This window comes from Staphylococcus shinii, assembly GCF_017583065.1.
Lineage (GTDB): Bacteria > Bacillota > Bacilli > Staphylococcales > Staphylococcaceae > Staphylococcus > Staphylococcus shinii.
Genome location: NZ_JAGEVL010000007.1, coordinates 173,014 through 288,356 on the forward strand (window position 1 = coordinate 173,014; position 115,343 = coordinate 288,356).

Here is a 115,343-nt window from a genome sequence, read left to right on the forward strand (position 1 = left end):
CGTTATTATTTAGATTAAACCAAAGTTTAACATTTTGGAGTGCAGGTGGGGTGTCTGGTACAACTTGGAATCAATTAGTTTGGGCAGCACCATTTATCATCATTGCACTTGTTATCATCATTTCAATGAGTAAGCAATTAACAATTTTAAATTTAGGCGAAACATTAGCTAAAGGTTTAGGCCAAAATGTGGCTTTCACGCGAGCTATTTCACTGATATTATCTATGATTTTAGCTGGTATTGCAGTTGCAATGGTAGGTCAAATTGCTTTTGTCGGCCTAATGGTGCCCCATATAGTGAGATACTTAGTGGGGACGGATTATGCTAGAGTGATACCTTTGACTGCTGTAGTCGGTGGTTTGCTATTACTAGTAGCAGATACGATTGCACGTATGTTAGGAGAAGCCCCAGTGGGAGCTATCATTTCCTTTATTGGTGTACCTTACTTCTTGTATTTAGTTAAAAGAGGAGGTCGCTTCTCATGATAGATCCAAAGTTAAGATATAAACAGTGGCTTACGATGATTATACTCTCGATTCTAGTCTTACTAGCGTGTGCATGGAGTATTACTTCAGGAGAATATAAAATGTCTGTCGAGGCATTTTTCAAAACGTTGATTGGCCAGGGTGAATATACAGATACATTGATATTGATGGAATTTAGATTGCCGCGTATGATTATTACAATATTAGCTGGTGCTGCTTTAGCCATGAGTGGTGCAGTCATACAAAGTGTAACGAAAAACCCACTAGCAGAGCCTGGTATATTAGGTATTAATGCCGGAAGCGGATTTGTAATTGCTTTGTTTATAGTGGTAGGCCAGGTAGACGCAAGTAATTTTGTGTATGTTTTACCATTTATTAGTATGATAGGTGGCGTTTTAACAGCGCTTATTATTTTCTCGTTTAGTTATAATAAAGGAGAAGGTATTACTCCAGCGAGTATGGTACTTGTAGGTGTGGGGATGTCTACTGCACTTAGTGGTGGTTCATTAACACTAATGTCCACATTTGACGAAGACCAATCAGAATTCATAGCTTCTTGGCTTGCTGGCAATATCTGGGGTGATGAATGGGCGTTTGTAATCGCCTTTTTACCATGGATAATCGTATTAATACCATTCTTATTATTTAAAGCAAACGTCTTAAATTTATTAAATACACATCAGTATATTGCTCAAGGTGTTGGTGTCAAGATAGGCCGAGAACGTATCGTCTTATTATTAGTTGCAGTTGTGCTATCATCTGCGGCTGTTTCTGTAGCAGGGGCAATCGGATTTATTGGTTTGTTAGGACCACATATTGCTAAGTCGATTGTTGGTCCAAGGCATCAAATGTTCTTACCGATTTCAATATTGATAGGTGCTTTTTTGCTTGTGCTAGCAGATACTATTGGACAAGTGATACTACAACCATCAGGTGTTCCGGCAGGTATTGTAGTTGCTATAATAGGCGCGCCTTATTTCTTATACTTAATGTATAAAACGAAATCAGTATAATTTGTTTTAGTGCGAAAAGTATGTAAATTATAAAATTTCTACTTTACGTATTGTTTATAAAATAGAAAAAGCCAAAGATAAGAAGCATGAGATATATTTATATCTCGTGCTTTTTTTGCGATTACTCATCTTTGCTAACAGTGTATTGCTACTATAAATCGGTTTTAGAAAATGTGAATAATGTCTCAATTTCTCACGTACAAATAAAATTCGCATTCATATGTTAGCGTTTGCATTTGTGTGTGGGGTATACTATAACTGAATAGTTTAAATAGGAGGTCGTTATTATGAAAAAATTAATTAAACAAAAAACGAATTTTTTGAATGATATGTTGGACGGGCTTTCAAAAACAAATAAGCAAATAGAAATTATTTCAGACACAGTCGTAGTTAGAAAAAATAAAAAAGAACAAGGAGTTTCTTTGGTTTCTGGTGGCGGAAGTGGCCACGAACCAGCTCATGCGGGGTATGTTGCCAAAGGTATGTTAGACGCCGCAGTTTGTGGAGAAGTATTTACTTCACCGACGCCAGATAAGATTCTTAGTGCCATAAAAGCTGTTGATAATGGTGATGGTGTATTACTAATAGTAAAAAACTATGCTGGTGATGTTATGAACTTTGAGATGGCGCAAGAAATGGCAGAAATGGAAGACATTCAAGTAGCAACTGTCATCGTAAAAGATGATATTGCAGTGGAAGACGAAGCACAACGTCGAGGTGTAGCTGGCACAGTGATTGTTCATAAATATGCAGGATATTTGGCAGAAAAAGGGCTATCGCTAACAGAGATTAAAGATAAAGTAGAAGATTTATTACCTAAAATAAAAAGTATCGGTATGGCATTAACAGCACCTATGGTTCCAACTACTGGACAGTATGGATTTGATATTGAAGAAGATGAGATGGAAATCGGCGTGGGTATACATGGTGAAAAAGGATTGTCTAGAGAAAAGGTTGAACCTGTGAATCAAATTGTAGAGCGATTAATACAAGTTTTGCTAACAGAAGTTGAATCAGATGAGCTCATTGTAATGGTAAATGGCATGGGCGCAACACCTCTATCTGAACTTAATATTGCCGCAAAATATGTCGGTGAAAATTTAGAACAAAAGAGTAAATCGATTGCTCATTGGCTAGTTGGAGATTACATGACTGCTTTAGATATGCAAGGTTTATCATTAACATTTGTGCCCTCTTCAGAAGAATTGTTAGTAGCGTTAACTGATACAACAGAAAGTCCGTATTTTCATTAAAATAAAGTAATTATAAAAGGAGCGAAAATATATGAATGTCGCTGAACTAAAAGAAAGATTATTGAAATTAGTAGATGTGTTTGAAGAGAAAGAAGAATTACTAACAGAATTAGATAGAGCAATCGGTGATGGTGACCACGGAGTGAACATGGTTAGAGGTTTCAAAGCGTTACCAGATAATATTGACGATAGTTCTATGCAAAGTTTACTAAAGTCTACAGGTATGACACTTATGTCTAACATTGGTGGCGCTTCTGGTCCATTATATGGCTTTAGTTTTGTAAAAATGTCACAAGTAGTATCAGATGAAATAGATCGTTCGAATTTGCAAGCGCTTTTAAAAACTTTTTCAGAGGCAATTGCTCAAAGGGGTAAAGTAACGTTAAATGAAAAAACGATGTATGACGTAATTGAACGCGCAAACCAAGCTATACAAGAAGATGAATCGTTAACAAGAGAGACATTGCAATCCTACGCATATTTAACCAAAGATATCGAAGCGACTAAAGGTAGAGCTGCGTATTTCAAAAAAGATTCTTTAGGACATGTTGACCCTGGAGCTCAAAGTAGTGTTTATATCTTAAACGCGTTGATTGGAGATGATTCATAATGACAAATATAGTGATAATTAGCCATAGTAAAGAAATTGCAGAAGGTACACAAGCATTATTAAACCAAATGGCTGGTGATGTTAACGTAATTGTGCAAGGTGGCGTTGATGGTAAAATTGGTACATCGTATGATCATATTCAAGCATTAATAAACGAATTAACAGATGATGCATTATGTTTTTATGATATAGGTTCTGCTGAAATGAATTTAGATTTAGCGATTGAAATGTATGAAGGTGATCAACGCATTGAAAAAGTAGAAGCACCAATTGTTGAAGGTAGCTTTACTGCAGCTGTGAAATTATCTGTAGGAAGTTCCATAGAAGAAACTTTGGAAGAATTAAATAAAACGTTTGGTTAAATAGTGTTATTTGTTTTACTATGTTAAATATAATTTAAAATGAAGTTCTCAACTAATATAGCAAAAAATTTCTTTTTTATAGGAATATTTAAATGAATTGTGGTAAAATGAAAATTAATTGTAATAGAAATCTGGATATCTAGGAGGACATTGCCATGAAGGATTTAATATTAAAGCATGTCTTAAACGGCGAATTTGAGTCAGTCAAACGTTTAATGTCCCAAACAGATTTTATGGAATTTGAAGAAGTATACATTTCAAGCGCACATGAAGCAGAAAACATTATGTTTTATACATGTATTTTAGATATGATGAAAGTAGAAGAAACTGCAGAAATGCATGACTTAGCTTTTCTATTATTAGTCTATCCATTAAGTGATCTTCAGGGTGCTTTAGATTCTGCTTATTATCATGCTGAGTCATCCATAAAACTTACTGAGGGCAAAGAAGTAAAAAGTTTGTTACAAATGTTATTGTTACATGCAGTTCCTGAACCAGTCATTTCTGATAAAAAGGCATTTGAAATTTCACGCCAAATACTTAAATTGGACCCAACTAACAGTGTTGCACGTAATGTTCTAAAAGAAACAGCTAAACGTATGGATAACGTAGTTGTTGACTTTAACGAACTTAATCGTTTTAAAAATGCACACTAATAACAAAATCGTCATAGTTGAACAATCATAATTATTAGAACTTGACAAAATAATACATTAAAGTGATTTACTAAAGAATCGAAATATACATGTTAAAAGGTGTATCTATTTTGATTCTTTTTATTTTATTTTTTGGAATTTTACACACTATTAAAGCATACCTTTAGTAATGTATAAAATTGCAAAAATAAAATTAAGATAACTATAAATATGCAATAGCTATAATAAAATTCGTTATATTTAAAGAATATAATGAATGATTAAAAATAGCATTTAAATTATTGAGTATTATTGAGAGCAATCAAAAGTGTAAAATTTTATGTTGTGCAGTTGCAAAAAATAATCAGTAAGTTATAATAATGCAATGTGTTAACTATGAGGAGGTTAAAATAACATGGGGTTGAATAAAGAAGCTATAAAAATTGGTTTCGCTTATGTCGGTATCGTTGTAGGTGCTGGCTTTTCAACAGGACAGGAAGTTATGCAATTTTTCTCACCATATGGCCTATGGTCATATATTGGGGTTATACTTTCTGGTTTAATATTAGGCTTTATAGGTCGACAAGTTGCAAAAATCGGTACTGCGTTTGATGCGCAAAACCACGAATCAACTTTAGACTATTTGTTTGGTGATAAGTTCAGTAAACTTGTAGACTATTTGCTTATCTTTTTCTTATTTGGCATTTCAGTCACAATGATTGCTGGAGCAGGATCAACATTCCAAGAAAGCTTTAATGTGCCAACATGGTTAGGCGCATTGATTATGGTTATTGCAATTTATATTACATTATTGATGGATTTTAATAAAATTGTTAGAGCGTTAGGCATTGTTACACCCTTCTTAATTATTTTGGTTGTAATCATTGCTGCGTATTATCTTTTTAACGGAAGTATTTCGATAGGTAAAGTAAACGAAACTGTACCAGAAGCTAGCTTATGGTTAGGTATATTAAAAGGAATTAACTATGGCGGACTTGCATTCGCAGTAGGTTTTAGTACGATTGTAGCTATCGGCGGTGATGCTTCTAGACGTAGAGTGTCGGGGGCTGGGGCATTGTTTGGCGGTATTGTTTATACAATATTATTAGCGTTGATTAACTTTGCGCTACAGTCTGAATTCCCAAAAATTGAGAATGCTGATATTCCTATGCTGACATTAGCTAATGGAATAAATCCTTGGATTGCACTTGTATTATCAGTTATTATGTTAGCTGTTATGTATAATACAATTCTTGGCTTAATGTATTCATTTGCCGCTAGATTTACAGAACCATATAGTAAAAAATATCATATATTTATTGTAATTATAATGGTTGTAGGTTATGGTTTAAGTTTTGTAGGTTTCGCAGGTTTGATTAACTTCTTATATCCAATAATGGGTATTGTTGGACTTGTTGTTGTAATCGGTGTGTTAATCAAATACTATAGCAGAAAACGTCAAAATAAAAAGTTCATAGCATAAATTATTTGTTCTATTAAAATAAGAAATATAAACTCAGCTTGTACAATTTATGCAAGCTGAGTTTTTAATAATTTCGACAATTTATAAACACTACTGCGCACTAGTTAATTATGGTACAATGCATTTCGAAAGGGAAGGTAATGCATGAAGAAAAAACATAAATGGACAATAATTACTTTAAGTATTGTTATTGTAGTAGCAATCTTGACTGCGCTGTTATTAAAACAACAGTATGACCGCCAACATTCACAAGAAATTAAAGAGAAAGTACAAATTAACAATAAAAATGTAAATGCATTTACAAATATAACTTATGGTACTGGCACGCCTAATAGTAGGTTAGATATATTAACGCCTACGGAATTAGATTCAGATAATAAGTTGCCTGTAATTTTTTGGATGCATGGTGGAGGTTTTATCGCAGGTGATAAACAGTATAAAAACCCACTATTATCGAAAATTGCAGAGCAAGGCTATATTGTAGTAAATGTTAATTATGCGCTTGCACCAGATAATAAATACCCAACGCAGCTACATCAAATTGACCAAGCTGTAAAATTTATAAAGCGTAATAAGCATGAATTACCTATGGATTTTGATCAAGTTATTTTTGGAGGAGACTCTGCGGGGGCACAATTATCTAGTCAATACACAGCAATTCAAACAAATAAATCATTAAGAGAAGATATGTCATTTGAACAACAATTTGAGGCAGATCAATTGAAGGCAGCAATATTTTTCGGTGGCTTTTATGATATGAAAACAGTGAAAGCTACTGAATTTCCGAGAATACAACTTTTTATGGAAAGTTATACTGGAAAACGTGATTGGGAACAACAATTTAAATATATTAGTGAAATGTCTACGATAAATCAGGTTACTAAAGATTACCCACCAACGTTTTTATCTGTAGGTGACGCGGATCCGTTTTACAGCCAAAATATATCATTTTATAAAAAGTTGAAGTCTTTAGATGTTCCAGCGGATAAATTATTTTTTGATGGTTCTCATAATTTGAGACATCAATACCAATTTCATATGGATTTACCTGAATCACAACAAAATATAAAAGATGTCTTGAGATTTTTAAGTAGAAATACAAGTTCTTCAGGTGTTGAAACAAATGTTAGCGAAGAAACGGCGAATCCTAATGGTATTGAATTAAACCCTTATTAAAACATGAGGGGACATTAGGTTCTATTTGTAATTTTTGATAAGCACTTGTAATTTTAAATTACTAGGGTGTTAATATGAGAGTGAGTTAAACGTAGATAGTATAGTTATTAATTTAATTTCAAAAATTGAGTACATTCTAGCTGTAAAAAAGGAGTGGGATAGAAATCATATTTTTTAGTAATGATTTTATCATCCCACTCCTTTTAAATTTGAAGCTACAAGTTAAACGAGGTCAACTATTAATGCTTATAAAAGAGATTTGTATTTTGAATTTCAACATCCAAAAGATTATATGACAATATTGTTATTTGGGTCTTTGTTCATTTACAATGTAACTATAAGTATGACGCGTTTAAATATTATGCTTAGAGGTAGATTAAAGTAATAACTTGGCCATTACATATTTGTTGTAGTATCTACCATCGATGTATAGTTTATCACGAAGTTCACCTTCTGTTTGATAACCGGCAGTTTTAAATAATTCAACAGCTGTAGTATTTTCGGGTACAACTGTTGCTTCTATACGACGAATGTTATGGTTTAAGCACCATGCCTCTACAGAATTAATTAAAGATTGACCTAGTCCTTTTTCTCTGTAGTGTCTAATGACGCCCATTGAAAAATGAGCTTCATGACGTGTGCGTTCAAAATCTTCTGTCGTTACGATTGCAAAGCCGACGAGCTCGCCATTATTTTCAGCGATATAAATGGCATTGGAAGGCGATGTAATATAGTGTTCTAGGTTCGAAAGCGCATCGTTATTAGACGGCGCGTATTCTCCTGGATTGTATATTAAATAATCAGATTCATCATAAATTGTCGTTAATAATTTAACAAATGGATCTACATCATTGATACCGATTTCACGTATTTGATGAACCATGTGTGTCCACTCCTTATTTCTATTTTGCTAATGATTAGTTATAGTATAACTTAACATCATTAGCGTGATATTACTAGGACATATTTATGTTGAGCTAAACTAATGCAAAGGAAGTATAATTATGAAACCTAACATTTTATTGGCAGGTGTTACAGGATATATAGGTAAAAATTTAATTCAACATATAAAAAATGATGCTAATTTATATACATTATCAAAATATCCTAAAGAAGAAGATTTTAAAGCGGTGACATGGTTAAAAAAAGATATTTATAATTATTTAGATGTTGTATCAGCGATGAAAGATATGCATATAGCCATTTATTATTTAGATCCAACTAAACATTCAGCAAAATTAACACAGGCCACAGCAAGAGATTTGAATTTAATCGCTGCAGATAACTTTGGACGGGCAGCTGCTAAAAATGGCATAAGTAAAATTATTTATATTAGTGGAAGTAGATTTGATTATGAAACTGTACAACGTTTGTCGGCACATGGTGTCTTCGTTGAAAAAACAGCAACAACTGTATCACGTCCACATGTGTCAGTGGAACTTCAATCTTCTAAATACGATGACGTTCGTAGCGCTTTAAGCATGCAACTTCCTATGAATTGGACACTAGAACAAATGGTTGAGTACTATTTTAAATGGTTAAATGAAACTAAAGGAACCTTACTGCACACATACAAAGATGAAGGTAACTATGTAATATATATTAAAGATAAGGCTAAGCCTATTCTTATTTTTAATAAAATGCAAATAGAGGATGATATTATTTCATTATATTTGGTGGGTGGTACACTAGTAAAACCCAATTTATTGAAACAAGGTAAACTAGAATTTCGCAGACTCAAAGATACGCAAACTGTAGTGGTACATTTATATGATTATATACCTAAACTTGTTTGGCCGGTGTACTATTTGGTCCAGTCACCATTCCAAGGATTGATGATGAGAGGGTTTGAAATAGATTGTCGAATAAAGCACTTTAACGGGAGAATTCAGTCAGGCGAAGATATAAAATATACTAAATAAAGTGGTGATGACGTGGATATTTTGTTAGTAGAAGATGATATGACATTGTTTAAAGAATTAAGCGAAGAATTAGAACAATGGGATTTTAAAGTTTATGGTATTGATGACTTTAGTAATGTAATGGCTAAATTTGAAATGGTCGATCCTGCCATCATTATTATGGATGTGAAATTACCTAAATATGACGGTTTTTATTGGACTAGGAAAATTAGAGATATATCTAATACGCCAATTTTATTCCTGTCGTCGAGAGACAATCCAATGGATCATGTGATGAGTATGGAATTGGGCGCGGATGATTATGTTCAAAAACCATTTAATACGAGTATATTAATTGCCAAACTACAAGCGATTTATAGACGTGTATATCAATTTAGCTTAGAAGAAAAGCGTGTCCTTACTTGGCAAGATGCAACTTTAGATTTGTCTAAAGATAGTATTAGTAAAGATGAAGCGCAGATTTATTTATCCAAAACAGAAATGATTATTTTAGAAATGTTAGTTAAGAAGCAAAATCAAATTGTCACGAGAGACACATTGATAACTGCGTTATGGGATGACGAGGCGTTTGTTAGTGATAATACGTTAACGGTTAATGTGAACCGTTTAAGGAAAAAATTAGCTGACATTGATATGAATGATGCAATTGAGACGAAAATAGGTAAAGGGTATATGGCTCATGGATAACTTTAAGTGGATATATATTTTTTTAAGGTCACGTATATATTGGATTTTATGGTTTATCTTTTTAAACTTTATCACCTTGATTATTGCTTATTTAGATTATGATATTAGTGTAGGGAGTACATATTATATTATTATTTTGAATCTAGGTATTTCAATATTGTTTTTATCGTTCACATTTTTAAAGGAAATAAAATTTTTTAAACACTTAGATGAGAATATAGAACCTGAGGCGTTAAAGCATAAATCATTAGCAGATACGCCTTTACAGCAAGAAGTGGTTGATTATTTACACGACCAAATTATAGCTCAAAAATCATTAGTTACGCGTCAGCAAAAGCAGATTCAATCCACTGAAGCCTCATTAACAGATTTTGTACATGATATTAAAACGCCTGTAACAGCAATGAAGTTATTAATAGAAAAAGAACAAGATACTACTAGAAAAAATGCACTTTTATATGAATGGACACGAATAAATGACATGTTAGATAGACAGTTATTTTTAACGCGTTTAGAATCACAAAATAAAGACATGTATTTTGAACATGTGGCGCTGAAACGTCTTGTTATTGAAGAAATACAAATCACTCGATATATCAGCCAGTCTAAAGGCATTGATTATGATTTGGATTTTGAGGATGACTATAAAGTATACACAGATGCTAAATGGTGCCGAATGATGATTAGACAAATTTTATCAAATGCCGTTAAATATAGCGAAGAAAGTACAATTCATGTCCATGCTTATGTAGATCAAGGTCATACAGTTCTTGAAATTAGAGATGAAGGTAAAGGGATAAGTGCTAAAGATTTACCACGTATTTTTGAAAAAGGTTTTACTTCCACTACCGATCGTAATGAAACGTCAGCTTCTGGGCTTGGCTTGTACCTTGTCAATCATGTGAAAGAAAAGTTAGGTGTCCATGTATCTGTTTCTTCAGAATTGAATGTAGGGACAACTATGAAATTTATTTTCCCTAAGCAAAATGAATTGATATCAAGATTATCTGAAAATATATAAAATTAATGAGTGACTGCAAAAATATAATAATAAATGTATAGGCATTATGAATTGTGTTAGCTAATACGTATTTAGAACCTGGGAAGATTGTTTATTTCTTGGGTTCTTTTTGTTTTTAACATTATATGGTGGATAGATATGTATTTAAAATTATTTATAAAAATATTTGCAAATTAGTGAAAAAAGTTGTTGAATACAAATAATAAATATGCAATCATATTTAAGGTGAGTTTAATATGAAATAGTTATTAAAATTAATTCAATCTGATAGGTTACAATTCCTAAATATGCGACTATGATTAATAACAATAAAAGTAGTAAAATTTTGTTAATTTTACGAAAATGTAATATTAAGAATTTGTAAATGCAATTGTAGGATTGTAAATTTTATGCTATTTTCAAATAAGGATAAATCAACATTTATGAGATTTTTTAACCAATAGAAGCAAATACTCATTTACACAATTTTAACAATAACTATAACAATAAAAAATGATGAGTGAATTGTAAATCTTGTGAATCTTAATTTATCTTAATTATTGGTATTTAAATTTTTTAAATTTATTGAAGGTGGTTGGGGACAATCGCTGTAAATGGAGGATTTTTTGGATGTTTAACAAGAAAAAAGATAAGTTCATGGTGAAATTAGAAGAAATGGTGTTCAATTTAGACAGAGCAGCAATTGAATTTGGAAAAATGGATTTTAATACACACTTAGATTTAAAAGCATACTCTGATAATATTAAAACATATGAGTCACATGGTGATGAATTAATGCATCAAGTGATTTCAGACTTAAACCAAACTTTTATCACACCAATCGAACGTGAGGATATCCTCTCTTTATGTAACGCAATTGATGACGTATTAGACGCAATTGAAGAAACTTCAGGAATGTTTGAAATGTATTCTATTGAATATACTGATGAATACATGGCTGAGTTTGTAGATAATATTCAAAAAGCTATTGCAGAAATGAAATTAGCTGTTGGCTTATTAGTAGATAAAAAATTATCACACATGCGTATTCATTCTATTAATATTAAAGAGTTTGAAACAAATTGTGATGGTATTTTACGTCAATCAATTAAGCATATTTTTAATAGTGAAACAGACCCAATCACATTAATTAAAATAAAAGAAATATATGAAAGCTTAGAAGAAATTGCAGATAAGTGCCAAGCCGTAGCAAATAACTTTGAAACTATAATAATGAAAAATAGCTAAGGAGTCCTAACTTATGGAATATATTTTGATCATCACAGTAGCTATTGTTATTTTTTCACTCATATTTGACTTTATCAATGGTTTCCATGATACAGCCAATGCTGTTGCTACTGCTGTTTCAACGCGTGCCTTAACTCCTAGAACGGCTATACTTTTGGCATCTGTTATGAACTTTATCGGTGCTTTAACGTTTACTGGAGTTGCAGGGACAATAACTAAAGATATCGTAGACCCATTTAAATTAGAAAATGGTCTAGTTGTAGTGTTAGCAGCTATTATTGCTGCAATTTTCTGGAATTTACTAACTTGGTATTATGGTATACCGAGTTCATCTTCTCATGCATTGATAGGTTCTATCGCTGGTGCGGCAATTGCTTCACAAGGTTCATTTGCCGTATTACATTATCAAGGTTTTACAAAAATCATAATCGTGTTACTTTTATCACCAGTTATTGCATTCTGCGTAGGGTTTATTATGTACTCTATTGTAAAAGTAGTGTTTAAAAATGCGAACCTTACAAAAACTAACCGTAACTTTAGATTCTTCCAAATTTTTACAGCGTCTTTACAATCATTTTCACATGGTACGAATGATGCTCAAAAATCAATGGGGATTATTACATTAGCTTTAATTGTTGCGGGTATTCAAACGGGTTCTAGCGTAGAACCGCAATTATGGGTTAAAGTTTCTTGTGCTACTGCAATGGGATTAGGTACGGCTGTTGGTGGTTGGAAAATTATTAAAACAGTTGGTGGTAATATTATGAAAATAAGACCAGCTAATGGTGCTGCAGCAGATTTATCATCTGCGTTAACTATATTTGTGGCATCATCACTACATTTCCCACTATCTACAACACACGTAGTTTCTTCATCTATCTTAGGTGTGGGATCTTCTAACCGTATTAAAGGTGTTAAGTGGAATACAGCGCAACGTATGATTGTTACATGGGTTATTACATTACCAATTTCTGCAATAGTTGCAGCATTGATTTATTATATTATTAATTTTTTCTTATAATTTAAGATAAAGCAATCCAAAAGCGGCTGAGTCAAATTAATTGTCTCAGCCGTAATTATTTTATAGCAGTAGTTTTAAAGGCACTTTTCTTAATTTATTGAGTTAGTGGTTATTACACATGAGCTTTTACTCAGACGTTCTACTTATAAAAATTAGTATTACTTATGTAAGAGCTCCAGTTCTCTTTATAAGTACATCCAGTTAATGGAACTTAAACTTGAGTATTGGTTAAAACAAATCTATTAACCTTATCTAATAGCTTTCAGTCTCACGCTGTTTGATTCAAATATAGAGCGCTAGGAAATGATAAATGGTTAGAGTTCGTGAGCACAAAATAATAGCCTGAGACATTTATGTCTCAGGCTATTATTTGATTTATTTTACTACTGTCATCGTTTCATTCGCATAATAAGTTTATAATTAATGAATATAATTATAACTTGAAGCTTGTGATGCAGGGATTGTACGATAATCAACAGTACCTGGAGGCGTATTGTAATTCATTTCTGAAATTAAAATACTACCATCTGGATTTACTTGTTCTACGTAAGCAACGTGTCCAATAGGTCCTTCATAATTTTGCATGATTGAACCAGCTGTAGGTGAATTATTTACAGTATAACCATCTGCAGCAGCATTGTTTGCCCAATGATCTGCATTCCACCAGTAAGTGCTAATTGGTCGATCAGTTTCTGCTCTACGATTAAATACGTGCCAAGTACATTGTCCCCAATCGTATAAGTTAGCATCACTTGCTGATGATCCACCTGTGTTCGTGTTTGGTGTTTCTGTTGAGCTTCCGCCCGCACCACCAGTTCCTGTTGCGCCAGGGATTGTTAATGTTTGATTAGGGTAGATGATGTAACCATTTAAATTGTTGGCTGAAACAATTTCATCAACTGAAACGCCGTATTTATTTGCAATGATATTTAAAGACTCACCAGATTGTACAGTGTGACTTGATTCACCTGAAGCAGCGTTTGAAGATGATTCTTGTCCCTTAGAACCGCTTCCGCCAATTTCGATGACTTGTCCTGGGAATACAATGTTATTATTAATGTTATTATTTTGTTTAATTTCATCAATTGAAACACCGTATTGCTGTGAAATTGACCATAGTGACTCACCAGATTTTACTGTATGCTGTGTTGATGCATCAGCTTCATGATTTGCTATGAATGCTGCTGCACCTGAAGCAGCTGTTACTGCAAATGCTAACTTTTTCAAAAAAACTCCTCCTTCAATGCCTATGTCTAACAGTGATTATTGAAATAAATACATGTCGTTAGTTTTTTTAATCTCAATTCACGTTTCATACTAACAAAAATCATTTGCTTTGTGTACGTTGTTATAAAGTTGTAATATTATTAATATTTAGTGTTTCACTGAGGATTGTTCGATAAATGCCTTTGTACAGGAGTTTATAAGCATGTGTTACATTTCACTTGTAATTAACTTTATTTGAAATGTAACATTAACTATTAACAAAAATAGTGATTTTAACATTAAAATTGTTAGAAAATACATTCATCATGTTTGCTAATCAATGAAACAGTGAACATTAAAGTATTAATAAATGCAATCGTAGGACATTGTGAAAATTTACATGCTATACATATATCCCATAAATGTTATGATTAAACGCATATTATTTTTATAAATAGTTCTATAATGAGAAGGAGTGAGTAAATTGGCTGAATCAACACAACATGTTAATAAGCAACAAAAACAATCTAAATCACAGTCGCATGCTTATAGTAAAGTATGGCTATTCTTTATGTACTACTGGATTATTTTTGGTATTGGTTGCTATTTTGGACAATTCTTACCTATGGAATGGAGAAAACCACTTTCATTCGTACTTCTTGCCTTGGTACTGATTACGGTTATCTTTAATCGGGCACGTAAATACGGTTTAGTAATTTCCCATATTTACGCAATTGTTGTAGGTTTATTATCTTATGCAACGTTCACCGCATATTTACAAAATTTAGGACCAGAGGTATTTTTCAAAAATATCATTTTAGCAATTTCAGCGTTTATTGTTTTTGGTATTATCGGCTATTTCTTAATTGGTAATGCGGCTAGTATGGGAAAATATTTATTTGTTACTTTAGTTGCACTTATTATAGCAAGTTTAATCGGTATGTTTATACAAAATCCAATTTTCCATACGATTATAACTGTAGTAGGCTTGTTACTATTTCTACTCTATACACTGTACGATTTTAATCGTATGAAGCGTGGACAATTTTCTCCAAGGGAAATGGGCTTTAATTTATTTGTGAATCTGTTGCATATCATCAAGTATGTATTAAGACTTGCAACTAAGTTTAGAAAATAATAAAATTTTAACATTCAATTTGATGAAGACACCTTCAAAAATACCTTGTGAGATGAGAGGTTTTTTGAAGGTGATTTTTTTATCTGATGGGATTCTTTGATAAAACAACATTTTAAAATTTTAAAAAATACAATGCAACATTTTTAAAATTGAGTTTAATTAATGAAAAAAGTTGACAAAATTATTTGTTTTATACAAAATTATCTAAAGATAAAAAATACTTATTTAAATAATTAAGATATAAAGTGCCAACTTTAGCATTTATGATAGAGTGACATTTTAATGCATAGCGTATGACAATTATTTGAAAGAGGTTAAATTATGAAAGCGCAGTGCTTAAATATTATTTCTATGGATAATTATCCTACGAAACGTGTGGCGGATGGTTTACTACTAATACTTCCTTTAAAAGGAATCACAGAAATACAACATTTTATAACAGATATAAAAGTTGAAAATGACTTATTTATAATTAATAATTCTGAAATATTTACAATAAAAAGAAATGAAAAAGCGATTAAATTATATATTGCTAGTGATTGGTTTTATGATCGTGGCTATGATTTTTTTGCGTATCAATATACTTCAAATTTAATCCAATCTTCCAATGCGTTATTCCAATCTATACTCAGTTTAACGCAACGTCAGTTAAATCAAACGTTGACTAAAGTATTATTTGAGTCCTACATGAATAATATTGTCGATATTATTGCTTCTGAAGCAAAAGTCGATATAAAATATTTAAAACAACAAACAGACTACTCATTTTATGGTATTACTGGTGAAATGCTAGATTACGTTAATAACCATTTAGATAAAAAATTAACATTAAAAGAAATTGCTAATAAGCTTTTTATTTCTCAATCAAATATATCATCACAATTTTATAATACATTAGGTATGAGCTTTAAAACGTATATAGATACTTTAAAACTTTCAACATCGATATCCACTTTGTTAACGGGAAAATCTACGATTAGTGAAGTGTCTGATCAGTATGGTTTTAGTAGTTCTGCTAGCTATAGTAAAAAATTCAAACACTATTTTGGTCATTCGCCAAAGGATTATCGTATGCTTTCGAAATTAGATAAATCATTTCCTTTTACGACAGAAGATTACACTGCGAGTTCGATAGTTGAGATTCAGAATATAATAACGGAGCGACTTAACAAACTCAATGTTCAAAATAATTATATATGCATTGATTTACAGCATATTAATGAATCTACTAACGATACTATTGTAATCCAAATTCATAATATAAAAGAGTTTCATAACTTGTTTGCGAATAAAAGTATGAGCTATCTATTTGAAGGTACACAAAAGGTTGTTGTTTATTGCATGATAGATCCAAGAAAGTTACAAGAAACATTTATGGATGAAGCTTATGGCTTTATTAACTTCGTTTATCATGCAAATGTAAATTTAGCATTTCAAATCACAAATAGTGATGACGTGAATATTTATATCGATCAAATTTATAGTCAATATCAAACTTATTTACAAGCACACCCTGAATTATCAGAAAAACATATGCATTCAGTGAGCTATATCTTTAACGCTGAGACTATGCCTATCAAAGAAATTTATCGTAATATTATTAAAATTCAGCAGTACAGAGAACATGTGAAATTTGGTATTGATATTACACACTTATTCAATAACCCTGAATGTTTTAAATTGATGGAAAAACAGATGAAACGTATAGGTTTTGATTATTTCTTTGTTGATAATCATAAATTGGCATCGCCTTATTTGAGTGAAGATCATGAAGATTTGCTTACAAAACAAGTATTTAAATTCAGTAATATTAGAAAAATTATGAACGATATGGAATTAGAAGAAAGAGCGTACTTTCTTTTGAATGTGCATAATAATTACTTGTTGAATGACGATAATATGGAAATTATTGAAAGTCCACCATTGCTTATGGGTATGTTTAAACAGATGCGTGAACATTTTACTGGTGTAGGGATAGATTTATTCCAGCAACAAGGTGAGAAAAATGCATTGTATTTATATGATCAAAAAGGTTTCCGCTCCGTTCTTGGTAATATGTATGAAAGAATAATGGAGAAAATGAGATACGAAGTGAAAGATTTTGAATATTATACTATTGTGAACCAACCAGAGAAAATTTCGATTTTTGTAAATGATTGGCGCATAGGTGAGAGTGAAACTGCAGAATGTGAGCCACAAAATATTCAAATACATTTAAATTTTAAAGATAAGGCTATGAAACGTCCATATATTATTTTTTATGAAAAAATAAATAGCACATTTGGAAATATCAATGGTATTATTGCACCATCTTTAAGAATTGAACATACATGGTCAGATGAATTAATCAGTAAAATCGACGATTATAATAAACCGCATTTCAGTGTTATGCAGCATCATTTTGAAGAAGAGAATTTGATCATTGATTTAAATTATAATACGGTCCACATCATTGATATTTATAAAAATTAAAAAGACATGATATTATACCTTTTTAAATAATATGCGTAGCAAAATTCAATTTATCGTTATTCGTAATTTTGACAAATCAATAACTATAAATAATAAAGACATAGACGTGGAATTTGTGGATAATTGTATTGTATTGCTTACTAGCATTTGGAGGTGTAACAACAGTGAATAAAGACAAAAAGGAGCAATTTTTAAATATTTATAAAAAATATAAAAGCTTAATGCACTATATTGATTCAAACTATAAATTGACCATGAATGATGTGGCAGTTTTAGAATTGATAGAACAAAATTGTAGTGAAAATAATATGTTGATGCAGCCATTTTTAAAAATTGCAACTACTGAACTTGAATTAAGTAGAACTAAGGTGCTTGCATCGATTCGCAGATTGATTGATCAAGATAGAGTAAGCAAAATACGTTCAACTGAAGATGAGCGTAAAGTATACTTATTTATGGATAATGACAATGCACAAAACTATAAATCTTTATTAGATGATATTGAAGGGTATGTTAAGTAATTAATAGTAAACTATGACGCCTTTAATAATCGAAATAGAATATTAAAATAAAAACTACAGTTATTTACTTTATCATAGTAAGTATCTGTAGTTTTTTTACTTTGAAAAGGTTTTGGATTCAATCAATGTGCGTAAATCTATATTCTACAGTAAAAATATTGTATAATATATCATATTAATAGATGTAGTAATTGAGAAAGCGAGATGAAATCATGGGACGTAAGTGGAATAATATTAAAGAAAAAAAAGCCCAAAAAGATAAAAATACAAGTAAAATTTATGCGAAGTTTGGTAAAGAGATTTACGTAGCAGCTAAATCAGGTGAACCTGACCCACATGCCAACCAAACTTTACGTTTAACATTAGAGCGTGCCAAAACTTATTCAGTTCCGAATCACATTATTGAGAAAGCAATTGAAAAAGCTAAAGGATCTGGTGAAGAAAATTATGATGAATTAAGATATGAAGGCTTTGGACCAAATGGCTCAATGATTATCGTTGATGCTTTGACAGACAATGTAAATAGAACAGCTTCAGATGTACGTGCAGCTTTCGGTAAAAATGGAGGCAACATGGGCGTATCAGGATCAGTCGCTTATATGTTTGAATATACAGCTGTGTTTGGTTTTGAAGGCAAATCAGTAGACGATACATTAGAAGAATTAATGGAAAAAGATGTGGATGTCAGAGATGTGATTGATGAAAATGGATTAACTATTGTATATGCTGAGCCAGACCAATTTGCTCAAGTACAAGATGCATTAAGAGAAATAGGTGTTGATACATTTAAAGTTGCGGAATTTGAAATGTTGCCCCAATCTGATATTGAATTATCAGCAGAAGATCAGGAACAATTCGAAACACTTATTGAAGTATTAGAAGACTTAGATGATGTGCAAAATGTATTTCATAATGTGGATTTGAAATAATATGAATCAATACGTACAAGCTTGGATTTCACAATTACAACTGCAACCGCACCCAGAAGGTGGTTATTATAAAGAAGTAATTAAAGGTACTATAGTCGGCGCAAATCAAAGAGCGCAGTATTCTAGTATTTATTTCTTATTAACGCATGACAATATTTCACATTTTCATCGTATCGATGCAGATGAAATTTGGTATTACCACGATGGTGACTCACTTATGATTCATATGATTCACCCAGACGGTAGATATGAACAAGTATCCTTAGGAAAAAACATAGAAGCGGGGGACGTATTACAGTATGTAGTACCAAAAGGGATCATATTTGCATCATCAGTGGAAGGTCAAAATGCTTACGCGCTTGTTGGATGTATGTGTCAACCTGCATTTAAGTTTGAACATTTTGAATTATTGAGCCAAAGTTGGTTGAACGAACAGTACCCTAACTTAGAAGATATCAATATGCGTTATGCATTATCTGCTGAAGCTATTGAACAGAATGAATATTAAACTCTATAAAAAAATAGATTTGAGAGCCCGAGACATTACTTTGTGTCTCGGGCCCTCAAATCGTTAATACTGTTTCACTTTATGTTATTTTGCAGTGCCAAATACTTCTTTGGCAATTTCTACTATATAAGCAAGTTTTTGCCATTGTGCTTCTTCTGTAAGTTTATTACCTTCTTCAGTAGAAGCAAATCCACATTGTGGACTCAAACAAATTTGATCTAAATTTATATATTGTTGAGCTTCTTCAATGCGCTTAAGTATAGCATTTTTATCCTCAAGTTCTCCTGTTTTTGAAGTGAATAAGCCTAATACTGCTGCTGATTTATCATTTGGGAAATAACGTAATGGTTCAAAGTCTCCAGAGCGATCATCGTCATATTCTAAGAAAAAACCACCTAAATTTTCTTGGAATAAATAAGGTGCTACTGGTTCGTAACCGCCTGAAATTGCCCAAGTAGATTGGTAGTTACCCCGACAAACGTGAGTTGTGATTAGTAAATCTTCTGGTAATCCTTGTACTGCTTCATTGACAACACGGAATGCAAGTTGACGTGCAGTTTCTTTTTCTTCTTCGGTACGATCACGACCACGCGTTTTTTGAGTTCCTGATGTTAGGTTTGCCCAATAAACATCATCTAATTGAATATAACGTGCCCCTAGCTCATAGAATTTTAATAAGCTATCGTGATATGCTTTGGCAACATCGTGGGAATAACTTTCAATATCTGGGTATATTGTTTCGTTCAAAATATTTGGATGGAAAAGCTGGTTAGGGCTAGGGATAGAGACTTTTGATGTCCCTCGGCCATTTACTTTTTCATGTAAGAATTGGAAATGTTCAAAATGGGGGTGGTTTGGGTTAAATGCAACCTTATCTACAACCTTCACATTATAATTTCTAGTTTCCACACCTTCGAATTCTAAACCATGTTCGGATGTATAACCTTGAATGCCATCTAAATGTTCTAAAAAGTCGAAATGCCACCAACTTCTACGAAATTCACCGTCTGTGATACTATGTAATCCTACTTCTAATTGTTTTTCAATAATATGTTCAATTTCTTCATCTTCAATAGTTTTCAATGCATTTGCATCAATTTTATTGTTTTTGTAATCTTGTCGTGCTTCTTTTAAGCGATCTGGTCGTAATAAACTACCAACATGATCTGCTCTAAATGGTCTTTGAATAACTGTCATGGTTAGGCTCCTTTATTTATGGAATTTTCTGAAAAATATAGATAAAATTTATCAGACTTCAGAGAATTTGTCAATTTCGCTTTTACACTATGAAATATAGTACAATAATACTAATCAAATTTTAAAGTTAAAATTAAAAGACACCAATATAATTCATGAGATGACATGGGCGAAACAGTTTTATATAATAATGACAAGGAGTTGGTGACAGTGAAAGTAAAATATATCGATAAGCGTCACTGGCGTCGCATCATTGATAGAGAATACACAGAGGTCAAAGTGAACAATAATAAGTTTAAAGGTATTATTGGTTTAGTCACTATGAAAAAAGTTCGGGAGCCATTAGAGGTGTCAGTAGTTGGACAAAACATTATTGTTGCTGATGACAACTATCAGTGGTTACAAATCTTACCTGAGAAAAAGCGTTATAGTATTACAGTGATGTTAGATGACAAGGGCAACCCATTAGAATATTATTTTGATATTAATTTAAAAAATGTTACTCAGAAAGGAAATGCACGTACGATTGATTTGTGTTTAGACGTACTTGTATTACCAAATGGGACTTATGAACTTGTTGATGAAGACGACTTAAAACGTGCATTGGATACGGGACAAATTACTAAAAAACAATATCATGAAGCATATGTAATCGCGCATCAACTTATGATAAAAATTGATGCTGATTTCCCAACTATGCAAGATAAGATTATGTATTGCTATCATAAAATTAAACAAAAAGCTAAAGGTCAGAAATATAGTAAACATAAGTCGAAAGAACATAAACATCATATGCATAAATCCAAACACCACACACATGAAAAACATAAACAGCATAGACATACTTCTACGCATAAACAAGGACAACAAAAGACTTCACACCATGAAAAGAATTAATATATCATGACATACATTTGAAATAGTAGTAAATATAATGGAAACGGTACTAACTATTGAAAATTATGTGTTAAAAATGGCATATAAGTATATAAATAAACGTGTTATAGTGAATATTACATGTAAAATGAAAAGCTTAGAATTGCATGTAATCTACACAAATAAAAAAATAGAGTTATTCTACGATAATTAATAGGGTTTTATAAAAATAGGGGGATAATTATGAAGATTGACGATTATCGCTTGTTAACTACTTTGGATGAAACAAAAACACTGAGAAAAGCAGCTGAAATTCTCTATATTTCACAACCTGCAGTTACGCAAAGACTTAAAGCGATTGAAAATGCTTTTGGCGTCAATGTTTTTATCCGAACTAAAAAACAATTGATTACGACAACTGAAGGTACAATGATAATTGAACACGCTAGAGAAATGCTGAATAGAGAGCGCTTGTTTTTAGACAAAATGCAAGCGCATATTGGTGAAGTCAACGGGACAATATCTATTGGATGTTCGTCTTTAATTGGCCAAACTTTGTTACCTGAAGTATTGAATTTGTACACAAGACAATTTCCTAATGTAGAAATTCAAGTTCAAGTTGGTTCAAGCGAACAAATTAAAGCAAATCACAGAGATTATCATGTCATGATTATTCGTGGTAATAAGATTATGAATTTAAGTAATACACACCTTTTTAATGACGAGCATTACTTCATTTATCCTAAAAATAGGAACGATGAACTAGAAACAATGCCTTTTATTGAATTCCAAGCAGACCCAATTTACATTAACCAAATAAAAGAATGGTATGGAAGTCACGTTGGTCAAGATTATCATGCAATGATTACAGTAGACCAAGTTGCAACTTGTAAAGAAATGTTATTGAATGGCGTAGGTGTAACAATATTGCCGGAAATTATGATGAAACATTTAGATCGCGAGTTGTTCGAATTTAAACGTGTGGATATCGATAATAAATCGCTCATACGTTCTACGTTTTTAAGCTACGATTCAAGCATGAAGCAGTTGCCTCAGGTAGAGTCATTTATAAATCTAATGATGGAATATGTTGAGTAATAAAATAGATATGGATTTGATTTTGAGTTTCATTTTATAAAAGTAAAGTTATTGTACTGACGAAGATTTATATTATTAAGAGAATAGAGGTTGTCTACATGTTTAGTGCCTTATTACATATTAAAAACTACAAATTATTTGTAGTGAATATGATGCTATTAGGTATGGGGATAGCAATTACTGTACCTTATTTAGTGTTGTTTGCTACAAATGATTTAGGTATGACTTCCACGCAATATGGATTATTGTTAGCCTTAGCTGCAATTAGTCAATTTATAATGAATACGATAGTTGCGCGTTTCTCTGATACGCACAATATTAATAGAAAATTAATCATAATTACAGCCTTATTTATGGGGGCAGTCAGTTTTTCAATTTATTTCTATATCCATGAAATATGGATTTTTATAGCAATGTACGCTATTTTTCAAGGATGTTTTGCGCCAGCAATGCCTCAAATGTATGCATCAGCTCGTGAATCAATTAATGCTTCTGCTTCAAGAAACAAAGCTAAATTTGCTAATGCAGTTTTACGTTCTATGTTTTCATTTGGCTTTTTATTTGGTCCTTTAATCGGTGCTTTACTATTAAGTGCTAATGGATATTCAGGCTTGTTTGGTGGTACCATTACAATCATTATCTTCACCTTACTATTACAAGTATTTTTCTTTAAAGATATCAAGACAGAACACACTGTTTCTGATGTAAACCATGTTGAGACAACAGCTCCTAATATGTTAAGAGATAAGTCACTATTTGTTCCGTTTTTAGCGTTTATTTTACTGCATATAGGGCAATGGATGTATACATTGAATATGCCGCTATTTGTAACGAAATACCTTAATGAACCTGAAGGATTTGTTGGTGGATTAGCAAGTTTATGTGCCGGATTAGAAGTGCCTTTTATGGTTGTTTTAGGTATATTGTCAGCGAAAATGACTACGCGTATGTTACTTATGTTAGGTGGTCTCTTTGGAGGGTTATTTTACTTTAGTATCGGCGTGTTCGAAAGTTTAGCTATGATGTTTGTAGGACAAGTGTTTTTAGCGATATTTTTAGCAATACTACTTGGTTTAGGGATTAGTTACTTTCAGGATATATTGCCGGACTTTCCGGGTTATGCTTCAACATTATTTGCTAATGCAATGGTTATTGGCCAATTATGTGGTAACTTGTTAGGTGGTATAATGAGTCAATGGGTTGGTTTAGGAAATGTCTTCTATGTTTCTGCAGGATCTATATTTATAGGCATGATTCTCATTTTCTTTACTAAAGATCAAAAATTTACAGAAGAAAGTATGAGTAGTTAATAATGGCAATTATTTTATGGTTATGTATTATAGCGGCATTTGTCTTAGCATTTATAGGTTTAATTAAGCCGGTTATTCCATCTGTACTTGTCTTGTGGGTCGGTTTTCTAATTTATCAATTCGGTTTTCACAATGGTAATTTATCATGGGTGTTTTATGTATCTATGATTTTACTTACATTATTTATAATCGTTGCAGATTTTATAATGAATCAATATTTTGTTAATAAATTTGGTGGTTCAAAAGCAAGTGAATATGCAGCGCTTGGTGGCGTTATTGTGGGGTGCTTTGTCTTTCCTCCATTTGGAATTATTATTATTCCATTTGTTGCGGTATTAATTGTAGAAATGATTCAAGAACCAAACTTTACAAAAGCTTTAAAGGCAAGTTTTGGTTCGGTTGTAGCATTCTTAGCAAGCACAGTTGCACAAGCATTTATCATGGTTATTATGATAATATGGTTCTTTATAGACGCATTACTAATTAATTAAAATTATATTTTGAGCTAATAGTTTTATCTTTAGAATAAAGTGAGCAAGTCATTTAATTCTAAGTGGGGCTGTTAGCTCTTTTTTATGAAAAATTGTAACTCAAAAATTAAATTAGGACGATTAAATACACATATAATTTTAATGAAAGCGCATTAATATAATAATTTAATAAAAAATCAAGCAATTACCTTGTTTTCAGTAACTTTATTTTAGTATAATCACAAACATGTTTAAAAAACGGAATAGGAGGGAGAGTCAAAATGAAATATCCAATAGCTATATGGATGCTGGCTATCGGTGCATTTGCAATCGGTATGACAGAATTTGTAATTATGGGACTTTTACCAAATATTGCAAGGGACTTTGATGTAACTGTGAGTCAAGCAGGACAATTAATTACTGGTTATGCGTTAGGTGTTGCCATTGGTGGACCAATCATAGTCATGTTAACAATAAAATGGAATAGAAAGTACCTACTATTAGTGTTAATGGGCATCTTTATTTTAGGTAATTTTGCTGCATCATTTAGTCCGAGTTATGGATTTATGATGACAAGCCGTATTATTACATCATTAGCACATGGTTCATTCTTTGGTATAGGTTCTATATTAGCCGCAAATATGGTTAGGCCAGAAAAGAGAGCAAGTGCCATGGCTTTGATGTTTATGGGACTAAGTTTAAGTAACATCTTAGGTGTGCCATTTGGTACATTAGTTGGTCAAAATTTCGGTTGGCCAATGACATTTATTGTTATTTCTATTATTGGTGCGTTAGCTTTAATAGGAATCATTATTTTTGTACCAATGCAACGTGAAACGATTAAGTCTTCTGTATTAAATGAATTGAAAATTTTAAAAGAGAAGCGTTTATGGTTAACATTAGCCGTGACATTATTCGGATTTAGTAGTGTGTTTGCTTATTTCACATATATATCTACAGTTTTAACTGACGTATCTAATGTTCAAGAGCATCTTATTTCATATTTACTTATTATATTTGGTGTAGGTGTTACGTTAGGCAATGTCGTAGGTGGTAAACTTGCAGATTGGAATTTAAATAAAGCGTTACAAATGATATTTACAGTATTTATTTTATATTTCGTGCTGTTATACTTTATCCAAATGAACGGATTCTTAATGGTCGCAGGTATATTCTTCTTTGGTTTAATAGGATTTAGTATGAGTCCATCACTACAATTCAAGAGTACTTTAATTTCAAAAGATGCGCCAACACTTGCTAGTACATTAAACCAATCAGCGTTTAATCTAGGGAATGCCTTAGGTGCATTTATAGGTGGGTTAGTTGTTACTCATTTACCAGTAGCATCTCTAAGTCTTATCGCACCTATTTTAACAGCTATAGGTTTAATATTCTTATTTATCAGTGTTGCTGTTGAGAAAAAAGAAGGCATGACAACTTAAAGTAATGTTGTCATAATTAGTCGGTGTAGATTATATAGCGTTTTAAATTTCCCTATACGGACTTTATTATGTTTGATCAGAAAAATAATTAAAGTTTAGAGGTCATGAGTAGAAATATTTTATTCAATTTAGCTATAGATTAAGCAATATAAAATAAGAAAGATTGGGACATAAATCCCAGAAAAATAGCACTCAAATGATTTAATTCAAATCATTTGAGTGCTTCTATTTTATTCAATACTTCGTATTGTTGGCTTGTTCCTCAAGAGTCTCGCCAAAACACTTCGCATTTATATGTAATTTTACATTAAAATACTTTTAAAAAATAAGGCACTTACGTAGAATTTAATAAACACGACTAAACTAAATTAACGAGGTGCCTTATATATAAAGATTATAATATGACCCCACTTACACTATCAATGGAAACTTCAGTTCTTATCCCCACAAATGATATGTCACGACATGCTAATGAGATCGTTGAAACAATGCCTGAAAATGAATTGAATGCATTCAATTCATTCAAATATCATCGTAGCAGTACATCATATCATCTTGCTTTGCTTTTAATATTAAAAGCAAGTCATTACTAAATCATAGTGAAGTATTTGTGTCTTTATTAATATAGTGATGATCAATATACAATGAAACCGGAATAATTATAAAAGAAATAATAATAAATGTCCAATTGCTTATAAAAATATAAGGACCTACAGCAAGCGCTGCTTGAGGTACAAAAAATACATAAAATATCGCAAATAATAAAATTATAATACTTACGTATGTCATAATCCAAGTCCAATGCGATTTGGTAAAACATTGCATTTGCACAGTTTTAAAAACCATCCATATAAATATGAAAATAATGCTAATACCGACGAGTAACATTATGGGAAATGTATATATATATAGCCGTTTAGCACCGATAAAAAACCCAATAAACCCTTTTAGAAAACAAAAAATACCAAAGAAAAGTAAAATATGTTGGAAAATATATTTGAATATATTGGTGAGTGTCTCGTTCGGCAATTTTTTAATTTCTTGTTTTGCGTGTGATTTAGGATCATGATCAAAGAAATCCATAGCGAGCGTGCCTTCTTTTTCGGCTTGTAATAATTGAGTTAATATACGATTCAACATCTTTTCAGAGTCATGAGGATTCACACTCAAATCCGCGCGTACATAAGTCATATAGTTTTCGAATGTCTCTCTATCAGTATTGTTTAATCGTAGTGATTTTACATTATTTTCACGCATTAATCTTTCAGTAGATTTCATTTGAATTCCGCTACCTTTTTTATAGAATGTAAGAATAAGATATGGCTTATTATGACTAATATCACGACATAAATCAACTTTACTTTTTAAAAGGAGAAATTATGGAACAACTTTCATTATCACAAAATAAATTTATAGCAGAAGTTGCAAACATACATGAGGAACAACTTGAACAACAGTATTACGATTATCAAAAATCTAATTTGTCTGTCGCTTTGCGTATAGAAATGATTGAAAGAAGTTTGAAACTAGAAGCGGGGCACATTTTAATTGAAACACTTAATGATATTTTAGTAGGGTTTGTATGGGGACAATTTGAAGTAGTAGGATGTAAAGTTGTGATTGAAATGCTCTACGTCCATCCTGAATATCGAAATCAAGGTATAGGTGACAAATTGAAAACATCCATAGAATCGTGGGGAATTAATCAAGGTGCTCAAAAAATAGAAAGCACCGTTGCGTATAGCAACAAAGAAATGATAGAAATGAATTTAAAAAGAGATTATCAGGTGGAGAAGTTAATTATGTCTAAAAAACTGTCAGTAATTAATGAAGATAATAATAATTAATGATAAAATTAATATATTATAATGAAAAAGGAGTTCTTACATGAAAAAGTGTTTGGCACTCATATTAGCAGCAACAGTTACATTAACAGCTTGTGGTAAAGATGATGAAAAAGCATCATTGGAAAAAGATGTTGATAAATTAGAAAAACAACAGAAAGATTTGAAAAAACAAAAAGAAAAATTAGAAAAAGAGCATGATAAATTGAAAGATAAATCTGAAAGTCTAGAAAAAGATATAAATTCAGAAACGTAAATTACATAGGTAGAGTGGGGAGCCGAACGAAATATAGATAATAAAAAAGTATATCTGTATAATATATAGTAATTAGATTTAATTATATTTTGAAAATACGTTGTAATATTTCCTAGGAAATCATTGTAATATGGTTTTACTAATTGTTATAATGGGTATCATTAAACATAATGTGGATTAGTAAATACGTATAAAAATGCAAAAAAGTTGAAATACAAGGGGATTGTTGATTATTCATTCAGTCCTAAATTGATGGTTGGTTTGACTTACGTTACAGTTTGATAATTCCCTTACATAGAAAAGAGGTAATGAATATGCATGAACAAGATTTCAATTTATTAGAAGGCAGATCTATTACTTTACCAGAATTAGGTAGAGAAATAGAAAATATTACAGGTAGAGAAATAAAAGATTCGACAGGTGAAATTAAACGTGTAATTGCACACTTGCCAAACTTTGAATCTGATACAGATACTTTTGTAGCTACTTATAGACTAAATCATAAAAATGATTTCATCGATGCAACTTTCACTGCACCGAAAAGTGAACGTGGCCGTTTGAAAGAAGTTACAGTAAATGTAGAGTTAATTAGTTATATTTCAAGAGCTTAATTGATGATAAGCGACAATAATATGTAGGTAGCGCGATATGAACTGTTTCATAACGCGTTACTTTTATATAGAAATTTATTTTCCAGTTTAGAGGTGTAACATATGACAGTTTATATTGAAACTGAACGTTTAAGGTTACGTGACTGGCGAGAGGAAGATTTGCTACCATTTCAACAAATGAACGCAAATCAACAAGTTCGTAGATATTTTCCGAGTTTATTAAGTTATAGACGTTCAGAACACGATATGAATAAAATGGATGAAGTTATATCAAAATATAATATTGGTTTATTTGCAGTTGAATTGAAAGAGACAAATGGTTGGTTAGGTTTTATAGGATTGAATTATGTGCCTAAAGAAAGTAAATATACATTTGAAGAGTTGCCATTTTATGAAATAGGGTGGCGATTAATCCCAGAAGTGTGGGGAAACGGTTTTGCTACAGAAGGCGCGGAAGCTGTATTAAAATATGCCAAATCTCAAGGTTTAGAAGAAGTTTATGCCTTTACTTCAGAAAATAATGCTGCTTCTAGAAAAGTGATGGAAAAGATTGGCATGCAATTATACGATTATTTTGAGTATCCGAATCTTAGTAAATACCATCCACTTAAAAGGCATGTTAGATATTATAAAAATTTATCAAAAAACGTTTGAGAGTAGTTGTTTGGATAGCGTACATCGCAATTTCTACAAATGTATAATGATTGGGGGCTGGGGCAAATTTAATTGTCTCAGCCTCTATCATTATATAGGGTTATTTATGAGCTTCAGCTCAGTAAATTTTAATCTACATTAACTTTGCTAGGACGCGTAGAGGAAGTCTTGTTAAATAAATTAGATTTCTGTGCCATTCTCTTTTATGACGATTGGCTAAAATGTGTTTGGATAATTTTGCTTAAATGTTTTAAAGTTGAATCGATATCATCAGGTTCTATATAAGCATATGAGAAACGAATACAATGGCGTGCATGTTTATCATAAACTTCTCCAGGGTTAATAAGTATATTTTCTGCAACAGCTTCGTCGAAAAGTATTCTCATATCAATTGGCGTCTTAAATTGGAACCAAATATAAAATGAACCTTCTGGCGTTGACCAAGAACCGAAATTATTAAAATATTTCTCTAGGGACTCTAAAAATAAATTTCTTTTAATTAAACGTTTATCCTTTAGACTTTTGAGATGTTGCTCGTGATATTGTGGCTGTGTTAACCATTCTGACGCGATATATTGTGATATAGAACTTACGCCATAGTCATTTTGCATTTTTAAATCAGCTAAATGCGCTGCGACGGAAGGCTTGGCAATAATCCAACCGACACGCAAACCAGGACTTACAGTCTTAGATAAGCTATTCAAATATAAAATATTGTCATTTGTATCAAATGATTTTAAGGGTTTAGGACGTTCGTGTTTAAAATATAAGCCTCCATAAACGTCATCTTCTACAATAGGTATACCGCGTTGTGCACATTGCATGATGATTTTTTGTTTTTCTTCTATTGAATAACAATGTTGTGTAGGGTTGTGTAATGTCGGTATACAATAAAAAATGCTGTTTGTATATTGTGTTTGTGCTTTAAATATATTGTTAATGTTACTTTTAATATCAGAAATGCTTATTTGTTGTATATCGGCTCTAATGTTATGCCATGTACGGATTGAGTTTATATATGAAGGAGATTCAACAATAATCTTAGATTGTGGAATAAGTAAGCCATCTGCAATTAGTTTTAAACCTTGTAAGGCACCAGAAGTAATACAAATGTGGTCAACTGTACATGTAATGCCTAATTTTCCCATATATTTCACAATTGCTTCTCTAAGTTTGAGATTACCTTGGGGTTGCTCGTAATTAGTGTTTAACACACTAGCATTACACTTACTCAAAATTTCTTTAAACCGCTCATTAGGTATAAGATCGGGACCAAGTTCTCCAGTACCTAAACGCATCATGTTAGTATAGAATTCTAATTTATTAATTTGTTGAACAAAGTATTGGTTGTTTTTAGTTGTACTATTACTAATATAGTTTTGCCAATTAATATTGTTTCTAATATAACTATGCCATGTGTTTCCAGATACATATAAGCGTTGTTTTTCTCTACCTTCTATAATTCCCTGACTTTTAAGAATATCGAACGCTTGTATAACAGTAGAACGATTTACTTGGTACTGGGAGGCCGTATCTCTTTGAGAAGGTAATTGCATGCCTTGTTCTAATTCGCCAGTATCAATTTGTGCAATGATATCATCAATAATTTGTTTATACTTTGGTTTGAACATAAAATAACTCCTATATTATCTGGTTGGTATTCTAATTTAAATCTGGTTGGTCCAATTTCTGTGCATATAGTATAGCATAGTTAGTATAGACATAATAAATAAAGGAGAGTGGTTTTGCATGTTGCAACCAGTCGTTCATGGATTACTATTGGCATTAGGACTCATATTACCTTTAGGCGCTCAAAATGTATTTGTATTTAATCAAGGTGCTAATCATAAAAGTATTTATAAATCATTGCCCGTAATAATCACTGCTGGTTTCTGTGATACATTATTAATTTTGCTAGCTATATTAGGCATCTCGTTAATTTTGCTGTCCTTACCCATTTTGCAGATAACTATATATTGTATCGGCATTGTCTTTTTAGTTTATATGGCATGGTCGTTATGGACATCACACCAACATCAACTTCAAACTTATAAGCCTATGTCTGCTAAAAAGCAAATAGGTTTCGCATTATCAGTGTCATTGTTAAATCCACATGCAATTATGGATACAATAGGTGTAATAGGTACAAGTGCTGCTGTATATGAAGGGACGGAGAAAGTTGTGTTTGCTGTTGCGACAGTTTTGGTGTCATGGGTTTGGTTTTTCTTGTTAGCAATAGCAGGAAAATTTGTAGGACATGTTGATAAAACAGGAAAATATATTTTGAGTTTAAATAAATGTTCAGCAATTATTATCATTATCGTTGCATTGATGATACTAAAACAATTAGTAGAAATTATGTAAATTATAAACAAAGGGCAAGGGAACAAATTTAATAATAATTTGCTCCCTTGCCCTTAATAATTTAGTCGTAAGTTCTAACGCCTAAAGGTTTATAATGCTTGATAGTTTCAAAAAGTGCTTCAGTCGTATCACATAATGGTGCTAAAGTGTCGTATTTAGCATCGATGAATCCTTCTTCAATCATGTGAGATAATAGTGATTGTAGTGGGTCGAAGAAACCATTGATATTAAATACAGCGATTGGTTTTTGATGAATACCGATTTGTGACCAACTATACATTTCAAAGAATTCTTCTAAAGAGCCGGCGCCACCAGGGGCCATAACAAATGCATCTGCTAATTCGGCCATTTTGTTTTTTCTTTCGTGCATAGAGTCAACTAAAATAAGTTCTGTTAATTTTTCACTTGTTATTTCTTTTTCATTTAACATGTTAGGCATAACACCAATGGCACTACCACCATGGTCCAATACACCATCTTGGATTGCTCCCATGATACCTACTGAACCAGCTCCAAAAATTAATTCATAACCTTTTTCGGCCATAGTTTTACCTAGCTGATAAGCTTCCGACATATAGGAAGGGTCATTCCCTTTACTAGCGCCACAGTAAACAGCAATTCTTTTCATTTTTATTCCTCCTTGTTCAAGCATTGATCTTGTAATATAGATGAAAATGCAGATTCAAATTTAACTAAATCTTGTTCTGTGAATGCAGAAGGGCCTTTTGTACGACCACCACTTTTTCTAAATTGTGCACTCGTGTGTCTTTGCTCCAGTAAAGTGTCAATATTTTGGTGGTTATATACATAGCCTTTATGATGCATAACAATCTTTGTTTTATTAAGTAATAAACTTGCAAGACCATAATCTTGTGTGATTACTAAATCATCATTTCCTGCTAGTTTAACAATTCTATAATCAACAGCATCTGGTCCATCATCGACATAAATGGTTTTTACATGCTCTGGTTGTTCCACAGTGGAAAAATGGCTAAAACTACGAACGATTGTAACAAAAATGCCTGTCCCCTCAGTCAATTCAATAACTGAATTGATTACAGGACAAGCATCTCCATCTATAATGACTTTTGTCATCAGGGTTATTCGCCTTTATTATCGTTGTTTTGCTTTACAACACTTTTAGCAACGTAATCTTTATATTTTTTGAATTCAGATAAGCGCGCTTTTTTATCTTTTGCTCGTACTTTATCTTCTTCTTTATGGCGTTTGTCGATGTTTTTTTGTAGGATTTTATCCAGTTTTTGAATCTCTTTACGATTTTCTTTTTCTAATTTTTCGCCTTTTTTCTCAGTTTCTTCATCAAGTTTGCCGGGCGTTAATCCAACTTTTTCCATATGTTTGTTAGATTTTTTCATATCTTTAATACGTTGTTTTTCGTTATCTTGACGTGCTGTTGCTTCTTCTTTATGACGTTTGTCGATATTTTTTTGAAGAATTTTATTCATTTTTTGAGCTTCTTTACGGTTCTCTTTTTCTAACTTTTCGCCTTTTTTCTCAATGTATGCTGGATCATGTTCCTTAGCAATACGTTTAAGTTCACGTTTTTGATCCATGTCGTGTTTTTTATCCACTACATATTCTTTTGCATGAGATGATTTTTCAACGACAGTATCTTTAAATTGCACAGATTTATCTGCAACTGTTTTAGAAGCATTTACGGTTGCATCGCTTGCTTTTTTAACATCTGGGTGATCTTTAATACGTTTGCGTTCAACGATTAATGGTACTAAAAACACAGGAGCCACTGTGATTATTGTTTTGATTAATTGCTTTTTGTCCATATGCGTTGCCTCCATTTAATTTATACTATCTTCATATTACCCTATCATACATGAAAATAAACGGTAAATATAGCCTGATCATAGGATTATTAAAGAGAAATAGGCTAATGATTAAATAGTTTGGAATATAAGAATAAAAAGCTGATAAACATCTGAAAAATGGTAGATGTTTATCAGCTTTAATGTGCAAGCATTTAAGTTAAACTTAAAATTATTCTCCGGTGATACCTTGTCCGATACCAAAACCGAAGTATAGAATGGCAATGATAATAACCAATATAATTCTATAAATTGCAAATGGTATTAATTTAATTTTACTAATTAGGTATAAGAAAGTTTTGATTGCAATTAATCCGACGATAAACGCGGCGATAAAGCCAACGATATAGAAACCGATATGGTTTAATTGAATATACTCCAAATTTTTCACTAGTGATAAACCACTCGCTGCTAGCATGACAGGAACTGCCATGATAAATGTAAAGTCTGAAGCAGCCTTATGATTCATTTTCATCAATACACCAGTAGAGATTGTTGATCCAGATCTACTAAAACCTGGCCACATTGCTATGGCTTGAGATAGGCCGATAACAAATGCTTGGAAATAATTGATTTGATCTACATTTTGAGGATTAGTGACTTTTTTACTGTAGATGTCAGCAATAATCATATAAACCGCACCTACAAACAATCCAATCATTACTGTTGGTACACTGAATAGATATTTTTCGATAACATCATCAAATAGCAAACCTAAAACACCTGCAGGAATCATACCTACAATGATATGTAATAAGTTTAAACGTTTTGGCTTTTGACCAATACCATCAATAGGTTCTCCTCTATATTTACCTATATGTAACATTTCGAAATAACGCTCACGAAATACCCAAGCGCCTGCGAATACTGAACCTAGTTGGATGACAATTTTAAATGTAAACGCCGATTCAGATCCTAAAAATTCACTTGATTTCAACCACATATTATCGATGAGTATCATATGCCCTGTTGATGAAACAGGCGCGAATTCTGTTAAACCTTCAACGATACCTAGAATGATACCTTTAATCAATTCAAGTATTAACATAATTTACCTACTTTCATAGTACTTATAAAATTTTGTGTATTTTCATTTTTTAATGATAGCATAATAAAAATGTATTATGCCACTTAAAAATGTGATTTTGGACTAAAGATGTATATAATTAATAGATAATAATCATTTTAGAGGATTAGTGTAAAGTTATAGTAAAATTTCAATTAAAATAATAAAAATTAATTATGTCTAAAATATGAAAACATCATAAAAAGTATAGAAAATAATGAGCGAATTAATTTAATTTTTATATACGCAGTCTATAATGTGAGGTAGGTGATATTTGTGAAAAGATTAACAAGTTTAGCAATGCAATATAAAATATATCCTATTTTTATGTTTATGGTCAGTACATTTTTAGCTATTACAGTTGTAGTGCAAAATATTTCGATTGCAGAAATATTAAATGCAATGCTGTTAAGTGGTAATCATGATTTATTAAATTTATTAATTTTTACATTAATTATTTTAATAGCACGTGCTACGTTTAATACTATGAACCAAATGGTAGGAAATCAAATGGCAGCAAAAGTTAAGCGTGATTTAAGACAACGTCTTATTATTAAGCAATCTAAAGATTCAATTGGCGTACAGATGAACACTTTAACTGAAAGTGTTGATGGTATTGTTCCTTTTTTTAATAGTTATTTCCCGCAAGTATTTAAATCAACGATGGTCCCATTATTAATAATTATTGCAATGTGTTTTGTTCATTTAAACACGGCATTAATTATGATTGTTACAGCGCCTTTTATTCCCCTTTTTTATATCATTTTTGGCTTGAAAACTCGTGATGAATCTAAAGATAAAATGACTTATTTAAATCAATTTAGCCAACAATTTTTAAATAAAGTAAAAGGTCTGATAACGTTAAAACTCTTTAATAGAACTGAATATACAGAAAAAGAACTTTATGAAGAAAGTACTACATTTAGAGATTTAACTATGCGTATTTTAAAAAGTGCTTTTTTATCTGGCTTAATGCTTGAATTTATTAGTATGCTCGGTATTGGTTTAGTAGCATTAGAGGCTGGTTTAGGTTTAATTTTATTTCATAATATAGATTTCAAGACAGCGGCAATTGCGATAATATTGGCACCAGAATTTTACAATGCAATTAAAGATCTTGGACAATCTTTTCATACTGGTAAGCAAAGTGAAGGTTCAAGTGATGTATTGTTCGAAGTATTGGATAGGGAAGATAAAGAGCCAAAACCTCAAATACAAACTCGTTTGAGTCAGAGTTCTTTGATTCGCTTAGACCAAGTGAAGTTTAAATATAAAGATGCAGATGAGTATGCATTAAGAGATATTAATTTGAATATAAGAAGTGGTGAACATATTGCATTAATTGGTAAAAGCGGTGCAGGAAAATCTACATTGGCGCAACTAATTGCGCAAAATATAGAACCGCAAAGTGGTGCGATTACTTACCAACAGAATGATTTGAACATAGGTTTCCTTAGTCAGACACCATATATTTTCAACGCTTCTATACGAGATAATATAACGATGTTTCATCAAGTAGATGATGCTCAAATATTACAAGTTTTAGCTGATGTAGAATTAAAAGAAAAAGTATTATCGCTAAAATATGGTTTAGACACAAGAATAGGTGAAGGTGGAGAGATGCTTTCAGGAGGTCAAATGAGACGCATAGAGCTATCAAGAATATTATTGGAACATCCAGACCTATTAATCTTTGATGAGCCAGCAACAGGCTTAGACGTGAAAACTGAGAATGTAATACAAAATGTGATTGAGCAGCAGTTTTCTAATATCACAATGATTACTATTGCTCATAGAGCACATACAATTAAAAATGCAGACAGACGTATTTTGATTGAACAGGGAACTTTAAAGTTAGGCGACGCTCATAAATTAAACGACCCTGGACGAGGCGGTGATGAACATGAAACCACGGATTAAATTTCGCATAGATAAGGATTTAATATTATCCATTTTAGTTGGTATTGTCGGCAGTTTAGTTGCGTTAGGTATGTTCTTTTTAAGTGGTTATATGATTACGCAAAGTGCTTTAGGAGCACCGTTGTTTGCGCTGATGATATTGATTGTGTCAGTAAAAATGTTTGGATTTCTTAGAGCGGTAGCGAGATATATTGAAAGACTACTCTCTCATAGAACGACGTTTACTATGTTGCGCGATGTGAGGGTTCAATTCTTCAAAAAATTATTGCCAGTGGTACCTGACGTTTATCGTAAATTCAATTCTAGTGACTTGATTGCACGTATGATTGGTAGAGTAGAAGCTTTGCAAAATATTTATTTAAGGGTCTATTATCCACCTGTAGTTATCGGTTTAACTGCGATTATCACAATGATTACGATGTTTAATTTTTCATATATACACGCAGTAATTATTTGTGTAAGTATGATTGCTACGTTAATCGTTATCCCTTGGCTAAGTGCTAAAAGGGCACGTATATTAAAAAGACAAGTAAACGAAGTCCAAGGCAGATTTTTAAGTCGATTTTATGACTATAAAGAAGGTTACGATGAATTAGCACGGTTTAATCAAACAGAATATTATAAAAAGCAAGTTTTAGAACAGTTAGACGCGTATGAAAACATTCAAGCTAAAGAACAACGTTTCTTATCACTTTATGAATATAGCTTGAATATAGTAGCGATGATTTCATTGTTTTTCACTTTATATCTAGGTGTTATTCAAGTACAAAACCAACAGTTAGATGTTGTGTATTTGACGAGTATTGTATTAATGATGTTAACGTTATTTGAACAAGCGATACCGATGAGTAACGTGGCTTATTATAAAGCTGATACTGATGAAGCTTTAGCTGATATTAATGAGGTGATTGCACATCCAACGATACAAGGTCATGAATCAATGAAAATGTCAACTTCTAGTGAAAGACCTTTAATGCAATTACGTGATGTTGATTTCAAATATTGGAATCAATCAACCTACGTATTATCACAGATTCGGTTAGTCATAAATAAAGGTGAACATGTAGCGATAGTTGGGCCATCTGGCTCAGGTAAAAGCTCTTTATTACAACTTATGCTAGGTTTATACCAAAGTGATAAGGGTGAAGTACTATTAAATCAACAATATATTACTCAAATATTAAATGAAGATAAGTATAGTTATATTAATGCGCTCTTACAAACACAACAATTGTTTGACGGCACGGTAAGAGAAAATTTATTTTCAAAACAAGAAGATGATGTGCTTAGAGAAGTCCTAAACCAACTTGGATTAGCTCACATTGATTTAGATAGGGCGATAACGCTTTCTGGTCAAACATTATCAGGTGGAGAAATACAAAGGTTAGCCTTAGCAAGATTATTATTAAAACCTGCTGCATTTTGGCTACTTGATGAACCTACAACTGCTTTAGATATCCATCATACAAATATAGTTATGGATTTAGTTCATAAACATGCTGAAACGCTAGTTGTAGCTACACATGACTTAAGATTGTTACCAAATTTTGATAAAATTATCGTGATGCAAGAAGGTACTATATTAGAAGAGGGTAGTTATCAAGATTTAGCTACTAAAGAAAACGGTTATTTGCAACAAATGATTAAGATTAATGCTTCATAATTCTGTAGATAATTATAGATTCCGAAAATTATATTATTTAAGGGCTTCATAAAAACATAAAGAAATAAACTTTAATTTTCAATAGTAGGTATTAAATGGGATTTAGAGCTGATGATTATGTAAAGCTCCAATGTTTTCTTAAAATAGGTATTCTAAGCTTTACTGTTTATAGTATGAGATTTTATAATAGTTAAAAAGAGCTCAAACACAAAAGTGTTTGAGCTCTCTCTTTAAATCAAGTATATTTAAGGAATCAATTTGATATATCTTGACTTATACTATAGTTAGAAAAGCTTATTTTGCTTTTTCTTCTGTAAAGGCATCGATTACTTTAGCAAGTAATCTATTTAATTCTTTAGATTCATCTTCATCAAGAGAAGATGCAACTGCAACGTCTTGACATGCAGTATCTAATTCTGGACGAATTGCTTCGCTCTTATCAGTTAAGTGAATAAATACTTCGCGTTGATCTACTTCAGAACGTTCACGTTTGATTAAATCAACTTGTTCCATTCTTTTAAGTAATGGAGATACAGTACCAGTATCAAGCGCCAATTCCGTAACGACTTTTTTGACATTGACAGGTGATTCACCCCAAAGAATAGTAAGTACTAAAAATTGTGGGTATGTTAGTTTGTATTTCTTAAAGACATTATTAGAGTAGTAGCGATTTACTTGTCTTTGAGCATTATACAAACTGAAACAAAGTTGTTCCTTTAAATTAAGTGGTTCAGACATAAGTTCTCCTCCAGACATTCTATCCGTTTTCTTCACTTTGCATCGGACCTGAATCCGTCTAACGTTGTGTGTGACACTTCCTCAAAAACACTTTTGCACTGTGCCATGCTAAAATATAGCGTGTATAAAGTTTAGAAGATATCTAATATTTTATCAAGTGAAAGATTAATTATACGAAAAAATTATCTTTTACACAAACATTTAAATTTATGAAATGAGTGATATTTTTGAAAAATATTAAACAGCCTAAAATAGCTATTACCGTAGTAACAGGTTTTTTAGGTAGTGGGAAAACAACTTTTCTCAGTAATTATGTAAAATATTTACTAAATAAAAATGAAAACCCAAGTATCATCGTAAATGAATACGGCAATTTAGATGTAGATAGCAATGCATTAAGCGATGATGTAGAGGTTGCATCGATATTAAATGGTTGCATATGTTGTGATTTGCAACGGGATTTAATAAAACAATTAAAACATTTTATTAACAAAAGTGCAATGCGCCATATTATAATTGAAGCGACGGGTGTCGCACATCCAATTGAAATTATTGCGGCTTGCCAAGATCCCGAAATCGTCGAGCATCTTGCTCCACCAGTGGTTATAGGCTTAGTCGACGCGCCGAGATTTTTGACTAGAACCCAATATACTAATAGTACAATACAATTGATGGAAGAACAATTAAAAGTAAGTCATGTAATTGTGGTCAACAAAATGGATTTATTGAATAGAGTTGAGTACGATAAGATAAATGAAATTGAAAAAATTAATCCATTAGCGCAAAAATTTTATACATCATATGCCGATTTAGATATGAGTGACTTAATTTTAACTACATATCATAATAAAGAGCACTTGGGTGGACCAGCGCATCATCATGGTATTAAAAGTATACAGTACCAATTTACTGGGCCAATTGACCGTCAATTATTTTATCAGTTTATTTTACGACTACCAGATAATGTTCTAAGATTGAAGGGATACGTCAAGTTTCATGATATGCCAAATGATACATATGAATTTCAATATGCATTTGGTTTACCAGATTATCAAGTCATCGACACAACGATGCCATTAACAATTGTAATTATTGGTGAACAAATAGATGAAAACCGACTGCGTAATAAATTGGACATGCTACAGTTCACTTGATTATTGAATATAATAAAAAGGGTGTTGAAGATATATGGATAAAATGAAAATTAATCAATACGTTTCTTTTTCGAATATAATACAGGGATTTTGGAGAGCGAAAGACTGGCAATGGACACCGCAACAACTAAATAGATATTTAAACGAATTAGTTGAAAGAGGTATTACAACTATGGACCATGCTGATATTTATGGCTCGTATAGTTGTGAAGGTATCTTTGGTGAAGCACTAAAACTATCACCACAACTCCGCGATCAAATAGAAATTGTAACGAAGTGTGGGATTATATTGCCATCAAATCCATTTCATGAATCAAGTGGTCATCGCTATGATCATAGTAAAGAGCATATTATTCAATCTGTTGACCGTTCGCTACAAAATTTACAAGTTGAACAATTAGACTCGCTACTTATTCATAGACCATCACCTTTAATGGATCCTAACGAAGTGACTGAAGCAATAAAAGCATTAGTCAAACAAGGCAAAGTCAAGTCATTTGGCGTTTCAAACTTCAACAAATCTGAATATGATTTACTAAGCAAGTGTCTTGTTTGTGATAAATTGCATATCACTTTAAATCAATTAGAAGTATCACCTTATACTTTAGACGCTATTGAAAGTGGTACTATTAATCATATGTATAAGGATGATGTTAAAATTATGTCGTGGAGTCCTATGGCAGGTGGCAAGTTATTTAATTTAGAAGACGAAAAATCTGCAAGAATCATGGCAGTTCTTTCTCCATTAGCACAAAAATATAATGTAACATCGAATGGTATTATTATAGCATGGTTAAATAAACACCCTGCATCACTAATGCCTGTGTTAGGTACACACAAAATTGAACGTATTGATGAAGCGATTAATGGCTTGAAGGTGTCACTTACAGATCAAGAATGGTTTGATATTTATACGGCTTCTTTAGGTCACGATATTCCGTAGTTTAAATTTTGAAGGAGTAAAAATAATGAATACACAGAACGAACAGCATCAACTAAATCAATATAAATTTCAACGTAATTTTATTAATTTTCCGTTTTTAGGTTTTGCCTTAGTCATTGCAATATTAAATATTGTGTATCCTGATATTAATATAATGATGACACTTTTTGGCCTGTTTTTCTTTTATAACGGTGCTATTTTATTCATAGCATTTATTAAGCATTATAAACGTACTATTATTTTGGCATTAATATTAACAATTTTAAGTATGATTCTACTTGGTTTATCAATGTATTTATATGCGTTAACGAATAACCTATTTTAATGCTTTGTTTTCAAGACCTATAGGAGGAAATGAATGGAACAGTGGATAACGCATTTTATGGAGCAACACGGCTATTTAGGTATAGCATTATTAATCTTTTTGGAAAATATATTTCCTCCAATACCATCTGAAATTATTTTAACGTTTGGCGGTTTTATGACAACTAAGTCTGACCTTGGCTTTATTGGAGTGACAATTACCTCAACACTTGGTTCTGTTATTGGAGCTATTGTTCTATATGGTATTGGCGCTTGGATTGGTAAACAGAATTTATATCGCTTTATAAATCGTTATGGAAAGTTTTTACGTGTAAAAACTAAAGATATAGATAGAACGATTAATTGGTTTGAAAAGTATGGTTACTGGACAATTTTCTTTTGTCGTTTTGTACCACTGTTAAGAAGTTTAATCTCTATCCCAGCAGGCTTAACTCGAATGAATATACCTTTGTTTATTTTGTTTACTACGATTGGTACATTAATTTGGAATACGGTTTTGATTTATTTAGGTCAAGCCGTGGGTGGAAACTGGCATGCAATTGTTTATTACATGGATATTTATTCTAAAATAATTTATTTTGTATTAATTGTTTTAGCCATTTTGATAATTTGGAAATGGATTAAAAGACAAAAAACACATAAGTAAATTTGATAATTTAAATTAACGAAATGAAATCATTATCGTTGGTTAGAGATGATATAATTTATGTAACATAATCAAGAGATTGTATGAGGGAGTTGTTTTTATGACAAAACAAAAAGTTTCTATTATAGGTGGGGGCAATACGGGAGCGACATTAGCTTTTATCGTTGCGCAACAAGAGTTGGCTGATGTGGTTTTGATTGATCGTCCAACAAACGAAGGTCAAGTTAAAGGGAAGGCATTAGATATTTTAGAAAGTAGTCCAGTCTATGGTTTTGATGTAAATGTAAAAGGGTCCGTTGATTATACTGATACAAAAGATTCAGATGTTGTAGTAATTACAGCAGGTGTGCCACGTAAACCTGGCATGAGTCGTGATGATTTAGTACAAGTTAATGAGGCTGTTATGCATGATGTTACAAAAGAAATCGTGAAATATTCACCTGACTGTAAGATTATTGTACTTACCAACCCTGTAGATGCTATGACATATTCTGTATTAAAAGCTTCTGGATTTCCAAAAGAGCGTGTAATAGGGCAATCTGGTGTATTAGATACGTCAAGATATCTAACATTTATCGCAGAAGCCTTAAATGTATCTGTTAAAGATATCAAAGGTTTAGTACTAGGCGGTCATGGCGATACGATGGTCCCATTAGTAGATTCAACTAATGTGAACGGCGTACCACTTCATAAATTACTTGATGCACAACAAATTGAGGCAATTGTTGAACGTACACGTAAGGGGGGCGCAGAAATTGTAGAATTACTTGGAAATGGTTCAGCTTATTACGCCCCAGCTTCAGCTGTCTACAGTATGATTGAAGCGATATTAAAAGACCAACATAGATTGCTTCCTAGTATTGCTTTGTTAGAAGGAGAATACCAATTTACTGATATATGTTTAGGCGTTCCGACAATTTTAAGTTCAAATGGTATTGAACGCATTATAGACTTGAATTTATCTGATGACGAATATGCGCAATTAAAGGTTTCTGCCGAATCAGTTCAAGAAGTTAAACAAGCATTAAAGCTTTAAAATTTATGGTATGACGGATTCATTTTAAATAGGTGATTTATATATAACGCTTTTAGCTAAGAGGTGGGACATAATAACATGTTCCACCTCTTATTTTTTATCACGTTAGAGCAATAATAAAAATGGTTTAGTTAAAGTTTAGCTCAGTTAATAAAATTTTGAAATCTAATATAACGTGTTTAGTTTATTTAGGAAAATGAAGCGATTGGCGGTTATATTATTATTATGGCTGAAGCAATTTATAAATACGTAAAAAGCTGCCGACAAAATGTTCGAAGACTTGTCGACAGCTTAGTAATGAGTATGCAAATTTGTAAATTATTATATACACCCATAAGTAAGAGGTATGTCGTGACCAAAATATAATATATACTATATAAATTTATTAAAATCTAAAGACACAAATATATAAAGTTACATATTCAAAAAACGTCAGTATATACATGTATTTTAATCTTAATTTTATATTGATAGGGACATTCCAATTTGGAAAACGACGTTCATAATAAAATAGCTGGAGATAAAATAAACCAATACCTAATGGGAATAACATCAATATAATGCTGTGAAGATATGAAAAGCCTACATCATGTAATAAGTGTCCTATAATCAATTGACATAAAATTAAAACGATAATGAGAACTAAAATATTCCAAGTCATTTTACGCTACGCACTCCTTTCGCAAATAGGAATATGATCACTTGTAACGCAATAAGTAATAAAATAAAACGTAACGTATCAGCATTTAAACTCGAGGATACTTCATTAAAAATACGAAGCGGTTCATGAATAAGATAAACTGAATGTAGACGTAAGAAACGTCCGATAAATATACCGAGACCATTTAAGAACATCATAACTATAATAATTAATCTATTAAGCCAAAGATATTGGGTGAATTGTTCCATTTCTAAAAACATTAAGATTAATAGGTAAATAGCTAGTAATACACCAGATACAAGAAATGCAAAGTATGCCCATTCGCTAATTACTAAACCTTGATAAAAATTGAAATTAAACTGATTTAAATGTATTAAGTCAGTAATCATATACAAAGTATTTGGTACCATAAAGACAAAAATAAGTGTGAAAATAATGAATAATGGCCACTCATATTTGTATTTTGGTTTAAATAAATTTAACAGTAAGCATAGTTCAAACGGCACATACGCTAGAAATAGGTTAAGCGTCATAAATTGGAAATAATTATTAAAAAATATTGAAACTAATATCAATATAAGGAAAATGCTTCTAGCGATATAACGCGCTTGCATAAATACACCTACTTTCTTTTTAATTAAGCGCTAATATAATAGATTACTAATGAATTGTAATTTAATTGTACATAATTAAATGTAATCAAAAACACCTTTTGTGCTAATAGACAAAGACCAATATTAACTTATGTTTTTGAAATATGAGACTACATGATACATTTTTTAAATACAAATTTCAATTATTAACTTAAATTATACATGTTAAACAAGCAGATATAGCGCTTTAAAAGGGACATTTAAGCGTATAATCTATAGAAAGATAAATCCATGTATAAAAACAGAGATGCTTCTACGATATTGAAACATCCCTGCTTACTAAACGTTGTACATATTGAGTAACATTTAGTCTGAAGTTACTCTTTTACTTTAAATAACAAATTATAAATCTAACAAGTTTAACCCAATTGTTTCATTGTGTTTGCGATTTATATCTAAAGTTGTCATTGTAATTACAATTTCTGCTGTAGCAGAAACGACAGCTTTAGTTAAATGCCCACTCAGTGTTTCGTATTGGTTAGTTCCGAAAGTGGCATGCAAATGCGCAAAAGGCTTTTCGTCAATATGAGAAATATTACCCATTAAACTGATGAGCTCTAATGGTTCATCGATGGTTTTCTTTTCATAAGTTTTGGTGTCTAAATTATAGAAGTTAAGTTCCGCGCTAGAACATGCGCCAATGCCACTAACTGTACCGAATTGACCACCTTGTTCTGTTGCAATATCTGTTACCGCAGATACAATATCTTCACCTTGTTCTAATACTAAAACAATTGTCTTACCATCTACTTGATAAATCATATGAAACCCCCATTCTGAAAATTAGATACACCTTTATTATACAAGTTATAATTACGATATTATATGATAGTGATTAGAAAATGAATTTTTTATTGTCATTTCTCTTGAAACTGTTATAAAATGTTTTAATGTTAGGCTTGTTCTCGTGTATTAGAGAATTGAAAGCCACGTTAAACAATTTATAAAAAGAAAGGAGCGAGTAACGTGAAGAAGCAGTTTATTATTTTATATTTTAATATTTTTCTTGTCTTTTTAGGTATTGGTTTAGTTGTTCCTGTGCTCCCCGTTTATTTAAAAGATTTAGGTTTAAAAGGTAGCGATTTAGGCATACTTGTAGCTGTATTTGCTTTAGCTCAAATGATTATTTCACCATTTGGTGGTACACTCGCAGATAAATTAGGTAAAAAGTTAATCATCTGTATTGGCTTAGGCCTATTTGCGATTTCAGAATTCTTATTCGCTGCAAGTCATACGTTCTCACTTCTAATTATTTCTAGAGTACTTGGTGGCTTTAGTGCGGGTATGGTTATGCCAGGCGTTACAGGCATGATTGCAGATATTTCATCAGGTAGAGATAAAGCTAAAAACTTTGGATATATGTCAGCAATAATTAATTCGGGATTTATTTTAGGACCAGGACTTGGTGGGTTATTAGCAGAAGTATCACATAGATTACCTTTCTATGTTGCAGGCTTTAGTGGCTGTTTAGCCTTATTACTATCGATTATACTTATTAAAAATCCGAAACATGAAACACAAGATGGGTTTACCAAATATCAACCTGAGTTACTAGCGAAAATTGACTGGAAAGTCTTTCTTACGCCAATCATTTTAACACTAGTATTAGCTTTCGGGTTATCTTCATTTGAAACACTGTTTCCATTATATACTGCTGATAAAGCGCAATATTCTCCTATTGATATCTCATTTGCTATCACAGGCGGCGGTATTTTAGGTGCGGTATTCCAAGTTTTCTTTTTTGATAAGTTTATGAACTATTTTAAAGAACTAACATTTATTACTTATTCATTGTTATATTCAGCAATTATTCTATTGGCATTAACTTTTGTTCATGGTTATTGGTCAATCATGTTCATCAGCTTTATTGTTTTTATTGGTTTCGATATGATTCGCCCAGCTATTACAAATTATTTCTCGAATATAGCAGGAAATAGACAAGGTTTTGCAGGTGGGTTAAACTCTACGTTTACCAGTATGGGAAACTTTATTGGTCCATTAGTTGCAGGTACATTATATGATATTAATTTTGAGTTTCCATTATACATGTCAATATTCGTTATGGTTTTAGGTATGTTGGTCATCTTTATAGAGAGTCAATTGAGATCACGATTTAGAAGAACATAATTCATTGTAAGAAAGAGGTGGTTAGGATATATGACCATGGCGTGTCCTAATCTTAAATATGTTATAAATTTTAGCTAAGTGATTGTAAATAAATGTTGAGTTTGTGCGGCTTTTTTGTTTTGGTAAAAGTGGGGCAATGAAATCTGATTAAAAATAATTAGATTTCATTGCCCTGCTTTTTTTATTATATGGAATTTTAATTGCGTTAATGGCGATATCTATATTAGTCGTATTGAAGGAAGGGTGAATATGACACTTGTATTAAATAAAGTAGGTATTACGTAATAAACATGTAACAAAGGTTACGATTGTTTTAAATTGTGTTCTATATAAGTTTTTCGTCAATAATCTATGATAACATTATAGGAAATGTAATAACTGTAAGTAAGGGGATAAACTTGAAAAATTTAATTTTAACTATCTTGGCCTTCCTTCTCGCTTGCTGCTTAGCTTTTCTTCTTTTTATAGCTACGAACCAACAAGCTCTAGGCAAAGTGCATGAAACCATTTCTAGTTTTTCTGTTGTGGACGAAATTGCAGAAGCTAAAGATATAACTAAAGAAAAAAGTGAGAATCCAATAAATGCAGCAACGGAAAAAGAAACACATAAAGAGCCATATAATGCCAAAAACTATAAACCTATTGCCAAATTGACGACACATGATTTAAAAAATGACGAAATTGGAAAAGCAAATTTGCCTTCATTTTCCAACTCATTAAAAAAGGCACAAACATTAGTGAATAAAGATAATAATGCTTCAAATGCTTATAATGATTATGGTATTGATACGACGTGTCAAGGCGTACATTATTACATCTTCACATTTGAAAATAAAAGTAAACCAAATACGTATTATCGAGTTACTGTAGATGAATATAATAAAGCAAGCGTTTTTGACAAGTCTTATCAAATAAAACAGCAAAATGATAAACCTAATATTTCTCCTCAAGAATCTGAAGTTATAGCACAAAAATATGCTATTGATGAGCTAGGTGAAAACGCAGTGTTAAAAGATGTTAAAGAATCGAAAGATGGTATGTTTTATACATTCCATGAATATAAAACAGAAAGAGACTATAAAGTTGTTGTGAATAAAACAGGAGATGTTATTCGTCAACCAGCGCTTGATTAAGCATTAAAAATAGCCACACAAACGTTAATTTATGACGTTTATGTGGTTATTTTTTATAAATGAAAAAAGTATTAAGTGAAACGTTTCAATGTTATGATAATATTAACGGCTAAAAAGGATAATGAAGTGTAGATTATTTTCAATCAGTACGTAAAATTTGTTTAAGAAAGGGATGAGCGTTTTGAGAAAAATAAAGAAAGCAATCATACCAGCTGCTGGTTTGGGTACGAGGTTTTTGCCGGCTACAAAAGCTATGCCGAAAGAAATGTTGCCAATCTTAGATAAACCGACAATTCAATACATAGTTGAAGAAGCGGCTCGTGCAGGTATTGAAGATATCATTATTGTAACAGGTAAACATAAAAGAGCTATTGAAGATCATTTTGATAATCAAAAGGAATTAGAAATGATTTTAGAAGACAAGGATAAGCAAGAATTACTTGAAAAAGTGAAATACTCTACAGAGCTTGCGAATATATTCTATGTTAGACAAAAAGAGCAAAAAGGATTAGGTCATGCGATTTATTCTGCGCGTCAATTTATAGGCGATGAACCCTTTGCAGTATTATTAGGTGACGATATAGTTGAATCTGAAACGCCAGCGATTAAACAATTGATGAATGCTTATGAAGAAACTGGAAAATCAGTGATTGGTGTACAAGAAGTTAAAGAAAATTTAACGCATAGATATGGTATTATCGATCCTATGAAAAAGTTAGGTAGAAAATATGAAGTGGCTAAATTTGTTGAAAAACCAAAACAAGGCACGGCACCTTCTAACTTAGCTATCATGGGACGTTATGTATTGACTGCGGATATCTTTGATTATTTAGCGACACAAGGTAAAGGCGCAGGTGGCGAAATTCAACTTACAGATGCAATTGAACGTTTAAACACAAATGATCAAGTTTACGCTTATGACTTTGAAGGTGAACGGTATGATGTTGGTGAAAAATTAGGATTTGTGAAAACTACGATTGAATACGCTTTGAAAGATGAAACAATGCGAGATGAATTAACTGATTTTATTAAAAGTTTGAAATTAGATTAAAGTTTTGAATTAAAAATTATACAAGGATGATAAATAAAGTTAAAATCCTATCATTTGTGCTGTTATATGTATCAATCGGAGAGGTTGATATACTATGAGGTGATGAAATGAAACAAAAGAAAACAAACGCGATGCGAATATTAGACAGACAAGCTATAGCATATAGCGTGAATACATATGATATTAGTACACAACATATGGATGGAGAACATGTAGCCCAAAAAGTAGGCGTTGCTCCAGAACATGTATATAAAACGCTTGTGTTAGAGAATACAGCGCATGAACACTTCGTTTTTATTATACCAGTAAATAAAACATTAGATATGAAAGCAGCAGCCCAGTCAGTGGCAGAAAAAAAGTTGAATTTAATGCCGCTTGATCAATTGAAAAAGGTTACTGGTTATATTAGAGGTGGTTGTTCGCCAATAGGAATGAAGCGTCAGTTTCCAACAGTGATTGACCAACATGCTGTAGCATTAGATTCAATATACGTAAGTGGCGGAGACCGAGGGGTTCAAATTAATATAAAAGTAGAAGATTTAATCGCAGTAACACAAGCGCAAGTTGTACATGTCGTACAAGAGGTAATGTAGCACGGACATAGCATTATAACTGATTTAACTTAACATACATGTCAAATTGAACTATCTAGAAAGCGGCTTTTGCTACTAAGAAAGTATTAAGATTAAAGGTTTCCTTAATAATGTATGTTTAACCACTTTATAACTTTTATACATAAGGCCCTTTGTTAATTTAGTTCTGTTTATTAAATTTTATACAAATGTCTTTTTTTGTACTCAAGTAGAAACTTTGTAACGTGCTAATGCTAAGCTAAATATGTAAGCTTGTTATTATAAGGTTTTGCTATAAATAGCCATGAAGCAATCTATAACGATAGATTACTTTATGGCTATTTTTAGTATGTTTATTTTTGAGAAGAGAGATTTAAATCGAAGTTAACCTTTTATTAAATTTGATCTATACGAAAATAAAGCAGATAAGTGTATTAAGAACAAAATTTGACATAAACATGAATTTTCCCAACTAATAATTGACTGTTTTTGATTGTTTTTGACAAAAAATGATTGAAAAAAGAAAGCGGAAACATTATAATGGCAATGAGCTGAGGTGAAGGTATGATAACGGAAAAACGCCATGAGTTAATTTTGACTGAATTGTCAAAAAAAGATTTTTTAACGTTACAAGAATTAATCGATCGGACAGGTTGTAGTGCTTCGACAATTCGCCGTGATTTATCAAAGCTACAAAATTTTGGAAAATTAAAAAGATTACATGGAGGCGCAACACTCAATCAAACTTCAGTGTTAGAGCCCAATTTGGCAGATAAACGAGGTACCAATTTAAAAGAGAAGCAAGAAATTGGCAAAATTGCTGCGAGAGAAATAGAAGACTGCGATTGCGTATTTTTGGATGCAGGCTCTACTACACTCGAAATGATTCCGTTTATTAAAGCAAACGACATCATCGTAGTGACAAATGGTTTAACGCATGTTGAAGAACTCCTTAAATATGGAATTAGAACATTAATAATTGGTGGAGAAGTTAAATCTACTACATTTGCAACAGTGGGTGCGAGCGCCTTAGAAACGTTGAAGCGTTATCGTTTTGATAAGGTGTTTTTGGGAATGAATGGGATAGATTTAAAATATGGTTTAACAACCCCAGATGAACAAGAAGCCATTATTAAACACCATGCCATGGAATTAGGAACACAAGTTTATGTATTAATTGATCATGCTAAATACGAAAAAGTATATTTTGCTCATGTCCCCATAGAAGCTAATGTATCACTTATTACTTCTAAAAAGGCAATGACAAATAAATACTTTAGATTATTTGCTGAAAAATATAACTTTATTGGAGGAACACTATGATTTATACAGTTACATTTAATCCTTCTATTGACTACATTATGTTTGCAAATAACTTTGAACTTAATGGATTAAATCGTGCTACAGAAACATATAAATTTGCAGGTGGCAAAGGTATTAATGTTTCTAGAGTATTGAAGACACTAGGAGTACAATCTACAGCACTTGGTTTTGCAGGTGGGTTTCCAGGACAATTTATTACAGATACCTTAACTAAAGCAAATATTTGTACTGATTTTGTTCAAGTAGATGAGGATACTAGAATAAACGTTAAATTAAAAACAGGCGAAGAAACTGAAATTAATGCACCTGGTCCACAAATTTCGAGTACGCAGTTTGAAGCATTATTATCGCAAATTAGGGATACAACAGAAGAAGATACAGTGGTTGTTGCTGGTAGTATACCTAAGAGTGTGCCAAGTGATGCTTATGAACAAATTGCTAAGATTACAAAAGAAACAGGGGCACAACTAGTAGTTGATGCTGAAAAAGATTTAGTTGAATCTGTATTAAAATATAATCCATTATTTATTAAACCGAATAAAGATGAATTAGAAGTAATGTTTAATACTACAATTGATTCAGATCAAAAAGTGATTCAATTTGCACATGAAATTTTAGCAAAAGGTGCTAAATCTGTAATTATCTCATTGGGAGGAGAAGGAGCCGTATATGTAGATGAACAATACAGTTATAAAGCAAGTGTACCAAATGGTCATGTTGTAAATACTGTTGGCTCTGGAGATAGTACAGTAGCAGGCATGGTTGCAGGTTTAGAAGCAAGTCTGACGACTGAAGAAGCATTTAAACAAGCTGTGTCAGCAGGTACTGCTACAGCATTTAATGATGATTTAGCTACGAAAACTGCAATTGAAGACATTAAAACACAAGTTGTGATTACGACACTAGACGGGAGTGAATAATATGAGAATTACCGAATTATTAACAAAAGATACAATTGCAATGGATCTTTCTTCAACAGAAAAGAATGGTGTCATTGACGAACTAGTTAATCAATTAGATAAGGCTGGAAAACTAAATGATGTGACTTCTTTTAAAGAAGCAATCCATAATCGTGAATCTCAAAGTACAACAGGTATTGGTGAAGGTATAGCGATACCTCACGCTAAGGTTTCAGCAGTTACTACACCAGCAATTGCATTTGGGAAATCAAAAGCAGGTGTAGATTATCAAAGTTTAGATATGCAACCAGCACATTTATTCTTTATGATTGCTGCACCAGAAGGCGGAGCACAAACACACTTAGATGCATTAGCTAAATTGTCAGGTATTCTGATGGATGAAAAAGTTCGTGAATCATTACTTCATGCCAATTCGCCTGAAGAAGTATTACAAATTATAGATCAGGCTGATGATGAAGCAACTGAAGAAGAAGCATCTGAAGAGGCGGCTCAAGGTGTTGCCACAGATAATGAAAATTCAAATGAACCATACGTTTTAGCAGTAACAGCATGTCCAACAGGTATTGCTCATACTTACATGGCACGTGACGCTTTGAAAAAACAAGCTGAGAAAATGAATGTTAAGATTAAAGTTGAAACAAATGGCTCAGGCGGCATAAAAAATCATCTTACAGACGAAGATATTCAACGTGCTTCAGGTATTATTGTAGCCGCAGATGTACATGTTGAGACAGATCGTTTTGATGGTAAAAACGTCGTTGAAGTACCTGTTGCAGATGGTATAAAACGACCAGAAGAATTAATTAACTTAGCACAAGATACATCTCGCAAGCCATTTGTAGCACGCAGTGGCAATAAGGCAAGTAATCAATCAACAAGCAACGAAAAACAAGGCGTTGGTAAAACAATATACAAACATTTAATGAATGGTGTATCTAATATGTTACCACTTGTTATCGCTGGTGGTATTTTGATGGCAATTGCGTTCTTGTTTGGTGCTAACTCTTTTGATCCAAAAAGTTCAGAATATAATGCTTTTGCTGAACAATTATGGAATATAGGTAATAAGAGTGCCTTCATGCTAATTATTCCAATACTTGCTGGTTACATTGCACGTAGTATTGCAGATAAGCCAGGCTTTGCAGCAGGTCTTGTCGGTGGTGTTCTAGCTAGTACAGGTGATTCAGGATTTATTGGCGGTATTCTTGCAGGTTTCCTAGCAGGTTATTTAACATTAGGTATTAAGAAATTATGTTCAGGTATGCCTCAAGAGTTAGAAGGTTTAAAACCAACACTTATCTTCCCGGTGCTTTCAGTTACGATTACAGGATTACTAATGATTTATGTTATCAATCCACCAGCATCATGGTTGAATAATACGTTATTAAATGGATTGGAAAGTTTATCAGGTACGAACATAATGCTACTTGGTTTAGTTGTTGGTGCGATGATGGCTATTGATATGGGCGGTCCGTTTAATAAGGCGGCTTATGTATTCTCTGTAGCAGCGTTGACAAGTGGTAATGCTGCGCCAATTACTGCAGCAATGATTGGTGGTATGGTGCCTCCAATTGCGATTGCAACAGCAATGGTTCTATTCCGTAAGAAATTCACAAAAGAACAAAAAGGTTCTGTACTACCTAACTATATTATGGGCTTATCATTTATAACGGAAGGCGCTATTCCATTTGCAGCTGCTGACCCAATTCGAGTTATACCTTCAATGATGGTTGGATCTGGTGTGGCTGGTGCAATTGCGCTAGGACTTGGTTCAGCAATACAAGCGCCACATGGTGGTATTATTGTTATATTAGGAACAGACTTTGGTCACGTACTTCAATCATTAATTGCAATTATTATCGGTTCATTAGTTGCGGCAATTATTTATGGTTTATTAAAACCTAAGTTAACACAAGATGAAATTCATACTTCTGAAGCTATGAATGATTAAACTATAGATGCTTCATAACAATAAAGAAATAAAGGAAAGCCAGAAAAACTCATCTAATTGAGTTCATTTTCTGGCTTTTTTAATTATATAGTGAAAAGTAAAAAGCTTTGAATATAATTAAGTGATTGAATTTGGTAAAATATTAATAAAGTTGCAAAGAAATTAATGAGATTAAATTAGCGAAAAGAAGGTAGAAAAATGAGTAAATATGTTATTGCAAATGGTCGCATTTATACTGAAAATGAAACAATTGCACAAGGTTATATTATAATTGATAATGGTAAAATTGCACAAATTGGTACAGGTGAATATCAAGGAGAGTTAACAACTATAGATTTAAAAGGGCAACATGTGCTACCTGGTTTTATTGATATACATATGCATGGTGGCTATGGCGAAGATGCTATGGACGCTTCATTTGAAGGGTTAAAACATTTGTCAGAATCATTATTATCAGAAGGTACAACAAGCTTCTTGGCTACAACAATGACCCAGTCTGATGAAAATATTATCAAAGCATTAAAGAATATTGTGAACTATCAAGGACAACAAGATAACTTAAACGCAGCAAGTATCGTTGGGATACACTTAGAAGGGCCATTTATATCTGAACATAAGGTAGGCGCTCAAAACCCAGCGTATGTTCAACGACCTTCAGTTGCAAAGATACAACAATTTCAAGAAATTGCTAACGACCAAATTAAAGTAATGACTTTTGCACCAGAAGTAGAAGGCGCACGTGAAACTTTAGCAGCGTTACATAATCAAATTAATTTTTCTATTGGTCACACGGTAGCAACATTCGATGAAGTCAATGAAGCGGTGGCACATGGTGCGAAGCACGTGACCCACCTTTATAATGCTGGCACAGCGTTCGAACATAGAAATCCAGGATTATCTGGTGCTGCTTGGGTCAATGATAAACTTAGTACAGAATCTATCGTTGATGGTATTCATTCACATCCCGCGTCTATAAAGATTGCCTATAAACAAAAAGGAAATAAACGTTTTTTCTTGATTACCGATGCTATGAGAGCGAAAGGTATGCCAGATGGTGAATATGATTTAGGCGGTCAGAATGTAACGGTAAAAGGTTCCGAAGCGAGACTGGCCTCTGGTGCTCTTGCAGGTAGTATCTTGAAAATGAATGAAGGTTTAAAAAACTTAATTAAATTTACTGGAGCTTCTTTAGATGACTTATGGCGTGTTACAAGTTTAAACCAAGCAATTGCATTGAATATTGAAGATAATAAAGGGAGTATAGCTGTAGGAAAAGATGCTGACATTGTAGTCGTCGATGATGATATGCATGTTTTAACAACGATTAAATCAGGCGAAGTTCACAATTTCGGATCATAATTGCTTAGGCTTAAAAATACTGAAAAATTGACTTTAATACAAATTTAAGTTTCAATAATTAATTGGCTTAAAAAGCGATTGATTGCAAAAATTACAAGAAATGTTCATTTTGTGATATGATAAAAGAAATGCGTATTTTTAGGGAGGTGTCACAATGGGAAGGATGTAGTACGTCAAAAAGCAATCATTAACAATAAAAATACTTATGTTCGGTCACCTATTGTGACACGATATTTTGGAGGTGAATCCCTAGAAATAGGGAATTAATTGGAAACTGTGACCATAATGAATTTAGTAATATTTTTTCTTTTAATAGCATTAACAACGGTATTCGTAGGCTCGGAATTCGCTTTGGTGAAAGTCCGCAGTTCTAGGATTGATCAACTTGCGTCAGAAGGTAATGGTAGTGCACGTGTAGTTAAAAAAATGATTAAAAACCTAGATTATTATTTATCAGCGTGTCAGCTCGGTATCACTGTAACTTCTTTAGGTTTAGGTTGGTTAGGTGAACCGACTTTTAATAAACTATTACACCCACTATTCGAAGCGATTAGCTTGCCTGATCCGTTAACGACAACAATATCATTTATTGTTTCATTTATTATTGTGACTTATTTACACGTAGTACTTGGTGAATTAGCACCTAAAACGTTAGCAATACAGCATACTGAAAAATTAGCATTGTTCTATTCACGACCATTATTCTATTTTGGTGTTATTATGAAACCATTAATTTGGTTAATGAACGGTTCAGCGAGAATGATTATCCGTATGTTTGGCGTTGATCCTGATGCTAATAATGACGCAATGTCAGAAGAAGAAATAAAAATAATAATCAACAACAGTTATAATGGCGGTGAAATTAACCAGACCGAATTAGCTTACATGCAAAATATCTTTTCATTTGATGAAAGACAAGCTAAAGATATTATGGTGCCGCGTACGCAAATGATAACGATGAATGAACCATTTAACGTGGATGAATTGTTAGACACAATTAAAAAACACCAATTTACCCGTTATCCTATTACAGCTGATGGGGATAAAGACCATGTAAAAGGGTTTATTAATGTGAAAGAGTTTTTAACTGAATACGCTTCAGGAAAACAAATGAAAGTAAGTAATTATGTACATGACTTACCTATGATTTCAGAAACAACACGTATTAGTGATGCACTAGTTCGTATGCAAAGAGAACATGTCCATATTTCCCTTATTATAGACGAATACGGCGGTACAGCTGGCATCTTAACAATGGAAGATATCTTAGAAGAAATTGTTGGCGAAATTCGTGATGAATTTGATGATGATGAAGTTAACGATATTGTGAAAGTAACAGACAGTAGATATCAAATCAATGGTCGTGTATTATTAAACGACCTACAAGATCAACTAGATATCGAATTTGAAGATTCAGAGGACATTGATACCATTGGTGGTTGGTTACAAGCACACAATACGAATTTACAACAGAATGATTATGTTGATACTGAATATGATAGATGGGTTATTTCTGAAATTGATAACCACCAAATCATTACTGTTATTTTAGAGTTAGAATATCATAAAAATAGACCAACATTAGAAGAAGAAGCCGAGGAAGAAGAAAATAATTAAAAAGCGATGATTAATGTGAAAGTGTAACATTAATTAGGAAATAGGAGAGAAATCAATTTTTGATAAAATGATTTCTCTCCTGTTTTTTTATGACCTATATGACTAAAAAAGTGGATTCATTGAATTTACTATAGTTAATTTTGAAGTATGCATATCATTAGATTCTTTTTATTATCGGAACTATATTTATGGGTAAGCAATATAGTTATATAGATAACATACTGTGGTCTATTAAAGGAAAAAGTGTGAGATAGTATATTTTTATGTCTAAGCGTATTAAAATAAAGATATTACTTATACAAACAAAGTAATCAGAAAGGGGATTAATAATGATAGAAGATATATATTATTTAAATAATGGTTACCCAATGCCTAAAGTAGGATTAGGTGTATATAAAATCGCAGAAGAAGAGATGGAACAAGCAGTAACAGCAGCGTTAGATGCTGGATATCGTGCATTTGATACAGCTTATTTCTATAAAAATGAAATTGCATTAGGTAATGCATTGAAAAAATCAGACGTACCTAGAGAAGATCTATTTATTACATCTAAATTATGGAATGACTACCAAGGGTATAATCAAACGATTGAATTCTTTACCAAATCAATTGAAAACCTTGGTACTGATTACTTAGATCTATTCTTAATACATTGGCCATGTGAAGCAGATGGCTTATTTATCGAGAGTTATAAAGCTATGGAAAAGTTATACGAGGAAGGGCGAATCCGTGCCATTGGCGTATGTAACTTTAACCAACATCACTTAGAAAAGCTTATGGAAGCAACTGAAGTTGTACCTGCAGTGAATCAGATAGAAGTGCACCCTAATTTCAATCAACAAGCATTACAGGAATATTGTGATAGCCATGATATTGCAGTTACTGCTTGGATGCCGTTAATGAGAAATAGAGGATTGCTTGAATACGATGTCATTACAAAATTAGCTGAACGTTATAATAAAACACCAGCTCAAATTGTACTACGTTGGCATCTAGCACATAATAGACTAGTGATTCCAAAGTCTAAAACGCCTGAACGTATTAAAGAAAATTATGATATCTTTGATTTTAATTTAGAACTTACTGATATTGCTGAAATTGATAGCTTAAATAAAGATGAGCGACAAGGCAATGATCCTGATAAGGTTCGTATAGGGACATTAAAATAATTTTGAACGAGACTATGTATTTAATTGATTTCTGAATATATAGTCTTTTCTTTATTGTGTTGATAGTTTTCATTTTCAAATAATGGAAATAATTGATAGACTTAAAGTAACAATTTATAACTTTTATAAGTTTATATTTCGGTCAATATTAGCATTTTGATTAAAAATTCAATGGATGAATGATTTTTGATTTTTTTAAAATTATCTTGAAATTAATTCGTTTTTAAAAATCTTCGCTTAAAAGTTAAGTTTTAATATTTAGTATTAAGGCTATATAAAGATTATGTAAATCTAAATGATTTATATAGCATAATGATGGTGAGAATTGATAAAGTGAAAATTGAAGTAATTGAAATGAAGGTGTTTATATATGCAAATAAGAGTTATAGTACCTTGTTATAATGAAGGTGAAGTAATAGTAAAAACGTATGAACGATTGACTGAAATATTATCGAAAGATAGTCAGAATCATCATTATGACTATGATTTATTATTTGTAGATGACGGAAGTAAAGATAAGACCATTAATTATATTCAAGAGATGGCCACGAAAGACAATCATGTTAAATTTATATCCTTTAGCCGTAATTTTGGTAAAGAATCAGCAATGATTGCTGGTTATCAACATAGTGAAAATTGCGATGGCGTTATTATGATTGATGCAGACTTGCAACATCCCCCTGAATTAATACCTCAAATGATAGAAGGTTATATGGACGGTTATGATCAAGTGGTAGCCAAAAGAGATAGAACGGGTGAAAATCAGTCCAGGAAAATGATGACGAAAATTTATTATAAATTGATAAATCATTTTGTAGAAGATATTAAATTAGAAGATGGCGTTGGAGATTTTAGATTGTTAAGCCAACGTGCAGTACAATCTTTAACCCAATTAGATGAATATAATAGATTTTCTAAAGGCTTGTACGAATGGATAGGTTATAATACCAAAGTCTTTACCTATGAAAATGTTGAGCGTGAGGATGGAGAATCTAAATGGTCATTTAGTAAATTATTAAATTATGGTATTGATGGTTTGATTTCATTCAATAATAAACCTTTACGTGCAATGATCTATCTGGGGCTAATTGTATTCTTTATTAGTTTGCTATATATCGGTTATATTTCAGTAGGTATTATGATAAGAGGCGTTGAAACACCAGGCTATTTCTCTACAATTGCAGCTATATTACTCCTTGGTGGCATCCAACTCATTTCAATAGGAATTGTCGGCGAGTATATCGGTCGTATTTATTACGAAGTGAAGCAACGTCCTAAATATATTGTGCAGGCTTCTAATTTCAAATGTGCTTATGAAACAAATAACCACAATATTACTCAAGATATTAACGATGACGTTGGCAGTAATGAGCGTAGAAAGTATTCGGAAACACAAGATAAAAAGAAAAAAGAACTAATTAAAAATAGATAAATTTTAATTAGTCCTTGATTAAAATACTATGAATTTATAAAAGGCAAAAGCGTCCGAGACAATCGTTATGTCTCGGACGCTTTTGCCTTGGCAGTCACAAAATCTCGAGTAAATTTCTGTGATTCACCCCATATTAATTTTAGTAAATCATTACGTTTTATTATGGTTGATTATTTTTTACGTAATTTACCGAAAATGAATGAAACGACTGCAACTAAAATGATTGTACCGATTAATGCTGGGAAGATTGCGATGCCACCTAAGTGCCAACCCCAGTCACCAAAGATCCATGAACCTAATGCTGCACCTACGATACCAGCAATAATATTACCTATAATCCCACCTGGGATATCTTTACCAACGATGCCACCAGCTATCCAGCCGATTAAGCCACCGACAATTAACATAAGAATAAAGCCAAACATAATTTAACCTCCTTTAAGAAATCATTTAACTGTTTATTTATACCACAAAATATAATATGTTAATCATTTATGTGAAAAAAATATATTCTGCCATAATAAGAAAAATATAAATAGCAAATGAACTATAATAAAGGCATACCAGTAAGGTGTTAATAGCATCATTATCGTAAAAGCACCAATCATACATATTTGACCTATTAAAATTGGGTGCTTGATACGTTGTAATAGCTTAAGTTGCTCTTTTTCATTTGGCTGAAAAGTACTATAGAAAAGTAAGATTGCGCCAATTAGGAAAATAGCAGGGGCTAAGTATGGGATAGACATATAATACGAGTCATGGCTAGTGCTATATGTAAGGATTAATGATGTACTCATGATAATTGTTAAAATAACTGCAATGAATTTTTGATCTGTAATTTTAAAAGCAGTTATCTTACGATTTAAATAAAGTTGTAATAAAGTCCAAATAAATAATTGTGTAATTGTATAAAAGGCGATGTAATCATATTCACCGACTAAAAATAAATTAATAATACCGTTGAGTGTTATTGCAATCAGTATAGAGCTAAACTTTAGTTGTTTGAAATTCTGACGATATAAATCAATGCCGAGCACAATTAATACCGTAGCTATATTTATAATTATATTAATTAGCATGATGCTCTCCTAACCTAGATACTTCACTGCAACATTATATCAATTAAGTGAAAGTTATTCATTTAATTACATAATTTCTTCAAAGCATCATCATTCAAATGTGATTAAAAATGATGTTAAATGCATAATAAAAATAATTTTACAGTGATGACCAACTATATATTTTTGCATCACTAAAAAGCGATTCGTTATATAGACAAAGAGCATTATACAACGGATCGCATAGATTACACAATTTAAACACCTTTTTTGTTACTCCATAGCAACGTGTGTAATTGAGGTAGAACATATACATTGTTCATATCGCTACTGACCATTACGCGGTCTACTAGCGTTTCATATAACGTTAATAACTTTTTAGTGTGTGATTCTACGTATTCACCATCTAAATAAGGATTACCTACTTGTAAGTAAAAAGGAATAGTAGGGTATCTGTGATGAATCATTTTTGCAAATTCATAGTCTTCATCATCAAAAATAACAACTTTTAGATTTAGTGATTCTGGCACGCATTGCTCGATGACTTCATCTAATATAGGCAAATTTGGTTTCATTTTTGAACTTGGTGGTTTTGGACTGATTGTTAAATCGTCAATTTGAGTCATCCATGGTTGAAACTTACTTCCTTGTGTTTCTAAAGCACTTTGTATGTGTTTTTCATCAAATAAATCAACTAATTGTTGAATTCCTTTAATTAGGGCAGGATTACCACCAGAAATTGTCACGTGATTAAAAGAGTCGCCAGCAATTTCGTATAAAGCCTCATAAATTTCTTCAGCAGTCATCATACGAATATCTTCTTTAGCGCTACCGTCCCAAGTAAAGCTTGAATCGCACCAACTACAACGGTAATCACAGCCGGCAGTTCGTACAAACATGGTCTTGCGGCCTATGACACGACCTTCACCTTGAATGGTTGGACCGAAAATTTCTAGTACAGGTATTTTACTCATGATTACGTTGCTCCTTTGGTCTATATACGACATAGCTTGTCGGCGTTTCTCTTACGTAGACTTGTACACATTTAGGTTGATTACTGCGTTGATCTAAAGATGTTTGAACCATTTCATATATAGTTTGAGCAACAATTTCAGTAGATGGACTTTTTCCTTCAAATTGTGGTAAATCATTGAGTAAGTAGTGATCAAATTGTCCGTGGACTAATTGTTTTAGTTCACTAAAATTCACTAAAAAACCATTATGGTCTAGTTTATCGCCGACAATCGTTAGATTTACAAAATAAGTGTGGCCATGTGTGCGCATGCATTTGCCTGCGTCTTCATTTGGTATATAATGCGCTGCAGAAAAATTAAAGTCTTTATTTAGTTCAAAAGTATAGGGATGTTGCACGCTAGGATAATTTTGTTGGAACATAATTAATTCACTCCTTTTTCAGCTAAATACGTATTTAAACCATTTGCTCTCAATTCGCAAGCAGGACATTCTCCACAGCCTTCACCAACAATGCCGTTATAACAAGTGAGCGTGTTGTAGCGAATATAATCTAGCGCTCCAAGTTCGTCACTTAAAGCCCATGTTGCTTTTTTATCTAACCACATTAAAGGTGTATGAATTACAAAATCTTTATCCATTGATAGTGATAACGTTACATTCATTGATTTGATAAAACTATCTCTACAATCTGGATACCCAGAAAAATCCGTTTCACATACACCGGTAATGATATTTTTAGTATTAGTCTGATATGCTAAGGCACCAGCAAAAGATAAGAAAAGTAAATTTCTTGCAGGAACAAACGTATTAGGAATGCCATCATCTCCTACTTCGATATCCATATCATGTTGTGTTAGGGCGTTAGGTGTTAGTTGTGAAAGTAAAGACATGTCTAAGATATGGTGTTTTACATGTTGTTCTTGCGCTATGCGTTTTGCTACTTCAATTTCTGTATCATGTCTTTGGCCGTATGCGAATGTAACTAGTTCTACATTTTCAAAATGTTTTTTAGCCCAAAATAGACAAGTCGTACTATCTTGACCGCCACTAAATACTACGATGGCCTTATTATTGTCTAAAGATTGTTGCGTCATATTGCTTGCACTCCTTCATATTGTCAAACTAGCTGTTTTAACTCATGCTATGACGGCATAAAAAAACGTCCATCTCTATAAAAAAGACAGACGAAATTCATGTGTCTAGTTTTTTATAGAGGGTATCAGCTAGGAACCTCTTTGTATTCATTTATAACGTGATTTAGAATAATATATTTAAACTGTAAAATCAAGTTAATATTTGTGATAATAAGTATAACAGAATAATGAAGATATTTAAAAAGAGGCGACAAAATGATACTGATTATAGATAATAAAGATTCGTTCACTTATAACATTGTAGATTATATTAAGCAAAGTTATAGAGGACAAGTTGAGGTAGTTGATGTAGAAATGATGACAAATGAACGTATTCATTCACTTCAGCCACATGCAATTGTAATTTCACCAGGGCCAGGTTCTCCTGAAGACTATCCGATATTAAATCAAGTAATTCAAACATTTTCAACAAAAGGACCTATATTAGGCGTTTGTTTAGGGTTTCAACAAATTGTGACTTATTTTGGTGGAAATATAGTAAAAAGTGATAAACCTATTCATGGTCATACAACACGCATAAAACATAATGGCATAGGTATCTTTGATGGTTTACCAGAATCATTCGATGTGATGCGTTATCACTCTTTAAAAGCGGATCAATCATCCTTTCCCACAACGTTAACTGTGACAGCGACCAACCATGAAGGTATTATAATGGCTTTGGAACATAAAGTATTACCTATTTATGGAGTGCAATATCACCCAGAATCCATATTAAGTGAATATGGTCTTAAACAGATTCAAATATTTATAGATATAGTGGAGGCATATTATGCAAATACACTTTAATTATCGTTACATAACTGATGAAAAAACACATGAGACATATCGTTATTTATTTACAGAATGTATTGCTAAGAAAATTGCATACACTATAGAAGAAGTTGGTGAAGTCGTGTGCTTTGCAGAGAAGTACCAAAACGATGGCTATTGTGCAGCCTTGTACTTACCTTATGAAGCGGCAACGTACTTTAATAAAGAGATGGCAACAGTGTCTACTGAAGAAGGCTATGTATACGCGGCAGCATACATTTTTGAAAATATATCAGAAGCGAAGACGAACATTGATGACACGATATATCAACAACAATGTAGCTTCCAATTCCAATTAAATAGAGCCGAACTTATCAAACATATTCGGACGATACAATCAGCTATTGTAGAGGGAAATACATATCAAGTAAATTATACAACAAGATTAGTAGATTCAATTCATCATTCTATAGCGACATTATACTATCATCTATTAAATGATAATCATGGCTTTTATTCAGCGCTTATTGAAACAGATGAGTTACAGGTTGCTTCATTATCACCAGAATTATTCTTCCAACGAGGGCCATTTAAAGCAGATGAAGATATATTGTTAAGTAAACCCATGAAAGGTACGATGCCAAGAGGTAGTGATGAAACAGAAGATAGGAACAATCTAAACACGTTAAGTCACTCAAGCAAAGATAGAGCAGAAAATGTGATGATTGTAGATTTACTACGTAATGACATGAGTCGTATTGCAGAAACTGGCACGGTTAACGTTTATAAACCGTTTCATATTGAACCATATCAAACAGTATTTCAAATGACTTCAATGATCACTGCCAAGTTACATAAAAACACAAACTTAAATCAAATACTAAGTGCATTGTTTCCTTGTGGTTCGATTACAGGCGCCCCAAAACTTAATACGATGAACTATATAAAAGCACTAGAACAAACGCCGCGAAATATTTATTGTGGTGCAATTGGCTTATTGCTTCCAAATGGCAAATCAATCTTTAATGTGCCGATTCGAACAATACAATACTTAAATAATCAAGCGATTTATGGTGTCGGTGCAGGTATTACGATTGATTCTATACCTGAGCAGGAAGTTCAAGAATTTATAGACAAGACAAAGATATTGGAGAGGTTATAATGCAACTTTTTGAAACAATGAGGTTAGAATCAGGCTTGTTTCCTAGGCTTTCTTATCATAAAAATAGAATGAAAAACGCTTCAGAAAAATTAGGGTTTTTGTTTGATGAGTCGGCTTGGTCAGAGCTTATAGACTCAATTAGTGAGCAATATGCAACGGGTATTTATCGACTGAAAATTTTATTGAATAAAGATGGCACAATGGAATACGTTGCAGCGTCTTTACCAGAAAAGTCAACATTTACAGCAAAACTGTTACCTTTAACGTCTGATGTGAATAAACAAGTCGTAATTCACAAGACGACACAAAGAGCACATTTAGAACATAATCATCAAACAGATATCGTTCTATTATACAATGAAAAAGGTAAAGTATTAGAATTTGATATAGGTAATGTAATGATAAAAGAAAATGGCCATTACTATACACCCCTTTATAATGAAGACTTTTTGCGTGGTTGTATGCGTCAAGAACTATTAGATAAAGGTGAGTTGCTGGAAAAAGATTTTGAGGTACATGAATTAAAAGATAAAATTAGTAATAATAAAGTACAGATTTTTCTAATAAATAGCTTACGAGAGGTTGCCGAGGTAGAAATTTATCTATAGAATATAGAAAGTATAAACATGGGTTATTGATAGCATATACATGATTTAAGATACCCAAATTTTATGAACAGAATAGTAATCTAAAACTTATAAACAGTGAGTGAGGCAAAATGATGATATTGGTTTGGACATTAACAATTATTATAATTTCTGTGCTTACCAAATGGGGCGTAAATCAATTGTTGAAAAGGCAAAGTGTTTATTTAACACGCTTTGTCATTACAATATCTTGCGTATTTCAATTTATATTTGTCTATTTCCTAGTAAAAGAACTCGTACATTATTTGATACAAGCATTTGATGTATTTTATCGTTAGTAACAATTTATGAGGTGAAACTATGAAGATATATAGTCAAGGAGACCAAGCAATAGTGGTTTCTATAGAAAAAGAAGTCTCTAAAGATTTGACTGAAGATCTGTTAGCTTTAAAAAAATATTTAGCAGACAAACAATATCCTTTTATAACAGAAATTGTACCTACAGAATCAGACATGATGATTTGTTATGATGCAAGGGACATGATTAAGCATCATCATATTCAATCACCATTTTTATATATGAAAGCATTAATGCAAACTGTACAAATGGAAATTAAGCATGAGGAAGAAACGGTTGAACCTGTTGAAATTCCAGTGATTTATGGTGGGGAATATGGCCCTGATTTAGCTTCTTTACTAACTTATTACAAAATGAACTTTGAAAAATTTGTGAAATTACATACAGCACAAACCTATTTTGTGTCAATGATGGGCTATACGCCGGGATTCCCTTATTTAACGGGCATGGATAAGCGTTTGTTTGTAAATCATACGGGTGGAAAAAAGACCTTTATTCCTGCTGGCTCTGTAATTATTGAAGGTAAAAAGACAGGTATCACTACAACAGATACATATGGTGATTGGCTTGTTATAGGGTATACACCGGTGCGATTATTTAATCCAGAATTAGAAGATTTCACAAAATTAAAACTAGGAGATAATGTTAAATTTTGTGCGATTCAAGAGGAAGCACTGGATTTAGGAGGATTTCAACCATGTCAATCATAATAGAAGGCGAAGGGTTATTTTCAAGTTTTCAAGACTTTGGTCGTAAAGGGTATGAACATGATGGTGTTATACCTGGTGGTGCCTTAGACCCTTTATCGCATGAAATTGCAAACAGACTTGTAGCTAATGATAAGCATGAAGCTACTTTAGAAATGACTAACAGAATGGCGAGTTTTCGTTTTACTGAACCGACTCTTATTGCTTTGAGTGGTGGAAATTTCAAAGCTAAAACTGAACATATGAAAGTCTTACCCAACAAATTGTATTTAATGGAAAAAGGTGATGTGCTCGTTTTTACAGAAACAAATCGTACATCTAGAGTTTACTTGGCAGTAGGTGGAGGATTCGAGTTAGATGAATGGTTAGGATCAACTTCAACGGATTTCAAGTCGAAAATAGGTGGTTTCCATGGCCGCAAAATACAAAAAGGTGACGAAGTTAACATGAAACGAGACTACACTGAACGTCACCATAAATTATTTGAAAATCTAAAAGAAACACATCAAACAGATTGGGGAATTGATGGTTACGCCCTATCTTTCAATTATATGTCTGATGTTTTTCATGTAATAAAAAATAAAGGTACAGAAGATTTTAAATCAAAAGTATTAACTCATTTTACTTCTGGAGAATATAAAGTGACAAGTAGAGCGAATAGAGTTGGTATGTATTTAGAAGGAGAACCTGTAAAAGCATTTTATGAAGACATGCCGGAACATCAATCGGTACAAATTGGTACGATACAAGTTAAACGAGATGGCACACCAATTATTTTATTAAATGATCATTATACTTTAGGAAGTTACCCACAAATTGGTACGATTGCAAGTTACCATTTAACAAAATTAGGACAAAAGCATCAAGGGACTAAATTGAAATTTCAATTTATAGATGTGGAAAGTGCCGAGAAGAATTTAATCAAATATACAAATTGGTTGAATCAATTATTTCACGGCATTGAGTATAGAATGCAATTAGAGATGTTAAAATAAGCTGCGAATATTAATTGTTGTAATAAATATTTAAAAGCAGTAACGCCAAAGTTAAGCCTAGATTTTGGGTTACTGCTTTTTTCTATCTTTATTTCCTCAAATCATTTAGTTGGCTATAAATAGGTACAAACATGTGAAAGTTAGAGATTATATTAGTTGAATTGCTAATACGACCATAGTCCGATTAATATGCTATTCAATAAAGGTATAATTAAAAAGCATATAAATACTTAATAGTCAGTTAACAACTGTTTAATAAGGCGTTAATAAAGCTTTTGTTGGATGCCAAATTACATAAAAAAGTGTCTTTTTACTTGATATTTAACTACGATTGCTTTATATTTATTAATTGAACTATGTGCGTTTTATTACGAACATATTACAAAATGATAAAAATTGTAAAGATAATTTGGACTTATGAATATTATTAATATGGATTGGCATGACAATAGTCAAATATCAATAATTCATAATATAGATATCAATTAAAAACTTAAAAAATGAAACATATGAATGCTTGTAACAGTGTACTTTAAGTTAATGATTAAAGATGACACTAAAGCATGATTCTAAAACAATTACCCAAGCCAATAACGACTTTCGTTTATTAGAGATACTAACATCGCTAATAAATGTTTAAGATAGTAATTTTGCCACTTTTTATAAGGTTAGGTAAGCGTTCTAGCCTATAATAATTTATATCGGGGGATAAGAACATGAGTATACACAAAAAGAAATTAACTCTTTTTGGGTTTTTTATTTTAACGGTGCTAACAGTCACCTTAAAAACATATTTTTCATATTATGTTGATTTTTCTTTAGGTGTTAAAGGATTAGTTCAAAACTTAATCTTATTAATGAATCCATACAGTTTAATTGCATTAGTATTGAGTATTTTCTTGTTTTTCAAGGGTAAGAAAGCCTTCTGGTTCATCTTTATTGGTGGCTTTTTATTAACTTTCTTATTATATGCAAACGTTGTATACTTTAGATTCTTTTCTGACTTTTTAACATTCAGTACATTAAATCAAGTTGGAAATGTTGAATCAATGGGTGGTGCTGTAACAGCTTCATTCAAATGGTATGACTTTGTTTACTTCATCGATACTATTGTGTACCTGTTTGTTTTAATATTTAAACAAAAATGGTTTGATAAACGTGTATTCAGTAAAAAGTTTGTACCAGTAGTAATGGCTGCATCAGTCGCACTATTCTTTTTAAACTTGGCATTTGCTGAGTCAGATCGTCCAGAATTACTAACACGTACATTTGACCATAAATATTTAGTTAAATATTTAGGACCGTATAACTTCACTGTATATGACGGTGTTAAAACAGTTCAAAACAATCAACAAAAAGCATTGGCTAATGAAGACGATTTAACTAAGGTATTAAATTATACGAAACAAAAACGAACTGAACCGAACAAAGAATATTTCGGCGCAGCTAAAAAGAAAAATGTTATTAAAATTCATTTGGAAAGTTTCCAAACTTTCTTGATAAATAAAAAAGTAAATGGTGAAGAAGTTACACCATTCTTAAATAAACTCTCCTCTGGTAATGAAGGATACAGATATTATCCAAACTTCTATCACCAGACTGGACAAGGTAAAACATCAGATTCAGAGTTTACTATGGATAACAGTTTGTTTGGTCTACCACAAGGGTCAGCTTATTCATTGAAAGGTGATAATACTTACCAATCATTACCTGCAATACTAGATCAACAGCAAGGTTATACATCTAATGTTATGCATGGTGACTACAAAACATTCTGGAACCGTGACCAAGTGTACAAGCATTTTGGTGTAGATAAATTTTACGATGCAACATATTTCGATATGTCTGAAGAAAATCTTGAAAACTTAGGTCTTAAAGATAAAGAATTCTTTAAAGAGTCAGCAGATTATTTAGCAAAAGAAAAAGAACCATTTTATAGTCACTTAATTACATTAACTAACCATTATCCATTTACTGTGAAACCAGAAGATGCATCAATAGACAAACCAAACACAGGGGATTCAACCGTGGATGGTTATGTACAAACTGCAAGATATCTTGATGAATCATTAGAAGAGTTTATAAATGAACTGAAGAAAAAAGGGATATATGATGATTCAGTAATAATGATGTACGGTGACCATTATGGTATTTCTGAAAACCATAATAAAGCAATGGAAAAATTATTAGGTGAAGAAATTACACCAGCTAAATTCAACGACTTAAACCGTACTGGTTTCTGGTTGAAGATTCCTGGTAAAGAAGGTACAGTAGATAAAACTTATGCAGGACAAGCCGATGTAATGCCAACATTATTACATTTAATGGGTATTGATACGAAGAACTACTTAATGATGGGTACAGATTTATTATCGAAAGATCACGATGATACAGTGCCATTTAGAAATGGTGACTTCGTAACGAAAGATTATAAATATGTTAATGGTAGAATTTATGATAATAAGAATAATGAACCAATAACAGAAAAACCTAAAGACTTTGATAAGCGTAAACAACAATCTGAGAAAGATTTACAAATGAGTGACGATGTCCTCAACGGTGATCTTTTAAGATTCTACGATAATCCTGATTTCGAAAAAGTTAATCCTTCAGATTATGAGTATAAACCAGGTCCAAAAGGACAAGAGAAAAAATAAATAAAAGTACCGACGATTCTAATATAGAGTCGTCGGTCTTTTTTAATTTATAGAGATTTAGTGGTACGACTTGTTTTAATGTAATTATAAAGTAAGTGAAACTAATTATGGAGCGTATGTTGCTTATTATGACTGTATGATAAATGTCATTAAAAAAACAGCCTAAGACAGTATTGCTTGTCTTTGACTGTTAAAATCGTGTAACTTTTTTTAATGTCTAATTTTAAAATATAACAACATCAATCATTTGGTTTGCCCTTATCCAAGCGCAACATCTAAAATCATCATAATAGTGAAACCTAACATGAGACTCATTGTTGCAAGGTCAGTATTATTACTAGCTTGTGAATCAGGAATCAGTTCTTCAACCACTACAAATATCATTGCTCCTGCAGCAAATGCTAAGGCATAAGGTAACATAGGGGTAACAATCAATACAGCAGCTGCACCAATTGTTGCAAATATAGGTTCGACAATAGCGGACGCTTGCCCATAGTTAAATGCTTTCCATCTAGAAGCACCAGCCGCTCTTATTGGCATGGATAAAGCTGCGCCTTCAGGAATATTTTGAATACCAATTCCTATAGCTAAGCCAAGAGCCCCTAAAAATGTAGCTTGCCCATTGCCAGCCACAATGCCGCCAAATGCGACACCTATAGATAAACCTTCTGGGATATTGTGTAGTGTAATAGCTAAAACGAGTAACGTATTCTTATTGAGTTTTTTTGTACCTACACCTTCTTGGTATTGGTTTGTATCTTGGGTGTTTGGGTGTATGTGAGGAATAACTAAATCTAGTGCACGAATAAATACTCCGCCCAATAGAAAACCGATAGCAGCTGGCAACCATGGTAATGATGTACCTTCACCATAATTAATAGCTGGTTGTAAGAGTGACCAAAAGCTAGCTGCAATCATTATACCGGCAGCGAAACCTTGCATTGAATTTAAAATCTTATCGTTGACTCTCTTGAAAATAAAAACAGCTGCAGCTCCTAATGCAGTAAGTAGCCATGTAATAATACCAGCTATTAGTGCTTGGATATAAGGAGGCAAGTTTTGGAAAAATTCCGACATAAGCATTGCTCCTTTGTATCATTTGAGTTCAAAAAGGTGTATAATATGTAGAACTGAAATTAAGTTTAACAGAAATAATTATAATTTTCGATATTAAAAAGGATGTTGGGCAATGGAAGCGTATAAAATTGAACATTTACATAAATCATATGCCGATAAAACCATTTTTGATAATTTGCAGTTGTCAATTTCTGAAGGTGAAAAAATAGGACTTGTAGGTATAAATGGTACGGGCAAAAGTACTTTATTGAAAGTGATTGCAGGATTGGATGAAGACTTTGAAGCAGAAGTATCACATCCAAATGCTTATCGTATCCGATATTCATCTCAAAAACATGATTTTGATCAAAATATGTCGGTGTTTGAAGCGGTATTAACTTCAGAAACTGAAACGATTAAGGTTATTAGAACGTATGAAAATGCTTTGGCTCGATATACAATGACCCAAAGCGATGAAGATTTTCAAAAAATGATGCAAGCTCAAGAAGCTATGGATAATTACCAAGCATGGGACTATAGTGCTGAAATTAAAACAATTCTTTCTAAATTAGGTATTTATGATATAAACAAAGAAGTAAGTGAACTTTCAGGAGGCCAACAGAAACGTGTTGGTTTAGCTAAAACACTTATTGAACAACCTGATTTATTACTATTAGACGAGCCAACCAACCATTTAGATTTTGAATCAATTAATTGGCTGATTAACTATGTGAAACAATATCCACATACAGTATTATTTATTACTCATGATCGTTATTTCCTAAACGAAGTATCTTCTCGCATTATTGAATTAGATAGAGGTAAATTGACTACCTATGTAGGAAATTACGAAGATTATATAGCACAACGCGCAGAAAATGAAATTATAGAACAAAAACAACAAGCGAAACAGCAATCCTTATATAAGAAGGAACTTGAGTGGATGCGTGCTGGAGTTAAAGCACGTACGACTAAACAACAAGCCCGTAAAAATAGATTTAATGAACTAGAACAAGATGTAAAAAATCAACATCAACAAGAGAAAGCGTCTTTAAATCTTGCGTATTCAAGATTAGGAAAACAAGTATTCGAATTAGACGGCTTAACGAAACGTATTAACCAAAAAACTTTATTTGAAGATATAACTCAAATTATCCAAAGTGGGCAACAAATTGGTATTGTTGGACCTAATGGCGCAGGTAAAACAACGTTACTTAATATCCTAAATGGCGAAGATAAAGATTTTGAAGGTGAACTTAAAATTGGGCAAACAGTAAAAGTCGCTTACTTTAAACAGACTGAAGAACGTCTGAATCGTGATATAAGAATGATAGATTACTTGAGAGAAGAAAGTGAAGTTGCTAAAGAAAAAGATGGTACATCGGTGTCTATCACGCAATTACTCGAAAGGTTTTTATTCCCAAGCGCAACACATGGTAAAAAGATTTATAAATTATCTGGTGGAGAGCAAAAAAGATTATATCTTTTAAGGTTATTGGTACACCAACCGAATGTACTTCTTCTAGATGAGCCAACAAATGATTTAGATACAGAAACACTTACAATTCTTGAAGATTATATTGAAACATTCGGTGGCGCTGTTATCACAGTTAGTCATGATAGATACTTTTTAAATAAAGTAGCACAAGAGTATTGGTATATTCATGATGGTCAAATGGAACGTATCATAGGTACATTTGAAGACTATGAAGCTTATAAAAAGGAACAGAATCAGTTAAAAGAGCAAAATAGTCAGCAGCCTAAAGTTAAACAACAACCGGAAAAGAAAAAAAGAAAAGGTTTATCTTTTAAAGAAAAACAAGAGTATGAAATGATTATCGAACGTATTGATACAACTGAAGAAAGATTAGAAGCTATAGAAAAGGAAATGATTGAGGCAACTTCTGATTATGCCAAGATTAAAGAACTAAGCGAAGAACAACGAAGATTAAATGAGTTGTATGAAGAAGATATTGCAAGATGGAGCGAGCTTGAAGAACAAAAAGAACAATGAGGGATTTTATAACATGGAGTCAACTTTATCGCATTATTTTGGCTATGACACATACCGTCCTGGTCAAAAAGAAATCATATCAAGAGTATTAGATCATAAAAATGTGCTCGGCGTTTTACCTACCGGTGGGGGAAAATCAATTTGTTATCAAGTACCAGGATTAATGTTGGGTGGCACAACAATTGTGATCAGCCCGTTAATTTCATTGATGAAAGATCAAGTTGATCAATTAAAAGCGATGGGTATTCGTGCGGCATATTTAAATAGCAGTTTAACGCAAAAACAACAAAAAGAAATTGAAACACAACTAAGAAATGGTGAAATTCAATTCTTATATGTTGCGCCAGAACGTTTTGATAATGCTTATTTTATTAGCTTATTACAGCAACTATCAATACATTTAGTTGCTTTTGATGAGGCTCACTGTATTTCTAAATGGGGCCATGATTTTAGACCAAGTTATCAAGATGTAATCCATAAAGTATTTGCATTACCTCAAGACTTTACGATTGTTGCACTAACTGCAACTGCGACAATTGAAGTACAAAAAGATATAATGGAACGTTTGAATATAGGGAAAAACGACGAGGTAAAAACGAGTACAAAAAGGCGTAATCTCGTTTTTCAAGTTAATCCTACGTATCAACGCCAAAAATTTGTTATGGAATATGTAAAAGAACATAAAAATGCAGCAGGCATTATCTACTGTTCTACACGTAAACAAGTTGAAGAATTGCATGAAGCTTTACAGAGTAATGATATTAACAGCACGATTTATCATGCTGGACTGACAAATAAAGAGCGTGAAGCAGCGCAAAATGATTTTGTGTATGATCGTGTACGCGTTGTTGTTGCAACTAACGCTTTTGGTATGGGTATAGATAAATCTAATGTGAGATTCGTTATACATTATAATATGCCTGGCGATTTAGAATCATATTATCAAGAAGCAGGACGTGCAGGTCGTGATGGCTTAAACAGTGATTGTATCTTATTATTTAGTGAACGAGATATTGGATTACATCAATATTTTATTTCATCGTCAAAAGCAGATGACGACTATAAAGATAAGATGGGAGAAAAATTAACTAAAATGATTCTCTATACTAAAACAAAGAAATGTTTAGAGGCTACTTTAGTTCATTATTTTGAACCGAATGAAAAACTTGAAGAATGTGAACAATGTAGTAATTGTGTCATCGAAAATAAAACATATAATATGACAGATGAAGCGAAGATGATTGTAAGTTGTATTGCACGTATGAAACAAAAAGAGAGCTATAGTGTTATTATACAGGTGTTAAGAGGCGAAGACTCTGATTATATTCGATATTGTGATTATAACGAATTATCAACACATGGAATTATGAAAAATTACACAACTTCAGAACTTAGTCATCTAATAGATGAATTAAGGTTTAAAGGATTTTTAAACGAACATGATGAAATTTTAACGTGTGATCAATCTGTTAAGGATTTGCTCGGAGGCCAAGTTGAAATATTTACAACGCCATTCAAACGTAAAACAAGAGAAAAAGTAAATATCAATACGGTAGAAGGTGTGGATCGCGCATTATTCGATGAATTAATCGGAGTTCGAAAACAATTAAGTGAAAGCTTGAGTATTCCACCAGTTAGTATTTTCTCAGATTTTACTCTAGAAGAATTTGCTAAAAGAAAACCGGAAACAAAACAAGAAATGATTTTAATTGAAGGTGTAGGTAGTTATAAATTAAAACATTATTGTCCGATGTTTTTGGAGAAAATTCAATCATATAAATCTAAAATTTAACAGAATAAAATAGCTAATCTGTACAAAAGATTGTAACAAAATAAGTCACTTTTATGTTGTTAAGATGAGCACGCGAGCGCTTAAACTAAAAATGTGATTTGCAAATCTATTTTTTTAAATGAGCTTTCTTGAAAAGTTAAAGGTGACGACATCTTATAATAGAAAATAGGTATTGTCCCTTTACTCACTAGCATAAGTAAATAACTTATAAACTAAAGCGATTGAGCGAAGTTAATTTGACAATAATTAATATACTATGTAAATTCATGAGCCATAGATATAATTTTATTTCGAATTAACTTCGCTATTTTTTTAATGATTAGAACGGTGACTTGCAAATTAAATACTATGAATAAATTAATTGAATTATACATAAAACCAATACAAATAGGGAATATGTCATTTGATTGAAAAATTATTTTTTGTTAAATGAATATATGATAATGAAGGTGACAAAGTGATAGAATTTAAAAATGTAGTTAAACGCTATGGTGATAAAATAGCTGTTGATGATATTAGTTTTAATATTGGTGAAGGGGAGTTTTTTGTTTTAATCGGTCCGTCAGGGTGTGGCAAGACGACTACGTTAAAAATGATAAATCGATTGATTTCTCTTTCAGAAGGTTATATTTATTTTAAAGATAAACCAATAAGTGATTACCAAATATATGAAATGCGTTGGGACATTGGGTATGTCTTACAACAAATCGCGTTATTCCCACATATGACTATTAAAGAGAATATCGCACAAGTACCGCAAATGAAAAAATGGCAAGACGGGGACATAGATCAACGTATTGATGAATTAATGGATATGGTAGGACTAGAACCTGAAATATATAAAGATCGTAAACCAGATGAACTTTCTGGTGGGCAACAACAACGTGTAGGTGTTATTCGTGCATTGGCAGCTGATCCGCCAGTTATTTTAATGGATGAACCATATAGCGCTTTGGATCCTATTAGTCGTGAAAAATTACAAGATGATTTAATTGAGCTACAACAAAAAATCAAAAAAACGATTATATTTGTAACTCATGATATTCAAGAAGCTATGAAGATGGGCGACCGTATATGTTTGTTAAATGAGGGTAGGATAGAACAAATAGATACACCAGAGGGTTTCGTTACAAATCCTAAAAACGATTTTGTTAAACAATTTATGGGTGATAAATTGAAACGTTCAATTAATGAGTTAAAACTTTCCGAATTAATAGATCAATTGCCTATTCAAGAAGGAGAAATGAAAGAAGATTACCCAATTGTTGATAGTAATTTATATGTTAAAGACGTGTATACAGCTTTGATTGACAGTGAGGCCGTTATTATTAATAATCCAGCTACTTCAACACAGCACGTATTGAAAAGACAAGATATTTTTCAAATTTTGTCAGAGCATAAAGGAGGTCACGATGAATGAATACCTTCATTAATACACTTGTAGAGCGTAGAGGACAATTAATAACAACGATATTTGAACACATACAATTATCTTTTATAGCATTATTGATTGCAGCACTAATTGGTGTGCCTTTGGGTATATTTTTAACAAAAACGCGTAAACTTTCGGAAATTGTTATGAATATCGCGGCGATACTTCAAACAATCCCTTCACTAGCATTATTAGGATTAATGATACCGTTGTTTGGTATAGGTAAAGTTCCAGCCGTTATAGCATTAGTCGTATACGCGCTGTTACCAATATTAAGAAATACATATACTGGTATTAATGAAGTAGATACATCATTAGTTGAAGCGGCTAAAGGTATCGGTATGAAGCCAGGTAGAAGATTGACTAAAGTAGAATTGCCCATTGCTATGCCAGTCATTATGGCAGGCATTCGTACGGCAATGGTATTGATTATTGGTACGGCAACGTTAGCTGCACTCATTGGTGCTGGTGGCTTAGGTGATTTAATCTTATTAGGTATTGATAGAAATGATTCATCTCTTATTTTAATAGGTGCCATTCCAGCAGCGTTATTAGCTATTTTATTTGATTTAGTGTTACGTTTTATGCAAAAGCTTTCTTATAAAAAACTTTTGGTGTCACTCGGTGCGATTGTCATTGTTTTATTATTAGTAATTATTGCACCGTTACTAGCCCAAAAAGGTGACAAGGTTGTCTTAGCTGGAAAATTAGGCTCAGAGCCATCTGTGATTACTAATATGTATAAAATATTAATTGAAGAAGACACGGATAATACGGTAGAAGTTAAAGATGGTATGGGCAAAACTTCGTTTCTTTTTAATGCGCTAAAATCTGATGACATTGATGGTTATTTAGAATTCACTGGCACTGTATTAGGCGAATTAACTAAAGAAGATTTAAAATCTAAGCAAGAAGCAAAAGTATATGACCAAGCGAAAGCTAGTTTAGAAGATAAATACGATATGACTATGCTGAAACCTATGGAATACAATAATACTTATGCCTTAGCAGTTAAAAAGGATTTTGCTGAAAAACATAATATCAAAACAATTGGTGATTTGAATAAGGTGAGTGATGAGATTAAACCAGGCTTTACATTGGAATTCAATGATCGTGGAGATGGATATCCAGCTGTTAAAAAAGCCTACGATCTAGATGTAGGTGATGTAAAAACGATGGAACCTAAATTACGTTATCAAGCAATTGAAAGTGGAGATATTAACCTGATTGATGCTTATTCAACGGATGCTGAATTAAAACAATATGATATGGTTGTTTTAGAAGATGATAAGCATGTGTTCCCACCTTATCAAGGCGCTCCTATGTTTAAAACATCTTATCTGAAAGAACATCCTGAAATTAAAAAACCACTAAACCGTTTATCAGGTAAAATTTCGGACGAAGATATGCAAGCTATGAATTATGATGTAACAGTTAAAAAGAAAGACCCCTATAATGTAGCAAAAAATTATTTAGAGGAACATAATTTAATCGATAAATAAATATTAATAAGATAATATGAGGCTGATATCTTAGTATGAAATATAATACTAAAGTTATCTAGTCTCATATTTTTTATCATTTTAAATAATGGTGTCTGTAATGACACATTGATTTTAGTCTGTTATAAGGTTTATAATAGTTACTAAGTTTTGAAATTTCTGTAAATTCAAGGAGGACCGAAGCAACTATGAAGAAACAAATTGAACAATTATCAGCTTACGAACCAGGACTATCACCTCGAGCATTAAAAGAACAATATGGAATTGAAGGTGAGTTATATAAATTAGCTTCTAATGAGAATTTATATGGTCCAACACCAAAAGTTAATGAGACAATTAAAGCACATTTAGATGAGCTACAATTTTACCCTGAGACGGGTTCTCCATTATTAAAAGAAGCAATAAGCAAATACTTAAACGTAGACGCATCACGTATATTATTCGGTGCTGGTTTAGATGAAGTTATCTTAATGATTTCACGTGCAGTACTGACAGCTGGAGATAAGATTGTGACAAGTGAAATGACATTTGGTCAATATTATCATAATGCAATTGTAGAATCTGCAAAGGTGACTCAAGTACCACTCCAAGAAGGCTATTTTGATTTAGAAGGTATTTTATCGGAAATTGATGAAGATACTAAGTTAGTTTGGTTATGTAATCCAAACAATCCTACAGGAACTTATTTTTCACATGATGAATTACAACGCTTTTTAGAACGTGTACCGAGTGATATTCCGGTTATTATTGATGAAGCATACGTTGAATTTGTAACTGCTGATGATTTCCCAGATACATTAGCATTACAAAAACAATTTGCAAATGCCTTTTTATTACGTACATTTTCAAAAGCATATGGCTTAGCGGGTATGCGTATTGGATATGTTGTAGCCGCTAAAGAAGCTATTGAAAAGTACAACATTATACGTCCACCATTTAATGTTGGCCGTCTATCAGAATACGCTGCCTTAGCTGCATTAGAGGATCAAGCATATTTAACTTCTATACGTGATCGCAACGCTCAAGAGAGAGCGAAATTCTTTGGATTATCTCAAAGTGATGCGTTTTACCCTAGCCAAACGAATTTTATTTACGTGAAAACAAATAAACCACATGATTTGTATGAAGCTTTGTTAAGTGTAGGATGTATTACGAGAGAGTTTCCTAAAGGCGTGCGCATTACAATTGGCTTTCCAGAGCAAAATGAAAAAATGATAGAAGTACTTAAAGACTTTAACTTCTAAAAATAATTCTTAACGAACGTTCAACGATACAAAAATTGGCATTTGATTAATATAAGTAGGCTGTTTATTATATGGCTATCCTATGGGCCTAGTAAATTACTTGAAAGAGGTACTATTAATGTTATGTTCAATTTTGGTTTAGTTGAACGTATTTTGCTATAATTGGATTGATAGTGGGATAGATTTGTACATGTATATTGCATGTTATAAATTAAAGCATATTAAGAAGAAAAAGGGAGTAGAGTAGTACAATGACTAGAAAATCAATAGCGATTGATATGGATGAAGTACTTGCTGACACAGTAGGTGCATTAATTGAAGATGTAAATAAGCGCACAGACTTAGGTATTTCTATAGATATGTTAGATGGTATTAAATTAAGACATGCGATGCCTGAGCATGATGGTTTACTGACTGAAATCTTACGTGAGCCTGGATTTTTTAAAAAATTAGCAGTAATGGCGGATGCACAAGATGTTGTGAAGAAGCTAACTGAATATTATGATGTATTTATCGCGACTGCTGCAATGGATGTACCGACGTCGTTTCATGATAAATATAATTGGTTGAGAGAATATTTCCCATTTTTAGATCCTCAACATTTTGTTTTTTGTGGTCGAAAAGATATTGTTAATGCAGATTATTTAATCGATGACAATCCGCGACAGTTAAGTATCTTCACTGGAACGCCAATTATATATACTGCAACACATAATATCAATGATGATAGATTTGCACGTGTTAATAATTGGAAAGATGTAGAGCAATACTTTTTAGGAGATAGTGAATACAAAATTTAAACGTTTTTAAAGCAGTGAAGCGGACGATTCTTATTGTTTTCTTTGCTGCTTTTATTTATGACTTTTGTTTGAGTTTATTGTGTGCGGTATAAGCATTAAAAAATAAGATTTTATTACTGGCATAAGAGCCAATGATAAAATCTTATTTTTATATATAAATATGTTTTTAGAAGGTAAATTAGTGCTTGGACTAATCATCGTCTGACTGTTGTGTATCTATATCTGATTCTTGCGACGTTAGTATATCAATTGCACTAGGTACGATTTCAATGTTGAGTGGTGTGTTTAAGGCAATTTCACCATCTATATCTACTTTCATTTGTGGGTCAGTTTCAATAGTTATTTCTTTAGCTAAGATGTGTTTAATACCATCTGTCATATTATTCCAATTCATACTGTCACGTTGTTTAAATATATCATTTATTACACTTGAGCTGTGCTCTTCAAAAATAAATATATTTAAATAACCGTCACTAGGTGAGAGGTCCGTTAATGGAATACGGCTTCCTCCTATAAATGGGCCATTTGCTACCACAATCATTGCGGTATTGCCATTAATCTCTTTACCGTCTACGGTTATTTTATAATCAAAGTGTTCTGGATTGAGTAATGTCTTAACGGTAGAACCGACATAGCTCAGTTTCCCAAAAATGTCTTTATTTCCATTTTGAACATTTTCTGCATTTTGTACTATAAGACCTAATCCTGCGAAGTTAAGTGCGTATCGATCATTTATCTTCATTACATCATAAGATTGCAATTCTGAATTGATTAATTGCTGGCTTGCCGCTTTATGGCGTGGATTAAGATTTAATGTTTTTACGAAATCATTAAACGTACCGCCAGGAATAATACCAATAGGGATGTCTAATTCGCTTTGCATTAGTCCATTAATAAGTTCATTTACTGTACCATCTCCACCAAGAATGAAAATAATATCAACATCATCACTATAGCTTTGGTCTTTTATTTTTTTGCAGAAAGTGATGATATCACCTTCATTTTCACTTAGTTGGATAGATAATTGTTTACAAAATGTTGTTAAAGAAGAGGCCACATCCCCTAAACCTCTGTAAATATCTTTTATACCTGAGTGTTCATGATAAAATAACACACCGTGTTTATATTTTGTTTTAGTCAATCTATTCACCATATTTCTTCTGATTTTACGTTCTATTTTATTATGTACCCGATTCTCTTATAAAATAAATACATAACACTTAGGGACTAAATTATAGACCTTAATCATCTAGTAAGCAAATAGCAAGTCATATTCGTAAATATGAGCTAATAGTAAGATGACGTAATGTGTGCCTTTTATGTACATATAATAAGATATTCTAAAGTTAGTGCGTAAATTTGATATTGGTTGATATTAAAAAATGAGAGTTAGTCTGTATTTTATGCCTATAGAGTAGTAAAAAATAAACCAAACGCGTGTTTAAGCGTTTGATTTATTTTAGACTGTCGACAAAGTCTTCGACTTTGTTGGCAGCTTTTTTGTGCACGCTTTCCGCAGACACTGCCTTAGCCCGTAGTCTTCAGCTAGTGATTTTCCCGCAGGAGTCGGCCCAAATTACTGCTAATATTATACGAAAAAGATTATAATATATAAATTAAACAGTGGTGGCGTTTATTATGTTGAATATATCAATTGATAAAAGAAGCAACTTTTGGTCTGAAAGATCATAGCTATTTTGAAAAATAACTATACGAACGTAAATAAACCTTAGGACTGTCACCTAAGGTTTGTTTATGTTCGTATTGAAATTATTTAATGCCTCTCATGCCTCTAACAATTTTTGGTACAAAAGCAAGGACAATAAGACTTACTACAATTGCAATAACACCTAAAAATAAGAAATAGTTTTTATAGCCTAGTGGTTCGATTAAATGAACAAGTGTACCATTAATCGCTTGTGCACATGCATTTGTTAATAACCATAAACTCATCATTTGTGTGTTAAACGCTTTTGGTGCTAATTTAACAGCGGCACTATTACCAGTTGGAGATAAACATAATTCGCCGATTACACAGATGATATAAGAAAGGATAACCCAGTTAACACTTAACATTGAACCACCCGATGAATGTCCAATTAAGCCTATCATGATGTATGAAGCACCAGCTAAAGACGCACCTAAGACAAATTTTGTCGCTATGCTTGGTTGGCGTCGAGCCATTTTTGCCCATATGATTGACACAACTGGAGCTAATAATACGATAAATAATGGATTAATGGATTGGAAAAGTGTTGGCCCAAAGTCCGTCTTCCATCCAAAAATATTTAATTTCATATCACTACTTTCAAAAGCGAATAAGTTAAGTACATTTGCTCCTTGTTCTTGAATAGACCAGAATAAAACACCTAAAACAAACAACGGTATAAAAGCAATAACACGAGAACGTTCATCGTCTGTTACTTCTTTGCTGCGTATCATAATTGTAAAGTAAATGATAGGTAATGCTATACCGAGTACTAATACAGTTGTACTTACGATATTAAATGAAAGTGTACCTGTTAAACCAGTAATAATTAACACAGCGGCAATAATTAGCGCTACAACCGCAAATATTAAACCATATTTTTTCTTCTCTTGTTGGTTTAATGGATTAGTAGGTTTTGTACCAACATCACCAATGTTTTTCTTGTTGAAAAGCATGTACCAAATCAAACCAAGCGCCATACCAATGGCTGCAATTAAGAAACCGCCATGGAAATTCCCACTATCTACAAATTGATTTAAAATTAGTGGTGAAAGTAATCCACCCAAGTTTACTGACATATAGAAAATAACAAAACCTGCGTCTATACGCGTGTCATTTTCTGGATATAGTCTACCGACAATATTTGAAATACTTGGTTTCATTAAACCAGAACCAATTATAATGAAAAACATTGAGATAAATAGGCCGATGATATCTAATGGTAAACTTAAGAAAATGTGACCAATAATAATTAATACACCACCATAAAATGTGGCTTTACGTGTACCGGTAATTCTATCTGAAATCCAACCTCCAAGTACTGAGGTCATATAAATTAATGCACCATACACAGCCATTACTGATTGTGCAGTGCTTTTATCCATACCAAGGCCACCGTCTTTGATAGCGAAATACATATAGAAGATTAATAATGCACGCATACCATAGTAGCTAAATCTTTCCCAAAATTCTACGAAAAATAAAACACCGAGTCCTTTAGGATGACCAAAAAAACCTTTTTGAGGAATTGATTCGACTGTTGGATCTTGTGATGTATACTTATCTTGCATAAAACATTCCCGTCCTTCCTTGCTCCCAATAAAAATGTATAAAAAAGATTTTACGCTTAATTAAATTTAATTGCAATAATATTCTCAAAATAGCAATATTCTGAATGTTCTGATAAATTATAATTAATATACAACTATATTTATATTCCAGTAAATATAAATAATAGTGTTCACGGAATGGATAAAATGGGTAATGATTGTGTTGGATTTTTAATTAAGAATGGTATGCTCAAGCAGAAAGAGGTTAGAGATGCGGTTAGGAGTAATCTGGCTACAGAGCACATGTGTAAGGATCACCAATGTATTAGTGGAATAAAGATATAAGATAGGAATATTTTAGATCAAGTGTTTTTGAAGATAGTCAGAATTAAACGTAAGACAAAACAGCCCAAAACAATATTGTCTTGGGCTGTTAATCAAGTTAAGGATAGATGACAGGAGCATAGCTACACCGTATATAAAATTATTTCTCCTAGCCATTTGTTCAATTAATTTGGTTAATAAACGCCTTTCATTGCGCGTATTACTTTTGGTGAAATAAGTAATAATAATACACCGATAACTACTGCAACAAGACCTGAATACATAAAGTAATCACTTTGATCCATCTTAGTATAGATAACAACGAGTTGTGCGTTAAGTCCTTGTGCAGTTGCGTTACTAAGCATCCATAAGCTCATCATACGTGCTGTGAATGCAATAGGTGCTAATTTTGTAGTTGTTGATAAACCGACAGGTGAGATACAAAGTTCACCGATTGTTATTAATAAGAAACTCAGTACAAGCCATAATGGGTTAATTAACTCGTTGCCTGTAGCTAATGGAATAATCATTACTAAATATGATAGCCCAGCAATAATTGCTCCAAATGCAAATTTATATACAGTAGGTGGGTTGCGTTTGCCTAACTTCATCCATAACGTTGCAAATACTGGTGCTAATACAACTATAAATATTGGATTTAATGATTGTGCCCAAGCTGCTGGAATTGTAAAGTCAAATAATCCATTGGTAAGGACTGACATTTCTAATTGTGTTTTTTTATCTGCAAACGTTGCTAAAATTGTTGAGCCTTGTTCTTGAATCATCCAAAAAGCTACGGATGTTATGTACAGTGGTACGTAACTATATACACGTGAACGCTCATCTTTAGTTACATCTTTACTTACAATCATGTTAATAAAGATGTAAATAGGTAATACGATACCTAAAATAGTAATTAAGAAACTGAAGTTTTCAAGCGTCAGTGCATTGAATAAATGTAAAACTAATAAATAAACTAAGAATAATAAGATGACAACACCAGATATATAACCGAATTTCTTAAGCTCTGGTCTTGTTAATGGATTTGGGACGTTACGTCCAGCAAAACCTAAGTTTTTCTTACGTTTAATCGCATAGACAACTAAACCACAGAACATACCGATTGCAGCAGCTAAGAAACCAGCGTGGAAACTAATTCTAGTTTGTAAGAAACCAGTTAATAACGGCGCAAGTAAGCTACCTAAGTTGATTCCCATATAGAATAATGTGAATGCAGAGTCTCGGCGTACATCATTACGATCATATAATTCACCAACTGTAGTTGAGATATTTGGTTTTAACAAACCCGTACCTGCAATGATGACAGCTAATGCAATCATAACTAATGTTAAATTATTTGGTAATGATAGTAATAAATGACCAAGCATGATGAGGATACCACCATAGAAGACAGCATTTTGAGTGCCAGTAATCCTATCGGCAATCCAACCACCAATCACACCTGACATGTAGATTAAGGTACCGTATATTGCAACGATTTGCATCGCAACGGCTTGGCTTAATCCGAAACCACCTTCAGCTACGCTATAGTATAGGTAAAAAATCAAAATAGCTTTCATACCATAGTAACTGAATCTCTCCCAAAATTCAGTGAAGAAAAGTGTACTTAGTCCTTTTGGATGTCCGAAGAAACCTTTGTTTGGAATACTTTTCATTATTTCTTCGTGTGTGTAATCAATCTTTTTCATAAATTCCCTCCCCCTAAACGGTTGGATTTATTCTATACCGTTTTTCTAAAAATAACAAGCGTATATATGAAAAGTACAAAATTTAATGAATAATCAGTTAATTAACGATAAAAAATTATAAAAAAATAAACTACCAAAGATGTAATGTACTCAAGTTTCTTTGATAGTTTATGGAAATAGGATTCTAACGGTTATCTATTTTTTCGGGATATATATCGTGATTCATTAAACGATGTTCTGCCATTTTTTCATATTTAGAATCTGGACGACCATAGTTTGTATAAGGGTCGATTGAAATACCGCCCCGAGGTGTGAATTTGCCCCATACTTCAATATAATGAGGATCCATCAATTGAATTAAATCATTCATAATAATGTTCATACAATCTTCATGGAAATCACCATGATTTCTAAAACTAAATAAATATAGTTTTAATGATTTAGATTCAACCATTTTTATATTTGGTATATAAGAAATATAGATTGTTGCAAAATCAGGTTGCCCCGTAATTGGACAAAGTGATGTAAATTCTGGGCAATTAAATTTTACAAAATAGTCGCGTCCTGGGTGTTTATTATCAAATGATTCTAAGACTGATGGGTCATAATCAAATTCATATTTATTGTTTTGATTGCCAAGTAAAGTTATATCTTGTAAATTTTCTTTGTTACGTCCTTCGCTCATAATTGAAATCTCCTTTATATTTATGGTTTTTCTTCTGCTTTTTGAATTGTAGTAGGTTGCCTTCTTGCTTTTTCAAACATATAGTAACTAGATCCAATGATAATCATATAGCCTAGTACTGCATAAAAGTCTGGCGATTCACCAAATAAGATAAAGCCAAATAAAGCGGTAAAGATAATAGATGCGTACGTAAAGATGGAAATATCTTTAGCAGGCGCGTAGCTATAAGCGAGCGTAATACCGATTTGTCCAGCGGCAGCTGATAGACCGGCACCGATTAAATACCATACTTGAGTCATTGTCATTGGCTCAAATGTAAATATAGTAAATGGTATTAGTACTATAATTGAAAAGAATGAAAAGTAGAACACAATTGTATAGGGTGCTTCGCGCGTACTAAGAGCTCTGACACAAGTGTATGCGCTTGCTGCAAATATACCAGATAATAAGCCGGCTATAGCTGGTATCATAGATGAAGAAAATTCTGGTTTTATTACAAATAACATACCTGCTATGGCTACAATCATAGCTATAAATTGATAATTACGAACTTTTTCATTCAAAAATATTAAACTAAGTAGAATAGTCCAAAACGGGTTTAACTTCATTAAAGTATCAGCATCACTTAGAATCATATGATCTATCGCATAAATATTTAACAAAACACCAATTAATCCCAAAGTTGAACGTGAAATCAACAAGGGCTGACTACTGAGTTTACCGAATAGGGGTTGCTTATATTTAAAAATAAAATACATTGGTATAAACATTGCTACTAAATTTCGAGCAAGTGACTTTTGGTATACTGGTAAGTCACCAGCTAATCTGAAGAAAACAGACATAAAGCTAAAACCAACTGCTGAAATAAGTATGGCAATGATACCCTTAACTTTAGGATTCACATGTATCGCCTCAATTGTTAGTTTTTAACGTATATATATTAGCATATATTCCTAGAACCTGTATATATCCTTGAAAGTCTAATGAAAGTATATTATGATTACATGAACGAACAAGTGTTCTTGTTTTAGCATTAGAATTTACAACTTATTTAAATGTAATTTATGGCTTGAGTAATTTAGGTTGTAGACAACTTGAGGGGTGTTATCGTGTAAACCACGGTAAATCAAGCGTTACAAGCTTTTCGAAAAAAGCAAATGAAAAAACCTTAAATTCAGTAAAAAAATTTTTTGCACTCAAAAACGTCAGTTTAATGTTGAATTGGTGCCATTTATCTCTGTTCTTCAAGAATTTGTCAAAAACAAAGGTCTTTAAATAAGGTTCTGAATTATGTATAATGAAACACATAATATAGTATTGATGATCGGGACGAAACACAATATATTGTGTTTTATATACGTGGTCACTTTATTTATAATAAACCAAATTTTAAGTAAAATAACACTAGTGAGAGCGTTTAATAATGACAAATCAAGCATAAATACTTAATTAATGAGTTTTTACATACCAATATATAGATGACGTATTTTCTATATATAGTGGTTAACTCCAAAGGTTAATACTAATTATTATTTCTTAAGTATAAATTATAATAGTTTAATTTTATAGTTGCGATTTTTCATTAATAAAATATTAGTTAAATAAAGAAAGAAGGTGGTCCAATGAAGGTTGTCTATTTTTCATTTTCCGGTAATGTGCGCAGATTCATCAAAAAAACCGAGCTTACAAACGTAATGGAAATTACACAAAGTAATTGTTCTGAGAAAATTGAAGAACCATTCATATTGGTCACTGGAACGATAGGATTTGGCGAAGTACCACAACCAGTTCAGTCATTTTTAGATGTAAATAATAATTTATTAAAAGGCGTTGCAGCTAGCGGAAACCGCAATTGGGGTCAAAACTTTGCGAAAGCTGGACGGTCTATCTCAGAAAAATATCAAGTTCCTTTATTAATGAAATTTGAAGTACAAGGAACGCAAAATGATATTAGCGAATTTAAAGATAAGGTGGGGCATTTCAATGAAGATTATGGACGAGAAGAAATACAATCATATTGAGTTAAATAACGAGGTTACTAAACGTAAAGATAATGGCTTTTTCAATTTAGAAAAGGATCAAGAAGCATTAGAAGTATATTTAGAAGAAATAGAAGATAAAACAATATATTTTGATACTGAAATCGAACGCCTTCACTATCTCGTTGATAATGATTTCTATTTTGACTTATTTGCAAAATATTCAGAAGCAGATTTGATAGAAATAACAGATTATGCTAAGAATATTCCGTTTAAATTTGCGAGTTACATGTCTGCAAGTAAGTTTTTCAAAGATTATGCTTTGAAAACAAACGATAAAAGTCAATATTTAGAAGATTATAAGCAACACGTAGCAATCGTTGCATTATATCTAGCAAATGGACACAAAGCCACAGCTAAACAATTCATTTCAGCAATGGTTGAACAACGTTACCAACCGGCAACGCCTACATTCTTAAATGCTGGTCGTGCTCGTCGTGGTGAACTTGTATCTTGTTTCTTGCTTGAAACAGATGATAGTTTAAATTCAATTAATTTTATTGATTCAACGGCAAAACAATTAAGTAAAATTGGCGGCGGTGTTGCTATTAATTTATCTAAATTGCGCGCACGTGGTGAAGCGATTAAAGGCATCAAAGGTGTTGCTAAGGGTGTACTTCCAGTTGCGAAATCACTTGAAGGCGGTTTTAGTTATGCAGACCAACTTGGACAACGTCCTGGGGCAGGTGCGGTTTATTTAAATATCTTCCACTACGATGTTGAAGAGTTTTTAGATACTAAAAAAGTAAATGCTGACGAAGATTTACGTTTGTCTACGATTTCAACAGGATTAATCGTACCGTCTAAGTTTTTTGATCTTGCAAAAGAAGGCAAAGATTTCCATATGTTTGCGCCGCATACAATTTATAAAGAATACGGTGTCACTTTAGATGATATTAATTTAGATGAATATTATGATGAGCTAGTTGCAAACCCAAATGTTGATAAAAAGAAAAAAGATGCACGTGAAATGTTAAATACGATTGCACAAACACAATTACAATCAGGTTATCCATATTTAATGTTTAAAGATAATGCAAATAAAGTGCATGCTAACTCTGATATTGGACAAATTAAAATGAGTAATTTATGTACTGAAATTTTCCAATTACAAGAGACTTCTATTATCAATGATTATGGTACAGAAGATGAAATTAAACGTGACATCTCATGTAACTTAGGCTCATTGAATATCGTAAACGTGATGGAATCTGGTAAATTTAAAGACTCAGTGCATACTGGCATGGATGCGTTAACGGTTGTTAGTGATGAAGCAGATATTCAAAATGCACCTGGCGTTAGAAAAGCTAACAGAGAATTACATTCAGTAGGATTAGGCGTAATGAATTTACATGGCTACTTAGCTAAAAATAAAATTGGTTATGAATCTGAAGAGGCGAAAGATTTCGCTAACATCTTCTTTATGATGATGAACTATTATTCTATTGAACGTTCAATGGAAATTGCTAAAGAAAGACAAGAAGTATATAAAGACTTCGAGAAATCTGATTACGCAAACGGTAAGTATTTTGAGTTCTATACAACTCAAACTTTTGAAGCAAAATATGAAAAAGTTCGTAAATTGTTTGAAGGTTTTGATGTTCCGACAGCTGAAGATTGGAAAGTGTTACAAAAAGAAGTTGAAACACACGGTTTATTCCATGCATACCGTTTAGCGATTGCACCTACGCAAAGTATCTCTTATGTACAAAATGCAACTAGTTCAGTTATGCCAATCGTTGACCAAATTGAACGTCGTACTTATGGTAACGCAGAAACATTTTATCCAATGCCATTCTTATCACCAGAGACAATGTGGTACTATAAATCTGCCTTTAATACAGACCAAATGAAATTAATAGATTTAATCTCAACTATTCAAACTCACGTGGATCAAGGTATTTCTACAATTTTATATGTGAATTCTGAAATTTCTACACGTGAACTATCTAGACTTTATGTGTATGCACATCACAAAGGATTAAAATCTTTATATTACACTAGAAATAAATTATTAAGCGTTGAAGAGTGTACAAGTTGTTCAATATAAAATAGCAATAAGAGTCAAGTTAAGTGATTATATAAACCAGTCTAGTCTAGGAGTTAGATTAGGCTGTAAATCACTGCTTTAATTAAATATTTACTAGATAGGGGACATTATCTAAATGAAAGCAGTCAATTGGAATACACAAGAAGACATGACTAACATGTTTTGGCGACAAAATATTTCGCAAATGTGGGTAGAAACAGAATTTAAAGTATCTAAAGATATTGCAAGTTGGAAAACGTTATCTGAACCTGAAAAAGAAGCATTTAAAAAAGCTTTAGCAGGATTAACTGGTTTAGATACCCATCAAGCAGACGATGGTATGCCGCTTATTATGTTACATACGACAGATTTACGTAAAAAAGCTGTATATTCATTTATGGCGATGATGGAGCAAATTCACGCTAAAAGTTATTCGCATATCTTCACTACATTACTACCTTCTAGTGAAACAAACTATTTATTAGATAAATGGGTCATTGAAGAACCACATTTAAAATATAAATCTGATAAAATTATTAATAATTATCATAAATTATGGGGTAAAGAAGCTTCAATTTATGATCAATATATGGCACGCGTATCAAGCGTATTCTTAGAAACGTTTTTATTCTATTCTGGTTTCTATTACCCATTATATCTTGCGGGACAAGGTAAAATGACTACATCTGGAGAAATCATCCGTAAAATATTATTGGACGAATCTATTCATGGTGTATTTACAGGTATGGATGCACAAAGTTTACGTAACGAACTTTCTGAAAGTGAAAAGCAACAAGCAGATCAAGAAATGTATAAATTATTAGAAGATTTATACAGAAATGAAGTTGCTTATACGCATTCACTTTATGACGATATTGGTTTAACTGAAGATGTACTTAACTATGTTAGATATAATGGAAATAAAGCATTGTCTAACTTAGGATTCGATCCATATTTCGAAGAACGTGAGTTTAATCCAATCATTGAAAATGCTTTAGACACTACTACTAAAAACCATGACTTCTTCTCTGTAAAAGGTGATGGCTACACATTAGCTTTAAACGTTGAAGCGTTAAAAGATGAAGACTTTGTTTTCGAAGACTAAAATAAATTATGAATATAAGACTGGCCTAGAGTGCTAATGTCAATTATATAACCAATAAGCCTTCTAAAAGTTAAACTTTTAGAAGGCTTATTTTATATGGAATTAGTAGTTAGATTGGTATAGTCCATTAAATATTTCAGTAAGAAATCAATGAAAAAGCTATTCAAATAAATAGTTAAACAAGTAAAGCATAAAAATTCAACTAACTCATCAACAGTAAATTAAATATTTTTTGTATATAGTTTACAATTAAATACTTTTATTTAAATCACTGATTGCTATTGAATTTACGTTTAAAAATGGTAGAATTTTATTATAACCACTGATAATGATTATCATAACCATTGGTTAACATCATGAATAATTCAGAATTATGAAAGGATTAGAGGTACATCATTATGAAATTCTTTTTAAATGGTATAGTTTTAGCTATCATTTTATCATTACTTACTATCCTTTCTCTTTTTATAGGTGTGAGTAAGGTTTCTATTACTGACATTTTCACACTTTCCAAAGAGCAAATAAACATTATTGTCTCAAGTAGAATTCCAAGAACTGTCAGTATATTAATATCAGGTAGTACACTAGCGCTTGCTGGGTTGATTATGCAACAAATGATGCAAAATAAATTTGTGAGTCCAACTACAGCAGGAACTATGGAATGGGCGAAACTAGGTATCTTAATATCTATGATATTTTTCCCTCAAGAAAATATCATGATTAAATTAGTTTTTGCAGTAGTCTTGAGCATTGCGGGCACTTTTTTATTTGTAAAATTAGTTCAATATATTCGCTTTACCGATGTTATTTTTATTCCACTCTTAGGAATCATGCTCGGTGGTATTGTTTCGAGTTTTGCAACTTTTATAGCGCTTAGGACGAATACAGTTCAAAGTATCGGTAACTGGTTAAATGGTAATTTTGCCATTATTACGAGTGGTAGATATGAAATTTTATACTTAAGCATTCCGTTACTAATATTTACATATATTTTTGCGAATCATTTTACAATCGCAGGGATGGGGAAAGACTTCAGTAATAATTTAGGTGTCAACTATGAAAGAATTATTAACATTGGATTATTTATCACAGCTACGATTACAGCGCTAGTTGTTGTGACTGTTGGAACATTACCTTTCTTAGGGCTCATTGTTCCAAATATTGTTTCAATTTTTAGAGGAGATCATTTGAAAAATGCTTTGCCACATACTGCGATGTTAGGTGCTATATTTGTTATGTTTTCAGACATTGTCGGCAGACTGATTGTTTACCCGTATGAGATTAATATAGGTTTAACAATTGGTGTCTTTGGCACTATTATTTTCTTAATTTTGCTAATGAAAGGAAGACATAACTATGCAAATTAGCGCTAAAACAAAAATGTACGTCTTAATTGCATGTACAGTCATAGTAGCAGCCATTTACCTTGTAATAGGTATTGATTTTGAAATATTTCAATATCAATTTACTAGTCGTTTGAGAAAGCTCATACTTATGGTCTTGGTGGGCGGTGCGATAGCGGCCTCTGTAGTTATTTTCCAAGCAATTACGACCAATAGATTATTAACGCCTTCTATTATGGGATTAGATTCAATTTATATGTTTGTAAAAGTTCTTATTGTATTTGTATTCGGTGTACAATCAGCCTTTGTTACAAATTTATATTTAAGTTTTTTAATTTCTTTAATAGTTATGATTGGTTTTTCTTTATTATTATTCCAAGGTATTTTTAGAATTGGCGATGTATCAGTATATTTCATTTTACTAGTTGGTATTATCTTAGGAACTTTCTTTAGAAGTATTACAGGATTTTTAGAACTAATTATAAATCCAGAAGATTTCTTAGCTGTTCAAAGTGCGATGTTTGCAAATTTTGACGCTTCTAACAGTAAGCTCGTAACGCTATGTGGTATTATACTTGTCATTCTTATTCTAATTACGGTTTATGCAATCCCGTATTTAGATGTACTGTTATTAGGTCGAGACCAAGCAATCAACTTGGGTATACCATATAAAACTTTAACGCGCTTATTATTAATTTTAGTATCAGTGTTGGTATCTATTTCAACGGCTTTAGTTGGTCCTATTACATTCCTAGGATTACTAACAGTCAATTTAGCACATGAACTAATGAAAACATATAAACATAAGTATATTTTGCCAGCAACGATTTGTATTAGTTGGTTAAGTTTAATCATCGCACAAGGAGTAGTAGAAAATTTCTTTGAAGCAACTACACAAGTCAGCATCATTATTGATTTAGTTGGAGGAAGTTACTTCATTTATCTATTAATTAAAAGGAGACATGCGCATTGATCAAAGTTCAAGGTCTTAATAAGACGATACAAGACAAAGCGATTTTGCAAAATATAAATGTTGAAATCAACAAAGGGAAATTGACGACGATGATAGGCCCAAATGGTGCAGGGAAGAGTACACTCCTTTCAGCTATAACAAGATTGATTGATTTTGAAGAAGGTACGATTGAAATAGAAGGAAAATTAATTACTGATTATAAAAGTAATGATTTAGCAAAAAAATTAGCAATTTTAAAACAATCTAATCACACAGAATTAAATATTACTGTTGAAGAACTAGTGCAATTTGGACGCTTTCCACATTCGAAAGGCCGATTGAAAAGAGAAGATAGAGATCAAGTTGAATATGCATTAGATTTATTACATTTAAATGAAATTAGAGACCGTTATTTAAAAACACTCTCTGGTGGACAGCGTCAACGAGCTTATGTAGCTATGACTATAGCTCAAGATACAGAATACATATTATTGGATGAGCCATTGAATAATCTTGATATGAAGCATTCGGTTCAAATTATGCAAACATTACGTAGGCTCGCAAAAGATTTGAACAAAACGATAGTTGTGGTGATTCACGATATTAACTTTGCTTCTTGTTATTCTGATGACATCATCGCTTTAAAAGATGGCCAACTTGTAAAAGCAAGTACGAAAAATGACGTTATACAAACAAATGTACTAAAAACATTATATGACATGGATGTCAGAATTGAAGAAATTCGCGGTCAACGCATATGTGTTTATTACGATGAGTTAACAGCTCATGAAGATTTAGTATTGGCACATTCCATGTAATAAATTAATGATAACTTTGAGGGGAGTGATGCAACTGTAACGTTGTTAACTTTTAGGGACATAAAAAGGAATACATCATTTAGAAATCCAGGAGGAGTTAAGCACATGAAAAAATTAGGATTATTATTAGTAGTAGGGTTAATGTTTTTATTAGTAGCATGTAGTAATGGTGGATCAGACGATAAAAAAAATTCAGAAGCTGATTCAAAAGGCGAAAGTTCAGATAAAACTGTAAAAATTGAAAATAACTATCAAGCAAGTGGAGAGAAACGTGATGGCAGTGATGCTAAAGCAGTCAAGGAAACTGTAGAAGTTCCTAAAAATCCAAAAAATGCAGTTGTTTTTGATTATGGTACATTAGATACAATGAAAGAATTAGGACTTGAAGATAAAGTAAAAGCACTTCCTAAAGGTGAAGGTAATAAATCATTACCAGATTTCTTAAGTGATTTCAAAGATGAAAAATATTTAAATACTGGAAGTCTAAAAGAAGTTAATTTCGATAAAGTTGCTGAAGCTAAACCAGAAGTTATTTATATTTCAGGACGTACAGCGAATCAAAAAAATCTAGATGAATTCAAAAAAGCTGCGCCAGATGCAAAAGTAGTTTACGTTGGCGTTGATGATAAAGATGAAGTGAATTCATTGAAAAAGAACACTGAAAATTTAGGTAAAATTTATGATAAAGAAGACAAAGCAAAATCACTAACTAAAAAATTAGATGATAAAATTGCAGGCATCAAAGATAAAACAAAAGATTTAAAAGATAAAAAAGCGTTATTCTTATTAGTAAATGAAGGTGAATTATCAACATTTGGAGCAGGTGAACGTTTCGGTTCGATGATATTTGATACAATGGGCTTCACACCAGCTGATGAAAATATTAAAAATAGTAAACACGGTCAAAATGTAACAAATGAATATGTAGCAGAGAAAAACCCAAGTATTATCTTTGCAATGGACCGTGGACAAGCAATTAGTGGTAAATCAACAGCTAAAAACGCATTAGGTAACGATGTAATCAAAGATGTAGATGCAATTAAAGATGACAAAGTATATGAGCTTGATCCTAAACTTTGGTACTTTGCAAGTGGATCAACAACAACAGCAATTAAACAAATTGAAGAAGTTGAGAAAGCTTTAGAAAAATAAGTTTAAATGACGTTATCTGTGGGGGAACGTCTGAATTGAGAGTCTGGCTTATACCAGGCTCTCTTTTTAATGCTCCAAGTTAAGTTAATGAATTATTAAAAAATAGTAGAATCGTTGAGTTAAATCGCATTTATAATATATTAAAATGATAATTGAAGCCGTGTTATATCTTGGTTTTAAATAAATCAAGATATTATTAAACTTTAAGGTAGTAATGTTATAATAATGGAATGAATACAAGATGATTTTTAGAAAATAAGCCTCTAACATCAACTTGTAAAAATCAAAACAACGAATGTAGGAGGATTGAAATACATGATACTAGATAATATTAATCCAAATGATTTGTATCCAACTGAGAAAAAGGGACCTAGTGTCTTGGGAACTATAGAATATTCTGTACAAGGTTCTTCGGAATTTGAAGGAGCTTTTATAGCCACGAGTGAAAGAATTATCTTGAATGTGGATATGAACGGTGAATTTTATTATAGAAGCATAGCATATAATGAAATAGAATCGATTAACTACGATGGTGAAAAAATCAATTTTAAATTTAATATTGGACCAATGCCTATGAAGGATATTCAAAAAGGTGACGTAGAGACTTTCATTCAATTTGTTAGTGATAAAATAGATCATTAATTGACTAACTGAAAAATTGACAATCAATCGAAGTGTGAAATTGTGAATTTAATAATTGAAGTTACAACAAATGAAATAGTTTGGTACATAAATACTAATACTTAAAATAAACAAAACCTTCAATTTTTGTGGGGGTGTTGTTTATTTTATCCAAAATCACAGGAAAGTATTATAAGCAAAGTGTAATTATCAAAATTTTGAAATCAAAGAAACTGTAAAAAAATACGTGTTACATCTTATTTATTAAACAGAAGATGTAACACGTATTTTTTAAAATGGCTAATTAAACTGAAAAATATAAATGATAGTGATATTTACAACGATTGTTGAAATGCGCATCACACTCGGGACAAGCTTCAATCATCATATAGTCATTGATAGTCATTTCATGATGGCAAACGCCACATAAAATTGCTTTTTCATTAAATTCGTCTGAATTCCATCGCTGTATGCTATGGTTTTCATGTTCATTATGACATTTATAGCAAGGATAATATTTATCACAACATTTAAATTTAATTGCAATAATGTCTAATGGTGTTTGATAGTGTATACACCGAGACTCATTATCTACTGTAGAACCGTATACATTAATCATAGTCTTTGCTCCTATTAATCAACAGGATGGTCTCCAATGATTCTTACTTCGGGATGGAGATCAACGTCAAATTTTTCTTTTACGACTTCTTGAACGTAGTGAATTAAATCTTCATAGTCAGTGGCTGTACCTTTATCAACATTCACCATAAAGCCAGCATGCTTTTTAGACACTTCAACGCCACCAATACGGTGACCTTGTAATTCAGAATCTTGAATTAATTTACCTGCAAAGTGGCCTGGAGGACGCTGGAAAACACTGCCACATGATGGATATTCTAGTGGTTGTTTGGTTTCTCGTCTTTCAGTTAAGTCATCCATAGTCGCTTGTATCTCGTCTAGGTTGCCAGGCGCAAGTGTAAATGCTGCTTCTAAAACCACTAAGTGTTTTTGTTGTACAATACTATTACGATAATCTAATTCTAATTCTTTATTCGTTAATGTAATTAACTCGCCTTTTTCATTTACACAGAGTGCATAATCAATACAATCTTTTACTTCTCCACCATAAGCACCTGCATTCATAAATACAGCACCACCAATAGATCCAGGTATACCACATGCAAATTCAAGACCTGTTAAAGCATGGTCTCTTGCAGTACGTGAAACATCTATGATTGCTGCACCACTACCAGAAATAATTGCGTCATCTGATACATCGATATAATCAAGTGAAAGCAAGCTGATAACAATACCGCGAATACCACCTTCGCGAATAATAATATTAGATCCATTTCCTAAATAGGTAACGGGAATATCTTTAGTATAAGCATAGTGAACAATAGCTTGAACATGTTCATTTTTGGTAGGGGAAAGGTAATAATCAGCCTTACCACCAGTCTGCGTGTATGTATACTTTTTTAAGGGTTCATCAATTTTAATAATTTCTGATGGTACAATCGCTTTTAATTCCTTTAAGATGTTATCTTTATGCAACTATAGAACATCCTTTCTTGTTGAATTCATTTATTTATTATACCAATGATTCGTGTGCTTGGCTAAAATCTTAGGATATTATTTATGATTTTTTTGAATTTTAATTGGTTCATTAATAGGTTAGTCTCAAAAATGGGAATTTAGTGAAAATGCCTTGAATTAAAAGTGTACATTATAAATATTTATTCCATTCATTTCCATATTATGTCATTTCATTTTTAACACTTTTAATTATATATCAGTATTTTTCGCACCGTCACTTAAACGTTTTATGAGTTCGCAAAACAGCTGATGCTTTTGGTTTTCGTAGTCACGAATATTTGATGCAGTAATTGCTACAGATTGTTTTGATTTACCAAATGTTGAGGATAATATACGATTTTCACTAAGTAAAAGGTTTGTTTGCAAATAATCATTATACAGTTTTGAGTCTTTTTGAATAATATGTAAACGAGTAATTTGTTTTAATTCTATTAAGTTACTAAATTGCGCCATAACTACTTTTTTCTTGTATGGGTGGTGTAAGCGATAGAATCCTTTATAATTTAAACGTTTTTCATCTAAGGATGTAATATCGTGTAAATTATTTACGCCTACTAATATATCTAAAATAGGCTCTGTAGGATAATTAAAGTGCGAAGTCCCACCGATATGATGTGTTGATTTAACAGGTGTATCAAGTAAGTTGAAAAGCGTATCGCTTAGGTCTTGGTATCGTTGTTGATAAATGTTGTTAGAATCTTTTGTTATTAATGGTTGAATATGAGAATACATGTAGGTTGTCCACGCCTTTCAATGTTATGATAGAACTGTTAAACTATAAATTCTGAAACAATATATCATATATCATTTTCAAGTTAAATAAGTTTCTGTATAATACTGAATGATAAGGAGTGCAGAAATGAAAAAAATAATTTGCATTGTTTTATTGTTTTGCTTCTCAATTACACTAAGCGCATGTGGCAATGAAGGATCGACCGAATTTAAAGATTTTGATAGCACGCTTAATGATGTGAAATCCAAAGAAACAGAACTGAAAAAGGTCATAGATGATATTCATTTAAAGCGTTTAGATGATTTGAGCAAGACAGATATGACAGACAATAACAAAAAAGAATTTAACGAATTACAAAATAAAGTGAATAGTAAATTGATTCCTAAGCTTGATAATTATGAAACGGCTGCGAAAAAATTACCTGCTGATTCTGAAGAAACAAAAAAATTAAAATCAACATATTTGAAATCGGTGAAAGAGAAAAAAGCTGCTATTAATAATTTAAAAAACTTCACAGATTTATGCAATCAGGCAGTTAAGGCAAATGAGGATATTTTAGATTATACTAAGTTATTTGAAAAAAATAGATCTCAAGTTGAAGCACATATTCAAAAAGCAAGTGACGCAGGTTCGACAACTGACGTAAATAACTTTAAGCGTAAATTAGAACAAAATAATAAAGAGTTGAGAAACACAGCCGAAAAAGAAGCGGATTCAACAGATTCTACAAAAGTGAGGCAGTCTATAGAAACACAAATTATGCCTTTGATTGATAAGCAAATTAAAGATTTGAATAAAACAGCAATTACAAACAATTATGTCAACGATGCACGTAAAAATGCCATAGAAATGTATTACAGCTTACAAAATTATTATGAAACTCGTAAAGAAACTATAGATATTAGCGAACAATTAGAAAAAATCAACGCTAAAGATTTACCGAAGAAAGGTGAAGATTTAGAGAAGTTTGACGCTGATTTTAACAAAGAATATAATAATGTAAAAGAAGGCTTTAATTAAAAAGGTTTTTTAGCAAAGTTATAAAATTTTAAATAAACAGTTAACAATAAAAAGAGAGTTGTGTATAATTGGAAACAATGATATGAGTATATCGTGTAAATTTCACACTTTTTGAAACATCATCGTGTGTTAAATATTTTTAGAGGTGAATAGAATGGCTATAAAGCTGAGTTCGATTGACCAGTTTGAGCAAATTATTAATGAAAATAAATATGTATTTGTACTGAAACATAGTGAAACATGCCCGATTTCAGCAAATGCAATTGACCAATTCAACAAATTTTTATATGAAAGAGATATGGATGGTTTTTATTTAATTGTACAACAAGAACGCGAATTATCTGATTATATAGAAGAAAAAACAAATGTGAAACATGAATCACCACAAGCTTTTTATTTTGTTAAGGGACAAGCAATTTGGAATGCGAGTCACGAAGACATTAATGTTTCAACATTAGCTAGCGCTGAAGAATAAACTACAATAAAATAAAGTTTTAAACGCTTGTTAAGCGCTTATCAATGAGGTAGGTGTTTAACAAGCGTTTCTTATAATGTGAAAATTTTTCTTCTGGCATGTATAATAAATAATTGAATAAGAAATGTAGACTACTATTTTATCATTTATACATATATGACTGAATGATGTGGTATTCATATATGTTCATATGTATATAAAATTGGAAAGTAATCGTGTTTCTAATTTTTATTTTTATCAATCAAATATCATTTTAATAAAAATACTAGAGGTGACAAAATGAAAGTTTTAGTTGCGATGGATGAATTTAATGGGATTATTTCTAGCTATCAAGCGAATCGTTATGTTGAAGAAGCAGTTGCTAGCCAAATTGAAAAAGCAGACATAGTACAAGTACCTTTATTTAACGGTCGTCATGAACTAATGGATTCTGTTTTTCTTTGGCAGTCTGGTACAAAATACAGAATGACAACACATGATGCTGATATGCAGGAAGTAGAAGCGGTGTATGGTATCACAGATAGTGGTATGACTGTGATTGAAGGTAATCTATTTTTAAAAGGTCAAAAGCCAATCAACGAACGTACAAGCTATGGTTTAGGAGAAGTTATAGCAGATGCTCTAGAGAATGATGCGACTCATATTGTTATTTCACTAGGTGGCATGGGTAGTTTTGATGGTGGCGCGGGTATGTTACAAGCACTTGGTGCTAAGTTTTATGATGACGAAGCACAAGAAATTGATTTACGACAAGGTAGTTATAAATTGAAATATATTCGCAAAATTGATATTTCTGGGCTGGAGCCAAAATTAAACAACGTACGTTTTCAATTAATGTCAGATTTTGATAGTAAAATTTACGGAAAAAATAGTGAAATTATGCAAACATACGAAACTTATGGCATAACACGTGAAAACGCTGCCGAAATTGATAATTTGATTTGGTATTTAAGTGAAATGTTCAAAAGTGAACTAAAACTTGTGTTGGGTCCAGTGCAAAGAGGGGGAGCAGGCGGTGGCATCGCTGCAGTATTAAATGCACTCTATAATGCAGAAATCATGACTAGTCATGAACTCGTAGATCAAATTACACACTTAGACGCCCTAATAGCGCAAGCAGATTTGATCATTTTTGGTGAAGGTATAAATGAAGCTGACCAAATACTTGAAACGACAACGGTCCGCCTAGCAGAATTAGCTACAAAATATAATAAACCATCAATAGCAATTTGTGCCACTGATGATAAGTTTGATTTATTTGAATCTATAGGTGTTACAGCAATGTTTAATACCTTTATTGAAATGCCAGAGAGTTTTACTGATTTTAAAATGGGAATTCAAATCAGACATTATACAGTTCAAGCGATTAAACTATTGAAAACGCAATTTGATGAAAACAAATAAATTAAGTTGTTAAAATGCATTTAAATTTATCTTTTTGGAATGTAGCTCAAGTTACTAATATGATAAATAGTTTTTAATAGCCTTATTCGTAATATCTGTATTATTTTAGTAAAATAGCATCATAAAAATTAAGGTTCCGGGACATCTGTATATGTCTCGGAACCTAATTTTATATAAATACAATTATTTTTGATATGTTTGTACGACTTCTTCGGTGATACCCACAATGACTTCAATAGCTTTTTCCATCACATCAATAGATGCGTATTCGAAAGGACCGTGAAAATTATCACAACCAGTAAAGATATTTGGTGTAGGTAGTCCCATATAAGAAAGCTGCGAACCGTCCGTGCCTCCACGGATTGGTGCAGTGTTGGCTGGAATATCTAATTTGGCAAAAACACGTTTTGGTATATCAATAACGTGTGGATTAGCGGAGATTTTTTCGCCCATATTATAATATTGATCATTGATTTCGATTTCAATAGGATTGTCTTCGAAATGCGTGTTGATATCATTTTTTATTTCAATTAAACGTTTCTTACGTAGGTCAAATTGATGACTGTCGTGATCACGAATAATATAATGAAGTGTTGTTTTTTCAACATCGCCGTTTATTTTCATCAAATGATAAAAACCTTCATAACCTTCAGTTCTTTCAGGAACTTCGTTTGGTGGAAGTAATGAATTAAATTGTTGGCCTAATAATACAGCATTAATCATCGCATCTTTTGCTGAGCCTGGATGCACGTTGACACCATGACAAGTTACGATTGCTTCAGCAGCATTAAAACTTTCATATTGCAATTCTCCATATTCACTACCATCCATCGTATACGCAAAATCAGAATTAAAGCGTTCAACATCAAATTCATGAGGACCTCTGCCAATTTCTTCATCTGGTGTAAATGCAACGCGAATACGGCCATGTTTGATTTCAGGATGTGAAGTTAAGTATTTTAAAGCTTCCATAATTTCAACGACGCCCGCTTTATCATCAGCACCTAATAATGACGTTCCATCTGTAACCATAAGTGTATGACCTTCAACATTTTTCATATTTGGAAAAACATCTTGGCTTAAAACACGGCTTGTATCTCCAAGTTGAATTGGTTTGCCATCATAAGCTTCAATGATTTGTGGATTGACATTCGTAGCATTAAAGTCTGGTGAAGTATCGACGTGAGCCAAAAATCCAACAGTTGGTAAATCAGCATCTATATTGCTTTCTAATGTTGCAAATAAGTACCCTTTTTCATCGATATCGGTTTCTAATCCAAAGTCAGTCAATTCATCGTTTAATAAATTTAATAAATTCCACTGTTTCTCTGTAGATGGCGTTGTATTAGATTCTGGATCAGATTGCGTGTCGATAGTTACGTATCTTGTTAGTCTTTCAATTATGTCTTGTTTCATAAAAACACCCCTTTAAGCTCTATTGTTCATGTTGTAAGATTTTTTATAAGTTTTACCATTCATTTTACCATAATGTTGTTTTATGCGTGTATAGATGTAATAAATAATCTCCGCACATAAAATACCAAAAGCAATCGCTCCAGAAATTAGAGTCACTTCTAAAAATGTATTAACGGCATGGGTGTATTCATTACTTACTAAAAAACGTGTCGCTTCATATGCTAAACCACCTGGTACAAGTGGAATAATGCCAGGGACAATAAAAATAATTACAGGTCGTTTGTAACGTCTACTCATCACGTGGCTCATTATAGCTAGGATAAAACTACCTAAAAAAGAGGCTAGAACTTTACCTAAATCAGCGTCAAACGTTAACTTATAGATAATCCATCCCATTGCGCCTACAAAACCACATGCTAAAAGGAGGCGTCTTGGTGCATTGAACAGAATTGAAAATAGCATTGTTGCAAGAAAGCTAATTATAAATTGTGAAAAATAATATACAATGGCCATATAAGCACTCCTTTTTTAAAATATTAGTAATACAATGGCAACACCAGCGCCAATCGCAAATGAAGTTAACGCCGCTTCAACACCGCGTGACATACCTGCAAGTAATTCGCCAGCCATCAAGTCACGTATAGCGTTAGTAATCAAAATACCAGGTACAAGTGGCATAACGCCGGCAATGGTTATAATATCTTGGTTATGTGACCAACCCATTTTTGTGAAAGTAGAGGCTATCATAATAACGACTGCTGCACTAATAAACTCAGAAAAGAATTTTATTTGTATATAACGTTGCACATAATTGAACGTTAAAAAAGCGCCAGCGCCAGCGATAATAGCGAAAATAAAGTCTTGGATGATACCACCAAACATGAATAGGAAAAAACCACATGCAATAGGAGCTGCCAAGAAATTTGTTATGGATGAATATTGTAAAGAAGCATGGTGCAAATGTACCAGTTCAGATTTTGCTTGATCTATATTAAGTTCATTATTAGAAATTTTTCGTGAGAGACTGTTAGTCAAAGCAATTTTTTCTAAGTCTGTTGTACGTTCACGGATTCTGATAAGTCGTGTATTAGTACGATTATTTAATGAAAAAATGATTGCAGTAGATGTCACAAAGCTATATGTATCATCTAAACCAAAACTTGCAGCTATACGCGTCATTGTGTCTTCAACGCGGTAAGTTTCAGCGCCGCTTTCAAGTAAAATTCTTCCTGCAATAAGAACGACATCAATAACCTTATCTTCATCAATGATTGTAATTGAATCTGACATAGCTTTGCACCTCCTGAAAAGTTTTTAGAACAATTGAAAGTTTACAGTGTACAATTGAAACTTTCAATAGTAATTCATACACCGTCAACATTTTTTAATGTACCCCTATATATTGTAACAAATTTAATTGTATAACTATAACAGTTTATAGAAAATGAAAGCTTTAGCTAAAGATAATAAAATTAATAACTATCGCGTTAAATTAACATTATTTGTCATAATAGTTTGATGAATTTTAAATATAAAAAAACTTAAAGTTTGTAGTAGGAGAAGTAAGCGACCAATGAATTCGTAATGATTGTTCGTATTTAAAATTGATTTTGTTTGATGAGTAATGAGATTTGATAGGAGGTTCGATATATCAAAAAAAGACAAACACCTTATGTTGAGTGTTTGTCTTTATATCGATATAAATCAAATTGTGATGCGACAAGAAAGTAGTTTAAGGCAAAACATCTCACAAGTTTTGTTTAGCAATGGTTAAATAAATAGCGCTTATATAGTCATAATAAAAATGAGAATAGTTAAAAAGACTATTAAAGTTTAACGATAGGATTAAACATTACTTGATTACGTCCTTCATTTTTAGCCATATGCAACATATCATCTGCTATTTTAAATACTTTACGTTGTGACTTATAATCATCGGCAGTTAAATAACCAACACCTATTGAAACAGATAATTTAATAACCTCTTTATTAGGTAAATGGAAAGTTGACTGTTCTACGCCACCACGTATACTCTCACTCAATTTAACACATTGATCTAAAGTATAATCGTATAAAACGATAGAGAATTCTTCGCCACCGTTACGGTAAATACTAAATTCTTGTGGAACATAGTTTTTAAGAAGTTGTGCAACTTGCCTTAATACTGCGTCACCAGACTGATGTGAAAATTTATCATTTACATCTTTAAAGCCGTCAATATCAATGAGCAACAACCCAATACTTTGGTTGTTTTTTTCAGCGATGCTCGTCGTTTCATTTAGGTGTCTGTCGAATTCTTTAACGTTACCTAAACCTGTTAAATAGTCAAATTTATCTTCATTTTCGTAACGATTTACTAAAGAGAAAAAATACCAAATATCGACAAATGTGATTGATGAAGTAATCATTAATATAAATGATATAGGTATTAAGAATAATACTTCTGTAATTTCGTAATATGGACTTATGAGTGATAAAATAAGGAAAATAACAAGTGTAATCACATTAAGAATTTGTAGTGAAATAATATCGTTTTGTTTTAAAAATGGCCCAACAGCCCCAACAATTATAGCAATAACAATGAGTATCATAGCAGCAATGATAGTATAATCACCAATTAGAACGTTTACTAAACCTACGATTAACGCCGAAAGCACAGTATAAAACATATTCGTATATCTACCTAAGAATAGTATAGGTATGAAGGTTAAGTAAAGTGTGTATTGATTAAATAATGGTACAGGGTAAGCGGATAGTAAAAGTGCTACTATAGTCATTAAAACAGTAACATATTCTTTAGAAAACACCATATTTTTATTCTCTGAATACTGTAAGCGGTGAAATAAATAGATACCTGCTACTGTAACAGAAATATTGTAGATGATAGCTTCAAACATTTAACTTTACACTCCTCTTTAATAAACATTTAGTTATTGTAAGTGAAAACTTACAATTTGTCATCTTTATGAAAATAGAAATTTATAACATTCACTTAATATTCGTGTTAAAATTATTTTTTGAGTGAATATACAATGATTCACTCTTGAAATTTAAATACTTAAGAAATAATCCTGCGACTTATCAATTATCGCATTTCAAGTTGTATAAGTAAAAGTGTATAGGGTATTATAGAATTATGTAATATATCATACTATATAACGACTGTAATTAAATTTTTAAATTTAAATTTGCATGAGTCGATAAAATAGATAATGATTAGCTTACAATTAATTTGAATAATTATTTTCAACTTAGGATTTTGAAATAAAAAATAAAACAGAATTATATTAATGAAGGTGAACTGATGTACACATTATTATTAATCATTTTTTCAATGATTGTCAGTTTGATACTTACACCAATAGTTATAAAGGTTTCACATAAATTAGGGATTGTAGATCAACCGAATTTTAGAAAGGTACATACTAAACCTATATCCGTACTTGGTGGAACTGTAATACTCATATCATTCTTGGTAGGGATATGGCTTGGACATCCTATAGAAACGGAAGTTAAACCTCTGGTTATTGGGTCAGTGTTAATCTACTTGGTTGGACTCATAGATGATATTTATGATTTGAAGCCGATAATTAAATTATTAGGTCAGGTAATTGCAGCACTTGTTGTTGTTTATTATGGTGTGACTATTGATTTTATTTCTTTACCTATTGGACCTACGATTCATTTTGGTATTCTTGGGATACCGATTACAGTTGTTTGGATTGTAGCAATTACTAATGCAATTAATTTAATCGATGGACTAGATGGCTTAGCATCTGGTGTCTCAATGATTGCATTAATGACAATAGGTTTTATAGCTATCTTACAAGCAAATATATTTATTATGATGATTTGTAGTGTTTTAATTGGAGCGCTTCTAGGATTCTTATTCTTTAATTTCCATCCAGCAAAAATCTTTTTAGGCGATAGTGGTGCTTTGCTTGTTGGTTTTATTGTAGGTTTCTTATCACTGCTTGGGTTTAAAAATATTACCTTTGTATCATTATTCTTCCCGATTGTTATTTTAGCTGTACCATTTATTGATACGCTCTTTGCTATGATTCGTCGTGTGAAGAAAGGTCAGCATATTATGCAAGCTGATAAATCGCATCTCCATCATAAATTTTTAGAACTCGGTTATTCACATCGTCAAACTGTACTATTGATATATTCTATAGCAATCTTATTTAGTCTTGCTAGTATTATATTATACCTATCTCAACCGTGGGGCGTACTCATGATGTTTATTTTGATTTTAATCACGATTGAACTTATCGTTGAATTTACAGGACTCATTGATGACGAGTATCGACCATTATTAAAATTAATTGAAAATAAAGAACAGCATGATGATTATCACAAATAACATATAAAATATTGCTCATAGCAATAGAAATGCACCTCCTGATTATAGGAGGTGTATTTTTTGTTTAAAATGTGTTGTGTATTTATATTAATTGGATGTTAATTTAGCATCACAAAAAATTAATTTGTAGGAATATCGAAAGGGAGACGAACTGTTTCACCTTCAATTAAAGTATAATTACCTGAGGTAGTGCGATTTAAAAATTCTAGAAAGGTATCATAATCGGAATTAACAACATCAATTTGGTAACTTACTTTATCCGTGTAGTTTTGGTCTCGCAATAAGAAAGGTGTACTTTCTAATTCATATTCAAATTTACCAGTTAAATCATAACCTATAGTTACAGTGGTAGGTATAGCAGAACGTAAAGCAACACGTCCTATATCAAATATAACGTCTCTCACAGCACCACTATAGGCGCGTATTAAACCGCCACCGCCTAATTTAATACCTCCGAAATAACGTGTAACTACCACGCATGCATTATGGATCTCAAGCTTTTTAAGAATATCTAACATCGGCACGCCGGCTGTACCACTTGGTTCACCGTCATCATTTGCTTTTTGAATATTCATTTGGTCACCAATTGTATATGCTGAACAGTTATGATTAGCTTCTTTATGTTCTGCTTTGACAGCTGCTATAAACGCTTTTGCTTCTTCTTCTGATTCAACAGGTTTAATATGCGCTATAAAACGCGACTTACTGATTATATTTTCAATCTTATGTTCTTGTTTGATTGTTTTGATTATGTCATCCATTTATAGTCACCTCAATTATGTATTATACGTTTAGTTACTTTCAGTGAATCAGTTATTAACTAATATTATACACTGTATTGAATTATAGATTAAATGTTAAAATGAATTTTCTTTTAAGCAAAAGTAAGGTATTATAGTTGTGAGTATAATTGAGGAGGATTATGATGAAAATCGCTGTCTTGACAGATTCAACGAGTTATCTATCTCAAACGTTAATTGACAAATATAATATAAAAGTGGCTCCATTGAGTGTCACTTTTGATTCTGGTGAAAATTTTGTTGAGAATGCAACAATATCTACAGATGAATTTTATAAACGCATGAAGACCTCGAATACAATTCCAACAACTAGCCAACCTGCGATCGGTGATTTTTTGGATAAGTTCGAACAACTAAGTGAAGAAGGTTATACAGATGTCATCTGTGTGTTTTTATCTGGAGGCATTAGTGGTTGTTATCAAACAGCTACTCAAGCTGGAGAAATGGTTGAAGACATTAATGTCCATACGTTTGATTCAAAATTAGCGGCAATGGTTGAAGGCGCATATGTACTCAAAGCGATTGAAATGATTGAACAAAACTTTGAGCCGCAAGCAATCATTGAAGAGCTATATGCCATGCGTGAAGATACTGGCGCAGTCTTAATGGTAGATGACTTAAAAAATCTACAAAAAAGCGGTAGAATAACTGGTGCACAAGCATGGATTGGTACAATGTTAAAAATGAAACCAGTATTAAAATTTGATGATGGTAAAATAGTACCTGATGAGAAAGTGAGAACAAAAAAACGTGCTTTGCGTAAAATGATTGATAAAGTCATTGCAGAAGTAAAAGAGTTTGAAGAAGTCACACTATTTGTTATTGAAGGTGATATTGCGGAAGACTCAGATTGGATTCAAAACGAGTTAGAAGAAAATTATGCGCAATACCCAGTTTATCGTTCAAGTTTTGGACCTGTAATCGCAGCGCATTTAGGCTCTGGGGGAATTGGGTTAGGTTATGTTGGGCGCACCATCCGTACAAAATAATATTTTTACAATAAAGACATGTCAGGTTTCGTTGCCACATGTCTTTATTTGGAGGTAAAGGACGATAAAATATTATGGGAGATTAATTATAGATAAATCACTTTTAACCAATGAAAAGATCAGCCGTGTATCAAAAGGTGTAATTATAAAAAATAACAAATGGCATTGTATACAGTGTCACACTAACCAACCAAGCCATTACTATAAATACTTTTCAGCAGTTTTGAATAAATACATTGTTTATTGTCGAAATTGTATTAATTTAGGAAGAATGGATAATGTACATTCAGTTTTTATTACCGCATCGCAAAGCCACGTTTCGCAAGGCGCATTTCAATTACCATTTGACCTTTCGGAACAACAAAGTTATGCATCCAATAAAATTTTAGCGGCTATAAAAGCGTTTCAGTCAAAGATATTATATGCCGTTACAGGTGCAGGAAAAACAGAAATGATATTTGAAGCTATCCAATATGCGCGTAGTAAAGGGTATAATATTGCCATTGTTTCTCCTAGAGTGGATGTTGTAATTGAGGTGAGCATGAGAATTGCAGATAGCTTTCAGCAAGAAGATATTGATGTTTTATACCAAGGGCAAACCCAAAAATATAACGGTCATTTCGTCATAGCAACTGTACATCAGTTGTATCGTTTTAAAAGACATTTTAATTTAATTATTGTTGATGAAGTAGATGCTTTCCCCTTAGACATAGATCCTTCTTTATTTGAAGCAGTTAAACACGCGTCAAAAAAACAGTGTTCCCACGTTTATATGACTGCTACACCGCCGAAAAAACTACTCCAACAAATGAAATGTACAGATATGATTATCTTACCAGCACGTTTTCATAGACATTCACTCCCGATACCTCAATTTAAAAACTTCAACTTAAAACCACACAAAATTCAAATAAAACTATTAAATATTTTAAGAAAGCAGATTGCTAATCAACGCTATACTCTTGTATTTTTTAATAATATTCAACTAATGAAAGAAACATATAAGCAATACAAAAACAAATTCACGTCAATAACTTATATTCATAGTGATGATGTATACCGTTTTGAAAAAGTAAAGGACTTACGAGCTGGAAAGTATCGAATTGTTTTTACAACAACAATCTTAGAACGTGGTTTTACGATGGCTAACTTGGACGTCATAGTCTGCAATAGTCATCACTTTTCAACCAATGCATTAATTCAAATTGCAGGAAGGGTTGGACGCAAGCGAGAAGATCCAAGTGGACTTGTTTTATTTCTACATGAAGGCGTCACATTTAAAATGATAAAAGCACGTAAAAACATTAGGCGTATGAATCAAATAGCTCGTAAAAAGGGGTGGATAGATGACTAAATGCATACAGTGCCAGGCAACATATATTGAAGACTTTAATGCTAAGACTTTTTATAGAAAAGCAACAAAATTTTGTGAAAGATGCTTAGAACAGTGGCAAAATGTTAAACTTTTACCAGAAAATCGGTGCTCACGATGTTTGAAACAATTAGCTGTAAACGAAAGAGATTGTTTAGACTGTAAATTTTTGATTACACAATTCAAACTAATGCATCAACTTTATTGTGACTATCAATACGAAGGAATTGTAAAGCAGTTAATACACCAATATAAATTTATGAAAGATGTGGCGCTTAGCGAAGTGTTAGCTGCCCAAATGCGGCTGCCTAAAGTGCGTTACGATTATATTGTACCTATACCTTCGTCGATAGAAAAAGATCAAACACGTACATTTAACCCTGTGACGTGTGTATTAGATCAAATGAATGTACCATACGAATCTTTATTAATTGCAAAAGTAAGGCCGAAACAATCATCATTAGGAAAATTGCATCGTGCCGAGCTAATTAACCCGTTTGAAGTTGCGCAAAATATAGATTTGGAAAATAAGAATATATTACTTGTAGATGATATATATACTACAGGGTTAACGGTTCACAAGGCGTTAGCGACCCTACTTATTAGAAAAATCAGAAAATTCGATGTGTTTACGTTTGCACGATAACATAAAAGTGGTATTATAAGAGTAAGCAATATTACCAATATAGAGGTTTTAAAGGAGTCGATTATTATGATCAGATTTGAAATTCACGGGGAGAACCTCACTATTACTGATGCGATTCGCAACTATATTGAGGAGAAAATTGGTAAACTTGAACGTTATTTTAATGATGTGCCAAATGCCACTGCACATGTTAAAGTAAAAACGTATCATAACTCAGCTACTAAAATAGAAGTAACTATTCCATTGAAAAATGTTACATTACGAGCTGAAGAACGTAACGATGATTTGTATGCGGGCGTTGACCTAATTAATAACAAACTTGAAAGACAAGTTAGAAAATACAAAACACGTGTAAATCGTAGAAATAGAAATCGTGGTGAGCAAGAAGCGTTTGCCTCACTACCAGAAGAAAATGAAGTAGTAGAAACTCAAAATGATGATTCTGAAAACGAAATCGAAATCATTCGTGCTAAAAATTTCAGTTTGAAACCAATGGATTCAGAAGAAGCGGTATTGCAAATGGATTTATTAGGGCATGATTTCTTTATTTTTACAGATCGAGAAACAGATGGAACAAGCATTGTATACAAGAGAAAAGATGGTAAATATGGGCTAATTGAAACAACTGAATAACATTTTAATTTAGTTTCATATTAAATAATAGTAGCGTTCATGATTAAGTTAAATCGTGGACGCTCATTTTTTGCTATGTTACTATGAAATAATTTGAAAGTTATACATGTATTTGTGTATATTTTTAGTGAGTAAAGTTTCAAAGACGAATTAAAAATAACCAAAGTTTATGTTTGATGTCAGAATTAATAAATATATTGAAGTCAATAAGTGTAAATTTAAGCTTATTAATGATAATATAAGTTGTTGTAAGCTAAGAGTTATTAAGCTAAAGGAGCGAACAAAATGGGTTTTTTATCAAAAATTGCAGATGGCAATAAAAAAGAAATAAAACGCCTTGGTAAATTAGCCGACAAAGTCCTTGCATTAGAAGAGGATATGTCGATATTAACTGATGAAGAGATTAAAGGAAAAACAAAAGCATTTCAAGAACAATTACAAGCTGAAGAAGATATAAAAAAACAAAATAAAATACTAGAAGATATTCTACCAGAAGCTTTTGCAATCGTAAGAGAAGGTGCAAAGCGTGTATTCAATATGAGTCCATATAAAGTTCAAGTTATGGGCGGTATCGCAATTCATGGTGGCGATATTTCTGAGATGAGAACTGGTGAAGGTAAAACATTAACAGCAACGATGCCAGTATATCTAAATGCTTTAACAGGGCGTGGCGTCCACGTTATTACAGTCAATGAATACTTATCTAGTGTTCAAAGTCAAGAAATGGCTGAATTATATGAGTTTCTTGGATTATCTGTTGGGTTAAATTTAAATAGTAAGACAACAAATGAAAAGAGAGAAGCCTACGCATGTGACATTACGTATAGTACAAACAATGAGCTAGGTTTTGACTACTTACGTGATAATATGGTGAATTATGCAGAAGAGCGAGTTATGAGACCATTAAACTTTGCTATTATTGATGAAGTTGATTCTATTTTAATCGATGAAGCACGTACACCATTAATAATTTCGGGTGAAGCAGAGAAATCTACTTCTCTGTATACTCAAGCAAATGTGTTCGCAAAAATGCTAAAAAGTGAAGATGACTATAATTTCGATGAGAAAACAAAAGCAGTTCAATTAACAGAACAAGGTATCGACAAAGCTGAACGTATGTTTAAAATCGATAACCTATATGATGTGAAAAATGTTGATATTATTAGTCATATTAATACTGCCCTACGCGCACACGTAACATTACAACGAGATGTAGATTACATGGTCAATGGTGGTGAGGTACTTATTGTCGATCAATTTACAGGTCGTACAATGCCAGGCCGTCGTTTCTCTGAAGGGTTACACCAAGCTATTGAAGCCAAAGAAGGCGTGAAAATTCAAAATGAATCTAAGACAATGGCATCTATTACATTCCAAAACTATTTCAGAATGTACAATAAATTATCAGGTATGACGGGTACTGCAAAAACGGAAGAAGAAGAGTTTAGAAATATTTATAACATGACTGTAACTCAAATTCCAACGAATAAACCGGTACAACGTATAGACAAACCAGATTTGATATACATCAGTCAAAAAGGTAAGTTTGATGCAGTAGTCGCAGATGTAATTGAAAAACATAAACAAGGACAACCTGTACTTTTAGGTACTGTCGCTGTTGAAACCAGTGAGTACATCTCTAACTTATTGAAGAAAAACGGCGTACGTCACGACGTATTAAATGCTAAAAATCATGAACGTGAAGCAGATATTGTTGCCAACGCTGGACAACGTGGTGCTGTTACAATTGCTACAAATATGGCAGGCCGTGGTACGGATATTAAACTAGGTGAAGGCGTTGAAGAAATTGGCGGACTTGCAGTTATTGGTACGGAAAGACATGAATCTCGTCGTATCGATGACCAATTACGTGGCCGTTCTGGTCGTCAAGGTGACAAAGGTGATAGCCGTTTCTATTTATCACTTCAAGATGAATTGATGGTCCGTTTCGGTTCAGAGCGTTTACAAAATATGATGAACCGCTTAGGCATGGATGACTCTACACCCATCGAATCTAAAATGGTTTCACGTGCAGTGGAATCTGCACAGAAACGTGTTGAGGGTAATAACTTCGATGCGCGTAAACGCGTGCTTGAATATGATGATGTATTACGTAAGCAACGTGAAATTATTTATAACGAACGTAATAATATTATTGATAGTGATACAAGTGGTGATTTAGTAGATCAAATGCTATATTCAACATTAGAAAGAGGCGTTCACTACCATGTGAATGAAGAAGTAGATGAACCAGATTATGAACCATTCATTAATTATATCGATGATGTATTTTTAAATGAAGGCGACTTAAAAGTTGAAGACATTAAAGGTAAAGATAAAGAGGATATCATTGAAATCGTTTGGAATAAAGTTGAGGTAGCATTAAAAGATCAAAAAGAAAAGATTGGTACACAATTTGACGAATTTGAACGTATGATTTTACTACGTTCTATTGATACACATTGGACTGATCATATTGATACAATGGATCAACTTAGACAAGGTATACATTTACGTTCTTATGGTCAACAAAATCCGTTGCGTGATTATCAAAATGAAGGCCATCAATTGTTTGATACAATGATGCAAAATATTGAAGAAGATGTAAGTAAATATATTCTTAAATCAGTCGTTTCAGTTGAAGATGATGTGGAAAGAGATAAAGCTACAGACTTTGGTAAAGCTGAGCATGTTTCTGCAGAAGATGGTAAAGAAAAAGTTAAATCATCTCCATATGTTAAAGACGAACATATTGGTAGAAATGACCCTTGTCCTTGTGGTAGCGGTAAGAAATATAAAAACTGTCACGGTGCGTAACACATGTGATTATAAATTAAACCGGGAGCATTGATAGTCATATCATTAACTTCCGGTTTAATTTTTTGTCTTAAAACAATATGCTGAATATAGAGAAGATTCAATGTAAAGTTGAAATGTTAAGTCGAAGTTCTGTAGAATAGTGACGTTGGATAAAATAAATGAGATTAATAAGTAAGTGTAAGTATTTCATTTAAATGATAATAGGAGAGATGCAAAATGGAATTATCAGAAATTAAGCGTAATATTGATGCTTATAGAGAAAGATTAGAACAACTTAGGGGGTCTCTTTGACTTAGAGGAAAAAGAGACGAATATTAAAGAATTTGAAGAGATGATGACAGATCCTACATTTTGGGATGACCAAGATAAAGCACAAAAGGTGATTGATAAGAATAATGCTTTAAAATCAATTGTTAATGCTTATAGGTCTCTCGAATCAACTCTGGAAGATATGGACACTACAAGAGCATTGTTATTAGAAGAAAATGATGACACATTGAAGCAAGAATTAGAACAAGAAGTCTATTCATTTGAAAATGAGTTAGACAACTTTGAATTACAATTGTTGCTAGATGGCCCTTATGATACAAACGACGCTATTATGGAGTTACATCCTGGTGCAGGTGGTACTGAGTCGCAAGATTGGACTAACATGCTCTTGAGAATGTATCAACGTTACTGTGAGCAAAAAGGCTTTAAAGTAGAAATTGCTGACTACTTACCTGGTGACGAAGCTGGAGTTAAAAGCGTGACTATAATTGTAAAAGGTCATAATGCTTATGGTTATTTGAAAGCTGAAAAGGGTGTGCATCGTCTTGTTCGAATTTCTCCATTTGATTCTTCAGGACGTAGACACACATCATTTGCATCATGTGACGTAATCCCACAATTTAATAATACTGAGATAGAAATTGAAGTTAATCAAGATGACATTACAATTGATACTTTTAGAGCATCAGGTGCAGGCGGGCAGCACATTAATAAAACTGAATCAGCCATCCGAATTACACACCATCCAACTGGTATCGTTGTAAATAACCAAAATGAACGTTCTCAAATTAAAAACAGAGAAGCGGCTATGAAGACTTTGAAATCTAAGTTATATCAATTGAAAATTGAAGAACAAGAACAAGAAATGGCAGAAATTCGAGGAGAACAAAAAGACATAGGCTGGGGTAGTCAAATCAGATCTTATGTATTCCATCCATATGCTATGGTTAAAGACCATCGTACTAATGCAGAAACTGGGAAAGTTGATGCGGTAATGGATGGAGATATTAATTCATTTATAGAAGCATATTTACGTAGCCAGATGGATCATAGTGAAAAATAATCACAAATGAAACTAAATTACACGAAATAAAATAGCAATCTGAAATTTGGTAGTATATAAGGGATGAGGTAGTAATCAATTGTAAAATATTGATTGATATCTCGTTCCTTTATTTTTTGGAATTTTATAGCAGATAGCAAATGAATGACATGTGAACTAAACATAAAGAGAGAGGTAGTTATACATTTAAAAAGAGGATAAATATATAATTGCATATTTTTTATGATTTTAAAATATAAATTATTGGATGCAAAATACATTTTTAAATATTACATAGTCTAGTAGTGGTGAAATGATATTGTTTCTTTAAATACAGTGATGTCAAGGTGCTGAGCTATTTTTCAATGAAATAAATTTACTCATTTA

The 115,343-nt window shown here is 32.2% G+C and carries 108 protein-coding genes and 1 pseudogene (1 of these 109 running past the window's edge); 77 read left to right on the plus strand and 32 right to left on the minus strand.

All coding sequences use genetic code 11. The features are described from left to right. The 8 genes from J5E45_RS10485 to J5E45_RS10520 form a co-directional block, all read left to right on the plus strand. Positions 1-485 carry the 3' end of a FecCD family ABC transporter permease gene (locus J5E45_RS10485; protein WP_039069335.1) on the plus strand. The gene continues 517 nt to the left of window position 1, outside the view, so 485 of the gene's 1,002 nt are visible here — the last part of the coding sequence; its start codon lies off the left edge, out of view; it ends in the stop codon at positions 483-485. Then, on the plus strand, positions 482-1,498 hold the full coding sequence (locus tag J5E45_RS10490) for a FecCD family ABC transporter permease (protein ID WP_039069334.1): 1,017 nt from the start codon (positions 482-484) through the stop codon (positions 1,496-1,498). The genes J5E45_RS10485 and J5E45_RS10490 overlap by 4 nt, the downstream gene beginning before the upstream one ends. Positions 1,499-1,785: 287 nt before the next feature. Then, the gene (gene dhaK, locus J5E45_RS10495; RefSeq protein WP_039069333.1) at positions 1,786-2,751 is read left to right on the plus strand and encodes a dihydroxyacetone kinase subunit DhaK; all 966 of its coding nucleotides are present in this window, start codon (positions 1,786-1,788) and stop codon (positions 2,749-2,751) included. A gap of 31 nt (positions 2,752-2,782) precedes the next feature. After that, complete coding sequence (gene dhaL, locus J5E45_RS10500) at positions 2,783-3,361, plus strand: dihydroxyacetone kinase subunit DhaL (protein ID WP_208182170.1); 579 nt, start codon at positions 2,783-2,785, stop codon at positions 3,359-3,361. Continuing rightward, the gene (gene dhaM / locus J5E45_RS10505; protein WP_069792745.1) at positions 3,361-3,723 is read left to right on the plus strand and encodes a dihydroxyacetone kinase phosphoryl donor subunit DhaM; all 363 of its coding nucleotides are present in this window, start codon (positions 3,361-3,363) and stop codon (positions 3,721-3,723) included. The genes dhaL and dhaM overlap by 1 nt, the downstream gene beginning before the upstream one ends. A gap of 155 nt (positions 3,724-3,878) precedes the next feature. Beyond that, on the plus strand, positions 3,879-4,379 hold the full coding sequence (locus tag J5E45_RS10510) for a hypothetical protein (RefSeq protein ID WP_039069330.1): 501 nt from the start codon (positions 3,879-3,881) through the stop codon (positions 4,377-4,379). A 394-nt stretch (positions 4,380-4,773) separates the two neighbouring features. Then, entirely contained in the window at positions 4,774-5,841 is a 1,068-nt protein-coding gene (locus tag J5E45_RS10515; protein ID WP_039069329.1) for a YkvI family membrane protein, read from the plus strand. Positions 5,842-5,985: 144 nt separating this feature from the next. Continuing rightward, complete coding sequence (locus tag J5E45_RS10520) at positions 5,986-7,017, plus strand: alpha/beta hydrolase (protein ID WP_039069327.1); 1,032 nt, start codon at positions 5,986-5,988, stop codon at positions 7,015-7,017. 376 nt (positions 7,018-7,393) lie between these two features. Here the strand turns inward: J5E45_RS10520 and J5E45_RS10525 are convergent, their stop codons facing one another. Continuing rightward, entirely contained in the window at positions 7,394-7,900 is a 507-nt protein-coding gene (locus J5E45_RS10525; RefSeq protein ID WP_039069326.1) for a GNAT family N-acetyltransferase, read from the minus strand. A 121-nt stretch (positions 7,901-8,021) separates the two neighbouring features. Between J5E45_RS10525 and J5E45_RS10530 the strand changes: the two genes are divergently transcribed. The 5 genes from J5E45_RS10530 to J5E45_RS10550 all read left to right on the plus strand — a co-directional run bounded on the left by J5E45_RS10530 (position 8,022) and on the right by J5E45_RS10550 (position 12,895). Continuing rightward, positions 8,022-8,939 (plus strand): NAD-dependent epimerase/dehydratase family protein, encoded by a 918-nt coding sequence (locus tag J5E45_RS10530; RefSeq protein WP_069792744.1) that lies wholly within the window; start codon positions 8,022-8,024, stop codon positions 8,937-8,939. A gap of 12 nt (positions 8,940-8,951) precedes the next feature. Then, on the plus strand, positions 8,952-9,626 hold the full coding sequence (locus J5E45_RS10535; protein WP_069792743.1) for a response regulator transcription factor: 675 nt from the start codon (positions 8,952-8,954) through the stop codon (positions 9,624-9,626). Beyond that, positions 9,619-10,647, plus strand: a complete 1,029-nt coding sequence (locus tag J5E45_RS10540) for a sensor histidine kinase (RefSeq protein ID WP_039069321.1) — start codon at positions 9,619-9,621, stop codon at positions 10,645-10,647. The genes J5E45_RS10535 and J5E45_RS10540 overlap by 8 nt, the downstream gene beginning before the upstream one ends. Before the next feature lie 609 nt (positions 10,648-11,256). Then, positions 11,257-11,874, plus strand: coding sequence for a DUF47 domain-containing protein (locus J5E45_RS10545; RefSeq protein WP_017722596.1), 618 nt, complete (start codon positions 11,257-11,259; stop codon positions 11,872-11,874). A gap of 13 nt (positions 11,875-11,887) precedes the next feature. Next, positions 11,888-12,895 (plus strand): inorganic phosphate transporter, encoded by a 1,008-nt coding sequence (locus tag J5E45_RS10550; protein WP_039069320.1) that lies wholly within the window; start codon positions 11,888-11,890, stop codon positions 12,893-12,895. 420 nt (positions 12,896-13,315) lie between these two features. Here the strand turns inward: J5E45_RS10550 and J5E45_RS10555 are convergent, their stop codons facing one another. After that, positions 13,316-14,122, minus strand: a complete 807-nt coding sequence (locus J5E45_RS10555) for a LysM peptidoglycan-binding domain-containing protein (protein ID WP_208182172.1) — start codon at positions 14,120-14,122, stop codon at positions 13,316-13,318. A 463-nt stretch (positions 14,123-14,585) separates the two neighbouring features. Between J5E45_RS10555 and J5E45_RS10560 the strand changes: the two genes are divergently transcribed. The 5 genes from J5E45_RS10560 to J5E45_RS10580 all read left to right on the plus strand — a co-directional run bounded on the left by J5E45_RS10560 (position 14,586) and on the right by J5E45_RS10580 (position 19,669). Beyond that, on the plus strand, positions 14,586-15,239 hold the full coding sequence (locus J5E45_RS10560; RefSeq protein ID WP_069792741.1) for a Bax inhibitor-1/YccA family protein: 654 nt from the start codon (positions 14,586-14,588) through the stop codon (positions 15,237-15,239). Positions 15,240-15,560: 321 nt separating this feature from the next. After that, positions 15,561-17,711 (plus strand): helix-turn-helix domain-containing protein, encoded by a 2,151-nt coding sequence (locus J5E45_RS10565; protein WP_069792740.1) that lies wholly within the window; start codon positions 15,561-15,563, stop codon positions 17,709-17,711. A 164-nt stretch (positions 17,712-17,875) separates the two neighbouring features. Further along, positions 17,876-18,232: a transcriptional regulator, SarA/Rot family gene (locus tag J5E45_RS10570; protein ID WP_039068841.1), complete on the plus strand. Its 357-nt coding sequence runs from the start codon at positions 17,876-17,878 to the stop codon at positions 18,230-18,232. 212 nt (positions 18,233-18,444) lie between these two features. After that, on the plus strand, positions 18,445-19,161 hold the full coding sequence (locus J5E45_RS10575; protein WP_069792739.1) for a YebC/PmpR family DNA-binding transcriptional regulator: 717 nt from the start codon (positions 18,445-18,447) through the stop codon (positions 19,159-19,161). Between the two features lies 1 nt (position 19,162). Beyond that, positions 19,163-19,669 (plus strand): cupin domain-containing protein, encoded by a 507-nt coding sequence (locus J5E45_RS10580; protein WP_208182174.1) that lies wholly within the window; start codon positions 19,163-19,165, stop codon positions 19,667-19,669. 84 nt (positions 19,670-19,753) lie between these two features. Here the strand turns inward: J5E45_RS10580 and J5E45_RS10585 are convergent, their stop codons facing one another. After that, on the minus strand, positions 19,754-20,866 hold the full coding sequence (locus J5E45_RS10585) for a 5-methyltetrahydropteroyltriglutamate--homocysteine S-methyltransferase (protein WP_069792737.1): 1,113 nt from the start codon (positions 20,864-20,866) through the stop codon (positions 19,754-19,756). Positions 20,867-21,076: 210 nt separating this feature from the next. On the opposite strand from J5E45_RS10585, the gene J5E45_RS10590 reads away from it, so the two are divergent. The 6 genes and pseudogenes from J5E45_RS10590 to J5E45_RS14495 form a co-directional block, all read left to right on the plus strand. Beyond that, a complete protein-coding gene (locus J5E45_RS10590; RefSeq protein WP_069792736.1) occupies positions 21,077-21,763 on the plus strand; it encodes a ribonuclease FAU-1 family protein in 687 nt (228 codons plus the stop codon). 222 nt (positions 21,764-21,985) lie between these two features. Beyond that, the gene (locus J5E45_RS10595; RefSeq protein WP_039068837.1) at positions 21,986-22,840 is read left to right on the plus strand and encodes a LysR family transcriptional regulator; all 855 of its coding nucleotides are present in this window, start codon (positions 21,986-21,988) and stop codon (positions 22,838-22,840) included. Between the two features lie 98 nt (positions 22,841-22,938). Next, complete coding sequence (locus J5E45_RS10600) at positions 22,939-24,150, plus strand: sugar efflux transporter (protein ID WP_069792735.1); 1,212 nt, start codon at positions 22,939-22,941, stop codon at positions 24,148-24,150. Between the two features lie 2 nt (positions 24,151-24,152). Beyond that, a complete protein-coding gene (locus J5E45_RS10605; RefSeq protein ID WP_039068835.1) occupies positions 24,153-24,641 on the plus strand; it encodes a DUF456 domain-containing protein in 489 nt (162 codons plus the stop codon). A gap of 260 nt (positions 24,642-24,901) precedes the next feature. After that, positions 24,902-26,062: an MFS transporter gene (locus J5E45_RS10610; protein WP_039068834.1), complete on the plus strand. Its 1,161-nt coding sequence runs from the start codon at positions 24,902-24,904 to the stop codon at positions 26,060-26,062. Positions 26,063-26,445: 383 nt separating this feature from the next. Then, positions 26,446-26,631, plus strand: a pseudogene (locus J5E45_RS14495) (IS5/IS1182 family transposase); the annotation flags it as partial. A 25-nt stretch (positions 26,632-26,656) separates the two neighbouring features. Here J5E45_RS14495 and J5E45_RS10620 read toward each other — a convergent pair. Continuing rightward, entirely contained in the window at positions 26,657-27,340 is a 684-nt protein-coding gene (locus J5E45_RS10620; protein WP_039068832.1) for a DUF1129 family protein, read from the minus strand. A 101-nt stretch (positions 27,341-27,441) separates the two neighbouring features. On the opposite strand from J5E45_RS10620, the gene J5E45_RS10625 reads away from it, so the two are divergent. The 4 genes from J5E45_RS10625 to J5E45_RS10640 all read left to right on the plus strand — a co-directional run bounded on the left by J5E45_RS10625 (position 27,442) and on the right by J5E45_RS10640 (position 29,427). Next, the gene (locus J5E45_RS10625) at positions 27,442-27,909 is read left to right on the plus strand and encodes a GNAT family N-acetyltransferase (RefSeq protein ID WP_069792734.1); all 468 of its coding nucleotides are present in this window, start codon (positions 27,442-27,444) and stop codon (positions 27,907-27,909) included. Positions 27,910-27,949: 40 nt separating this feature from the next. Next, positions 27,950-28,162, plus strand: a complete 213-nt coding sequence (locus J5E45_RS10630) for an SA0632 family lipoprotein (protein WP_052253452.1) — start codon at positions 27,950-27,952, stop codon at positions 28,160-28,162. A 314-nt stretch (positions 28,163-28,476) separates the two neighbouring features. Then, positions 28,477-28,773 (plus strand): hypothetical protein, encoded by a 297-nt coding sequence (locus J5E45_RS10635; protein ID WP_039068830.1) that lies wholly within the window; start codon positions 28,477-28,479, stop codon positions 28,771-28,773. A gap of 102 nt (positions 28,774-28,875) precedes the next feature. Further along, positions 28,876-29,427, plus strand: coding sequence for a GNAT family N-acetyltransferase (locus tag J5E45_RS10640; protein ID WP_039068829.1), 552 nt, complete (start codon positions 28,876-28,878; stop codon positions 29,425-29,427). Positions 29,428-29,630: 203 nt separating this feature from the next. Here J5E45_RS10640 and J5E45_RS10645 read toward each other — a convergent pair whose 3' ends face one another. Beyond that, a complete protein-coding gene (locus J5E45_RS10645) occupies positions 29,631-31,058 on the minus strand; it encodes an aminotransferase-like domain-containing protein (protein ID WP_208182175.1) in 1,428 nt (475 codons plus the stop codon). Positions 31,059-31,176: 118 nt separating this feature from the next. Between J5E45_RS10645 and J5E45_RS10650 the strand changes: the two genes are divergently transcribed. After that, positions 31,177-31,791: a LysE/ArgO family amino acid transporter gene (locus J5E45_RS10650; RefSeq protein ID WP_039068827.1), complete on the plus strand. Its 615-nt coding sequence runs from the start codon at positions 31,177-31,179 to the stop codon at positions 31,789-31,791. Positions 31,792-31,852: 61 nt separating this feature from the next. Here J5E45_RS10650 and J5E45_RS10655 read toward each other — a convergent pair whose 3' ends face one another. The 4 genes from J5E45_RS10655 to J5E45_RS10670 all read right to left on the minus strand — a co-directional run bounded on the left by J5E45_RS10655 (position 31,853) and on the right by J5E45_RS10670 (position 34,680). Continuing rightward, the gene (locus J5E45_RS10655) at positions 31,853-32,419 is read right to left on the minus strand and encodes an LOG family protein (protein WP_039068826.1); all 567 of its coding nucleotides are present in this window, start codon (positions 32,417-32,419) and stop codon (positions 31,853-31,855) included. Between the two features lie 2 nt (positions 32,420-32,421). After that, positions 32,422-32,886, minus strand: coding sequence for a YaiI/YqxD family protein (locus J5E45_RS10660; protein WP_069792732.1), 465 nt, complete (start codon positions 32,884-32,886; stop codon positions 32,422-32,424). A gap of 5 nt (positions 32,887-32,891) precedes the next feature. Then, complete coding sequence (locus tag J5E45_RS10665; RefSeq protein ID WP_039068823.1) at positions 32,892-33,593, minus strand: hypothetical protein; 702 nt, start codon at positions 33,591-33,593, stop codon at positions 32,892-32,894. Between the two features lie 211 nt (positions 33,594-33,804). Continuing rightward, positions 33,805-34,680: an undecaprenyl-diphosphate phosphatase gene (locus J5E45_RS10670; protein WP_039068821.1), complete on the minus strand. Its 876-nt coding sequence runs from the start codon at positions 34,678-34,680 to the stop codon at positions 33,805-33,807. 294 nt (positions 34,681-34,974) lie between these two features. Between J5E45_RS10670 and J5E45_RS10675 the strand changes: the two genes are divergently transcribed. Beyond that, positions 34,975-36,618 (plus strand): ATP-binding cassette domain-containing protein, encoded by a 1,644-nt coding sequence (locus tag J5E45_RS10675; protein ID WP_208182177.1) that lies wholly within the window; start codon positions 34,975-34,977, stop codon positions 36,616-36,618. Further along, on the plus strand, positions 36,602-38,281 hold the full coding sequence (gene cydC, locus J5E45_RS10680; RefSeq protein WP_208182179.1) for a thiol reductant ABC exporter subunit CydC: 1,680 nt from the start codon (positions 36,602-36,604) through the stop codon (positions 38,279-38,281). The genes J5E45_RS10675 and cydC overlap by 17 nt, the downstream gene beginning before the upstream one ends. A gap of 294 nt (positions 38,282-38,575) precedes the next feature. Here cydC and mgrA read toward each other — a convergent pair whose 3' ends face one another. After that, positions 38,576-39,019, minus strand: coding sequence for a global transcriptional regulator MgrA (gene mgrA, locus J5E45_RS10685; RefSeq protein WP_017722569.1), 444 nt, complete (start codon positions 39,017-39,019; stop codon positions 38,576-38,578). Positions 39,020-39,246: 227 nt separating this feature from the next. On the opposite strand from mgrA, the gene J5E45_RS10690 reads away from it, so the two are divergent. The 5 genes from J5E45_RS10690 to mdh all read left to right on the plus strand — a co-directional run bounded on the left by J5E45_RS10690 (position 39,247) and on the right by mdh (position 43,122). Continuing rightward, positions 39,247-40,173, plus strand: coding sequence for a CobW family GTP-binding protein (locus tag J5E45_RS10690; RefSeq protein WP_039068815.1), 927 nt, complete (start codon positions 39,247-39,249; stop codon positions 40,171-40,173). A 34-nt stretch (positions 40,174-40,207) separates the two neighbouring features. Further along, positions 40,208-41,116, plus strand: a complete 909-nt coding sequence (locus J5E45_RS10695) for an aldo/keto reductase (protein WP_069792727.1) — start codon at positions 40,208-40,210, stop codon at positions 41,114-41,116. Between the two features lie 25 nt (positions 41,117-41,141). Beyond that, positions 41,142-41,441, plus strand: coding sequence for a hypothetical protein (locus J5E45_RS10700; protein WP_039068813.1), 300 nt, complete (start codon positions 41,142-41,144; stop codon positions 41,439-41,441). 33 nt (positions 41,442-41,474) lie between these two features. Further along, positions 41,475-42,086 carry a DedA family protein gene (locus tag J5E45_RS10705; protein ID WP_069792726.1) on the plus strand — a complete coding sequence of 204 codons (612 nt, stop codon included), beginning with the start codon at positions 41,475-41,477 and terminating at the stop codon, positions 42,084-42,086. Between the two features lie 100 nt (positions 42,087-42,186). After that, positions 42,187-43,122 carry a malate dehydrogenase gene (gene mdh, locus J5E45_RS10710; protein WP_069792725.1) on the plus strand — a complete coding sequence of 312 codons (936 nt, stop codon included), beginning with the start codon at positions 42,187-42,189 and terminating at the stop codon, positions 43,120-43,122. Between the two features lie 385 nt (positions 43,123-43,507). On the opposite strand, the gene J5E45_RS14395 is transcribed toward mdh, so the two are convergent. The 3 genes from J5E45_RS14395 to J5E45_RS10720 all read right to left on the minus strand — a co-directional run bounded on the left by J5E45_RS14395 (position 43,508) and on the right by J5E45_RS10720 (position 45,198). After that, positions 43,508-43,783 (minus strand): hypothetical protein, encoded by a 276-nt coding sequence (locus J5E45_RS14395; RefSeq protein ID WP_069792724.1) that lies wholly within the window; start codon positions 43,781-43,783, stop codon positions 43,508-43,510. Further along, on the minus strand, positions 43,780-44,397 hold the full coding sequence (locus J5E45_RS10715; RefSeq protein ID WP_039068809.1) for a DUF1361 domain-containing protein: 618 nt from the start codon (positions 44,395-44,397) through the stop codon (positions 43,780-43,782). Before J5E45_RS10715 ends, J5E45_RS14395 begins: the two co-directional genes overlap by 4 nt. A gap of 381 nt (positions 44,398-44,778) precedes the next feature. Then, positions 44,779-45,198, minus strand: coding sequence for a PPC domain-containing DNA-binding protein (locus J5E45_RS10720; RefSeq protein WP_039068807.1), 420 nt, complete (start codon positions 45,196-45,198; stop codon positions 44,779-44,781). 204 nt (positions 45,199-45,402) lie between these two features. Between J5E45_RS10720 and norA the strand changes: the two genes are divergently transcribed. The 11 genes from norA (at position 45,403) to J5E45_RS10775 (ending at position 59,090) form a co-directional block, all read left to right on the plus strand. Further along, on the plus strand, positions 45,403-46,563 hold the full coding sequence (norA, locus tag J5E45_RS10725) for a multidrug efflux MFS transporter NorA (protein ID WP_039068806.1): 1,161 nt from the start codon (positions 45,403-45,405) through the stop codon (positions 46,561-46,563). Between the two features lie 398 nt (positions 46,564-46,961). Beyond that, positions 46,962-47,696: a hypothetical protein gene (locus J5E45_RS10730; RefSeq protein ID WP_069792723.1), complete on the plus strand. Its 735-nt coding sequence runs from the start codon at positions 46,962-46,964 to the stop codon at positions 47,694-47,696. A gap of 181 nt (positions 47,697-47,877) precedes the next feature. Further along, positions 47,878-48,747 (plus strand): UTP--glucose-1-phosphate uridylyltransferase GalU, encoded by an 870-nt coding sequence (gene galU, locus J5E45_RS10735; protein WP_039068804.1) that lies wholly within the window; start codon positions 47,878-47,880, stop codon positions 48,745-48,747. Between the two features lie 107 nt (positions 48,748-48,854). Then, positions 48,855-49,340, plus strand: a complete 486-nt coding sequence (gene ybaK / locus J5E45_RS10740) for a Cys-tRNA(Pro) deacylase (protein WP_039068802.1) — start codon at positions 48,855-48,857, stop codon at positions 49,338-49,340. Positions 49,341-49,883: 543 nt separating this feature from the next. Further along, positions 49,884-50,642, plus strand: a complete 759-nt coding sequence (locus J5E45_RS10745; protein WP_069792722.1) for a DeoR/GlpR family DNA-binding transcription regulator — start codon at positions 49,884-49,886, stop codon at positions 50,640-50,642. Beyond that, entirely contained in the window at positions 50,639-51,562 is a 924-nt protein-coding gene (gene pfkB / locus J5E45_RS10750) for a 1-phosphofructokinase (protein ID WP_039068800.1), read from the plus strand. The genes J5E45_RS10745 and pfkB overlap by 4 nt, the downstream gene beginning before the upstream one ends. Position 51,563: 1 nt before the next feature. Beyond that, the gene (locus tag J5E45_RS10755; protein ID WP_208182181.1) at positions 51,564-53,513 is read left to right on the plus strand and encodes a PTS fructose transporter subunit IIABC; all 1,950 of its coding nucleotides are present in this window, start codon (positions 51,564-51,566) and stop codon (positions 53,511-53,513) included. A gap of 198 nt (positions 53,514-53,711) precedes the next feature. Continuing rightward, positions 53,712-54,872 carry an N-acetylglucosamine-6-phosphate deacetylase gene (gene nagA / locus J5E45_RS10760; protein ID WP_101093959.1) on the plus strand — a complete coding sequence of 387 codons (1,161 nt, stop codon included), beginning with the start codon at positions 53,712-53,714 and terminating at the stop codon, positions 54,870-54,872. Positions 54,873-55,139: 267 nt separating this feature from the next. Further along, positions 55,140-56,489, plus strand: a complete 1,350-nt coding sequence (locus tag J5E45_RS10765; protein ID WP_069792720.1) for a hemolysin family protein — start codon at positions 55,140-55,142, stop codon at positions 56,487-56,489. 329 nt (positions 56,490-56,818) lie between these two features. Further along, a complete protein-coding gene (locus J5E45_RS10770; RefSeq protein ID WP_101050399.1) occupies positions 56,819-57,658 on the plus strand; it encodes an aldo/keto reductase in 840 nt (279 codons plus the stop codon). Between the two features lie 370 nt (positions 57,659-58,028). Beyond that, positions 58,029-59,090, plus strand: coding sequence for a glycosyltransferase family 2 protein (locus tag J5E45_RS10775; protein WP_039068794.1), 1,062 nt, complete (start codon positions 58,029-58,031; stop codon positions 59,088-59,090). A 170-nt stretch (positions 59,091-59,260) separates the two neighbouring features. Here the strand turns inward: J5E45_RS10775 and J5E45_RS10780 are convergent, their stop codons facing one another. The 5 genes from J5E45_RS10780 to queC form a co-directional block, all read right to left on the minus strand. Continuing rightward, complete coding sequence (locus tag J5E45_RS10780; protein WP_039068793.1) at positions 59,261-59,515, minus strand: GlsB/YeaQ/YmgE family stress response membrane protein; 255 nt, start codon at positions 59,513-59,515, stop codon at positions 59,261-59,263. A gap of 63 nt (positions 59,516-59,578) precedes the next feature. Then, entirely contained in the window at positions 59,579-60,172 is a 594-nt protein-coding gene (locus tag J5E45_RS10785; RefSeq protein WP_039068792.1) for a hypothetical protein, read from the minus strand. 236 nt (positions 60,173-60,408) lie between these two features. Next, positions 60,409-61,125: a 7-carboxy-7-deazaguanine synthase QueE gene (queE, locus tag J5E45_RS10790; protein ID WP_069792717.1), complete on the minus strand. Its 717-nt coding sequence runs from the start codon at positions 61,123-61,125 to the stop codon at positions 60,409-60,411. Next, positions 61,118-61,546: a 6-carboxytetrahydropterin synthase QueD gene (queD, locus tag J5E45_RS10795; protein WP_039068790.1), complete on the minus strand. Its 429-nt coding sequence runs from the start codon at positions 61,544-61,546 to the stop codon at positions 61,118-61,120. Before queD ends, queE begins: the two co-directional genes overlap by 8 nt. Positions 61,547-61,548: 2 nt before the next feature. Continuing rightward, positions 61,549-62,220, minus strand: a complete 672-nt coding sequence (gene queC, locus J5E45_RS10800; protein ID WP_039068789.1) for a 7-cyano-7-deazaguanine synthase QueC — start codon at positions 62,218-62,220, stop codon at positions 61,549-61,551. 255 nt (positions 62,221-62,475) lie between these two features. Here queC and J5E45_RS10805 point away from each other — a divergent pair, with 255 nt between their 5' ends. The 6 genes from J5E45_RS10805 (at position 62,476) to ltaS (ending at position 69,499) form a co-directional block, all read left to right on the plus strand. Further along, the gene (locus J5E45_RS10805) at positions 62,476-63,069 is read left to right on the plus strand and encodes an anthranilate synthase component II (protein ID WP_208182183.1); all 594 of its coding nucleotides are present in this window, start codon (positions 62,476-62,478) and stop codon (positions 63,067-63,069) included. Continuing rightward, the gene (gene pabB / locus J5E45_RS10810) at positions 63,053-64,195 is read left to right on the plus strand and encodes an aminodeoxychorismate synthase component I (protein WP_069792715.1); all 1,143 of its coding nucleotides are present in this window, start codon (positions 63,053-63,055) and stop codon (positions 64,193-64,195) included. The genes J5E45_RS10805 and pabB overlap by 17 nt, the downstream gene beginning before the upstream one ends. Continuing rightward, entirely contained in the window at positions 64,195-64,803 is a 609-nt protein-coding gene (locus J5E45_RS10815) for an aminotransferase class IV (RefSeq protein ID WP_208182184.1), read from the plus strand. Before pabB ends, J5E45_RS10815 begins: the two co-directional genes overlap by 1 nt. A 339-nt stretch (positions 64,804-65,142) precedes the next feature. Then, complete coding sequence (locus J5E45_RS10820) at positions 65,143-65,850, plus strand: 5-oxoprolinase subunit B family protein (protein WP_039068783.1); 708 nt, start codon at positions 65,143-65,145, stop codon at positions 65,848-65,850. After that, positions 65,838-66,842 (plus strand): 5-oxoprolinase subunit C family protein, encoded by a 1,005-nt coding sequence (locus tag J5E45_RS10825; protein ID WP_039068781.1) that lies wholly within the window; start codon positions 65,838-65,840, stop codon positions 66,840-66,842. The genes J5E45_RS10820 and J5E45_RS10825 overlap by 13 nt, the downstream gene beginning before the upstream one ends. 716 nt (positions 66,843-67,558) lie before the next feature. Further along, positions 67,559-69,499 (plus strand): polyglycerol-phosphate lipoteichoic acid synthase LtaS, encoded by a 1,941-nt coding sequence (gene ltaS / locus J5E45_RS10830; protein ID WP_208182190.1) that lies wholly within the window; start codon positions 67,559-67,561, stop codon positions 69,497-69,499. Between the two features lie 258 nt (positions 69,500-69,757). Here the strand turns inward: ltaS and J5E45_RS10835 are convergent, their stop codons facing one another. Next, on the minus strand, positions 69,758-70,576 hold the full coding sequence (locus tag J5E45_RS10835) for a ZIP family metal transporter (protein WP_039068777.1): 819 nt from the start codon (positions 70,574-70,576) through the stop codon (positions 69,758-69,760). A 112-nt stretch (positions 70,577-70,688) separates the two neighbouring features. Here J5E45_RS10835 and J5E45_RS10840 point away from each other — a divergent pair, with 112 nt between their 5' ends. From J5E45_RS10840 to J5E45_RS10865, 6 genes are all read left to right on the plus strand, one after another. Beyond that, complete coding sequence (locus J5E45_RS10840) at positions 70,689-72,569, plus strand: ABC-F family ATP-binding cassette domain-containing protein (protein ID WP_039068775.1); 1,881 nt, start codon at positions 70,689-70,691, stop codon at positions 72,567-72,569. 13 nt (positions 72,570-72,582) lie between these two features. Beyond that, positions 72,583-74,361: a DNA helicase RecQ gene (gene recQ, locus J5E45_RS10845; RefSeq protein ID WP_039068774.1), complete on the plus strand. Its 1,779-nt coding sequence runs from the start codon at positions 72,583-72,585 to the stop codon at positions 74,359-74,361. 457 nt (positions 74,362-74,818) lie between these two features. Next, the gene (locus J5E45_RS10850) at positions 74,819-75,781 is read left to right on the plus strand and encodes an ABC transporter ATP-binding protein (RefSeq protein ID WP_039068772.1); all 963 of its coding nucleotides are present in this window, start codon (positions 74,819-74,821) and stop codon (positions 75,779-75,781) included. After that, positions 75,778-77,295, plus strand: a complete 1,518-nt coding sequence (locus J5E45_RS10855) for an ABC transporter permease/substrate-binding protein (protein ID WP_208182191.1) — start codon at positions 75,778-75,780, stop codon at positions 77,293-77,295. Before J5E45_RS10850 ends, J5E45_RS10855 begins: the two co-directional genes overlap by 4 nt. 188 nt (positions 77,296-77,483) lie before the next feature. After that, positions 77,484-78,539: a histidinol-phosphate transaminase gene (gene hisC, locus J5E45_RS10860; protein WP_208182192.1), complete on the plus strand. Its 1,056-nt coding sequence runs from the start codon at positions 77,484-77,486 to the stop codon at positions 78,537-78,539. A 251-nt stretch (positions 78,540-78,790) separates the two neighbouring features. Continuing rightward, a complete protein-coding gene (locus J5E45_RS10865; RefSeq protein WP_039068769.1) occupies positions 78,791-79,339 on the plus strand; it encodes a 5' nucleotidase, NT5C type in 549 nt (182 codons plus the stop codon). 190 nt (positions 79,340-79,529) lie between these two features. On the opposite strand, the gene J5E45_RS10870 is transcribed toward J5E45_RS10865, so the two are convergent. The 5 genes from J5E45_RS10870 to J5E45_RS10890 form a co-directional block, all read right to left on the minus strand. After that, positions 79,530-80,480 carry a diacylglycerol/lipid kinase family protein gene (locus J5E45_RS10870; protein WP_080750306.1) on the minus strand — a complete coding sequence of 317 codons (951 nt, stop codon included), beginning with the start codon at positions 80,478-80,480 and terminating at the stop codon, positions 79,530-79,532. Positions 80,481-81,109: 629 nt separating this feature from the next. After that, entirely contained in the window at positions 81,110-82,618 is a 1,509-nt protein-coding gene (locus J5E45_RS10875; RefSeq protein ID WP_069792710.1) for a peptide MFS transporter, read from the minus strand. A gap of 497 nt (positions 82,619-83,115) precedes the next feature. Further along, positions 83,116-84,630: a peptide MFS transporter gene (locus J5E45_RS10880; protein ID WP_208182193.1), complete on the minus strand. Its 1,515-nt coding sequence runs from the start codon at positions 84,628-84,630 to the stop codon at positions 83,116-83,118. A gap of 184 nt (positions 84,631-84,814) precedes the next feature. Beyond that, the gene (queF, locus tag J5E45_RS10885) at positions 84,815-85,315 is read right to left on the minus strand and encodes a preQ(1) synthase (RefSeq protein ID WP_069792709.1); all 501 of its coding nucleotides are present in this window, start codon (positions 85,313-85,315) and stop codon (positions 84,815-84,817) included. A gap of 20 nt (positions 85,316-85,335) precedes the next feature. Next, positions 85,336-86,217: a DMT family transporter gene (locus J5E45_RS10890; RefSeq protein WP_039068763.1), complete on the minus strand. Its 882-nt coding sequence runs from the start codon at positions 86,215-86,217 to the stop codon at positions 85,336-85,338. Between the two features lie 720 nt (positions 86,218-86,937). Between J5E45_RS10890 and nrdI the strand changes: the two genes are divergently transcribed. From nrdI to J5E45_RS10930, 8 genes are all read left to right on the plus strand, one after another. Beyond that, positions 86,938-87,336 carry a class Ib ribonucleoside-diphosphate reductase assembly flavoprotein NrdI gene (gene nrdI / locus J5E45_RS10895; protein WP_039068761.1) on the plus strand — a complete coding sequence of 133 codons (399 nt, stop codon included), beginning with the start codon at positions 86,938-86,940 and terminating at the stop codon, positions 87,334-87,336. Continuing rightward, positions 87,299-89,404 (plus strand): class 1b ribonucleoside-diphosphate reductase subunit alpha, encoded by a 2,106-nt coding sequence (gene nrdE / locus J5E45_RS10900; RefSeq protein WP_039068760.1) that lies wholly within the window; start codon positions 87,299-87,301, stop codon positions 89,402-89,404. The genes nrdI and nrdE overlap by 38 nt, the downstream gene beginning before the upstream one ends. A gap of 115 nt (positions 89,405-89,519) precedes the next feature. Continuing rightward, entirely contained in the window at positions 89,520-90,488 is a 969-nt protein-coding gene (gene nrdF, locus J5E45_RS10905; protein WP_039068759.1) for a class 1b ribonucleoside-diphosphate reductase subunit beta, read from the plus strand. Between the two features lie 398 nt (positions 90,489-90,886). Next, positions 90,887-91,855 carry an ABC transporter permease gene (locus J5E45_RS10910; RefSeq protein WP_039068758.1) on the plus strand — a complete coding sequence of 323 codons (969 nt, stop codon included), beginning with the start codon at positions 90,887-90,889 and terminating at the stop codon, positions 91,853-91,855. Further along, entirely contained in the window at positions 91,845-92,804 is a 960-nt protein-coding gene (locus tag J5E45_RS10915; RefSeq protein WP_107548933.1) for an iron chelate uptake ABC transporter family permease subunit, read from the plus strand. The genes J5E45_RS10910 and J5E45_RS10915 overlap by 11 nt, the downstream gene beginning before the upstream one ends. Beyond that, entirely contained in the window at positions 92,801-93,601 is an 801-nt protein-coding gene (locus tag J5E45_RS10920) for an iron ABC transporter ATP-binding protein (protein ID WP_039068756.1), read from the plus strand. The genes J5E45_RS10915 and J5E45_RS10920 overlap by 4 nt, the downstream gene beginning before the upstream one ends. Before the next feature lie 105 nt (positions 93,602-93,706). After that, positions 93,707-94,753 (plus strand): ferrated catecholamine ABC transporter substrate-binding lipoprotein SstD, encoded by a 1,047-nt coding sequence (locus tag J5E45_RS10925; RefSeq protein WP_039068755.1) that lies wholly within the window; start codon positions 93,707-93,709, stop codon positions 94,751-94,753. Between the two features lie 315 nt (positions 94,754-95,068). Then, positions 95,069-95,395: a PH domain-containing protein gene (locus J5E45_RS10930; protein WP_069792706.1), complete on the plus strand. Its 327-nt coding sequence runs from the start codon at positions 95,069-95,071 to the stop codon at positions 95,393-95,395. 283 nt (positions 95,396-95,678) lie between these two features. On the opposite strand, the gene J5E45_RS10935 is transcribed toward J5E45_RS10930, so the two are convergent. From J5E45_RS10935 to J5E45_RS10945, 3 genes are all read right to left on the minus strand, one after another. Next, a complete protein-coding gene (locus J5E45_RS10935; RefSeq protein ID WP_039068753.1) occupies positions 95,679-95,993 on the minus strand; it encodes a CHY zinc finger protein in 315 nt (104 codons plus the stop codon). Positions 95,994-96,007: 14 nt separating this feature from the next. Beyond that, on the minus strand, positions 96,008-96,928 hold the full coding sequence (gene murB, locus J5E45_RS10940) for a UDP-N-acetylmuramate dehydrogenase (protein WP_039068752.1): 921 nt from the start codon (positions 96,926-96,928) through the stop codon (positions 96,008-96,010). A 231-nt stretch (positions 96,929-97,159) separates the two neighbouring features. After that, positions 97,160-97,702 carry a GrpB family protein gene (locus J5E45_RS10945; RefSeq protein ID WP_208182196.1) on the minus strand — a complete coding sequence of 181 codons (543 nt, stop codon included), beginning with the start codon at positions 97,700-97,702 and terminating at the stop codon, positions 97,160-97,162. A 127-nt stretch (positions 97,703-97,829) separates the two neighbouring features. Between J5E45_RS10945 and J5E45_RS10950 the strand changes: the two genes are divergently transcribed. From J5E45_RS10950 to J5E45_RS10960, 3 genes are all read left to right on the plus strand, one after another. Further along, on the plus strand, positions 97,830-98,723 hold the full coding sequence (locus J5E45_RS10950) for an EMYY motif lipoprotein (RefSeq protein WP_039068750.1): 894 nt from the start codon (positions 97,830-97,832) through the stop codon (positions 98,721-98,723). A 154-nt stretch (positions 98,724-98,877) separates the two neighbouring features. Next, positions 98,878-99,198 (plus strand): bacillithiol system redox-active protein YtxJ, encoded by a 321-nt coding sequence (gene ytxJ, locus J5E45_RS10955; protein WP_039068748.1) that lies wholly within the window; start codon positions 98,878-98,880, stop codon positions 99,196-99,198. A gap of 279 nt (positions 99,199-99,477) precedes the next feature. Beyond that, positions 99,478-100,602 (plus strand): glycerate kinase, encoded by a 1,125-nt coding sequence (locus tag J5E45_RS10960; protein ID WP_069792704.1) that lies wholly within the window; start codon positions 99,478-99,480, stop codon positions 100,600-100,602. A gap of 183 nt (positions 100,603-100,785) precedes the next feature. Here the strand turns inward: J5E45_RS10960 and pepT are convergent, their stop codons facing one another. The 4 genes from pepT to gdpS all read right to left on the minus strand — a co-directional run bounded on the left by pepT (position 100,786) and on the right by gdpS (position 104,915). Next, positions 100,786-102,018, minus strand: a complete 1,233-nt coding sequence (gene pepT, locus J5E45_RS10970; protein ID WP_069792703.1) for a peptidase T — start codon at positions 102,016-102,018, stop codon at positions 100,786-100,788. Positions 102,019-102,030: 12 nt separating this feature from the next. Continuing rightward, positions 102,031-102,531, minus strand: a complete 501-nt coding sequence (locus J5E45_RS10975; protein ID WP_101050365.1) for a threonine/serine exporter family protein — start codon at positions 102,529-102,531, stop codon at positions 102,031-102,033. A gap of 15 nt (positions 102,532-102,546) precedes the next feature. Further along, positions 102,547-103,308 (minus strand): threonine/serine exporter family protein, encoded by a 762-nt coding sequence (locus J5E45_RS10980; RefSeq protein ID WP_039069816.1) that lies wholly within the window; start codon positions 103,306-103,308, stop codon positions 102,547-102,549. 536 nt (positions 103,309-103,844) lie between these two features. Continuing rightward, the gene (gdpS, locus tag J5E45_RS10985) at positions 103,845-104,915 is read right to left on the minus strand and encodes a GGDEF domain-containing protein GdpS (protein ID WP_039069817.1); all 1,071 of its coding nucleotides are present in this window, start codon (positions 104,913-104,915) and stop codon (positions 103,845-103,847) included. Positions 104,916-105,322: 407 nt separating this feature from the next. Between gdpS and J5E45_RS10990 the strand changes: the two genes are divergently transcribed. Further along, complete coding sequence (locus J5E45_RS10990) at positions 105,323-106,384, plus strand: glycosyltransferase family 4 protein (RefSeq protein ID WP_039069818.1); 1,062 nt, start codon at positions 105,323-105,325, stop codon at positions 106,382-106,384. A gap of 119 nt (positions 106,385-106,503) precedes the next feature. On the opposite strand, the gene J5E45_RS10995 is transcribed toward J5E45_RS10990, so the two are convergent. Beyond that, positions 106,504-107,145, minus strand: coding sequence for a YigZ family protein (locus J5E45_RS10995; protein WP_039069820.1), 642 nt, complete (start codon positions 107,143-107,145; stop codon positions 106,504-106,506). 164 nt (positions 107,146-107,309) lie between these two features. Between J5E45_RS10995 and fakB1 the strand changes: the two genes are divergently transcribed. The 6 genes from fakB1 to prfB all read left to right on the plus strand — a co-directional run bounded on the left by fakB1 (position 107,310) and on the right by prfB (position 114,977). Further along, positions 107,310-108,173, plus strand: coding sequence for a fatty acid kinase binding subunit FakB1 (gene fakB1 / locus J5E45_RS11000; RefSeq protein ID WP_039069822.1), 864 nt, complete (start codon positions 107,310-107,312; stop codon positions 108,171-108,173). Positions 108,174-108,444: 271 nt separating this feature from the next. Next, a complete protein-coding gene (locus J5E45_RS11005) occupies positions 108,445-109,527 on the plus strand; it encodes a DEAD/DEAH box helicase family protein (RefSeq protein ID WP_237282879.1) in 1,083 nt (360 codons plus the stop codon). Next, entirely contained in the window at positions 109,520-110,191 is a 672-nt protein-coding gene (locus tag J5E45_RS11010) for a ComF family protein (protein ID WP_069792702.1), read from the plus strand. The genes J5E45_RS11005 and J5E45_RS11010 overlap by 8 nt, the downstream gene beginning before the upstream one ends. A gap of 66 nt (positions 110,192-110,257) precedes the next feature. Further along, the gene (hpf, locus tag J5E45_RS11015) at positions 110,258-110,824 is read left to right on the plus strand and encodes a ribosome hibernation-promoting factor, HPF/YfiA family (RefSeq protein ID WP_039069827.1); all 567 of its coding nucleotides are present in this window, start codon (positions 110,258-110,260) and stop codon (positions 110,822-110,824) included. A 285-nt stretch (positions 110,825-111,109) separates the two neighbouring features. After that, a complete protein-coding gene (gene secA / locus J5E45_RS11020) occupies positions 111,110-113,641 on the plus strand; it encodes a preprotein translocase subunit SecA (RefSeq protein ID WP_069792701.1) in 2,532 nt (843 codons plus the stop codon). A gap of 219 nt (positions 113,642-113,860) precedes the next feature. Next, positions 113,861-114,977 (plus strand): peptide chain release factor 2 gene (prfB, locus tag J5E45_RS11025; protein ID WP_107548593.1). Its coding sequence is split into 2 segments (ribosomal slippage): positions 113,861-113,932 and positions 113,934-114,977, totalling 1,116 coding nucleotides; the frame shifts between segments, so codons are not numbered across the junction. Positions 114,978-115,343 lie beyond the last annotated feature (366 nt).

Bases quoted from the DNA above. Each gene is read 5' to 3' on its own strand.
- J5E45_RS10490 (WP_039069334.1), top strand. From the start codon at position 482: ATGATAGATCCAAAGTTAAGATATAAACAGTGGCTTACGATGATTATA.
- dhaK (WP_039069333.1), top strand. From the start codon at position 1,786: ATGAAAAAATTAATTAAACAAAAAACGAATTTTTTGAATGATATGTTG.
- dhaL (WP_208182170.1), top strand. From the start codon at position 2,783: ATGAATGTCGCTGAACTAAAAGAAAGATTATTGAAATTAGTAGATGTG.
- dhaM (WP_069792745.1), top strand. From the start codon at position 3,361: ATGACAAATATAGTGATAATTAGCCATAGTAAAGAAATTGCAGAAGGT.
- J5E45_RS10510 (WP_039069330.1), top strand. From the start codon at position 3,879: ATGAAGGATTTAATATTAAAGCATGTCTTAAACGGCGAATTTGAGTCA.
- J5E45_RS10515 (WP_039069329.1), top strand. From the start codon at position 4,774: ATGGGGTTGAATAAAGAAGCTATAAAAATTGGTTTCGCTTATGTCGGT.
- J5E45_RS10520 (WP_039069327.1), top strand. From the start codon at position 5,986: ATGAAGAAAAAACATAAATGGACAATAATTACTTTAAGTATTGTTATT.
- J5E45_RS10525 (WP_039069326.1), bottom strand. From the start codon at position 7,900: ATGGTTCATCAAATACGTGAAATCGGTATCAATGATGTAGATCCATTT.
- J5E45_RS10530 (WP_069792744.1), top strand. From the start codon at position 8,022: ATGAAACCTAACATTTTATTGGCAGGTGTTACAGGATATATAGGTAAA.
- J5E45_RS10540 (WP_039069321.1), top strand. From the start codon at position 9,619: ATGGATAACTTTAAGTGGATATATATTTTTTTAAGGTCACGTATATAT.
- J5E45_RS10545 (WP_017722596.1), top strand. From the start codon at position 11,257: ATGTTTAACAAGAAAAAAGATAAGTTCATGGTGAAATTAGAAGAAATG.
- J5E45_RS10550 (WP_039069320.1), top strand. From the start codon at position 11,888: ATGGAATATATTTTGATCATCACAGTAGCTATTGTTATTTTTTCACTC.
- J5E45_RS10565 (WP_069792740.1), top strand. From the start codon at position 15,561: ATGAAAGCGCAGTGCTTAAATATTATTTCTATGGATAATTATCCTACG.
- J5E45_RS10575 (WP_069792739.1), top strand. From the start codon at position 18,445: ATGGGACGTAAGTGGAATAATATTAAAGAAAAAAAAGCCCAAAAAGAT.
- J5E45_RS10580 (WP_208182174.1), top strand. From the start codon at position 19,163: ATGAATCAATACGTACAAGCTTGGATTTCACAATTACAACTGCAACCG.
- J5E45_RS10585 (WP_069792737.1), bottom strand. From the start codon at position 20,866: ATGACAGTTATTCAAAGACCATTTAGAGCAGATCATGTTGGTAGTTTA.
- J5E45_RS10595 (WP_039068837.1), top strand. From the start codon at position 21,986: ATGAAGATTGACGATTATCGCTTGTTAACTACTTTGGATGAAACAAAA.
- J5E45_RS10600 (WP_069792735.1), top strand. From the start codon at position 22,939: ATGTTTAGTGCCTTATTACATATTAAAAACTACAAATTATTTGTAGTG.
- J5E45_RS10605 (WP_039068835.1), top strand. From the start codon at position 24,153: ATGGCAATTATTTTATGGTTATGTATTATAGCGGCATTTGTCTTAGCA.
- J5E45_RS10610 (WP_039068834.1), top strand. From the start codon at position 24,902: ATGAAATATCCAATAGCTATATGGATGCTGGCTATCGGTGCATTTGCA.
- J5E45_RS10620 (WP_039068832.1), bottom strand. From the start codon at position 27,340: ATGAAATCTACTGAAAGATTAATGCGTGAAAATAATGTAAAATCACTA.
- J5E45_RS10625 (WP_069792734.1), top strand. From the start codon at position 27,442: ATGGAACAACTTTCATTATCACAAAATAAATTTATAGCAGAAGTTGCA.
- J5E45_RS10630 (WP_052253452.1), top strand. From the start codon at position 27,950: ATGAAAAAGTGTTTGGCACTCATATTAGCAGCAACAGTTACATTAACA.
- J5E45_RS10635 (WP_039068830.1), top strand. From the start codon at position 28,477: ATGCATGAACAAGATTTCAATTTATTAGAAGGCAGATCTATTACTTTA.
- J5E45_RS10640 (WP_039068829.1), top strand. From the start codon at position 28,876: ATGACAGTTTATATTGAAACTGAACGTTTAAGGTTACGTGACTGGCGA.
- J5E45_RS10645 (WP_208182175.1), bottom strand. From the start codon at position 31,058: ATGTTCAAACCAAAGTATAAACAAATTATTGATGATATCATTGCACAA.
- J5E45_RS10650 (WP_039068827.1), top strand. From the start codon at position 31,177: ATGTTGCAACCAGTCGTTCATGGATTACTATTGGCATTAGGACTCATA.
- J5E45_RS10655 (WP_039068826.1), bottom strand. From the start codon at position 32,419: ATGAAAAGAATTGCTGTTTACTGTGGCGCTAGTAAAGGGAATGACCCT.
- J5E45_RS10660 (WP_069792732.1), bottom strand. From the start codon at position 32,886: ATGACAAAAGTCATTATAGATGGAGATGCTTGTCCTGTAATCAATTCA.
- J5E45_RS10665 (WP_039068823.1), bottom strand. From the start codon at position 33,593: ATGGACAAAAAGCAATTAATCAAAACAATAATCACAGTGGCTCCTGTG.
- J5E45_RS10670 (WP_039068821.1), bottom strand. From the start codon at position 34,680: ATGTTAATACTTGAATTGATTAAAGGTATCATTCTAGGTATCGTTGAA.
- cydC (WP_208182179.1), top strand. From the start codon at position 36,602: ATGAAACCACGGATTAAATTTCGCATAGATAAGGATTTAATATTATCC.
- mgrA (WP_017722569.1), bottom strand. From the start codon at position 39,019: ATGTCTGAACCACTTAATTTAAAGGAACAACTTTGTTTCAGTTTGTAT.
- J5E45_RS10695 (WP_069792727.1), top strand. From the start codon at position 40,208: ATGGATAAAATGAAAATTAATCAATACGTTTCTTTTTCGAATATAATA.
- J5E45_RS10700 (WP_039068813.1), top strand. From the start codon at position 41,142: ATGAATACACAGAACGAACAGCATCAACTAAATCAATATAAATTTCAA.
- J5E45_RS10705 (WP_069792726.1), top strand. From the start codon at position 41,475: ATGGAACAGTGGATAACGCATTTTATGGAGCAACACGGCTATTTAGGT.
- mdh (WP_069792725.1), top strand. From the start codon at position 42,187: ATGACAAAACAAAAAGTTTCTATTATAGGTGGGGGCAATACGGGAGCG.
- J5E45_RS14395 (WP_069792724.1), bottom strand. From the start codon at position 43,783: ATGACTTGGAATATTTTAGTTCTCATTATCGTTTTAATTTTATGTCAA.
- J5E45_RS10715 (WP_039068809.1), bottom strand. From the start codon at position 44,397: ATGCAAGCGCGTTATATCGCTAGAAGCATTTTCCTTATATTGATATTA.
- J5E45_RS10720 (WP_039068807.1), bottom strand. From the start codon at position 45,198: ATGATTTATCAAGTAGATGGTAAGACAATTGTTTTAGTATTAGAACAA.
- ybaK (WP_039068802.1), top strand. From the start codon at position 48,855: ATGAAACAAAAGAAAACAAACGCGATGCGAATATTAGACAGACAAGCT.
- J5E45_RS10745 (WP_069792722.1), top strand. From the start codon at position 49,884: ATGATAACGGAAAAACGCCATGAGTTAATTTTGACTGAATTGTCAAAA.
- pfkB (WP_039068800.1), top strand. From the start codon at position 50,639: ATGATTTATACAGTTACATTTAATCCTTCTATTGACTACATTATGTTT.
- J5E45_RS10755 (WP_208182181.1), top strand. From the start codon at position 51,564: ATGAGAATTACCGAATTATTAACAAAAGATACAATTGCAATGGATCTT.
- nagA (WP_101093959.1), top strand. From the start codon at position 53,712: ATGAGTAAATATGTTATTGCAAATGGTCGCATTTATACTGAAAATGAA.
- J5E45_RS10770 (WP_101050399.1), top strand. From the start codon at position 56,819: ATGATAGAAGATATATATTATTTAAATAATGGTTACCCAATGCCTAAA.
- J5E45_RS10775 (WP_039068794.1), top strand. From the start codon at position 58,029: ATGCAAATAAGAGTTATAGTACCTTGTTATAATGAAGGTGAAGTAATA.
- J5E45_RS10780 (WP_039068793.1), bottom strand. From the start codon at position 59,515: ATGTTTGGCTTTATTCTTATGTTAATTGTCGGTGGCTTAATCGGCTGG.
- J5E45_RS10785 (WP_039068792.1), bottom strand. From the start codon at position 60,172: ATGCTAATTAATATAATTATAAATATAGCTACGGTATTAATTGTGCTC.
- queE (WP_069792717.1), bottom strand. From the start codon at position 61,125: ATGAGTAAAATACCTGTACTAGAAATTTTCGGTCCAACCATTCAAGGT.
- queD (WP_039068790.1), bottom strand. From the start codon at position 61,546: ATGTTCCAACAAAATTATCCTAGCGTGCAACATCCCTATACTTTTGAA.
- queC (WP_039068789.1), bottom strand. From the start codon at position 62,220: ATGACGCAACAATCTTTAGACAATAATAAGGCCATCGTAGTATTTAGT.
- J5E45_RS10805 (WP_208182183.1), top strand. From the start codon at position 62,476: ATGATACTGATTATAGATAATAAAGATTCGTTCACTTATAACATTGTA.
- pabB (WP_069792715.1), top strand. From the start codon at position 63,053: ATGCAAATACACTTTAATTATCGTTACATAACTGATGAAAAAACACAT.
- J5E45_RS10815 (WP_208182184.1), top strand. From the start codon at position 64,195: ATGCAACTTTTTGAAACAATGAGGTTAGAATCAGGCTTGTTTCCTAGG.
- J5E45_RS10820 (WP_039068783.1), top strand. From the start codon at position 65,143: ATGAAGATATATAGTCAAGGAGACCAAGCAATAGTGGTTTCTATAGAA.
- J5E45_RS10825 (WP_039068781.1), top strand. From the start codon at position 65,838: ATGTCAATCATAATAGAAGGCGAAGGGTTATTTTCAAGTTTTCAAGAC.
- ltaS (WP_208182190.1), top strand. From the start codon at position 67,559: ATGAGTATACACAAAAAGAAATTAACTCTTTTTGGGTTTTTTATTTTA.
- J5E45_RS10835 (WP_039068777.1), bottom strand. From the start codon at position 70,576: ATGTCGGAATTTTTCCAAAACTTGCCTCCTTATATCCAAGCACTAATA.
- J5E45_RS10840 (WP_039068775.1), top strand. From the start codon at position 70,689: ATGGAAGCGTATAAAATTGAACATTTACATAAATCATATGCCGATAAA.
- recQ (WP_039068774.1), top strand. From the start codon at position 72,583: ATGGAGTCAACTTTATCGCATTATTTTGGCTATGACACATACCGTCCT.
- J5E45_RS10855 (WP_208182191.1), top strand. From the start codon at position 75,778: ATGAATACCTTCATTAATACACTTGTAGAGCGTAGAGGACAATTAATA.
- hisC (WP_208182192.1), top strand. From the start codon at position 77,484: ATGAAGAAACAAATTGAACAATTATCAGCTTACGAACCAGGACTATCA.
- J5E45_RS10865 (WP_039068769.1), top strand. From the start codon at position 78,791: ATGACTAGAAAATCAATAGCGATTGATATGGATGAAGTACTTGCTGAC.
- J5E45_RS10875 (WP_069792710.1), bottom strand. From the start codon at position 82,618: ATGCAAGATAAGTATACATCACAAGATCCAACAGTCGAATCAATTCCT.
- J5E45_RS10880 (WP_208182193.1), bottom strand. From the start codon at position 84,630: ATGAAAAAGATTGATTACACACACGAAGAAATAATGAAAAGTATTCCA.
- queF (WP_069792709.1), bottom strand. From the start codon at position 85,315: ATGAGCGAAGGACGTAACAAAGAAAATTTACAAGATATAACTTTACTT.
- nrdI (WP_039068761.1), top strand. From the start codon at position 86,938: ATGAAGGTTGTCTATTTTTCATTTTCCGGTAATGTGCGCAGATTCATC.
- nrdE (WP_039068760.1), top strand. From the start codon at position 87,299: ATGAAGATTATGGACGAGAAGAAATACAATCATATTGAGTTAAATAAC.
- nrdF (WP_039068759.1), top strand. From the start codon at position 89,520: ATGAAAGCAGTCAATTGGAATACACAAGAAGACATGACTAACATGTTT.
- J5E45_RS10910 (WP_039068758.1), top strand. From the start codon at position 90,887: ATGAAATTCTTTTTAAATGGTATAGTTTTAGCTATCATTTTATCATTA.
- J5E45_RS10915 (WP_107548933.1), top strand. From the start codon at position 91,845: ATGCAAATTAGCGCTAAAACAAAAATGTACGTCTTAATTGCATGTACA.
- J5E45_RS10925 (WP_039068755.1), top strand. From the start codon at position 93,707: ATGAAAAAATTAGGATTATTATTAGTAGTAGGGTTAATGTTTTTATTA.
- J5E45_RS10930 (WP_069792706.1), top strand. From the start codon at position 95,069: ATGATACTAGATAATATTAATCCAAATGATTTGTATCCAACTGAGAAA.
- J5E45_RS10935 (WP_039068753.1), bottom strand. From the start codon at position 95,993: ATGATTAATGTATACGGTTCTACAGTAGATAATGAGTCTCGGTGTATA.
- J5E45_RS10945 (WP_208182196.1), bottom strand. From the start codon at position 97,702: ATGTATTCTCATATTCAACCATTAATAACAAAAGATTCTAACAACATT.
- J5E45_RS10950 (WP_039068750.1), top strand. From the start codon at position 97,830: ATGAAAAAAATAATTTGCATTGTTTTATTGTTTTGCTTCTCAATTACA.
- ytxJ (WP_039068748.1), top strand. From the start codon at position 98,878: ATGGCTATAAAGCTGAGTTCGATTGACCAGTTTGAGCAAATTATTAAT.
- J5E45_RS10960 (WP_069792704.1), top strand. From the start codon at position 99,478: ATGAAAGTTTTAGTTGCGATGGATGAATTTAATGGGATTATTTCTAGC.
- pepT (WP_069792703.1), bottom strand. From the start codon at position 102,018: ATGAAACAAGACATAATTGAAAGACTAACAAGATACGTAACTATCGAC.
- J5E45_RS10975 (WP_101050365.1), bottom strand. From the start codon at position 102,531: ATGGCCATTGTATATTATTTTTCACAATTTATAATTAGCTTTCTTGCA.
- J5E45_RS10980 (WP_039069816.1), bottom strand. From the start codon at position 103,308: ATGTCAGATTCAATTACAATCATTGATGAAGATAAGGTTATTGATGTC.
- gdpS (WP_039069817.1), bottom strand. From the start codon at position 104,915: ATGTTTGAAGCTATCATCTACAATATTTCTGTTACAGTAGCAGGTATC.
- J5E45_RS10990 (WP_039069818.1), top strand. From the start codon at position 105,323: ATGTACACATTATTATTAATCATTTTTTCAATGATTGTCAGTTTGATA.
- J5E45_RS10995 (WP_039069820.1), bottom strand. From the start codon at position 107,145: ATGGATGACATAATCAAAACAATCAAACAAGAACATAAGATTGAAAAT.
- fakB1 (WP_039069822.1), top strand. From the start codon at position 107,310: ATGAAAATCGCTGTCTTGACAGATTCAACGAGTTATCTATCTCAAACG.
- J5E45_RS11005 (WP_237282879.1), top strand. From the start codon at position 108,445: ATGGATAATGTACATTCAGTTTTTATTACCGCATCGCAAAGCCACGTT.
- J5E45_RS11010 (WP_069792702.1), top strand. From the start codon at position 109,520: ATGACTAAATGCATACAGTGCCAGGCAACATATATTGAAGACTTTAAT.
- hpf (WP_039069827.1), top strand. From the start codon at position 110,258: ATGATCAGATTTGAAATTCACGGGGAGAACCTCACTATTACTGATGCG.
- secA (WP_069792701.1), top strand. From the start codon at position 111,110: ATGGGTTTTTTATCAAAAATTGCAGATGGCAATAAAAAAGAAATAAAA.